This window comes from Photobacterium kishitanii, from assembly GCF_003026355.1.
Lineage (GTDB): Bacteria > Pseudomonadota > Gammaproteobacteria > Enterobacterales > Vibrionaceae > Photobacterium > Photobacterium kishitanii.
Genome location: NZ_PYON01000009.1, coordinates 1 through 115,343, shown reverse-complemented (window position 1 = coordinate 115,343; position 115,343 = coordinate 1). Strand labels below are relative to the sequence as shown.

Genomic DNA, 115,343 nt, shown 5'->3' with positions numbered 1-115,343 from the left:
AAGTTGATCATCACGCTGGATAACGGCTTCTGCGTTGCTACCCAAATCAATAATCACTGCGTCACGATTTACTTTCTTAACAATACCAGTGATTAACTCACCTTCATTATCAATAAATTGTGCCACAATTTGCTCACGCTCAGCTTCACGTACTTTTTGTACGATAACTTGCTTTGCAGTTTGCGTAGTAATACGGTCGAATGTTACTGATTGAATATCATCTTCAACATAATCGCCTAGTGCAACTGTTGGATCTTCAAATTGTGCCGCTTCTAACGTAATTTCAAGTGTAGGTTGCGTAACCTCATCTACTGCTTTCCAACGACGGAAAGTTTCGAATTCACCCGTTTTACGATCGATAACAACACGAACTTCGATTTCTGCTTCGTGTTTCTTTTTAGTTGCTGTTGCTAATGCAATCTCAAGCGCTTCAAAAATACGCTCGCGAGGAACAGCTTTTTCGTTGGATACCGCTTCTACGACAGCCAAGATTTCTTTGTTCATTTCTAATGCCCCAATTTAGCGGTTAGAATTTTGGAACTAGGTTGGCCTTGGAGATATTGCTCAGTGCAAAGGACTCGTCATTGCCATCTACGTTAAGTGTGATCAGTTCGCCTTCAACAGCGACAATGTCACCTTTCCACTTACGACGGTTTCCCATCGCCATTTTTAATACTAAGCTAACTTCATGACCAATAAATTGTTGATAATGTGCTGCTTTGAAGAGTGGTCTTTCCAATCCAGGGGAAGACACTTCTAGGTGGTAAGCAACAGTAATTGGATCTTCAACATCCATTACTGCACTAATCTGGCGGCTAACCTCTGCACAACCGTCTACATTAATACCATTTTCATGGTCAATAAACACGCGAAGTGTGGAGTGCTCACCAGCACGGATGAACTCTAAACCAACAAGTTCAAAGCCAATAGCTTGAACTGAAGGCTCAAGTAAGTCGGTTAATTGTGTCTCTAAAGCTGTCAAGACAACCCCCCGGAAACAAAAAAAGGGCATAAAGCCCAGTAAATACCTGAATGGTCATGTTTCAGATAATAAAAAACCCCGAATACGGGGTTTTTTATTACTGGACCCTGATTACTAAAACCATGCAAGCAAGTGTTTTAGTAAGAAAACAAACATTCAAAATTAAGAATAGTCTATTTTCAGGAAAGTGGTTGCGGGGGCCGGATTTGAACCAACGACCTTCGGGTTATGAGCCCGACGAGCTACCAAGCTGCTCCACCCCGCGTCCGATTCTGAACAGAGTATACCGTTCAGATGTTACTATTACAAGTAACCAGTATAATGGTGCCGAGAAGGGGACTTGAACCCCTACACCTTGCGGCACTAGCACCTCATGCTAGCGTGTCTACCAATTTCACCATCTCGGCTAAATCTTTACTTACTGAGATTTTTCACTTGTTGCTGGTGTTGTTTCAGCAGTGTTCTCAGTCGTTTTTTCTGCTGTAATTACTTTATCAGCGGTTACAGTCTTTTGTTTTTCAACAGCTTGTGTTGTAGCAGGTGCTGAAAGGTTATCCCAGCCACTTGTCTCTGCTGCTTGCTTGGTACTAATGTTGCCAAGAACAAGACTGATTGCAAAGAAAACAATTGCACAAAGTGTTGTCATTCGAGTTAGAAAATTTCCTGAGCCGCTAGAGCCGAACAAAGTTCCTGAAGCACCAGCCCCGAATGAAGCTCCCATATCTGCGCCTTTACCTTGCTGAACCATTACTAGGCCAATTACACCAAGCGCAGCGACAAGATAAATCACAAGTAGAATTTCGTACATGGGTTCCACCTATGGATAAATTGCTATACCGGCTTTGCTTTAGCAGTGCCAGCGCATTCCTCTTATCTAGAGAGCAAATGAATACTAGCGAAACCCTGTAACAGTGACAAGTAATATTTACCTAAAAAGTGAATATTCCAAACCACTTGCACAACATTTAGCCAAAAACAAAGTCATTGAAATAAAAAGGCTGACCATATTTTATTAGCCAGCCTCCACCTTATTGAGTAATGCTTAAAAAAATAAACAGTTACCAACAATCATTACATTAGCAGTTTTCTTTCACTGCTTTTGCAATTTCTAATGCATATTGCTTAACATCAGCTGCATTTTGGCCTTCAACCATAACACGAATCAATGGCTCAGTGCCTGATTTACGTAATAATACGCGACCATTATCACCTAATTTTTGCTCAACCGCTTCAGTTGCTGCAAGAACCGCTGCTGATTGTAGAGGATCACTATCGCCTTTAAAGCGTACATTTTCCAATACTTGCGGGAACATTGTCATTCCATCACTAAGCTCTTTTAAGCTCATCTTACTTGCAACAATAGAAGCCATCACTTGCAAACCAGCGACAATACCGTCACCAGTTGTTACTTTATCAAGTAAAATAACATGGCCTGAATTTTCAGCACCAATTAGCCAATTATTCTTTATTAGCTCTTCCATTACATAACGGTCACCCACTTTTGCTCGTACAAAAGGAATGCCTAAATTTTTAAGTGCAACTTCCATGCCCATGTTAGTCATTAATGTACCAACGACACCACCTTTGAGCTCACCACAACGTAATGCATCACGAGCGATGATATAAGCAATTTGGTCACCATCAACTTTATTACCTAACTCATCAACCATAATAATACGGTCGCCATCGCCATCAAGGGCAATACCAAAATTAGCTTTTTCTGCTAAAACTTTAGCCTGTAGTGCAGCAACATCAGTTGCACCTACTTTGTCATTAATATTGATACCGTTTGGCTCGCAACCAATAGTAATAACATCAGCACCTAATTCAGAAAACACTTTAGGCGCAATGTGGTAAGTCGCGCCATGGGCACAATCAACAACAATTTTATAACCTTCAAGGCTTAAATGGTTAGGGAAAGTACCCTTACAAAATTCAATATAACGCCCTGCTGCATCATCAATACGGTAAGCCTTACCCAATAATGCCGATTCAACACACGTTAATGGTTTTTCCATTTCAGCTTCAATCGCCAATTCAACCTCATCAGGTAATTTCGTACCCTGTGCTGAAAAGAACTTAATGCCATTATCGTGATATGGGTTATGTGATGCAGAAATAACAATCCCTGCTTCAGCACGAAATGTACGAGTTAAATAGGCAACAGCAGGAGTTGGCATTGGACCTGTAAAAGCCGCTTTTAAGCCAGCCGCAGCTAAACCCGCTTCTAAAGCAGACTCCAACATATAACCTGAAATACGGGTATCTTTACCGATTAGGACTTTTTTAGTTCCTGTTTGCGATAATACGCGTCCAGCCGCCCAGCCTAATTTCATTACAAATTCAGGTGTAATAGGGCCTTCACCAACAAGACCACGAATACCATCAGTACCAAAGAACTTACGTTCAGCCATTTTATGCTCCTAGCTCTATTTACTAAGTATATCGACTGTAATTAGCTTACAATCTTCCACTGTTATGAAATGACATCTAAACTATTTAGAATAATTTGCGACCATATTACAGATTTTAACAACATCAATTGTTTCTTTAACGTCATGAACACGAATTATTTGTGCCCCTTTCATTGCTGCAATCGTCGCACACGCTAAACTGCCAGCTAAACAATCACTGGGAGGGGTATTTAACAATTGCGATATCATCGATTTACGTGACATTCCTGCTAATAACGGCAATCCAAACTGATGAAATTGTTCAAGTTGCGCTAACAGCTGATAATTATGCGCCATTGTTTTACCAAATCCGAACCCCGGATCGAGTACTAACTGTTGCCGTGCAATACCATATTGCTCACAAGCTTGAATACGCTCGTGCAGAAATTGATTCACATCCGTGATCAGGTCGACATAATTCGGATCGGATTGCATTGTACGCGGTTGACCTTGCATATGCATCAAGCAGATAGGAACATTTGCTTTTGCTGCTGCTTCTAATGCTCCTGCTTCTTGTAATGCTCGCACATCATTAATTAAATCCGCTCCGGCATTAACAGCCTCCGTCATCACTTGTGCTTTACTGGTATCAATCGAAATCCAACAATCAAATCGCTGTCTAATTGCTTCTATTACTGGAATAACTCGAGCGAGCTCCATATCAAGATTAACATCAGCAGCGCCTGGACGAGTCGATTCACCACCAATATCAATCATCGCCGTACCCGCTGCGATCATTGACTCAACATGACGTAACGCACTCTCTAATTGATTATATTTACCACCATCAGAAAATGAGTCGGGTGTAATATTAACAATCCCCATCACTTGAGGCGTTGTAAGATCCAGTGTCTTACTTTTACTAATTAACATCATGTTATGGCTCCACAAATTTCAACAAAAAAAAACCCCGACCTAAGTCAGGGTTTTCTATTCACTTAGCAATTATGCTTGAGGCTTGCTATCTGTATCGTCTTTCTCAGATAGAGCATCAATACCATCGCCTACAGGCTCATCAGGAGCAAGTTCAGTTTCAGGTGCATTGCGTAGCGTATCACCATCGTCGATCCAACCTTTCGGTGGACGGATTTCAGATTTACGTTCCATCAAGTCATCAATCTGACCAGCATCAATGGTTTCATATTTCATCAATGCATCTTTCATAGCATGCATAATATCCATATTATCAACCAAAATTTGACGGGCACGTTGGTAGTTACGATCAATTAAAATACGTACTTCAGTATCAATCAACTTCGCTGTGTCATCCGACATATGCTTGCTTTGTGTTACTGAACGACCAAGGAATACTTCACCTTCGTCTTCTGCGTACAATAATGGGCCTAGCTTGTCAGAGAAACCCCACTGAGTCACCATCTTACGTGCAATATCAGTTGCACGTTCAATATCGTTCGATGCACCAGTTGATACTTTCTCACGACCATAGATAAGTTCTTCAGCAAGACGGCCACCGTAAAGACTTGAAATCATAGATTCTAAGAATTCACGCGAATGACTTACACGATCTTGCTCTGGTAAGTACATAGTCACACCAAGTGCACGACCACGTGGAATAATTGATACTTTGTACACTGGATCGTGATCCGGTACTAAACGACCAATAATTGCGTGACCAGCTTCATGGTATGCCGTTGATGCTTTTTGCTCTTCAGACATCACCATTGATTTACGCTCTGCGCCCATCATGATTTTGTCTTTTGCTAGTTCAAATTCAACCATTGATACTGTGCGTTTATCACCACGAGCTGCAAATAATGCTGCTTCGTTAACAAGGTTGGCTAAATCAGCGCCAGAGAAACCAGGTGTACCACGAGCAATCAATGATGGATTAACATCACCATCTAGCGGCACTTTACGCATGTGAACTTTAAGAATCTGCTCACGACCACGTACATCTGGAAGACCAACAACGACTTGACGGTCAAAACGGCCAGGACGAAGTAAGGCTGGGTCAAGTACATCAGGACGGTTAGTTGCGGCAATAACGATAATACCTTCATTACCTTCAAAACCATCCATTTCAACTAGCATCTGGTTTAGTGTTTGTTCACGTTCATCATGACCCCCACCAACACCAGCACCACGTTGACGACCTACCGCATCGATTTCATCGATAAAGATAATACAAGGCGCTGCTTTTTTCGCTTGTTCAAACATATCACGGACACGGGATGCACCCACACCGACAAACATTTCAACAAAGTCAGAGCCAGAAATAGTAAAGAACGGTACTTTTGCTTCACCAGCAATCGCTTTTGCCAGTAAGGTTTTACCCGTACCAGGAGGACCAACCATCAACACACCTGTTGGGATTTTACCACCTAGTTTCTGGAAGCGGCTTGGATCACGTAAGTAATCAACCAACTCTTTAACGTCTTCTTTGGCTTCATCACAACCCGCTACATCAGCAAACGTTGTTTTGATTTGGTCTTCACCCATCATGCGCGCTTTAGATTTGCCGAACGACATGGCACCTTTGCCACCACCGCCCTGCATTTGACGCATAAAGAAAATCCAAACACCAATAAGCAATAGCATTGGGAACCACGAAATGAAGATTGAAGCTAAAAGGCTTGGCTCTTCTGGTGGTGTACCTTGTACTTGTACGTTAGCGTTAATAAGATCGTCTAACAGCTTAGGATCATTTGCGACAGGTAAGTATGTTACATAGCTCGCATTATCACGTTTGGTTACAGTGATTTCACGATCATTGAATCGTACTTCCTTTATCTGATCCTGACCGATTTGACGGACAAATGTCGTATAATCGACTTGGCCCTTGGCACTATTACTGTTGGTTCCGAAACTCTGGAATACAGACATAAGAACAACTGCAATGACCAGCCATAAAATCAAGTTTTTTGCCATGTCACTCAAGGTGTTAACCTCGCGATAACTAAAAGATGAATGTAGATTACTACAGTTTGTAACCTGTAGCCACAATATAGACTTCACGCGAACGATCTCGCGAGGAATCTGGTTTACGAATTTTGACCACTTTAAACATGCTACGAATATCAGCGAGATATTGGTCGAAGCCTTCGCCTTGGAAAACTTTTACCGCAAAACTGCCATTCGGTGCAAGTACTTGTCGACACATATCTAATGCAAGTTCAACAAGGTACATAGCTCGAGGTTGGTCGGATGCAAGGTTACCACTCATATTAGGTGCCATATCAGACATTACCACATCAACCATATCTGGTTGAATGCGTGTTAATAAAGCCTCTAATACTGCTTCTTCACGGAAATCACCTTGAAGGAAATTAACCCCTGGTAGTGAATCCATCGGCAAAATATCACAAGCGATGACCTGTCCCTCATCACCTACAATTTCTGCCGCATACTGTGACCAACCGCCTGGTGCAGCACCAAGGTCAACCACTGTCATGCCTGGTTTTAATAATTTATCTTTATTTTGAATTTCTTCAATTTTAAAGAAAGCTCGCGAACGGTAACCCCGTTTTTGTGCTTCTTGTACATATTTATCGTCAAAATGTTCTTTTAACCACCGGCCTGAGCTAGCGGATTGTTTTTTTCTACTCATGATAAACCTAATGAGTTGCCATACTTAGTAAGTATACGTCGGCTAAAGACTTTATCGCACCTAATTCATTAGATTGCGCCCTAAAAATGTGCAGTGCAACATAATCACTGTAAATTTTCCGACTCTCATCTATTAAACAAATTAGTCTTCTAGAGTAGATGGCGGTAGAATGTCGCGTTTTCAACCCTTGTAACTAAAAAAATAGAGTCATAATGAATCTAAGCACAAAACAAAAGCAGTTCTTAAAAGGCCTAGCTCACAACTTAAAACCTGTGGTTCTAATGGGCGCTAACGGCCTTACTGAAGCTGTATTAGCTGAAATCGATTTAGCTTTAAATCACCATGAGCTTATTAAAGTAAAAGTAGCTTCTGAAGATCGTGAAACTAAATTGTTAATCGTCGACGCTATTATTCGCGAAACTAAAGCAGAAAAAGTACAGGTGATTGGTAAAACATTAGTGCTTTACCGTCAAACTGAAGATCGTAAAATCGAACTTCCTCGCAAATAAAAAAGGCCGCCTAGCGGCCTTTTTTATAGCCGTCGTTGGCAATAAACTGTTTTTTGCTAACGACAAACATTACCGTTACTAATTAAGGTAAGGCTTATTTGTCAAACATAGTCTATATTTTTGCTAACGACAAACTGCAATTAATCATTAAATGTATTGTACATCCATGATTTCAAATTCTTTTAAGCCACCTGGTGTTGTAATCTGTACTTCATCACCTGTTAACTTACCAATTAAACCACGCGCAATCGGTGAATTAACTGAAATTAAGTTTTGCTTAATATCGGCTTCATCATCACCCACAATGCAATAAGTCATTTCTTTATCACTATCTAAATCGAGTAATTTGATAGTCGTACCAAAAATAACTTTACCTGTATTGGCTAATGTTGTGACATCAATTACTTGTGCTACTGATAACTTATATTCGATATCACGAATTTGAGCTTCACAAATACCTTGTTCTTCACGCGCAGCATGGTATTCAGCGTTTTCTTTTAAGTCACCAAGTTCACGAGCTTCAGCAATAGCTTGAGAAATAAGCGGACGACGCTTCAACAATACCTCAAGTTCTTTGAGCAGCTTTTGTTCGCCGCGAACAGTCATTGGTACTTTTTCCATAAATAAATAACCTCTGTAACCTGATAGCGCTCGCCAATTTCAGGTAAATAGCGTCAGCCTAGCCCATAGCTAGTCTGACAGAATAAAAATGATTTGGTTTATTTTAAACAAAGATGACCAAGAGATCATCATTGATAAATGATAATCCGCATTTAACTGTTATTTATCTGCTAATTATTTTGTTACATCACTGACTCAAAAGCTCCAGTATTGCCATTAACGATAATATAAAATGAATCGCGCTTTATGTTAGCACTTACTCACCATTGTGACATTGGCGCTAACAACATCAAAACAGTTACAATTCAATCAAAATCAAAAAGCGCGTCAAATCACACTCTTACAAATAAAAACGTCATTTTTAAATATAAAAAAAACAATATTTTCTAAATAGAACTAAAATATAAAAAATAATTAGAACTTTTACTTATTTATATAACACACTGATAATAAACATTATAAAAGCAATAAAAAATCTAAAAAAGACCTATTTAAACTATTTTTCAGTTTTTTTTACTAACATATTACCAATGACACAAGTAAAAAGAACGCCATAGCATTTGGCATCAAAATGCAAACTATAAAAAAATCATATAAAGGATTCGGCAATGAACAAGAACCTAATTGCTCTAGCAGTAGCAGCAGCGACTTTCTCTGGCGCAGCATCAGCAGCAACAGTTTATTCAGACGACACTTCTAGCCTAGCTATTGGCGGCCGTGTAGAAGCTCGTGCTCTTTCTTCTGAGAATGGTACAACACAAGTATCAAAAGATCAGTTCAAGACTTATAAAGAATACAATCAAGCACTTGTTAATCAACATACAAGCAACGATGTAACTGATATCTCACGTGTACGTGTAAACATTGATGCTAAAACTCAAATCGCTGATGGCGTGCAGGGTATTGGTTACTTTGAGCGTGAGTTCACAGCAAATACTAATAACGATGAGAACCGTTACATCTATGCTGGTGTAAACAGTGATAAGTATGGCCAAATCGTTTACGGTAAAGCTGACGGCTCACTAGGTATGCTAACTGATTTCACTGATATCATGGCATACGCAGGTTCTGTTGTTGGTAGTTCTAAGCTAGCAGTAGCTGACCGTACATCAAATAACCTAGCTTACGCAGGTACATTCAACAACCTGACTTTCAAAGCGAACTACGTATTTGATGGTGCAGCGTACAATTCGACTACAGGTCAAAAAACAAACCAAAGCGGTTTCTCTACTGCTGCTAAATACGCTGTAGGTAATACAGGTCTTGCTCTTGGTGTGGGTTATGCTCAACAAAAAGATCAAACTGCAATCAATCAACCTGTAAACCAAACATCTAAGCAAACTTTCGCAGTAGCATCGTACACTGTAGGCGACCTATACTTCGGTGGTCTATACAAGTACGGTCACCGTGATGCAACTAACCTAGTGAATGGCGATGTAACTGATTCTCAAGGTTATGAATTCGCAGCAGCATACACTATGGGCAAAGCAGTATTTACTACTACTTACGGCTTCATGAAAGATGAGCGCAACACTAGCGGTGCTTACGATGAGTTAGCAAACGCACTATCTGTTGATGGTACTTACTACTTCAACAGCAACTTCCGTACTTACGCTTCTTACACATTCAACATGCTTGATAAGAACAAAGTAGGTAAAGTTGCAGCATCTGACCAAATTGTTCTTGGTGCTCGTTACGACTTCTAATCCTTACGATTAAAAGCGTACCCCAAAAAGCGTCGACCTTGGTCGGCGCTTTTTAGTATCTGATATTTGCTATAACGATATAATGGTGAGCTTTTTACTCAACCAATAAAAAAAGCTATTATTAGCGCTCATTTTATTTATACAAATATACCTAAAAATGCTTAAACGACTTATTTGTTCCGCCTTGCTGCTAACAAGCATGCCATCATTTGCAGCGTTTGCGCCTCAGCAAGCCCTCAAGCAATTGCCAACGGGTAGTGACGCCTCACTCCTCGTTGTTAACCCTGCGACTAACAAGATTATCTACCAGCACCAAGCAAGCCATCTGCAAGCCCCTGCAAGTACTCAAAAATTACTCACTGCACTCGCGGCTAAATTATATTTAGGTAATGACTTCCGTTTTAGCACCAACCTTGAAACTCAAGGTAATAATGTTATTTTAGATTTTAATGGTGATCCCACCTTAGAAAGCAGTGATATCGCCAACCTATTACGCCAACTCAAACAGCAAGGTACTAGTACTATCAAAGGTAACCTTTACCTTAACGGTGGTCATTTTACCGGGTTTGAGCATGCGGTGGGTTCACCGTGGGACATGCTAACACAATGCTATAGTGCACCATCAAGCAGCATTACTTTGGAACATAACTGCTTTGAAGGCGCGTTATATTCAAACATGGCTTTCGGTGCTAAAACACGCTTACATATTCCTAATCACCAGCCAGTCACAGCCACTAATGATGCGATTGTAGTAACTAAAGCGCAGCAAAAAGACCAATATTGTGAGCTATTACTACAAGCAAATGATAACAACAGCTATCATATAACGGGTTGTATTCAACCCAAAAAAGATCCATTAGCACTACGATTTGCCGTTCAGAATACCACGCTGTACTCTACTGCTATTATTAAGCGGGAATTAAAACGCGCAGGTATCCGTTTAGAGGGCAAGATTTTACGTAATGACACTATCAGCGGTAAGATTATTGCAACCCACCAGTCAGCACCATTAACGACGCTGCTATATATCATGCTTAAACGTTCTGATAATTTATTTGCCGATAACCTTGCTAAAACCATGGGTGCTAAATACTTTAATCAAGCGGGCAACTATGCTAATGGTGTCGCAGCCATCAAAGCTATTCTAAAACAAAAAGCCAACATTGATTTATCTAATACCATCATGGTTGATGGCTCAGGGCTTTCGCGTAATAACCGCTTAAACACTCATGATTTAATGGAAGTGCTTACTTATATTTATCATCATCCTAAACTCGGCTTAATTACCGATTTACCCGTAGCGGGTAAAAGTGGCACCCTTCAATACCGTAAAAGTGTTCTAAATGCGCCGTTAAAAGATCATATGATTGCTAAAACTGGCTCACTATTTGGCACCTATAACCTTGCTGGTATTCTGAAAACCAAATCGGGTGAACCATTATTATTTGTACAGTTAGTTACCAACTATTACCCAACTAAGGCTGAATTAAACGCCGATCCATTACCGCCAATCAATCAATTTGAAAAGCAGTACTATACTTCACTGTATAATAACTACTGATTGAAATTAGCGTGTTAATTGGCTAATAACCAAATGCAAAAAGCCCCATTTATCTGTCATCACTTAACGTGACAACCCGTAAATGGGGCTTTTCTATAACGGTATCAAATGTTTTATACTAACAACGACAACATTTAATGGCCTAAGCCAAGAATCCAATTAATAGTGCTAAAATAAATGACCATGCCAGTGATATCGACCATTGAAGCTAATACTGGGCTTACCAACACTGCCGGATCTAAGTTAAGTGCCCGCGCAACTAATGGTAATAGACCTCCGGCACTGGTTGATATAACGACTTGAATCGAAATAGCGACCCCAATCGCCAACGCCACCATATGTAATGTAATTCCAGCAGGTAACGCTACATGACCACTAAAGAATACCACTCGTCCAACGATCACCGCCGCTAACCCAAGCGCAATCACTAACGATACTCGAAACTCTTTCCATAATACTGCCAGCCAATCCCGAGCGCGGATTTCTTCCATTGCCAGTGCTCGTACGACTAATGTTGCTGCTTGTGAACCAGTATTACCACCAGCAGCGGCAATAACTGGCATATAAATAGCTAATAGTACCAATTGGCTTAATGTATTTTGATAATGCGAGATAATTAATCCAGAAATAATCCCCATTAAAGCTAAACCGACAATCCAACCAATACGCTCACGAACATGGTTAAAAACACTATTTTGTAAGTAGTGACCGACAGGCTCTACTTCAGAACAAATCAAGCCTAAGCCATTCGCTAATTGACGAACTTTAACGTCTTCTTTTAACTCATCAAGACGATCAAGCAATAATTGGACATGGCGCAAAGGGCATTCATGAAGCACCACTAACGCTTCAAGTAAGGGCATTTTTGCTAATAAATGTGCTTGCTCATCTAAATCATATTTTAGAAAAGCATTACGCACAGCCAATGCATCACGTTGGTCTAAATGAGCACTTGTTGCTGCAGCATAAGCTGCAAAATTCATTACTGTCATGGCGGTTTTCCCGGTTAACTGATACTCAAAAAAGAGTAATAAGTAGCGACCGTCACAATTTAAATTTTAATACCATCCCCTCGCAGGCATAACATTAGCCCTACTGATAATAGCAGCCATTAAAAACTGATACTGATAGCATTAATAATAAAAATTGCACTTAAATATAAACGGGAAAATCGAGGAAAAATGTCGTGGATAAATGATTACACTAAAAAGAAAGACATATTATTCCGAGCCTGGCAGCACGGAAACGTAACGCATACCGTTGCTAGACTTGATTTTCCACCATCATACTCGGGGGCTGGTCGGTATCGTTCACTTATGTCTCCAAAAATATATCGCTTACTGCGACGCCTGCATTGTACGCTATTGATGTATCGCTGCAACCCAATCAAACCTTATATAAAGCAAAAATTTAATTGCACCTACGATCAAATAGTAACTGCTACGTCATGATGTAATATAGCTATAATTAAAAAGGCCAAGCACTTTCATGCTCGGCCTTTATCACAATCAAAAGTAGTATCGAAATACGCTTACTTAATCATGGCATGCAGTTCTTGAATCGAGGTTACAGTATTACGGTCATCTGCAGTATGTGCCAAACAAGTCGCAAAACCAGCATTCAAGGTAGTGGTGTAATTCACTTTCTCAGCCAAAGCACTGCGACGAAGTATTTTAGAATCCTCAATCGCTTGACGACCTTCAGCAGTGTTAACAATGTAGGTATATTCATTATTCTTAATACGGTCAAGAATATGAGGACGACCTTCGTGAACTTTATTTACCAAGCGTGGATTAATACCCGCTTCACCAAGAATCACCGCAGTACCGTGAGTTGCATCTAGCTGGTAGCCAAGTTTAATCAACTTAGACGCTAAATCAACCACGCGCTTCTTATCACCTTCGCGAACAGAAAGTAGTGCACGTCCTGATGATGGGTACTCTTTACCACAGCCTAGTTCAGCCTTAGCAAATGCTTCAGCAAACGTATTACCAATTCCCATTACTTCACCTGTTGAGCGCATTTCAGGGCCTAACAGTGGGTCAACACCTGGGAACTTGTTAAACGGTAATACCACTTCTTTCACTGAATAGTATGGTGGAATGATTTCTTTAGTAAAACCTTGCGACTCAAGTGATTGACCAGCCATTACACGAGCTGCGATTTTTGCAACCGCCACACCTGTTGCTTTTGATACAAATGGTACTGTACGCGCGGCACGAGGGTTAACTTCAATTAAGTAAACTTCGTTATCTTTAACTGCGAACTGAGTATTCATCAAACCACGAACACCTAATTCAAACGCCAAATTCTTCACTTGTTCACGCATGACATCTTGAATGTCTTTGCTTAGCGTATAAGCTGGCAATGAACATGCTGAGTCACCAGAGTGAACACCGGCTTGCTCAATGTGCTCCATGATGCCAGCAATAACCACTTGCTCACCATCACAAATCGCATCGACATCAACTTCAATCGCATCATCAAGGAAACGGTCAAGCAATACTGGTGATTCGTTGGAAACACTCACTGCTTCGTTAAAGTAACGACGTAAGTCTTGCTCATCGTACACAATTTCCATCGCACGACCACCTAGTACATAGGATGGGCGCACAACTAATGGGAAACCGATGATTTTTGACTTCTCAATCGCCTGTTCCATCGTGGTCACTGTTGCGTTTTCTGGTTGTAGCAAACCTAAGCGGTCAACAGCTTGTTGAAAACGCTCACGGTCTTCAGCACGGTCAATCGCATCAGGGCTAGTACCAATAATTGGCACACCAGCAGCTTCAAGTGCACGTGCTAATTTAAGTGGTGTTTGACCACCGTATTGAACGATAACACCTTTAGGCTTTTCAACACGAGCAATCGCAAGTACATCTTCCAGTGTTACTGGTTCAAAGTACAAACGGTCAGAGGTATCGTAATCTGTTGATACAGTCTCTGGGTTACAGTTAACCATAATGGTTTCGTAACCGTCTTCACGTAATGCTAATGATGCATGTACACAACAGTAATCAAATTCAATTCCCTGACCAATACGGTTAGGACCGCCACCTAGAATCATGATTTTGTCTTTGGTGGTTGGGTTCGCTTCACATTCTTCATCATATGATGAGTACATGTAAGCGGTGTCTGATGAGAACTCAGCCGCACAGGTATCAACACGCTTGTATACAGGATGAATATCGAATTGGTCACGCAATTTGCGAATTTCGCTTTCAGCAACCCCAACCAATTTAGCTAACCGAGCATCACCAAAACCTTTACGCTTTAATGCGCGCAGTGATTGCTCATTAAGACCTGCAAAACCAGCAGCTTTAACACGTGCTTCATCTTTAATGATATCTTCGATTTGAACCAAGAACCAACGGTCAATATTGGTTAGGTTAAAGATACCGTCAACTGACATACCAGCACGGAAAGCATCACCGATATACCAAATACGATCAGCACCCGCGACTTTTAATTCATAACGAATTTTGCTCATTGCATCAGGTTCATCAAGATCAACCATCTCGTCAAAACCATTAGCGCCAACTTCTAGGCCACGTAGTGCTTTATGCAATGACTCTTGTTGGTTACGACCAATCGCCATCACTTCGCCGACCGACTTCATCTGGGTAGTTAGACGGTCATTTGCACCCGCAAACTTTTCAAAGTTAAAGCGCGGGATCTTAGTTACAACATAATCGATAGTCGGTTCAAATGAGGCTGGTGTTGCGCCACCAGTGATATCATTCATTAATTCATCAAGAGTGAAGCCAATCGCTAATTTCGCCGCAATTTTAGCAATTGGGAAACCCGTTGCTTTTGACGCTAGCGCTGATGAGCGTGATACACGTGGGTTCATCTCGATGATAACCATACGGCCATCTTCAGGGTTAATACCAAACTGAACGTTTGAACCACCCGTTTCAACACCAATTTCACGTAATACTGCTAACGATGCATTACGCATTAGCTGGTATTCTTTATCTGTTAGTGTTTGCGCTGGTGCTACTGTGATTGAGTCACCAGTATGAATGCCCATTGGATCAAAGTTTTCAATCGCACACACGATGATGCAGTTATCGTTCTTATCACGAACAACTTCCATCTCGTATTCTTTCCAGCCAATCAAAGATTCATCAATCAACAATTCACTGGTTGGTGATAAATCTAAGCCGCGCGAACAGATCTCTTCAAATTCTTCTTTATTGTATGCAATACCGCCACCGGTACCACCCATCGTAAATGACGGACGAATAATACAAGGAAAACCAACCATATCGAGCACTTTATAGGCTTCTTCCATGGTGGTTGCAGTATCTGCGCGTGGACATTCAAGGCCAATCGCTTTCATTGCTTTATCGAAACGTGAACGGTTTTCAGCTTTATCAATTGCGTCAGCTGTTGCGCCAATCATTTCGACATTAAATTCTTTTAATACGCCATACTTTTCAAGATCTAACGCACAGTTAAGCGCAGTTTGGCCACCCATCGTAGGTAATACTGCATCAGGACGTTCTTTTTCAATGATCTTGCGTACCACTTCCCAGTGAATAGGCTCAATGTATGTTGCATCCGCCATATCAGGATCGGTCATGATAGTTGCTGGATTCGAGTTTACCAGAATAACGCGGTAACCCTCTTCACGTAGCGCTTTACATGCTTGTGCACCTGAGTAGTCAAATTCACACGCTTGACCGATAACAATCGGACCAGCACCTAAGATTAATACACTTTTAATGTCAGTACGTTTTGGCATTTTTTACTACTCCCGGCTTAGGCGCTGTGTTTCTTGATTAATTCGATGAAATGATCAAATAGTGGTGCTGCATCGTGTGGACCAGGGCTTGCTTCTGGGTGGCCTTGGAAACTAAATGCAGGCTTGTCGGTACGATGGATACCTTGTAGAGAGCCATCAAACAGGGATTTATGCGTTGCGCGTAGGTTATCAGGTAATGTTGCTTCATCAGCGGCAAAACCGTGGTTCTGACTAGTAATCATTACCACATCACGCTCAAGATCTTTTACTGGGTGGTTAGCACCATGGTGACCGAATTTCATTTTCACTGTTTGAGCACCACTAGCTAATGCTAGGATTTGATGACCAAGACAGATACCAAAAATCGGTAAGCCTTTTTCTAAAAATACTTTGGTCGCTTCAATTGCGTAAGTACATGGCGCTGGATCACCAGGACCATTAGATAAGAAGATACCATTAGGGTTAAGCGCTAGTACTTCTTCTGCTGTTGTTTGTGCAGGTACGACCGTTAAACGACAACCGCGGTCAACAAGCATGCGCAGAATATTACGTTTAGCACCGAAATCATAAGCCACAACATGATACGGTAACTCACTGTCATCTTTCGCAGCGGGTAAACCGCCGGTTAATGTCCATGAACCTTGCTTCCAGCTATACGTTTCAGCTGTGGTCACTTCTTTGGCTAAATCCATACCTTTAAGGCCAGGAAATGCTTGGGCTTGGGCTAATGCAGCCGCTTCATCAAGGTTGTTACCAGCAATAACACAACCGTTTTGAGCACCTTTCTCACGTAAAATACGAGTTAACTTACGGGTATCAATGTCAGCGATGCCAACGATATTTTGTGATTTAAGATAGTCAGAAAGGGATTGTTCACTGCGGAAGTTGGAAGCGATAAGAGGAAGATCACGAATTACTAAGCCTTGGGCATGAATTGCTGTTGATTCTTCGTCTTCGGTATTAGTACCAGTGTTGCCAATATGAGGATAAGTAAGAGTAACGATCTGTTGCGAGTAAGAGGGGTCAGTGAGGATTTCCTGGTACCCCGTCATCGAGGTATTAAAAACAACTTCACCAACAGCCGAACCATCTGCCCCAATGGACACGCCGCGGAACACTGTCCCATCTTCAAGGACTAACAGCGCAGATTTGCTCAAGACAACCTCCAAAAAATAAAAATGCAATTAAAACAGATAAAGTTGCAACTACCCATTCCATTTAACGCCAAAAACCATTCACTACTGATTTTTGACAAATTGCGCAAATTCTATGGATCAGTTAGCAATCTGTCAACATTTAACCGTAATTAAATTTTAAATATCACGATCAAACACCACTTTTTCACTCAAACACTGTAAACAACAACTTTAATTACATCTTTAGGACTATTGAATAACGTTAGCCAAAATGTAATCGATTGCCTTGGTTACATTATCGTTAACAAAAATTAAAATCCAACGCAAACGATAAAACAACCCAACTTTATCGTTAAAAACAAAGGCAGCCAACACAAAAACGATCAAAGACCTTATAACCAACAACAAAACACACCTTTTTACAATGTTTTATCACTATTAACCAACGCCACAATAATCATCTTAATTTATGCACAACATACCCAAAAATTTGCATACAACAGGGTTATCAACACTATCTTTAGACATAAAAAAACCTGCCATAAAGGCAGGTTTCACTCATTCTTAGTTGATTTTATAACCGATCCAGATCGAGAACATCAGTCATGGTATAAAACCCTGAAGGCTTGCTATTTAACCATGCCGCAGCTCGTACTGCACCATTGGCAAATGTCATTCTATCAGTGGCTTTATGAGTAATTTCAACCCGCTCGCCAATATCAGCAAACATTGCCGTATGCTCACCAACAATATCGCCAGCTCGAATGGTTGCAAAACCGATCTCATCACGACTGCGCTCGCCAGTAATACCTTCACGCGTATATACAGCAACATCACTGAGCTTATTACCCATTGCTCCAGCAATTGCTTCGCCCATACCAATAGCAGTACCTGATGGCGCATCAACTTTATGACGATGGTGAGCTTCGATGATCTCAACATCACAATAATCGCCCATCACTTTCGCTGCTTTTTCCAGTAGTTTAAACACCAAATTAACCCCAACACTATAGTTAGGCGCCATCACCACTGCAATCTGCTCAGCGGCAGTATCAATTAATTGTCGCTGTTGTTCACTAAATCCGGTGGTGCCAATGACAATTTTTTTATGGTATTGCTGACATAATTCTAGATTAGCGAGCGTAACCGCAGGGGCAGTAAAATCAATTAAGACATCAAAGTCATCAATCGCTTGACTAAGATCGTCAATCACAACCACATTTGCTAAACCAATCCCGGCTAACTCTCCGGCATCTGCGCCAACTAAACTTGAACCTGTACGCTCAGTTGCCACCGTTAATATCGTCGAATTTGATAATGCAGTGGCTTTAATTAACTGACGTCCCATTCGTCCGGCAGCGCCGGCTATCGCAATTCTGACCATTAGCGTGCATCTCCTACACTATTCATAATAATATTTATCCACTGTAGCTTGTTGACTATGATAAAAAAAGCCCCAGTTTTCACTGAGGCTCTTAGAAATTAACAAAACAGCATTAGATATTCTTTACTTGTAATTCTCGTGGTACTTCAAAGAACATATTTTCTTCACGACCCGATAATTCTTCGACATCTGTGGCATTAGTAAGTTGCTTAATACGCGCAATAATTTGATTCACTAACTCTTCAGGTGCTGACGCGCCAGCGGTGACACCGACTAACTTTTTACCTTCAAGCCATTGCGGATCAATATCTTCAGCACTATCGGTCAAATAACCAGGTGTACCTAATTTAACCGCAAGCTCGCGCAGGCGATTAGAGTTTGAGGAGTTTTTAGAGCCAACAACAATCATCACATCAACCGTTGCTGCCATTTCGCGCACGGCATCTTGACGATTTTGAGTCGCATAACAGATATCGTCTTTACGTGGACCTTTAATATCAGGGAACACTTGACGTAAACGATCGATCACATCAGCAGTTTCATCTACCGATAAAGTAGTTTGGCTAACAAAATGTAAGTTTGACGGATCTTTTACCACCAAAGTATCAACATCTTCTGGCTTCTCAACCAAATACATACCACCTTCATGATTGGCATATTGCCCCATCGTACCTTCAACTTCAGGATGACCAGCATGGCCAATTAACACCACTTCCATCGCTTTACGACTAGCACGAGCAACTTCCATGTGAACTTTGGTCACTAATGGGCAAGTAGCATCAAATACCGTTAACTGTCGCGCTTTAGCTTCATTTCTAACCGCTTGTGATACACCATGAGCAGAGAAAATAACGATATTATCATCAGGTACTTCACTTAATTCTTCGACAAAAATAGCACCACGCTGTTTTAGGCCTTCCACCACAAAGCGGTTATGCACTACTTCATGACGCACATAAATAGGCGGCTGATACATTTCTAATGCACGCTCGACAATGCTAATAGCACGATCAACACCAGCACAAAAACCACGTGGATTTGCGAGTAATATTTTCATCAATAATGGCTCTTAACGTTCAATGGAGACAACTTCAACCTCAAAGGTGACTGTCTTACCTGCTAATGGGTGATTAAAATCAACGGTTACTGAATCACCCACTACTTGTGTAATTATACCGGGAATATCATGCCCATCAGATCCAGTAAAGGCAATAATACGACCAACTTCAGCTGGTGTATCAGCGCTAAACTTACTCAGATCGACATAGTGAATATTATTTGGATTGGAAGGGCCAAAAGCATCTTCAGGGGCTAAATCAAACTGTTTCTTCTGTCCTGCCGCTAAGCCTAATAAACATTTTTCAAAATTCTCGGTGAGGCTACCATCACCCATTCGAAATATCACCGGCTTAGCATTAGCAAATGTCGACTCAGCCACAGACCCATCAGCTAATTTAATTGCAAAATGCATTAACACTTCACTATTATCCTTGATCACCGACATATATTATTCCCTATTATTGGTTACTACTATTTAACAACAAAGTGCCGCGGGTATCAACGTATGCTCACTAGGGTTTTTACGCAAGCAAATAACCATCGGCATGATTTTTATTATCCGCGAGACTTATTAACACTACTTAATATATATAACATTGCCCCGCAACAAATCGCGACATCGGCAATATTAAAAATAGCAAAGTGGTGATTTTTATAATAAAAATCTAAAAAATCAACAACAAACCCATAATTTATGCGATCAAAAAGATTCCCTAACGCACCACCAATGATCAACGCACAGCCAATATTATGCGCCGTTTTTGTAATCGAAGCTTGACGCATTTGATAGCTTAAAAAACCACACACTACCACTGCTATTAGGGTAAATAACCATCGCTGCCATCCGCCTTCTGCGCTTAAAAAACTAAAAGCAGCACCAGTATTATGAACATAATATAGGTTCATAAAGGGTAATACCGCTATTGCCGTTGAACCATTAGCAGTCATTGTTCCCATGATGATTATTTTACTCAAATAATCGACCATGAAAATTATCACAGCCAACCACAACCAACGTAGACCTGAACGTTGCTCAAATTTTGAATTTAGGGCTACTTTTGCCATTTGATAATTACTCCTCAATCACACCATTAACCACCGAGTATAACTGTCATCACGACGATTTTAGTCTTACTGAGGTTAAACATACATTACGCCAAATAATAACTAAAAAAAAACGCCACCTGTAAACAGGCAGCGTTTTATTTTAATAACATATCAATGCTTAGTGAGCTTTAGTCGCTTTATCTGCTCTAAAACCATCAAGAATCAACAATGCAGCACCTAAACAAATGGCTGAATCAGCAATGTTGAATGCGGGCCAATGATAACTACCGTAATAGAAATCAAGAAAATCGACCACAAAACCATGGTATAGGCGATCAAATAAATTACCTAATGCGCCACCAATAATAAGGGCATATGCAATGTTAGCCATTTTATTGGTCGCTGGTGTACGACGCATCCACAATGCTAATAGGCCACAAACACCAAATGCAATCGCTGCAAATAACCATCGCTGCCAACCACCCGCTTCACTTAAAAAACTAAATGCAGCACCAGTATTGTGCACATACAGCAAATTAAAGAATGGGGTGATCTCAATCCGGTTTGGCCAACCATAGCCCATCGTGTCCATCACCAATAGCTTAGAGCCATTGTCGATAATAAATACCAGAATCGCTAACCATAGCCAGCGAATTCCTGATTGTTTAAGCGTCAGCGGCTGCTGAGGTGCTGAATTAGTCATTAGGCAAATTTACGCTCTTCGCCGTCGCCATCGATGTTAGTTACACAACGACCACACACTTCTTCGTGTCCAGCAATTGTGCCTACATCAGCAACATGGTGCCAACAACGCTCACATTTTGCAGCTTCAGAGGCATTCACTGTTACAAATAATCCTTCGATATCTGTTTCTTGTGCGCCTTCTGGTTTGCTATCAGCAACCACAACCTGTGCTTTTGATGTTAGCAATACAAAACGTAATTCATCTTCAAGTTTATTTAGCTTAGCGGCAAGTTCTGCGTTCGCAGTCAGCGTGATCTCAGCTTGTAATGAACCACCAATCACTTTTTCGCTACGTGCTGTTTCTAGTAACTTGTTCACAGCACCACGAACTTGTTGAATCTCAGCCCAGAACTCGTTGTTTAGTTCTTCGTTTTCAGCAAGACCAAATAAGCCATCGAACCACTCACCAGTAAACACGAATTGATCACGCTTACCTGGCATTTCATTCCAGATTTCATCAGCAGTGAATGACATAATAGGTGCCATCCAACGAACAAGTGCCTCTACGATGTAGTAAAGCGCCGTTTGGCAGCTACGTTGTGCATGACCACCACGTTTTGCTGTGTACTGACGATCTTTAATTACGTCTAAGTAGAATGAACCCATTTCTACTGAACAGAATTGCATTAAACGCTGCGTCACTGTGTGTAGATTGTAGTCTTCGTATGCTTTAACGATCTCAGCTTGAGCCGCCATAGCACGACCTACAGCCCAACGATCTAACGCAACCATTTCTTCAACAGGCACACAATCAGTTTCAGGATTGAAGCCATTAAGGTTAGCGAGGAAGAAACGTGCTGTGTTACGAATACGACGATAAGCATCAGCTGAACGCTTCAGAATTTCATCAGAAACCGCAACTTCACCAGTGTAATCTGTTGATGCAACCCATAGACGTAGAATGTCAGCACCAAGCTTGTTGGTCACATCTTTTGGTGCAACGACGTTACCCACTGATTTCGACATTTTACGGCCTTGACCGTCAACCACGAAGCCGTGTGTTAACACTTGCTTATACGGGGCTTTGTCTTTCATCGCTACCGATGAAATCAATGATGATTGGAACCAACCACGGTGTTGATCAGAACCTTCTAGGTAAAGATCTGCTGAATGGCCATTAAACTCAGGACGGCTATCAACGACAGAGAAGTGTGTTACACCAGAGTCAAACCATACATCAAGGGTATCTAATACTTTCTCGTAAATTGCAGCATCTTCAGCGCTCATTACATCTGTTAGTTCTAGATCCCACCAAGCTTGGATACCCTTTTGCTCAACTAACTGGGCTACTTTTTCAATTAGCTCAGATGTTTGCGGGTGAAGCTCTTGGGTTTCTTTATGGATAAACAGTGCAATTGGCACACCCCAAGTACGTTGACGAGAGATACACCACTCAGGGCGACCTTCAACCATACCTTCGATACGGCTCTGGCCCCACTCAGGCATCCATTGTACGTTCTTGATTTCTTCTAGTGCTTTTGTACGCAGACCAGCTTTATCCATAGAGATAAACCACTGTGGCGTTGCACGGAAGATGATTGGCGTTTTGTGACGCCAGCAATGTGGGTAGCTGTGGGTGATTTTTGAGAAGTGTAACAATGAACCATGTTCACGTAATACTTCAACAACAGCTTCGTTTGCTTTAAGTACATGTTGACCAGCAAAGATCTCAGTATCAGGCAAGTAGACACCGTTGCTACCAACAGGGTTTGCAATTTCAAGGTTGTATTTTTGACCTACCACGAAGTCTTCTTGACCGTGGCCAGGTGCGGTATGTACACAACCAGTACCCGATTCAGTCGTAACGTGATCAGCAAGAACAACTGGCACATCAAAGCTGTAGAATGGGTGATTAAAGCGCATTAGCTCTAATGCATCACCTTTACAGAAACCAAGAATTTCTGATTCTTCAAAGCCAACACGTGCCATTACTTCTTTCACTAGCTCAGCGGCAACGATTAAACGTTGTGGTTGAGAGTGGGTGTCAGTTACAGGTGTTTGTACCAATGCATATTCAAGATCAGCACTTACAGCGACTGCGCGGTTAGCTGGCATAGTCCATGGTGTTGTTGTCCAGATAACAATCGACACATCACCTTGGCCTTGATCGGCAACACAACCAAACTTAGCTAAAACTGCCGCTTCATCTACCGCTTTAAATTTAACATCGATAGATAGTGATACTTTATCTTGATATTCCACTTCAGCTTCAGCCAATGCTGAACCACAATCAGTACACCAGTGAACAGGCTTAAAACCTTTAAGTAGGTGATCTTTGTCTGCAATTTTACCTAACGCACGAATGATATTCGCTTCAGTGCCAAAATCCATTGTACGGTATGGCTTATTCCACTCACCTAGTACACCTAGACGCATGAAACTTTCTTTTTGACCTTCAACTTGGCCAGCTGCATATGCGCGACATTTTTCACGGAATTCAGCAGCTGTCAATTTCTGACCAGGCTTACCAAATTTCTTTTCTACCATTAATTCAATCGGTAGACCGTGGCAATCCCAACCTGGAATATACGGTGAATCAAAGCCAGAAAGAGTCTTTGATTTAATAATAATATCTTTAAGAATCTTGTTTAACGCGTGACCGATGTGAATATCACCGTTAGCGTAAGGAGGGCCATCGTGTAATACGAAAGATTTTTTACCTTTCTTAGCTTTACGAATTTCACCGTAAAGATCTTCATCATACCAACGCTTAAGCATTACTGGCTCACGTTGAGCTAGGTTGCCTCGCATCGGAAACCCTGTTTCAGGCAGGTTCAGGGTATCTTTATAGTCACTCATGGATTCTAGATTCCGTTACTTGGGCGAAATTGGACACTATTACGCTCAGACAGCCACACCCGTGCTGCTTGAGCATCTCGTTCGATTTGTAATTTCAGCGCATCGAATGATTCAAATTTTGTTTCGTCACGCAACTTATGGCGCAACACGACTTCAAGCTGACGACCATAAAGATCTGCTTGATAATCAAAGAGGTGAACTTCAAGCTGTTGTCGTACACCTTGTACAGTGGGTCGATGGCCAACGTTAGCAACACCCATAATAGGATCTGCTGTAATACCAAGAACTTCTACAGCATATACGCCTGTAACAGGCGAAACACGTCGTTTTAGTGGGATATTAGCTGTTGGAAAGCCGATAGTACGACCTAATTTTCTTCCATGTGAGACACGACCACGAATACTGTACGGTCGACCAAGCATTTGTGCTACTTGATCTAATTCATTATTAGCTAAGGCATGACGAATTGCGGTACTGCTTACTCGCTGCTCAGAAACACAAAAACTTGCAGTGCTTATGACTTCAAATCCATATTTCTTGCCAGCAGCCACCAGCATAGCAAAATCACCACGTCGCCCTTGACCAAAACGAAAGTCATCACCAATAACCAGAAATTTAACACCCAATTGCTTTACCAACAAGCATTCGACGAAATATTCAGCAGTCATGGCTGCAAAATGATGATTAAAATTAACACATAGCAATCGATCGATACCGACTTTTTCAAATTCTATGTATTTTTCACGAAAACGGGTTAACCTTGCCGGTGCTTTACCTCCCGCAAAAAGCTCTTGCGGTTGCGGTTCAAACATCATTACCGTAGCAGCGAGTCCCAGCGAATGTGCCTTTTCTATCACCTGCTTAAGTAACGTTTGATGACCAAGATGCACTCCGTCAAAATTACCGATTGTCAGCACGCAACCATGATGGTGTGGCTTAATATGGGGTATACCTCGAATTAATTCCATAGGTGATTTAACTATGTCAGTACTCATAAGGCTATTCACTCATCCTACAATCAGATTAGTTGTTTATATGATGACCAATAACAGCCAAAAAAATTAATAACAACGGTAACTAAGTCACCACCATTGCTGCTGAAAATATCTTTCTTAGCGCAAAGCTAACGGATTATATACTACTCGGCAGTTTCAATCAGCTCCCCGCACGCAGATGACGCGGGCGAACGCCTAAAATAATTGCACATAGTAAATAAATACCGCTACCACCTAAAATCAAACCCAATAGCCACAGCATGCGTTCAAGTAAATGAAATGCTAGCCACTGTTCGGTCGTTGGGCTAAACCATAATAATCCACTCACCATCACTACCCCAGCAATCACTAATCGCAACACAAACAGTAATGTCTGGCGACTAATGCGGTAAATATTACCTTGGTGTAAACCTCGGTATAGCAATGCAGCATTCAGAAATGCTGATAGTACACTCGCAATCGATAAACCCACATAACCATAAAATGGGGCAAAGATAGCGTTAAAAACCATATTACTGACCATAGCAATAATACCAATTTTCACTGGCGTTTTGGTATCCTGACGAGCGTAATAACCTGGAGCAAATACTTTAATCAACATGTAATTAAGTAGGCCAGCTGATACAACCCACAGTGACATTGCGGTTTGGTTAACATCGTACAGGTCAAATTCACCACGCATGAACATCACCATCAACATCGGCTTAGCTAAGGTGATCATGCCGAGCATCGCAGGAATGCCTAAAATCAACACCATCCGCACGCCCCAATCCATCGTATGAGCAAATTGTTCTGGTGATTTATCAACGTGCTTACGCGATAAAGCCGGTAATATCACTGTCGCAATCGCAATCCCAAACAGCCCTAATGGAAATTCTAATAACCGATCTGAATAATATAACCAACTGATTGAACCCGTCATCAAAAAACTAGCAATCAAAGTATCGAGCAGTAAGTTGATTTGAGTAACTGAAACACCAAACAGTGCTGGCAGCATTAGTTTACGTATCTTCGTCACTCCAGGGTCGTTCCAGCCCCATTGTGGACGCACTAAATAGCCTTCACGATACAAAAATGGTAATTGAAAACCAAATTGCACTAAGCCACCAACAAATACTCCGATCGCGAGTCCAATTTCCGGCTTGGCTAAATGGGGCGCAACAAATACTGCACAACCAATAATCGCAATATTAAGAAACACTGGCGTAAACGATGAAATCGCAAATTTACCCAAGGTATTTAAGATTGCGCCAGATAACGCCACAAAGGTGACAAACCACAAATAAGGAAACGTGATTTTAAGTAACAAACTGGCTAATTCGAATTTTTCAGCACCAGGGGCAGTCCCGTGTACCCAATCCCAAAACCAACCAAAACCAAACAATGCTGTGACAACACCAGATCCTAACACCCCGACTAAGGTGACAATGGTGACGATACCACCCAACGTACCTGCGGCACGAGCAATCAATAATCGAGTTTTATCTACGTCACCAGCAGCATGATACTCAGTTAATACTGGTACAAAGGCTTGCGAAAAAGCCCCTTCCGCAAAAAGACGACGTAAAAAGTTGGGAATTTTGTTGGCAAAGAAAAAAACATCGGCCGCAGCCCCTGCTCCCATAAGGTTAGCCACCACCACATCTCGGACTAAACCGAGCACGCGAGACACTAAAGTCATGGCGCTAACTATCATTCCAGAGCGTAAAAGACGCTTACTCACAAAAAAACCTCATAAAAGATGTTCAGAAAGGTGACTTCTGAATCGAAATACTGGTAAAATCTGTCGCCATATTAACCGTGTTAATCCGCAAGTGCCAACTAGATTGGTATGGCGGTTATTTGCACGAATCATTTGACAATGATTAAGATTAAGGGCATAGTCCTCGGCCTTAAATTGTCACCATACCAAGATTTGGGAGTTACACCCTTGGCAAATATCAAATCTGCTAAGAAACGTGCACTAACTTCAGAAAAACGTCGTCAGCATAACGCTAGCCGTCGTTCTATGATGCGCACTTTCTTCAAGAAAGTAATTATCGCTATTGAAGCTGGTAATAAAGAAGCTGCAACACAAGCTTTCGCTGAAATGCAACCTGTTATGGATCGCATGGCTACTAAAGGCCTGATTCATAAGAACAAAGCTGCACGTCACAAAGCTCGTCTAACAGCGAAAATCAAAGCTCTTTAATTTTAATTAATGAGTTTAGATTAAAAAAAACCGACCTCTGGGTCGGTTTTTTTATGTCTCTTCATTAGCCATCGTCTATAAAACTAGCACTTCAATCGTAAATGTTGCTAACTTTATAGTTGAATTTATTTCACATCTTCGAGCATAAAATGAAAAAAACGCTATTACGCGGCTTGTTCAACGTTCTGCCGCTAGTATTAAGTATTTGGTTATTCTGGTCACTTTTTGAGTCATTAGATGAAGTAGGCAGTTTTTTATTTGGCCTTGTTCATATCACTGAACTCTTCAAAGGTGCTGGTTTTTTACTCATTCTAATCTTATTGTTCATTGCTGGACTGCTTTTTTCTGTTAGCCCTATCGCATGGCTCTATGATTTTGTTATCCGCCAATTGATGCGATTCCCGTTTTTTAAAACGGTTTACAGCAGCATTAATGATATTGCCTCACTAATGAGCAGTGACAATAAAAATAAAAGCCAGCAAACAGTGCTGGTACATCAGGCGAATGATACCTATGTGGTTGGCTTTATTATGTCTAACGACACTCCTGAGCCGCTAACAAACGCATTACCAGAGGGTGATTGGGTACCGGTGCTATTTCCCCTAAGCTATCAAATAGCAGGGATCACAACCTTAGTGAAACGCGAAGACTTAACGGTAGTTGATTGGTCGTTTGAAGATGCTATGCGCTATAACTTAACCGCAGGCATTTCAATTTCAGCCAAAGATAAAGAAGAGAAAGAGAAAAAAACACCAGACAACCTGCCGCAATAATATAACGATTAACGCCTTAGGATCCTAAGGCGTTAATTTAGCAACAGTAGGCCAACTAAAATAAAGTACTAAAATCAGCAGCACAAATACGTTTTACCGCCGGATGCATGATCATTCGCTCAGCAAAAATAACAAAATACTCATCACAAATATCAGTTACTCGCTTTACTTCATAAACACGGCTATTCGTTGTTAGCTCATCAGCATAAATAGATGGCGCGATAAACATCGACTTATGATAAAAAGAAAACGCTTTCATCAAAGCAGCATCATCAAACTCACCTAATATGTTGGGAGTGATCCCTTGCTGATCAAACCATTGATGTAATTTCCTTCCCATTGCAGAACGGCGGCTGGGGACTAATAATTTATAATCTTCAATACAGGCTGGAAAATCAGCATCGGATAAATCATCTGTACAGAAAAAACTCATTGCAGACTCACCGAGCTTTTTACTGTATAAACCCGGGTTTTGGGTCGAACTTACCGGACAATCAGATAAAATCATGTCTAATTTATGTTGTGATAACTGCTCTAACAACATTTCATGGGTCGATTCAAAACAACTCAATTGGATCCGTTGATCATCTGGAATCCCTTCTAGCAAGACTTGGCTTACTAACCTTTTTGATAAAGCGTCGGCAACCCCAACTTCAAACAATTGATTATCACGTTGAGTATAATTAATACGATCAAGCATTTGATAACTTAAATCAAACATCTTATCTGCATATTTAAATACTAATTGGCCGAGCTCTGTTGGTTCAATATTACGTCCAACGCGTTTGGTTAACTTGCCTTTCAAACGATCTTCTAATGAACGAATTTGGCCTGTCACTGTTTGTGGTGTCAAAAATAAAGCATCAGCAGCTTTAGTTACTGAGCCTTGTTTGCAGACCATCCAAAAATAATAAAGATGGTTATAATTTAAGTGAGACATTGCCGCTATTTTAAATAAAAAAACCCAGCGACAAAGCTTACGCTGTGCCACTGGGCTGTTCAATGTTTGACACTATAAATTATAGTAAAATCAAACCAAGATCGTGTTTGAATTGCAATTAACGTTGCTGTCGTTCTAAATTGCGCACTCGCTCACCACCGCGCTGTTCTAACGCTCGTTGACGAAATGAGCTTTCACGTACAGTAGTCGTCTTTACTATTGTCGCTTTAGCGTCATTGATCCCTTGTAAGTATGCTTGACATACCTCAGAACGATCGCCATTGGTACATTGCTGATAATCAGCAGCAATACTCGGTAGTGAAAATAAGCACGTAATAACGACTAACAACGTTTTCATATTACACCTCTGATTTAGGTAGTGTTTTACTCAACATTATGTAACCAACAATCGCGGCAACCGTTGAACCAAATAAGATTCCAAGTCGTGAATAAGTTGCAAAACTCTCATCTGCACCAACAAACGCCAATGATGAGATGAAGATAGACATCGTAAAGCCGATACCACACAGCACAGAAACCGCAAAAATATGCTTGAAGTTAATCCCATCAGGCAATTTTGCAACGCCTGTTTTAACTGCAATGTAACATGCAGTAAATATGCCGACTGGCTTACCAATAAATAGTCCCGCTGCAATACCAACCGGTAACATAGCTGATAAACTCGCCAGGGATACGCCCGTTAGTGAAATACCAGCATTCGCAAACGCAAATAACGGCAAGATTAAGAAGGCAACATATGGATGTAGCGCATGTTCAATCGTTTTAAGTGGCGAATGAGTATCTGTACGGCCATCTTTACCTGCTAATGGCACTACAAAACCGAGTACCACACCAGCTAATGTTGCATGCACACCTGATTGAAGTACGCTGAACCATAAAATAGCACCGACAATCAAATATAATGGAATGCTAGTAACATTCTTCAGGTTCATAATAATTAAGGTGGCGGTAGCGACAAATGCCACTGTCAGCGCGATAGTCGATAAATCAGAGCTATAAAATAAAGCAATGATTACAATTACACCTAAGTCATCAATAATAGCCAAGGCTAATAAGAAAACTTTTAAGCTCACTGGAACACGGTTGCCAAGTAATGCCATCACACCAAGTGCAAAAGCAATATCTGTTGCCGCTGGAATTGCCCAGCCTTTAACCGCCATCGGATCGCCATAATTAAATGCGGTATAAATTAATGCCGGCGCAATCATACCGCCGACAGCAGCAATAGCCGGAAATATTGCTTTTTCCTTAGTATTAAGTGCACCCTCAATAAGTTCACGCTTAACTTCTAATCCAATTAAGAAAAAGAAAATCGCCATTAAGCCATCATTGATCCAATGCGCTACTGATAATCCTGCAATATAGCTATGCAAAGTGTCAGTATATACAGATGCTAATGGTGAATTAGCAATAACCATTGCAATTAATGCTGCGATTATAAGAATAATACCGCCAGCTGATTCTAATTTAAGAAACTTACGAATAGCATCGGTCATCGACCGTCACTCCTTTAACTATATTATCCACGCGATCCAAGCTGCTCTACCTAAGGTTAGCAACATACTTGGTCATCTCAATTAAATTTAGTGTAAACGTCATCCTGATAAACTGAAAAATCGTTTGTATAGATATAAATACTCGGTAAAACCGAAAGGTTTAAGTTTTATGGGTACTATATCCGCACTGTCAATTTCATCAGCATTCATTAGATTTATACTAAAACAAATAAATAGCAAAATTTCTAATTAAATAATTACTATTTTGTGATTTTTAACCCTAAAAGACATTTTCATTAAAAACCATTTAGAAACAATCTACTAGAGTGTATTAATGCAACCTGACATTGTGCAGTTTAATCGTTTGCGCTCTCATTCTGCTGACAAAGCTCTGACAAATATTCATTTATGACACTCAGTGTAATATTTCTGAAATATAACCAAACTACTATTCACGCAGATTTCAACAAAATGACACCAAAACGACATATTCCTGTCATGGAGAAATGATTATGACTACCCAAGCCACTACTGCTGCATCTAAGTTCAGCTCTATGCGTTGGGTCCGCTGGGCCAACCTAGCGTTCATGCTATATTTGTTACTCGTTGCTGTATCTATGGTCAGCGGCGGCTTTAAATGGTCTGTAGGCGAGCAAGCAAAAACATTATTTGAATTTGCCTCTCACCCTGTAGCAGGCTTAATGATTGGTTTAATTGCAACAGCACTTATTCAATCATCAAGTACTGTAACTTCAATTATCGTTGGTCTTGTGGCAGGTGGTTTACCTGTAGAAACAGCCATTCCAATGGTAATGGGTGCCAATATCGGTACTACATTAACAAATACATTAGTTAGTTTAGGTCATGCTCGTTGTAAAGAAGAATTCCGTCGTGCATTTGCAAGTGCTACGGTACATGATTTCTTTAACTTATTAGCCGTTGCCATTTTCCTACCATTGGAAATGATGTTTGGTCTGCTTGATAAGTTATCAGGTTGGTTAGTATCACCGTTCTTAAAAGCAGGTGATATGAGCATGGATGGCATGGATTTCATGAAGCCATTAACCCAACCTGCCGTTGATTTAGTAAAAGGTCCACTAGAAGCATTTGGTCACAACGGTGGTTTTGGTCTAATCATCCTAGGTATTGCGTTGATTTTCATCTCTATCACGCTAATGGGTCGCCTAATGCGAGGCCTAATGGTTGGTCGTGCACGTGATATTCTAAAGAGTGCAATCGGTCGTGGTCCATTACACGGGATTGCTTCAGGTACCGCTGTAACAGTGCTAGTACAATCATCATCAACAACAACCAGTTTGATGGTTCCACTAGTAGGTACAGGCGTATTAACGGTTCGTGAAGTTTACCCATTCACACTTGGCGCAAACATTGGTACTTGTATCACTGCACTACTAGCAGCAACCGCAGTCTCTGGTGAGCATGCTGTATTTGCACTACAGATTGCACTAGTACACTTATGCTTTAACGTACTAGCGACAGTATTAATTTACGGAGTACCGTTCTTACGTGAAATTCCGCTTAAGTGTGCTTTCTTCCTAAGCGACTTAGCAACGAAGAACAAAGCAGCTGTTGCTGGTTACCTTGGTCTAGTATTCATTGCTATCCCTGGTTCAATCCTAGCGTTTACTGCTTAATCATTACGCTCAGTTAAATAAAAAGCCCCGCACAAGTCATTGTGCGGGGCTTTTTGTTATCTCAATAATTTACAGCTAATAATTTATATTCATCTTACAACCAATAACGTCCTGACTCAGAAGCTAGCTGTCGTATTGTTATACCGAGAATGGGTACTGGATTGGGGCATGATGTTCATAACCCACCACTTCAAAATCATCTAGAGTTACCCAGGTTTCTAGATCTTCTAATGACGTTATCTTAGGGTTGATAATCAATTGTGGCGATGCAAATGGCGTTCGGGTTAATTGCTCATCACGCATTAACGGTAATTGATCTTCGTAAATATGAGCATTAATAATTTTATGGTAAGCCTGACCGGGTTTATTGCCGGTAATTTGCGCCATTAACGCCAGCAAGGTAAACACTTGTACTTGATTGAAATTAAGCCCTAACGGCACATCACAAGAGCGCTGAGCACTAGTAAGATACAAAGTATCCCCTAATAATGAAAACGTATGGGTATGCATACATGGACGTAAACAGCCCATATCAAACTCACCTGGATTATAAAACGTGAGAATTTCACCACGATCATCAACCCCTTTGGCTAAATCATCAACAATCTTCTTCAGCTGATCAATAACGGTACCATCCGCTTTTTGCCAGCGGCGACCTTGAACACCATACACTCGCCCCATATCATCCTCACCTTTACGGTACGGATTATCGAGCCATGCTTGGTTATCATTAGCATTGGCATTCCAAGTATTACAACCAATGGCACGAAATTGAGCAGCGTTATCATAGCCTCGTAAATAACCAAGTAATTCAGCAATAGCGGCTTTCCAAAAACTTTTTCGAGTAGTGATCAATGGAAATTGGTTATTGGCAACATCGTAGGTTAAATCTGCATTGATAACCGTTAGACAACGTTTCCCTGTACGCTCATTCTCAATCCACACACCATCATCAACAATTCGCTGACATAACGCTAAGTACTGTTTCATTGTCCTACCCGTTAAATTAATGACGCCCAGCAAAAGCCAGGCGTCTAAAGTCGTTACTTTTAATTCTATCAGAAGATAGCGAACTTAAAGCTAGTCAATATCAACTCATGAACATTTTAATACTGATAATCAACAGCAGTACGGCAAACATTTTTTTAAGGGTTGCGGTTGGCAACCGCGTAACCAGTGCGGCCCCATAACGAGTAGTGATCATTGATGTGGCGGCAATACCGACTAATGCCGGTAAATAAACATAACCGAGACTATAAGCAGGTAAATCTGCACTCCCTACACCAGCAAAAATAAATCCAATCATGCCAGAAACGGCAATAAGAAACCCGACTAACGATGCCGAGCCAATAGCGCGGCGCATTTCAACCCCAAAATAGCTTAAATATGGCACAGTTAACGAACCACCACCAATACCGGCTAAACTTGATAATAAGCCAATAATAGCGCCACCAATCGCTGATACCAATGGACTAGGTAATGGTCGAGATTTCGTCACTCGCAGCGATAACATCATTTGTAAGGCTAATAACAGCACAATCACCGCAAACACTTTCGGTAAATATTGTGGAGGCACTAATTCTGCTACCACACTACCACCAAGCCCACCGACAATGATCCCTGGAGCCAACACTTTAACCACTGAGAAATCAACATTTCCCAATCTAAAGTGATTGCGAGAAGAGGCCATTGACGTCATAACAATACTGGCTAATGATGTTGCTAAAGCAATATGCATTAACATCGTCGGTGCAATCCCAGCCTGTGGTAGCAACCATACTAATGCGGGCACGACCAGTAAACCGCCACCGATCCCTAATAAACCAGCAAATAAACCCACGACAGCACCTAAAATTAAGCACATCGAAAAAAGCCATATTACGCTTTCATGCATAATAACTACCTATTACCTTTACCAATACAGGTCGCCATTATTTATTACCTGCTCGAATAAATCCACCTAACTGATGTTGTTCAATAAATGCCGTCGTTAATTGACGTACATCATCAGCAACATCAACTTGCAGTACCTTATTTGCTAATAATTTCATATCAGATCCATTAATATGGCGTAAAATATATTTAATTTTAGCGACATTGCGTGCATTCATACTCAACGAACGATAGCCCATTCCAACGAGCAGTAATGCACCAACAGGATCACCCGCCAACTCCCCACAGACACACACTGGTAATTGATATTTTTCTGCACTATCAACAATATGCTTTAACGCATGCAACACTGCAGGATGCAACGCATCATAGACACTAGCCACTCGAGCATTATTACGATCAACAGCTAGTAAATATTGGGTTAAATCATTACTTCCTACCGAGATAAAATCCACTCGCCCTACTAGTGCATGAAGTTGATATAACATTGATGGAACTTCAATCATGATTCCTATTCGAGGCTTATGCAGTTGTTGCCCTGCCACTAATGCTATTTGAGCAACATCAGTATATGCACGTTCAATAATCGCTTTAGCATCATCAAGTTCATTTATGCCAGAAATCATTGGCAATAAAATATCCATATTCTTCAAACCAATACTTGCTCGTAACATCGCACGTACTTGGATCATAAATATTTCAGGATGATCAAGCGTAAATCGAATCCCACGCCAGCCAAGAAAAGGGTTATCTTCTTCAATCGATAGGTAAGGTAGTGGCTTATCACCACCAATATCTAAGGTACGCATTACCACAGGTTGTTGAGGGTAGGTTTGTAAAATAGTTCGATATTGGTTAATTTGTTCTTCTTCAGAAGGAAAGCTGCGCTGGAGCAAAAAGGGAACTTCAGTGCGATACAGGCCAACACCATCAATCCCTTTATTAAGTGCAAAATGAGAATCAGCACTTAATCCAGCATTAATATGTACCATAATGCGTTGCTGATCTTTCGTCACGGCATGTTGTTGTTGGTCACATTCGACAATCTTTTCAAGCTCATCATCTTCACGTAATAAACGCCGATATTCAGCAAGTACATGTCGATTAGGATTAACTAATAAATCACCACGATAACCATCAACTACCACCACATTGTTATGTACCGTATGCGGCGTAAAATCGACCCCCATAATGGCAGGAATACCCAGTGCTCGCGATAGAATAGCAGCGTGTGAATTAGCAGCACCATCTTGTGCAACCACAGCAGCAAGTTTTCCCACTGGTACCGTTGCTAACATTGCGGCTGTTAATTCACGCGTGAGCAGTACGATCGGCTCATCCCATTGCTGTTCATTAGGCTCATCATCACATAAAAAATACAATAACCGTTGCCCTAACTCACGAATATCACGTGCACGCTCTTTGAGGTATTGATCTTTCATATTCGCAAAACGATTAGAATAAGCTTCAACCACTTGCCTAACCGCCCACTCAGCTTGATCACCTCCATCAATACGGAGTTTTAGATCTTGGCGTAATAATGGATCATTAAGTAAATGGCTAAAGAGATCAAAAATAGCGAGGGTTTCTTTTTGTAAGTCGCTATCAAAACGCTTACGTAAACGACGAAACTCTTTACCTGCAGAATCAATCGCAATCGTGAGTCGCTCTTGCTCGGCATGGATGTCTAAACACGAAGCAGGCGCCACATGTTCTAATAATGGCTGAGTATCGTCCCACCATGCTTTCGCAACCGCGACCCCACTCGATGCCGCAGAACCGGTTAAATGAAGTCGATTACCTTTTTCAAACCACATCCCTTGCGCTTTAGCATGCGCTAGAATACCCGCTAATTGAGCGGCGAGCGTGACTAGAAAAGATTCTTCACTTTCAGTAAATTCACGTTGTTCGCGTTGTTGAACGACGATAACGCCGAGCACTTGGCGTTGATGTATAATCGGAGTACCAAAAAAGGATCGAAAAGATTCCTCTCCGATCCCTGGTAGGTGTTTGAAACTAGGATGTAGGCGGGCATCTGCAACATTTAATGGTTCTGCTCGTTGACCCACTAACCCCACTAACCCTTGATCAAAGCGTAAACTGATACGACGCCGCGATTTATTTAATCCCTGCGTGGCCATCAAGGTATAAACCTGACGCTGGTGATCAGCGATATACACTGAACAACAATCAGTCTTCATTACCAAAGTAGTGTTTGATACTAATTGATCCAATGCATCAATCAATGTGTGAGCGCTGACAACCTTGTCAACAATTTCTCTTAGCTGTGTCAGCATAACGAGCCTTTAATTGTTCCCTGTGAGCCAATAAACCTCTACTTGCTAGCTGCGCTTATTCTTAATGCGCTTAAATTTACGTTCTTTCCATTCTTTAAATGGCATTGCGACAGCGGCAAACTCTTTTAGTGCACGACGATAGACATCACGCTTAAAAGAGACAACCTGCCTTACTGGGTACCAATAACTTACCCAACGCCAACCATCAAACTCAGGTGTAGCACCACGCTGCATATTGACCTTGGACTCATCGCATTCCAAACTCAGCAAAAACCATTTTTGCTTTTGACCGATACAAACAGGTTTTGAATCCCACCGTACAAGACGTTTAGGTAATTTATAACGTAACCAATGACGGCTTGACGCAATAATCCTGACATCTTTTTTGGTTAATCCTACTTCTTCATACAATTCACGGTACATAGCTTGTTCAGGGGTTTCCCCCTCATCAATGCCACCTTGCGGAAATTGCCAAGAATGTTGTCCATATCGTCGAGCCCAAAATACCTGGCCATGGCCATTGCAGATAACGATCCCTACATTAGGGCGGTATCCATCGCCATCAATCACTGGACGACCTCAAGTATAAATATCTATTAATAGTGATTTTTTCATAGTAGACGGGATCGGTAAACAAACATTCATCAATATCGTTCAGTTTTACCTAATTTAAACTATATTCTGGATAACTTTGCATAATGACTACTTTACCAACAACCAAGTGAGACATACCCCACATTTATTCACTCTTTCTGTGGATAGATTTGTGCAGAAACCTAAAAAAAGCACATTTACGCAACTATTAAGATCTTATATATTTATTTTTCAAAATAGAAAATCAACAATATTTACCATAAAAAACAAACCGTTAATTAAAATATAGTTCTATAATAAATAAAGATAAATCCAACTTTCACATCACTAAAAAACGATCGGTTAAAGATCAACCAATAATGACGTTATCCACAAATTCACCTTCACCAATAAGAATAAAAGCTAACCATAACGCTTGTTATACCACCTTTATACTGTATAGATACTCAGTTGAGCTTAAAAAAAATATTTTCAAAAAAAAAGCTGTGGATATCTTTTTATTTTGATCTTAGGCTTAAATAACTATCACAAGTTACTCATCATTAGAACATCACAATATCTAACGTTCTGTAGTCAAGGAAAAAAGATCCCTCTTATATCCTTGATTATCTATCAAGATCAATACTGATCTTCAGATTCCGTCTTCACCGATATGATAGTATTATCGATAACCTAACATTCGTTCTTAGTCCCTATCACGCTACTTTATGAGCCGACAATCAATGCAACCAACGCCAAAAACAGAAACAGAATTACTCAATCGTGCCCACCAATTGGCTGGTATGACGCTGGGTGAATTAGCGGCGATTGCAGGGATGATTCCACCACCAGATCTTAAACGTGATAAAGGTTGGGTTGGTCAATTATTAGAGTGGCATTTAGGGGCGACAGCTGGCAGTAAACCTGTCCCTGATTTTATTGAACTGGGCATTGAGCTTAAAACGATCCCTATCAGCTACCAAGGTAAGCCGTTAGAAACTACTTTTGTCTGTGTTGCGCCCTTAATTGGCGTCCAAGGTTTGCAATGGCATAGTAGTCATATTCGACAAAAATTAGCACGAGTATTATGGGTACCGGTTGAAGGAGAACGTGATATTCCACTTGAGCAACGTCATGTAGGTTCAGCATTATTATGGAGTCCCAGCACAGAAGAAGAAGCGCAATTACAGCAAGACTGGGAAGAATTAATGGATATGATCGTATTAGGTCAAGTAGAAAATATTACAGCCCGTCATGGTGAAGTGCTGCAGTTACGCCCTAAAGCTGCTAACAGTAAAGCGCTAACAGAAGCTTATGGTGCTAATGGCCAGCCGATTAAAACGTTACCGCGAGGCTTCTACTTAAAAAAACAATTTACAGCGCAATTACTACAGCGACATTTTATTTAATAATCAAAACGCCAGCACCATGTCTTGGTCACAATCACATAATAGCCCATTATCAGAGAATTCATCATAGGGATCAATTAGTCGTAATGTCAGATGATTAATACCTATTTTTTTCAATACATTTTGTGCTTGTTCTATGGTTTTAAAATAAATAAGGTTGTTATTACTATCAGTTAATGGCTGTAACTGATGTTTATATTCAACTTCCATTAAATAATGACTATTGCCGGCATAACAGCTAAGTACACATAATGGTATTTTTTTAGGTACTGATTTTAACCACGGTTTAAGTTGCGCTAGCTTCATAAGTGATCCTAATCTTTATCAACAATGCTTTAAGCATGTGTCAGATCACCTTAACCAGCAAGGTTAGTTATAAAATAAACATTTATTGTTAACCTTATTTGTTATGAACTAAAAAATTAATTACTTATGCATGGCCTTGACGAAAACAACGTGGAGTCGGAACTAACTCATGCTTATTCAGCAAACGATACATCGTTGCTCTAGATACTCCCAATTCGCGCGCTGCAGCAGATATTTGGCCTTTATTATTTTCTAATACTGTTAATAATGCATTACGCTCAGACTCTTCACGCACCTTTTTTAAGCTTAATTTATCATCAACTAAACGAGGTATATCTAATTGATCTGCTTCAATACTCTTATTTTCAGCTAGCAACACTGCTCGTTTAATTTGGCAAATAAGTTCACGTACATTACCTGGCCACGGATATTGTAATAACATCGCTTGTGCTTGTTCTGATAAATATTTAGCGACGCTATTATACTGACGGGCGTACTTCAATAATAAAAATTCAGCCAATAAAATAATATCATCACTCCGTTCACGCAATGTAGGTACTGTTAGTGATACGACATTTAATCGAAAATATAACTCACGCCGTAGTGTTGTTAAGCTAACTAAATGTTCAAGAGAATGATTAGTGATTGAAATCACACGGATATCAATCGCGATAGCATTACCTTCGCTATCATAATAGCTTCCTTCCGCCAGCACTTGATATAATCCCAACTGACAAGCATCGGTTAAGGCGGTAAATTCTTCAAGAACCAACACGCCATGATTCGCCGCAGCAAAGACAGATTCAACACCATTATCAGTATCAACTGTCCAATCAGGCGTCATGGTTTCACAATTAACCCTTATTATTTGTCGCTTAGCACGTGCTGAAGCTTGGACAATAGCATCAGCCACTAATATTTTACCTGTGCCTATTTCACCACTGATTACTACTGAGACATCACTTAACGCGATACGCTTAACTTGATCACGCAATTTTTTCATAACAGCGGTGGAGCCTTGTAAACCTTGTTGACCAAAATTACCTAATTGAGGCCACACTTGACGCTCTAAATTAAGCATACCGATCTGATGACCAATCGTTTGTTGTAATCGAGCGGGAGGAACGGGAGTCGAAAAATAATCAAGGCAGAAATTAACGATAAATTGGCCAATCGCTTCATTGGTCAGCTGATCATCTCGTACAATGGCGATCCAGCGTACTTGTTTATTACGGTTCACCATCGCGGAAAAACTATGAATACTAAAGTCGTCATTGCTAAGATCAACCACACCAATACAAGGACCAATTTCTAAGAGTAATGTTTCTGCCGTCCGCAAATCATAGCAACGATGGCATAGCCAACCAGCAGTCTCCATTACAGGTAGCCACTCTTGATTACTACCACCAAAAACAACTAAGGTATTAGGAATAACTACCTTAGGTTTTTTCACTGTCCCGATTGTCATTCGTCCCTCCATTAATAAAGCAATTATCTCTCTTGTAATATTTAACAACAGCTTTATTGATGATATACGAACAAGTGCAACTTGTTTACTATAATGTTGTAGGACTCATATAAAATATTGACGTTACTTAAATTCTTATCTAATTAAGCCCATATTTGTCACTTTTTTGACTCTTTTTTTTAGGCAAAAAAAAACCACCGCCTAAGCGATGGTTTTTTTCATGATTCGATTAATTATTTGTTTGTGGGCGCATTGCCGGGAACAAAATAACATCACGAATTGTATGCGTGTTAGTAAACAACATTACTAAACGGTCAATACCAATACCTTGACCCGCTGTTGGTGGTAAACCATGCTCTAGCGCAGTAATGTAGTCTGCGTCATAGTACATTGCTTCATCATCACCAGCATCTTTAGCATTAACTTGAGCTTTAAAGCGCTGATCTTGATCTTGAGCATCGTTAAGCTCAGAGAAACCATTTGCTACTTCACGACCACCGATAAAGAATTCAAAACGATCGGTAATGAATGGATTTTCATCGTTACGGCGAGCAAGTGGTGAGATATCTGCCGGGTACTCAGTAATGAATGTTGGTTGCATTAGTTGAGGCTCAGCGGTTTCACCAAAGATCTCTTCTAATAACTGACCACAAGTCCAGAAGCTTTCAACATCAACATGCACAGATTTAGCAATCTTCACCATTAGCTCACGATCGGCAACGCCTTCGTAAGTTAGTGCTTGGATTTCTGCATGATCTGGGTTGTATTGCTTGATTGCATCTAACATGCTCATACGTGTGTATGGGCCTGCAAATTCAACTTCAAACTCACCGTAAGGCATTTTTGAAGAACCAAGAATATCAATCGCAATGCTGCTTAGCATTTCTTCCGTGATATCCATTAGATCATGGTAATCTGCATACGCCATGTAGAATTCCATCATAGTGAATTCTGGGTTATGACGAGGAGATAGACCTTCGTTACGGAAGTTACGGTTGATTTCGAACACACGCTCAAAACCACCTACCACTAGACGCTTAAGGTAAAGTTCAGGTGCAACACGTAGGTACATGTCGATATCAAGTGCATTATGATGAGTCACAAATGGACGTGCTGTTGCACCACCAGGGATCACATGCATCATTGGTGTTTCTACTTCCATAAAGCCTTTAGTTACCATAAAGCTACGGATTGCAGATACCACTTTTGAACGAATGATGAATGCACGACGAGAGTCGTCATTAACAATCAGATCAACATAACGCTGACGGTAACGCATTTCTTGGTCAGTCAAACCATGGAATTTTTCTGGTAATGGACGCAGTGCTTTAGTTAGCAGCTCGTAGTTATCCATCTCGATGTAAAGATCACCTTTACCAGATTTATGTAGCGCCCCTTTAACACCGATGATGTCACCGATATCTAGACCAGAATATTTTTCTTTTAGCTCTTTTTGAACATCTTTAGATGCATAAGCCTGAATACGGCCAGACACATCTTGGATTGCAAGAAAAGGACCACGCTTAGCCATAATACGACCAGCGATTGCATATACATGACCAGCTTGTTCAAGCTCTTCCTTGGTCATTTCACCGTATTTTGCTTCTAGATCCGCTGCTAAACTATCACGACGGAAATCATTTGGGTGGCCATTTGCTTTACAATTTTGGCGAATCATATCTAATTTCGCGCGACGCTCAGCAATCAGCTTATTTTCATCTTGTACTTGGTCAGTCATGGGGAAACCCTTAAAATTTTACTGAAATTCGGTTAAAGACCTGATTTCAAGCTTGCTTCAATAAAACGGTCTAAATCACCGTCCAGTACTGCTTGGGTGTTACGATTTTCCACGCCAGTACGTAAATCTTTTATGCGGGAGTCATCCAGTACATAAGAACGGATTTGACTACCCCAACCAATGTCTGATTTAGTATCTTCACTGGCTTGCTTTTCAGCATTTTGCTTCTGCATTTCATATTCAAACAATTTCGCTTTTAACTGCTTCATTGCTTGATCTTTGTTTTTATGCTGAGAGCGATCGTTCTGGCACTGTACAACAAGATTTGTTGGTAAGTGGGTAATACGCACCGCAGATTCAGTGGTGTTTACGTGTTGACCACCCGCACCTGATGCGCGGTATACGTCGATACGTAAATCAGAAGGATTGATATCAATAACGATATTGTCATCAATTTCTGGATACACAAATGCTGAAGCAAATGAGGTATGGCGACGGCCGCCTGAATCAAACGGTGATTTACGCACTAAACGGTGAACACCAGTTTCAGTACGTAACCAGCCATAAGCATATTCGCCGCTGATACGTACGGTTACAGATTTAAGACCGGCAACATCACCATCAGAGATTTCAATGATCTCAGTCTTAAACCCTTTGGCATCCGCCCAACGCAAATACATACGGAGCATCATTGATGTCCAATCTTGCGCTTCAGTACCACCAGAACCAGCTTGAAGGTCAAGATAGCAATCAGAACTATCATGGTCGCCAGCAAACATTCGACGAAATTCTAACTTAGCTAACTTAGCTTCAAGCTCAGCTAACTCAGGTTCAATCTCATCAAACGTTTCTTGATCGTCTTCTTCAACAGCTAACTCAAGTAAGCCCTCGACGTCTTCAACGCCTTGGTCTAATAGGTCAATTGTTTCTACTACCGCTTCCAATGCTGCACGTTCTTTACCTAACGCTTGAGCGCGTTCAGGTTCATTCCATACATTTGGTTGCTCTAGCTCTGCATTTACCTCTTCTAGACGCTCTTTTTTAGCATCATAGTCAAAGGTACCCCCTAAGGGTGTCAGTACGTACAGACACATCCTCAAGTCGGTTTTTAATAGGATTAATTTCGAACATCGCCACGCTTCATTACCGAAATAGATATAACCGCAAGATTCTATCGAATTGTAGATAGAATATACAGAGGGAGAGAAAGGTTATCAGAAAATTAATCTAAATATGGTGACAATCTAGGCTGTTAACGCCAAGATCCTCACCACTAACGGCTTACTTATCAGACTATCGTTATTTCGCAACTAAATGTTCAACCATCAGCTGCACACTGCGATTACCTCGAAACTCATTGACATCGAGACGATACACTAATTCAATTTGCTGTACTGAGGCATCAGGCCAACGTTTAAGGTCAACATTAAATGCAATTGCATCAATCACACTGCCACCAACCAAAGGCTCAACCATCATTTTAAGATGCTTTCCTGCCACTAATTTTTGGTGCAATAATCGAAACGTACCATCAAACGTCGGTTCAGGAAATTGCTGTCCCCACGGCCCACCAGCGCGCAACGTTTCAGCGGTTTCAAGTGTCAGTTCATTAGGCTGCAATTCACCATCGCTAAGTAGAACACCTTGCAATGCATCTTCATCTAAGACATTACGTACCACTGCATCAAATGCGACACTAAAGGCTTCTAATTGTGATTCAGGAATGGTTAATCCAGCCGCCATGGCATGACCGCCAAACTTTAAAATCATTCCAGGATGTTGGGTATCAACCACATCCAGTACATCTCGCATATGTAGTCCCACAACAGAACGACACGACCCTTTAATTTCACCATTACCCGCATCAGCAAAAGCGATAACTGGACGATGATATTTATCTTTAATACGAGAGGCTAAAATACCAATCACACCTTGATGCCAATCACGTTGAAACAGCACTAACCCATAAGGCATATCCTGCTGATTAAACTGTAATCGCTCACAAATCGCGAGACCTTCCTCTTTCATGCCTTGTTCAATTTCTTTACGGGTTTGATTTAGGGCATCGAGCTCTGAGGCCATCCGTCGAGCGGCTTGAATATTGTCACACAACAATAATTCAACCCCAAACGACATGTCATCTAATCGTCCCGCCGCATTAATACGTGGCCCTAATGCAAAGCCCAGATCACTAGCGACTAATCGAGCAGGATCGCGATTAGCAACTTCAATTAATGCTTGAATGCCAGGACGACATTTACCAGCACGAATACGTTGTAATCCTTGATGGACTAAAATACGGTTATTACCATCTAATGCCACCACATCGGCAACAGTGCCAAGTGCAACCAGATCAAGCAACTCAGCCAGATTCGGTACCGCGAGTGCTTGTTGCTCAAACCAACCGTTATCACGCAGTTCAGCTCGCAGTGCTAACATTAAATAAAATGCAACTCCGACACCACACAAAGCCTTTGATGGAAAACCACATTGATTAAGGTTTGGGTTTACCATCGCATCTGCAGCAGGTAAACAATCACCCGGTAAGTGATGATCAGTAACCAGTACTTGTACCCCTTGTGCTTTTGCTGCTGCAACACCAGTTATTGATGAAACGCCATTATCCACGGTCATGATTAACTCAGCGCCACGATCAATCGCTTGTTGCGCCACTTCAGGACTCAAACCATAACCATCATCAAACCGGTTGGGGACTAAATAATCAACATTACTACAGCCCAACATTTTTAAAGCCAGCACTGATAACGCTGAACTGGTGGCGCCATCTGCATCAAAATCACCCACAATAATAATTCGAGTATTATTAGCGAGTGCGGTAACTAACAACGCCACAGCATCAGCCATACCATAAAGTTGGTTATAGTTAAGTAATCCTTTGGCACCGCGTTCAAGTTCAGCATCATTAGTAATGCCACGGCTAGCATAGATACGCTGTAAAATAGCGGGGATCGCACTAGAGAAGCCTTGAGGATCGGCAACAGGACGACGTTTGATTTCTATCATAGTAACGGCTTCTTTAATGGAATGATTATCTTTTCATCTTAACCAAATCACTACTAACAAAAAAGCCTGATATTACTATCAGGCTTTTATATACAGTGACGCAGTCAATAAATGATCGAGGTTAGCTTTTCGCTTTGCTATCCAATAACTGCAGCAATGCTGCTGGCGGTTGGTAACCTGGGATCATAGTACCGTCTTCTAGCACGATAGCTGGAGTACCATTAACGCCCATCGCAACACCTAATTTATATTGCTCCATGACTAAATCAGGACGCGGAGTGATTTTTGATTCATCAAACGTACCACTCTTAGCATCATGCATCGCTTTAACACGATCTTTAGCGCCCCAAATTGCACTCATTTGGTTGAAGTTGCTTGAACGCTCACCACCACGTGGGAAAGCAAGGTAGCGTACCGTAATACCAGCATCGTTATACCCTTGCATGTCATTATGCAATTTACGGCAATAACCACAGCTAGTATCGGTAAAGACAGTCACAACATATTTTTCATTTTTAGCTGGATAAACAATCATGTCTTTATCCATACCTGCTAATTTCGCTTTATTTAACTGCGCCATTTTCTGCTCAGTTAAATTCACCGGCTCAACACCCGTGTTTTGGTATAAATGACCCGCTAAGAAATATTTTCCATCATCAGAGGTATAAACAACACCACGTTCTGTTACAACTTCATTGATACCCGCCATTGGTGACGCAGTAATTGAGCTTGGCGTTAAACCAATGTTTGATAGTTGCTTCGTGATGGCTGCTACGTCCGGCTTTGCGACCGCAGAGAAAGCGGTAAGTGCAACAGCTGTGGCTAGCACTGTGCGGCTAATAAAATGCATCTTGTTATCCCTTTAAAATGACGACAATCTCGATATAACTACAGACCGAGATCATTACTATATAGTTTCAATTACGCTACTATTTTTATCTGCGCAGCATAAATGAAGTATCCCTAAATACAAATATTATCGCTAATTTTAGCTAACAACATCTCATAATTATGCACGAGGATGATGGCTTTGGTGTAATTGTTTTAATCTTTCTGTCGCAACATGGGTATAAATTTGTGTTGTTGAAAGATCACTATGGCCAAGCAACATTTGTACCACTCGTAAATCGGCACCGTAATTAAGTAAATGGGTAGCAAAAGCATGGCGCATTACATGGGGTGATAAGGTATCAGCATCAATACCGGCTAACACCGCATAATATTTGATTCGATGCCAAAATGTTTGCCGAGTCATTTGCCGAGCACGTCGACTTGGAAACAACACATCCGAACTTTTCTCACCCAATAACACCGGCCGACCACTATCAATAAACTGCTCAATCCAATCAACCGCATTTTCACCCATTGGTACTAAGCGTTCTTTGTCTCCTTTACCAGTCACTCTCACAACACCTTGGCGTAAACTGACTTTATCCATGGTTAAGGTCACTAATTCAGTAACACGCAGTCCGGTGGCATATAACAATTCCAACATCGCTTTATCGCGCAATTGCAGTGGATCATTCACATCGGGCGCTTCTAATAATGCGTCGACTTGGGCTTCAGTTAAATCTTTTGGTAGCCGTTTGGGTAATTTAGGTGTCACCAGCATTGCACTCGGATCATCTATCCGTACTTTCTCACGGTACAAATATTGAAATAAACGTCGAATTGCTGACACCATTCGTGCGCGTGATGTTTGTTTATAGTTTTGGTCAAACAACCATAATTGATAACGTTGTAAATCATCGACAGAAGCATCAGACACCGCAATAGTTTGCTGTTGCATCCATTGTTGTAATTTTTTTAAGTCATTTCGATAAGAAGCAAGAGTATTTTCAGATAACCCTCTTTCCATCCACATCGCATCTAGAAAGCGTTCAATAATAACATCGTCAGTTACCATTTTTACCTCGTCATAAGCTGTGTCATAAGGCGGTTTAAATACATGGATAAAAACACAGTGATCAGCGCATGATAGGATATTTATCATCAAAAGTAACCTCGTTATACATTTATTCAGCCTAATATTATGACTTTCAATGCCAAGCTAACCTTGAGCTTCATGATCAATAACGAGTACACTTTGGCTAAAAATAAAAGCATAGGATACGCAGCATGAAAATTGGTTTGTTTTATGGCTCAACCACCTGCTATACCGAGATGGCAGCAGAAAAAATTCGTGACTGCCTTGGGGCTGACATCATTGAATTACACAATATTAAACACACGCCATTAGCTGAAATGAACCAGTATGATATGTTGATTTTAGGCATTTCAACCTGGGATTTTGGTGAGATCCAAGAAGACTGGGAAGCGGTGTGGCAACAACTTGATGGCTTACAATTGCAACAAAAAACCGTGGCACTGTTTGGCCTTGGCGATCAAGAAGGTTATACCGAGTGGTTTTTAGATGCGATGGGCATGTTGCACGATCAATTGTGTCCAACAGGGGTACAATTTATCGGTTATTGGCCTAATGACGATAGCTATCAATTTCAAGCATCAAAAGCACTAACGGCGGACGAACAGTTTTTTGTTGGACTCGCGTTAGATGAAGATAGCCAATATGAATTAAGTGATGCCCGTATTGAACAATGGTGTGAACAAATCATGCTTGAATACGCCCAACTACTATAATTGCTAGAAAACAAAAAAAGGGATGCTAATACAAGCATCCCTTTTTCATTTATAAGTAACCGCGTAATTACACGATAACAGTATGGTTATCACCATTATCTTGGTGCTTACTGCCGATAAAGCGCGTCACAACCAATGCAATCAGCGTTGGTAATACCCACGCCATGCCATAATTAAATAATGGCAATCCACTAAATACTGACATATCAATATTTAGATGCTTGGCAACATCAATCATACTGAAAATAAATGATACCAATAATACGACACGATAAGCTAAACGAGGATTAGGTAACCATTTACGTATCAAGGTCAATGCGACTAATGCGATAGCCACTGGATACAATGCAAACAATACTGGTATCGATAATGTAATCAGCGTATTTAAACCAACATTAGCCACTATCGCACACACGACAGCTAATAATACCGCCCACTTTTTATAAGAAAGAGAGGTTAATGTACTGAAGTAATCAGCACACGCACTGATTAAGCCAATCGCGGTGGTTAAACATGCTAGCAGTACAATCGCTGATAAAATAATTTGTCCTGTCGAGCCAAACAGCGCCATCACATACGTTGTTAAAATAGCGCCGCCATTACCAACACCGGCAGCAATACCTGCACTGGTTGCGCCAAGATAAAACAATGACACATAAACAAAAGCTAGACCCGCCGCTGCAATTAAACCAGCGTAGATAAGATAAGTACAAGTCGTCTTCTCATCCGTCACACCTTTGCTACGAATAACATCAACAATCAGCATACCAAACATCAGTGCCGCAAAAGTATCCATGGTGTTGTAACCTTCAAGGAAACCTTTAGTGAAGGCTTGAGTTACATACTCACCTTGAGCGGCAACGATCTCACCTTGCGGATTGATAAATACCGCAACCGCTAACACCGCTAACACCACAAATAAAGCTGGAGTTAAAAACTTGCCAATCATGTCGATCAATTTGCCACGTGACCAAGCAAAGAACAGCGCTACAGCAAAAAAGATGATAGAAAAAATAGTTAAGCTGACTTGGCTAGCATCGGTAATAAACGGTTTAACTGCCATTTCATAGGCAACAAGACCAGTACGAGGCGCAGCGAACGCAGGACCAATAATGATAAAAATCAGGACTGCCATTAAGGTCGCAACTTTTGATGGTAAATCACGGGTTAACCCTGTCCAACCACCACCAGCAATCGCTACTGCAATAATACCGATTAAAGGTAAACCTACAGCTGTAACCAAAAAGCCTGACATTGCAGATAACATGTTCTCACCAGCTAGCTGTCCTGCTAACGGCGGGAAAATGATGTTGCCTGCACCAAGGAAGAACGCAAAGGTCATAAAACCAAGCGCGATAATATCTGTTACTTTGAGTGTTTTTTTCAAACTGCACCTTCCACTCTCTAATGGGTTATATATTGTGTCTGCATTTTTTATAATAAGTAGCACGTACTATATATTGCTATGAATTTCGTGCCTTGTAGCATAATGACCAAAAAGAGTAACCTTAGCAATAGAGTAGATAAAAACACCACATAATACAGTTTTAAAGCAGATAAACTGAAATTAACAACCACAGAAAAACGATAAAACAGAATAAGACACCAATATAAATCATAAAAACCATACTTACAAAAAAGTCGTAACATCTGTTTAACACTATTGAGTCGAGTTTTATCAATGCGCTATTCTCAATGATCACTTTGATTATATAACCGACGTTTTATATGCTTTTGTGCATTTAACCAACCTAAACACAGCTTCAATGACCTAGGAAAACAATAATGAGTCGCAGCTTTAGCTTTAAAAAATTCACAATCAATGATCATGGCTGCGGCATGCCAATCAGTACTGATGGGGTATTATTAGGCGCGTGGGCAACGTTACCGCAGCAAGGGCATATTGTTGATATTGGTACAGGTAGTGGCTTATTAGCATTAATGGCTGCACAGCGTACACAAGCGACAACGATTACTGCCATTGAACTCGATTCAACAGCAGCAACCGCAGCGACAGCTAACTTCGAATCATCGCCTTGGCAGCCACGATTAGTGTGCATCGAAGATGATATTACGAATTGGTATCAGCGCATTCCACCCGCCAGCATTAATGGTATTATTTGTAACCCCCCCTACTTTAACGCTGGCCAACAAGCACAACAGCAACATCGCGCCACCGCACGCCATACAGATACTTTTAGTCACCAACAATTGCTCGCGACTATCAGTCATTTATTAACCGCAGATGGAAGTGCTAACATCATCTTACCGACTTACGAAGGCCTGCAACTAATTACTCAAGCACAAGCTTACGGGTTATACTGTCATCGCCGTTGTGATGTTCGTACGACTGAACATAAACCTATAATGCGCACATTGATCCAATTAACTAAAAATTGTTCTGTTACTGAACAACAACAACTTTGCATTCATACTGGCAATAGTTATTCCACTGATTTTATTGCACTTACTAAAGATTTTTACTTAAAAATGTAATCTGTAGCAGCATAAAACAAAGCCAAGTAACAATGAATATTGATCATTAACTGAAGTTTTTATGTTTTAATCGGTGTTACTTACGCTAAGAGTGGCTATAATGCCGCCCCTTAATATAAATACCCATGGTCTGGTTACGCCTAAACAGCACAGTGACGAGAGCATATTTAGCATTTGTCTTGGGAGAGATAACTGGTGAAAGACTTTTCCGAATTAGAGTTAGATAGCGAGCTATTACGAGCGATTGACGAGATCGGCTATAGCCGCCCAACCGTAGTTCAAGCGCAGGCTATCCCTCACGCCCTTGACGGTAAAGATGTCATGGCTTCTGCACCAACAGGGACCGGAAAAACAGCCGCGTTTTTACTGCCAATGATTCAACACTTGCAAGATTTCCCACGCAAAAAGCCAGGGCCTGCACGTGTACTAATCTTAACCCCTACCCGTGAATTAGCAATTCAAGTTGCTGAGCATGCGCGTGCACTTTCTAAGTACACTAACTTAAAAGTATTTACCATTACTGGTGGTATCTCTTACGATGAACACGCTGAGCTACTTGGCAAAACGCAAGATATCGTCGTTGCAACACCAGGTCGTTTAATGGAATACATTGAGTCTGAGAAATTTGATTGCCGTGCAATTGAATGTCTTATTCTTGACGAAGCAGACCGTATGTTGGATATGGGCTTTGGTAAAATCGTTGAGCGCATCAACCATGAATGTCGCTGGCGTCGTCAGAGTTTATTATTCTCTGCAACCTTAGAAGGCAAAGGCGTACGTGAGTTCTCAGAAACCATTCTGAATGAACCACTTGAAGTTAACGCTGATCCATCTCGTCGAGAACGTAAAAAGATTCAACAGATGTACCTTCGTTGTGACAACATGAATCACAAGCTTGCTCTGCTAGAAAACATCATTAAAGATCAAGCTGAACGCACAATTATCTTTGTAAAAACACGTGAGCGCCTAGGTACCCTTCGCGGCCAATTAGACGCAATGGGCATCCCTTGTAACTGGATTCAAGGTGAAATGGCACAGGCTGCACGTACTAATATGATCAACCGTTTTCGTGATGGTGTGGTAAACGTATTAATTGCCACAGACGTTGCGGCACGCGGTATTGATTTACCCGATGTAAGTCATGTTATTAACTTTGACCTACCACGTACAGCTGAAGTTTATGTGCACCGTATTGGTCGTACTGCTCGTGCTGGTAAGAAAGGGACAGCGATCGCATTAGTTGAAGCGCATGACCAAGGCATGATCGAACGTATTAGCCGTTACATGAAAGAAGAAGTGCAAGAGCGCTTTATTCATGGTCTTCGTCCACAGACTAAGAAGCCTAGTACTGCAAAGAAAAAGAAAAAAGTTGATAAGAAAGTAAAAGACGCGAAAGCGAAAAAGAAAATCAAACAAGCGGCTAAAAAAAGCCAAGCTAAGTCATAGTATTTTCTTTTAAAATATAGATAAACAACAAGGCCAACGTTGATACGTTGGCCTTTTTTTTAGAATAAAAATTATTATTGGTTAATTATTGCTGTTCGCGTTTAAACACTAATTCTGTCGCTGTTGATTCTGCAGCAACAAAATAATAGCCAGCACTATCAAACTGCTGTAATTGAGCAATCGTCGTTAATTGGTTATCGAGAATATAACGCGCCATCATTCCACGTGCTCTTTTGGCGTAGAAGCTAATAACTTTATAAGTTCCATTTTTACAATCTTTAAAAATAGGGGTAATTAATTGAGCTTGCAGTTGCTTGGGCTTAACCGCTTTAAAATATTCATTTGATGCTAAGTTGACCACAATATCATCGCCTTGCTCAGCAACCGCCGCATTGAGCTTATCGGTAACGATATCCCCCCAAAATTGATACAAATTGCTCCCTCTAGGGTTGGCTAATCGCGTCCCCATTTCTAACCGGTAAGGTTGCATCAGATCAAGTGGACGTAATACGCCATATAACCCAGACAGCATCCGTAAATGTTGCTGCGTATAAGCAAACTGAGCTTCAGTCATGGTCTCAGCCGCTAAACCAGTATAAACATCACCTTTAAATGCCAAAATTGCCTGACGAGCATTATCAACTGTAAATTCTGGCTGCCACTCGGCAAACCGAGCTGCATTTAATCCGGCAATTTTATCACTGACCTTCATTAAGCTCGCAATATCCATTGGTGTAAGCTCACGACAGACATCAATCAATTCTGCAGAATGCTGTGTAAGCTCAGGTAAAGTAAACGTTGTTGTCGCTAATGGCGATGTATAATCTAACGTTTTTGCTGGTGATACCACGATTAACATAAGGCTTTTTCCTTTAAAGTCTGACGGTTTTAGACTACCACTATCGCTAAAAAAAACCACGTACAACCACCGTGATTATTTCTATTTTATTAATAGGTATGATGACAACAACGTCATCTAGATGTCGTTGATGATTGATCCCAAATTCCGTCTTCAAGTTGAGCATGTAATTCAGGATAATCTTGACTATTAAATGTCGGTACCTTCCCTAATGCTAACTGCTGATTATAATCGAGTGCCAACTTAACCACAGTCCCCGAAAGCAAGACTATCGCGGATAAATTAATCATTGCCATCATGCCCATCGAAATATCGGCCATTGCCCACACCGTCGGTAAATCTGCCATCGCACCAAACATCACCATGCATAGCACCACCATTCGAAACACATTTAGTCCAACTTTATGGTTATGCTCGAGAAATATTAGATTCGTTTCAGCATAAGAGTAATTGGCTACTAACGAAGTAAATGAAAAGAAGAAAATAGCAACCGCTATAAAAATTGCTCCCCAATCACCAACTTGTGAACTTAATGCTTTTTGAGTTAATTCAATCCCAGTAATATTACTGTGTGGCTCATATTCGCCAGACATTAAAATAATCGCGACGGTCGCAGAACAAATAACAATGGTGTCCATAAACACCCCCAGCATTTGTACATAACCTTGTGAAGCAGGATGGGGTGGATAAGGCGTTGCTGATGCCGCTGCATTAGGTGCAGATCCCATACCGGCTTCATTAGAAAACAAACCACGCTTTAAGCCATTAATCATTCCTTGAGCAATGGTATAACCTAACGCGCCTGATGCCGCTTCTTCAAAGCCAAATGCACTGCGGAAAATAAGCATTAAAATATGTGGTAACTGTTCAATATTGCTCAGCATAATAAATAATGCTAATGCGAGATAACATAATGCCATCGTAGGTACCAATATTTCTGCCGTACGCGCAATCGTTCGCATACCACCAAAAATAATGACGCCCGTTAACAGCACTAATCCAAACCCAACATACAGAGGTTGCCACCCAAAAGCGACATGGGTCGCTTGAGTAATAGAATTTGCTTGTACTGCATTAAAGACTAACCCAAATGCAATGATCAGGAAGATAGAAAACATCACTCCCATCCAGCGCATACCTAAACCGCGCTCCATATAATAAGCGGGGCCACCACGATAATTACCATCATCATCACGGGTTTTATACAATTGCGCTAGTGCGCTTTCTGCAAAAGCGGTTGCCATACCCAACATGGCAATCAGCCACATCCAAAAAATAGCACCAGGACCACCAAGCGTTAATGCTACAGCGACCCCAGCCATATTACCGGTACCCACTCTGGCGGCAAGACTAGTACATAGTGCCTGAAAAGATGAAATACCAGATGGATCTGATTTACGGCTATTCTTCATAACCGAAAACATATGTCTAAAATGACGAAACTGAATAAAATTGAGGCGATAGGTAAAATAAATGCCAATACCAATCAGCAAATATATCAATATCGATCCCCACAACAAATCGTTAATAAAATTAATTTGACTGGTCACATTAGTACCTTCACAGATCGATAAATAATGATATAAAGCCCCTACTAGCAAGTAATTAGCAAAATAAAAAGAACGTCTACGCTCATACCGACAATACGCTATAGGTATTCATCATAAATTATATAAAAATCAGCGTATAACTTCGGCAACGAAGTATAAAACCTTTCTGAAAAGAACAATTATGTAATTCTCAGCATCTTTACAATGTGTTACATAATCTACAATCACAAATAATGACTGATTGTACCCCTTTAATAATTGATAATTTTTCTATTATTTAAAGGCTGTTAACAAAATAGTACGAACAAAACGACAAAATCACTATTTAACACTAAAAATGGCTTATTTTTCATCAATTCATCACCAGTTGTGATGTTATCCACATAAATATTTCATCTTTTAGTAACAAATGAGAAACAGTTCAATTTTATTATGAAGCATTCTATGGTATTAAATAATCAGCTCGCTTACATCAAGCGAAAAGTAGGAATAGGTGCTTTATGGATAGCTTTGCATTCGACGACATGATGACAACGGATACTGTTTCTCGCCGCTCTCGCGCAAAACCTGAAAAAAGAAAGTGGCGTGAAATTGAGGCGTTAAAAGATCGTCAAAGACTACGTCGAGAACTACAAGATATGGATATGTGTGGTAGTTTCAATAGTAATGACTTTGATTTTTAAAAAATACTAAAAAACGGCCAGCATTTTTGCTGGCCATTTTATACCTTCATTAGATATTGATAACAGAAATTATAATTGCCAATCAATCGGCGATTTATTCATTGCAGTCAATAAAGCATTGACCTCAGAAAAATGCTTGCATCCAAAGAAACCACGATAAGCAGACAATGGTGATGGATGTACAGACGTTAATACATGATGCCGTTCAAGATCTATTTTTTTACCTTTTTTCTGAGCATGTGCCCCCCAAAGTAAGAAAATCACCCCTTCAGTATTATCATTAATGTATTCAATAGCGCGATCGGTAAAGGTTTCCCAACCAATCTTAGCGTGAGAATGAGCATTACCTTGTTCAACCGTTAATACGGTATTAAGTAAGAGTACCCCTTGCTCCGCCCATGGCTGTAAATAACCATGATCAGGAATAGTAAATCCGTTGATATCAGTAGCCAATTCTTTATACATATTAGCCAAAGATGGTGGTGTTTTTACGCCGGGTAATACAGAAAAACTAAGCCCATGAGCTTGCTTAGGGCCATGATAAGGATCTTGGCCTAAGATCACCACTTTCGTCGCCGTTAATGGCGTGCTTGTAAATGCATTAAATACATCTTTTTGAGGAGGAAAAACGGTTTTACCTGCTGCGCGAGCAGCGACAACGGCTTGCTCTATCGCATCAAAATACGGTAGTTGCTGTTGCTGTTCGATAAAGGCTTGCCAGCTTGCTGTCATTTATTGTTCCTCTGGTGTAAAACTGCGTAACGTTGCTATTTCATGCTGCCAAATATCGGGATTAATGGTTTCTAATATCAAGGGGATATTATCAAAGCGATGATCTTGCATTAAAAACCGAAAACAATCCCAACCAATCGCCCCTTCTCCCAAGCTATGATGGCGATCTAAATGGCTACCTAAGCCACCTTTAGAATCATTTAAGTGCATCGCCCGCAAGTACTGCATTCCAACGATCTGATCAAATTCAGCAAAGCTAGATTCTGTCGCTTCCATCGTACGTAAATCATATCCAGCAGCAAAAGCATGGCAAGTATCAATACAAACACCAATACGTGATTTATCGTCAACTTGCGCAATAATTTCAGCCAAATGCTCAAAACGCCAACCTAAGTTAGATCCTTGACCGGCAGTATTCTCGATCACTGCAACGACATCATCAACTTGCTGATGCGCTAAATTAATTGATTCGGCAATCAGTTTTAAACACGCGGATTCTGAAATTTGCTTTAAGTGGCTACCGGGATGAAAATTTAATAAGTGTAATCCTAATTGCTGACAACGCTGCATCTCATCAATAAAAGCTAACCGTGATTTTTCTAATTTTTCCGTTTCCGGCGCACCTAAATTAATTAAATAAGAATCATGTGGCAAAATAGCACTCGCATCAAAACCTAGCTGCTGACAACGACTCTTAAATGCCGTAATGGTATCAGCATCTAATGGCTTTGCTTGCCATTGGCGTTGATTCTTTGTGAACAATGCGAATGCAGTTGCACCAATAGCCTTAGCATTGACAGGGGCATTGAACACGCCGCCTGCCGCTGACACGTGTGCACCAATTAATTTCATAATCACCCTCAAAAATAACTACCAAGCAACACATTAGCAACACTAATATTACTCGCATAATTTAACATAAAAACTCACCCATAGTGACAAAATATTCACTATAGGTATATATAGGTACTATAAAATGTTGTTATTTTACAACAAAATAACATTCAACTTAAATTTTAAATTTTATATTTTTAGTTGATTCCCCCGTCAAATGCAGTTAGATTGACCTAGCTCAATAAAACAGCCTTATTATATTTAAGGTTTTTTGTAGTAACTTGATCTACATCAATACACAAAAGTGCATTGAAGGTTATATAATAGGTAGCTCAATACAAAAACGAATAAATTAACAACAATTTTCTTGGAGAAAAGTTATGATTACTGGTATTCAAATTACTAAAGCAGCAAACGATGATCTACTAAACTCAATCTGGATCCTAGATAGCGAGTCTAATGAAGCGCGTTGTGTTTGTGCACCTGGCAGCTACGACGCTGACCAAATTATCGCACAAGCAGATCTTGGTGACATTGAGTACCGTGAACTAGCTATCGAAGCACCAGCTAAAATTGAAGGTGGTCAACACCTAAACGTTAACGTTCTTAAGCGTGAAACGCTACTAGATGCTGCTGCACACCCAGAGAAATACCCACAGCTAACAATCCGTGTATCAGGTTACGCTGTTCGTTTCAACTCACTAACAACAGAACAACAGCAAGACGTTATCGCTCGTACTTTCACTAGCAGCCTATAATTTTTGGCGCAGTGTAAGTGTCTTGATTTGAGCAAGATGCTGTAATAAAAAAAGGAGCCTATGGCTCCTTTTTTGTCATTAATGCTATGACGACACCTTATTTAGTCGGTTGCACCGAATATAAAATATCCTTAATCGTCGCAAAATCATTATTGGACTCTAATGACAATAACGGCATCGCATTGTGCTTAGCGAGTGGTGCTGGTAACGCAATATCAGTCGCTAAAATATCATCAACCACATCTTTAAACTTCGCAGGATGCGCGGTACACAAGAACAGCCCTGTCTCACCAGCGACTAATTGTTGCTCGAGTACATTGTAGGCAATTGCACCGTGCGGCTCACACAAATAACCATCAGCATACATTTGCTTTAATGTTACCGCCGTTTGCTGGTCATCAACAGCCCCATAGCCCAATTCGTTTAGTCCCCAGCCTTTCAGCTGGCATAATTCTTCAATACGTGGCCAGTTATTAGGTTGGCTAACATCCATCGCATTTGAAATAGTGGCAACAGTAGCCTTAGGTGTCCACTCACCGGTTTTCAGATAACGCGGAACAGTATCATTAACATTAGTTGCTGCAATAAAACGTTTAACAGGTAAACCTAATGACTTAGCCAATAATCCCGCGGTTAAATTACCAAAATTACCACTTGGTACTGAAATCACTAATTGCTCACGCTCAGCTTTTGATAGTTGAGAAAACGCTTCAAAGTAATAACAGATTTGCGCCATTAAACGACTAATATTAATTGAGTTTGCTGAATTTAAGCCAATATCTTCTCGTAATTCAGCATCATCAAATGCTTGCTTAACTAATGCCTGACAATCATCAAAAGTGCCATTAACCGCCACGGTGGTAATATTTTTGCCTAATGTACAAAATAACTTTTCTTGTAATGGACTAATTTTACCTTTGGGGTACAAAATCACGACTTGAATATTGTCCATACCATAAAAAGCATGGGCGACAGCGGCGCCTGTATCACCAGAAGTTGCCGTTAAAATAGTAATTTTACCGTCATTATCAGTTACCGCGGCTAAAGATTGCGCCATAAAACGGCCACCAAAATCTTTAAAGGCTAATGTCGGCCCATGAAAAAGTTCCAACGCATATACGCCAGGTTTTACCGATTTAATCGGTGCTGGAAACTGAAATGCGCTATCAACCATTTGAGTCACAGTTTCATCGCTAAGCTCTTCACCAATAAATGCTGATAGAATCTTGCTACTACGGCTAACAAAATCCATCTCAAGTAACGCATCAATATCACCCAGTTGTGGTAATTGTGCGGGAAAAAACAACCCTTGCTGACGACCTAGACCTTGGCGTACTGCTTGACCAAATGAGACTTGTTGTTGGTGTTCTTTAAGATTATACAACTTCATGGTTATAACTCACTCCCTGTGACTTTTGCACCTTGTTTATCGAGCTGACAAACATGAACAAAACCTTGATCATTTTGGACATAATTAACCGTTAGCCATTTTGCTAACCGTTGTGCAACTTCAAGATTGGTACAGATGCTAAACATCGTTGGCCCCGAGCCAGAAATACCACTTGCAATAGCCCCTGCTTCTAAAGCATATTTTCGCGCTTGATTAAATTTAGGTAATAATTTCTCACGATAAGGTTCAGCGACAACATCCTGAATCATTTTAGCTGCCAGTAATGGCTGCTGAGAATAACAAGCATGAATAAATCCACCCAGATAACGCCCATGGGCAATCACATCTTGGCGACGATATTGAGCCGGTAAAATAGCTCGCGCTTCTGCGGTTGGGACTTTAATTCCCGGATAAGCCATCACCCAATACCAATCATCAAAACACGGCACTGATTGGCTAATAATATCCATTTCTTGCACCATAAATTGCAACCCACCTAAAAAACAAGGGGCAACATTATCGTAATGCACACTACCTGAGACTTCGCCTTCCATCTCTCCCATTAAGGTCAGCAATTCATTACTGGTTAACGGCTGTTGATGGTATTGATTCAAAGCATCGAGTGCAGCCACAATAGAACAAGCACTGGAACCTAAACCTGAACCAATCGGCATGTTTTTTTCCAACGTAACGGCAACTGGCAGTAATGTAATACCTTTACGGTCAAGTTCACGCGCAAAGACTTGCCAACAACGGTAAACAATATTTTCTTCCGTTTGTTGTGGCAACTTATCAACAAACGCACCTACGCATTGCAAACTAAATGCTGCTGTACCTGCGGCAACTTCTACTCGATCGCCCAATAAGGATCCATCAATAGGAGAAACCGCAGCGCCTAGAACATCAAAGCCAACACTCACATTACCAATTGAAGCTGGAGCATAAACAACAACACTCATGTTATATACCTCGCTTCCAACCTAATGTACGCATCAGATCAGCAAACACACCAGCAGCTGTCACTTCTGTACCTGCACCATAGCCACGTAACACTAATGGAATTGGCTGATAATAACGGCTATAGAAAGCCAGTGCATTTTCACCGTCTTTAATTTTAAACATTGGATCATCAGGGTTAACAGCCACAATTTTGACATTGCAACTACCATTATCAATTTCACCAACATAGCGTAATACTTTGCCTTCTTTTGTGGCTGCAGCAGCTAAGTCAGCGAAATATGCATCAGCTTGTGGCAACCGCGCCATAAACTCATCGACTGAACCCGATGCATCAAAACCAGGTGGTAATGCTTGTTCTACCACCACATCTTCAAGTTCTAATTCTAAACCGGCTTCACGAGCTAAAATCAGCAATTTACGTGCGACATCCATACCAGAAAGATCATCGCGCGCGTCAGGTTCAGTAAAGCCATTATTACGTGCAACAGTGGTCGCTTCACTGAAACTCATACCGTCATCTAACTTACCGAAAATATAAGAAAGAGATCCCGATAAAATACCAGAGAAACGCACTAACTCATCACCAGCGGCGAGTAAGTTTTGAAGATTTTCAATAACAGGTAGACCAGCACCAACGGTGGTGTCATACATGAATTTACGGTGACCAACCCGCGCAGCTTGGCGCAATTGTTGGTAATACGCCATGCTGGCAGTATTGGCTTTCTTATTGGGGGTAATAACATGGAAACCAGCTGCTAAGTAATCAGTATATTGCTCAGCGATGGCTTGATCAGAGGTACAATCAATAATAACAGGATTAATAATATGATTATGCCGTACTAATTCAACCATACGTTGTAATTGCAGCGGCTCACTCACCGCCCCCATCAGATCGCGCCAGCTATCAAGTGCAAAACCATTACTTTCAAGTAATAGCCCTTTGCTGTTCGCCATTCCACAGACACGAATCACAATCCCTTTTTGGGCAAGTTTTTGTTGTTGACGATGAATTTGATCAATCAACTCACCACCAACACCACCGACACCAACGACAAATACATCTAATGTATGCTGACTATTAAATAAATTTTCATGACAGGCTTTAACCGCTTCTGAGACTTTATTTTGTGGAATAACAGCTGAAATCGCACGCTCAGAAGAACCTTGTGCAATAGCTACAATATTGACATCAACCTCAGCTAAAGCAGTGAAGAAACGTGATGCCACTCCGTGTGAAGTTCGCATACCGTCACCGACTAAGGTCACAATCGATAAATCATTACTAAACTCAACGGGCTCAAGTAAGCCTTCTTTTAATTCCAATTCAAAACTAGCAATTAACGCTGCTTCTGCTGCGACTTTATCGACAGTTTCAATACAGAAACTAATGCTGTACTCCGATGATGATTGAGTGATCAATACCACAGATACACCCGCGGTAGACATTGCACCAAACACGCGTGCCGCCATGCCTACCATACCTTTCATTCCAGGGCCTGAAACATTGACCATGGTCAGATCTTTTAAGGTAGTAATACCTTTAATATCAAGCTGATCTTCGCCGGTATCTTGACCAATTAAGGTGCCAGCACCTTGAGGATTAAAGCTATTTTTAATTAAGCAAGGAATGTGAAATTGAGCAATGGGTGCAATCGTTTTTGGATGCAATACCGAAGCACCAAAATAAGAAAGCTCCATCGCTTCTTGATAGCTTAATGATTTGAGTAAGCGGGCATCGGGAACTAAACGCGGATCACAACTATAAACGCCGTCAACATCAGTCCAAATTTCACAACAATCAGCGCGTAAACAAGCCGCTAATACTGCTGCTGAATAATCAGAGCCATTGCGGCCTAAAGTCACTAACTCGCCTTGACGATTACCGGCAGTAAAACCCGGCATGATGCAAACATGTCCCACCGGTAAAGGGTTATTAAGAAAGTTTTGTGTTGAAATTTCAATATCGACATGTGCTTCTAGGTAATCACCCTCTGCATACAAATATTGTACAGGGTCAATCAAGCTTGCCGCTTGACCTTTAGCTTCTAATAACGATTGCATCGCCACAATCGATAAACGCTCACCTTTACTGATTATCTTGGCATAGACATTATCAGGACATAATCCTAATAATCGGATCCCATGTACATATTGTTGTAACTGCTCAATGGTTGACGCTAGCTTAGTCGTTAATGATTGCTGATCAAAAAGGGGTTCAAGCGTTTTAAGACCAGTAAAGAGATCATTAAATACCGTCTCTAATGTCGCTATTTGTTGAGTAGCAATGCCTGTTGCTACTGCATTATCGATCACTTCTACCAAATTATTCGTGACTTTACCGGGTGCTGATAACACCACGGCGACATCACCCTGCTTAGCATTACTGGCAATAATATCTGCTGCTCTTAAAAATCGTTCTGCATCTGCTAATGACGAACCGCCAAATTTAAATACTCGCATTCCCTACTCCCGAGTGACTATCCTGAACTACTTGCCGTAAGCAAATATTACTCAACACTAATGAATTTAAATTGAAAAAAAAGCCCGCAGCTCTTTATGAGTTGCGGGCTTGTTGTAATTCTTATGCATATCAGCCCGCACCAACACCGGTAATGTTAATGGTAATAATCATGGTTGTGGTGATAGTGATACGGGATATATTTGCCATTGTTGCAATTACTCTCTCACATGCTGTTACCTTACGATTACATGAATAGCAATATAGAGTCAATAAAGTTTTTACAATTATCACACAATGGATACCTTTCGTTGATATGCAACATTACTCACTTTGGCGCTTAAAAAAACAACAATAATATTTGCAGTCCTCTAGAGAGCATTGCATAGTAATAAATAGCAGGGATAAAATTATCATCATAAGGACAAACCGATGAGTGCAGCGATGGAGTCACTGATAGCACATACTATTTTACAAGGCTCTGATGCCATGTTTGGCCGCTTTCTTGACGTAACAGCCGAAGCACAGCAACGATTTGAACATCAACAATGGGCTCTGGTTCACCAAGCATTAAAAACGCGAATAAGTTTTTACGATCATCATGTTGAATTAGTCACCAATCAAATTCAAATTATGCTCGGTGGCCATTATGCTAATCAGATCTGCCTCACCGCAGTAAAACATGCTTATCAAAATTTATTGGTTGATTACCCGCGCTATGATATAGCAGAAAGTTTTTTTAACTCAGTGTATTGCCGTATTTTCAAACACCGTAATATTAACCGCGATAATATCTTTGTTCACAGCTCACAACAGCACCGTATTCCAACCTACCCCAGTACATTAACTCGCCATTATCGAGTGCAAACGACCATTGCAGCAATGATAGAAAGAATGCTTGATGATCAACCGTTTACATTAGATTGGAATGATAAAAAACGGGATGTGGAATTATTAGTAGCTCATTTACAGACTGAGCTCGGTGATAATCTTGATCAACAACTGACCTTAGAACAAATTCGCGAACCTTTTTATCGTAACAAAGCCGCTTATCTGGTCGGGAAACTTACCTTTTCAAATGGTAGATCCTTACCTTTAGTGCTACCAATCCTCAATCATAACGGCCAACTATTACTGGATGCGGGTATCTGTAACGTCAATGACGTCAGTGTTATTTTTGGATTTGCCCGCTCTTATTTTATGGTTTATAGCCCAGCACCAGCAGCCTTAGTGCGATTTTTAGCACAACTGTTACCAAATAAAAATTTTGCCGAACTCTATACTGCTATCGGTTGCCAAAAACACGGTAAAACAGAATTTTATCGTCAGTTTTTAGATCATTTAGAACACTCAGACGATAAATTCATTATTGCTCCAGGCATCAAAGGAATGGTGATGTCAGTATTTACATTACCTTCATATGATTTTGTTTTTAAAATTATTAAAGATAAATTCGCCCCTCAAAAAGATATCAGTCACCAAACGGTTAAACAAAAATATCAACTGGTAAAAGAACATGATCGGGTCGGTAGAATGGCTGATACCCAAGAATACCGCCACTTCAGTTTTCCACGGCAGCGCTTTAGCGATGAACTCATTAGTGAACTACTCACGATTGCCCCATCAATTGTCACTGTTACCGCCGATCAGGTGATTATTGAACATTTATATATGGAACGACGGATGATTCCGTTAAATATTTATATTGAGACAGCCACCGACACTGACTTACGCCACGCGGTTAACGAATATGGTAACGCCATTAAACAATTAGCTGCTGCCAATATATTTCCAGGAGACATGCTATTTAAGAACTTTGGGGTTACACGCCACAAACGGGTAGTATTTTATGATTATGATGAAATTAGCTATATGAGTGAAATGAATTTTCGTACCATCCCCGCTGCACGTTATCCTGAAGATGAAATGGCGGCAGAACCTTGGTATAGCGTTGGGGTTAATGATGTTTTTCCGGAAGAGTTTCGTACATTTTTACTGATTAATCCCAAGGTAAGAATATTATTTAATGAACTACATCAAGATCTGTTTGAGGCCAACTATTGGCAGCATTTACAAAACAATATTAGCCAAGAACTGTACCCAGATGTTTTTCCTTATCAATCTAGGTACCGATTACATCATAATACTAATAAAAAATAAGCGTATCGAAGCTTGCAATATATTGTAAGGTTAGTATTAAATTGCAGTAATGATCACCAAATATGCAATCAGGTTAATATTTATCATTTATAACACTTACTAACTACGCAATATGGCCTACTATTTAGAATGATATCGACATAATAGGGAGTAAGTATGATCAAATATTATTTAAGTATTGTAGGATTGCTTACTTTTTTAATCGCACCAACAATGACACAAGCAGCGGCAAGCATTGAGACAAATCTTACTTATAATGGTGGCAAGAAATTAACATCGGGATGGTTTTTATCATCGCAGTCACGGCAACAACAAAGTTTTGATGTGTGGCAAATAGACAGTGGTTACGCTTACTCTGTCACTGATAATACGCAACTTTATGTCAGCACCCATCTGACAAGCGGTACCGACACTCAATCAGCATCAAATGGCTTAACCTCTGGGGTCAAATATGCAGTATCACCACGAGTCAGTATTAATAGTGCCATTACTTCAGAAACTATGAATAGTCACACCACGCTAGGGCTAGAGTTCAGTAGTCAATATGATGTATCACAAAAAGTAAATGTACGCGCCACTGTCGACTACGCAGAACTAGAACAAATCATTGAACTTGGTTTAGGATTCAGTTTTTAATACGCTAAAATCTAATGCTGTACTAGATAAAATAACCCCATTTAAATCCGCATAAATATAATCATTTGGATAAACAAGGGTTTCTGCAATATTTAACACCACATTCTTTTCTCCCATTTGACGTTTATCGGTTTTAATCGGACACGCAGCCAATGCTTTTATACCTAATGGTAATTGTGCCAATGTTGCTACATCTCGAATAGCACCGTTAACGATAATACCCTGCCAATTATTTCTTACCGCTAATAAAGCCAGTTGATCGCCTAATAAGGCGCGTCGACAGCTACCATGACCGTCAATAAACAGTACTTTACCATCGCCTGCAGTTGATAATATATTGCGTACTAAACTGTTATCTTCAAAACAGCGTAATGTTACGATTTGCCCCCAAAATGGGGCATTATGACCATAATTAAATAAAGTTAACGGTAAAAAACGAATATCTTGTGCATAGTTATCACATAAATCTGGTAATAAATCCTTCATTAGCCTTTCCCTATCACGATAAAACAAACAAAAACAGACAGAATTGACCGTATTTCTTAACAATAATCACAATATTGATTTATGAAATCTTTTTTACTCAAATACATCATCCTTAATGAGTGCCAACCCTAACTGATACTGTTACAATCTTTAGATAAAGATGAACTATATGTTGTGTTTTTTATTATCATTAAGCTTAAATATTAGTCAATGGTATTGAGTTTTGTATATTATGATTACTATCATGACACTTTTTATCTACCCAGATATAAAAGTTAACTAAACTCGGAAACATAACAATTATTCTTCTCACTGTTTGATATAAATCAACAAATATATAAATAATCGGCATCAAATAAGCTCACCACATTGTTAGCGAGCTGTTAAGTGAATACAATTGTCGCATTATCAGGGAGATTGTAGCCAGCACCCCAAGTTTTATGGGGGATTTCAACACCAATAGGATGTTGAATGAAAGGATGGTGTACCACGTAGGTTGTAATAATAAAGTGTTTATTTCAAACATTTTGCCTATATGTGAATTTTTTTTATAGAATTTAACTATTCTGTGGTTAACCAGATTTAGTTTCTGATATTAGGTACTGCCAAAATGCAAACCCCTCACATTCTGATTGTAGAAGACGAGCACGTAACACGTAACACCCTGAAAAGTATTTTTGAAGCAGAGGGTTATACAGTATTCGAAGCAAATGATGGCGCAGAAATGCACCAGATGCTTTCTGAAAACCCTGTGCATCTAGTTATCATGGATATTAACCTTCCAGGTAAAAACGGCCTACTACTTGCTCGCGAACTTCGTGAACAAGGTGATATGGCACTGATGTTCTTAACTGGTCGTGATAACGAAGTTGATAAGATTTTAGGTCTTGAAATTGGTGCTGATGACTACATCACGAAACCATTCAATCCTCGTGAATTAACTATTCGCGCACGTAATCTATTAACTCGCGCGATGAACCAAGGTCTTCCAACTGAAGATAAGAAATTGGTTGAGCGTTACGAGTTCAATGGTTGGTCGTTAGAAATCAATAGCCGTTCTTTAGTAAGCCCAAGTGGCGAACAATTCAAACTACCACGTTCTGAATTCCGTGCGTTACTGCACTTCTGTGAGAACCCAGGTAAGATTCAAACTCGTGCTGATTTACTAAAGAAAATGACTGGCCGTGAACTTAAGCCACATGATCGTACAGTTGATGTAACTATCCGTCGCATCCGTAAGCATTTTGAATCAGTTGCAGATACTCCAGAGATCATCGCAACTATTCACGGTGAAGGTTATCGCTTTTGTGGTGACTTAGGCGAAGAGTAATTTCTTCTCCAATCAAACAGTGAACTAAAAAGGCGACCATGATGGTCGCCTTTTTATTACGCTTTATTGTTGCTTCAGCCACGTTTTGAGCACATTAATATCATTTTGGTAGCTATATTTAATTTCATCAACCCAATCATTAATATTTTCCCACCACGCAGGTAATTCTGGTGATTGGGCTTTTTGGGCAATTTGCTGAATATGTTTAAGACCAATAGATCCGGCAGCACCTTTTATTTTATGAGCTTCAAACTTAATTCCATCTTGATCCTTCGCTGTCATATTCGAGTCTAAAATAGCCAGATAATCAGGCATCATCTTCTCAAACATCTCAATGCTGGTATATACCGGTTCTGTCCCGACAATCTCAACATATGATGTCAGCATCTCTAAATCTAATAACGTATCAATAACATTACCATTCGCTATCTCAAGATTATCAATATCAACCAAGTCCGGCTGTTGTAGTTCATGACTGCAGCTTAAAACAAGATTATCGATAACACTGGTAATCGCTGCAACCGTCAACGGTTTATTCAATACTTCATCCATACCTTTATCAAAATACTCTGTTTTATCGTTAACCACATTTGCAGTTAGTGCGACTAAAGCAGGTAGATCTTGATACTGTTGACGTAACTGCTGAGCAATATCAAACCCTGTCATATCTGGTAGCTGAATATCCAATAACACTAAATCATAATCTTCAGGTTTAAACATGGCTAACGCTTGATCACCACGCATTGCCACCGTAACTTCATGCCCTAAACGCTCAAGTAATGATTTGGCGACGACAATATTAAGTTCAATATCTTCTACCATGAAAATACTTAAACCAGTAAGCTCAGGTTTCACCACCGTCACTATTTCGTCGTCGGCAATAATACCTTCGACTAGCGGCACACGAATTTTAACCGTAAAAGTACTCCCTTCGCCAACTTCAGAGTCGACAGTAATATTCCCACCCATCAATTGAATTAATTGTTGTGAAACCGCCAAACCAATTCCTGTTCCTACAGCATGTAAATTATCATTACCTTGTTGGACTTGATAATACATTGCAAAAATATTCTCTATTTCAGCTTTAGGAATGCCGATACCACTATCTTCAACTTCAAAAATAATATCTGCATCGTGGTCATGGATTTCACTACTAACAGATAACACCACTCCGCCTTGTTTGGTAAATTTGGTCGCATTGCCGATCAAATTCCATAACACTTGGCGCAGACGAGTACTATCGACTTCAATATTTTTCGGTAACTCTGTCAGGCACTCTAAATCAAACCGCAAGCCTTTTTGCTCAGCCATCAATTGTGAGATATTACCAATATCATCAATAAATTCATGTAAATCTAAAGGCTGAGGAAGTAACTCTAAACGACGACGATCTGATTTATCTAAGTCAATAATATCATTAAAAATATTACCTAACGTAATCGCACTAACATGAACAGTTCGTAGATAACCACGTTGCTCATCAGTGAGCTCTGTTTCTAATAACATTCGACTCAAGCCAACAATACCATTTAATGGTGTCCGTAATTCATGGCTAATAGTCGAAATAAATGCGGTTTTATCACTACTGGCTTTTTCTAGCGCATCTTCATATTTCTTACGTTCCGTAATATCGCGTCCAAAGCCCATTAACCCTAAACGTTTACCATTACGGTTATAAAGTGGCACTTTACGCAATTCAAATAATGCTTTTTTTCCATTTGGATAATCAAGCCACTGCTCATCAGTCATCGCTGTATTATCATCAAACAATTCTTGGTCAGTTTTGATAATCCGCTTGGCAACCTCTGCAGGATAAACATCCCATGGTGTTAACCCAACTAATTCTTTTTCACTTTTACCAACTAATTCAGCCATCGCAAGGTTACAACCTGAAAACTGATTACTCTCATTGCGATAGTAAATTAAATCGGGTGATGCATCTAAAAACGATTTTAATAACGCACTCTTTTCAGCAACAGCTAATTGAGCATTCTCACGCTGATAAACCTCATTTTCTAAATCTTGCATCGCTTCTTCCGCTTTTTCGCGCTCTTCAATTTCAGAATTTAAACGCGAGATATTCGCTTGTAACTGCTGATTTAACTCCATGTCACGGGCACGCATTTGCTCTAGTTTGGTGACTAACTTAGATAAGCGTTGGCGAGAGTCTTCTAATTGATCAACCACAACCGACAAGAAATACACCGCCCAAGGCGTAATAAATAAACCAAACGTGACTGAACGAATAATTTCAACATCACGCATTGACCCTTGCAATAAAAGGGTAACACTAATTTGTACCACTAAAGCTAACGCGACTAATGCGACTGCCAATAATAAGCTAAAACGGAAAATACCCAATTTAACTAAAAGATCGACATAAAATTGGGCTAAAATTTTGATTTGTTTCATCAATGAATACCAATAAAAAAAAATCTCGCCACCATGGCGAATACTACTGTTTATAATAATCGCTCTCGTGGCTAGTACCTAAACGAAAGCTGTAAAGTTTTATTGCGGCACACAAAAAAGCCTACTTAACGTAGGCTTCATTTAGGTATTCTTATGTAAGTTTGGTAATTGATAAACAAAGGGAACGCCTAACGCACTACCTTGCGATCCATATTTATCAAGTAAACGTCCAATCTCAGTCATAGCTAACCAACGATTCTCACACCACATCGGTGCTAACAGGGTTGGTCGACGCGCACTTGCAGCGACACGATGGTAAACCACCTCTGGCGGAGTTAAGCGGATCATCTCACTGGCAATATCCGTATAATTATCAAGACTAATAGGTTGTAATCGACCAGCCTTAAATGCTTGCCCCATTTTACTGCCTTCAACAATATGTAATGGATGCAATTTAATCCCATCCACACCAATCTCGACAACTTTGGTTAATGTCATCAAATTATCGGCTTTAGTATCACCCGGTAAACCGACGATTAAATGGGTGCAAACTTTAATTCCTAATGCCCGAGCTCGCTGAGTGATAGCAGCATAACAAGCAAAGTCATGACCGCGATTGATGCGTTTCAAGGTTTTATCATTAGCGGTTTGTAAACCTAATTCAAGCCAAATTTCATAGCCTTGTGCTACATATCCAGCAAGTAATTCTAATACCGCATCAGGCACGCAATCAGGGCGAGTACCAACACATAAGCCAACAATATCGACAGATGTTAGCGCCTGCTCATACATCTTTTTTAAACTTTGTACTTCAGCATAGGTACTAGTGTAAGCCTGAAAATAAGCTAAATAACGCTGAGCACGACGAACCTCGCCAGCACGAGCTGTTAATTGTTGTTTAATCGGCACGAACTGATTATTTTCGTCAGCAAATGACGCAACATTACAAAATGTGCAGCCACCACGACCAATAGTACCGTCGCGATTAGGACAACTAAAACCACCATGGAGGGTGAGTTTATGAACTTTTTCACCATAACGATGCTGAAGATCTTGTCCAAAAGTATTGACGAGTTGATGCAATTGCATGGTATTACCTAGCGTTTAAAACAATGAATAATCTACGTCAGCGCAGACCAATACGAAAAAGAGCCGCAACATATCATCAATCACCATCGTGAAGGTTGTGCTAAAACAAAAAACACTTCCTCTAGCGTTATTTGATATCGCTTTCAAAGGACTTAATTAAGACCGATCGCCGAATATCCATATGCTTCATTTATGCATCAAAAGTGTTAATTTTTATTGGTAATTAATGTATCAAAATTGTAGGATGGTTACACTTGTGTGCAATTTATAAACAAAAAAAGCCCTATTATTACGCTGCTTTTACGTGGTTTATATGGCTCTTTAGGCATAAATAACGTGCTTTATGACAATTAATAGTAATACAACAGAATTAAGTTTGTGTATGACATAATTTCGTCATCATAAACACACCATCAATGATGCAGGACAGGAGTCCATATCAATGCTCATTGATTGTGATAATAAATTAGGGATAACCAAGCCTTAGGAATATGGCTTGATGTAACTGGAAGGATGTATCTATGACAGCTCAAGAGCTTAACGCTCAGGGACTTTATGTGCCTGAATTAGAGCACGATGCCTGTGGTATCGGCTTTGTTGCCCACCTTAAAAACCGTAAATCTCACCAGATTGTCACTCAGGCCCTCGATATGCTGGCACGTATGGAGCACCGAGGTGGTCAAGGTTGTGATCCTAGCAGTGGTGATGGCGCTGGAATCTTACTACAAAAACCCCATGAATTTTTACTAGAAGAAACGGTTAAGCTAGGCATTAAACTGCCGACCTTTGCGCAATACGGTGTCGGCGTCGTTTTATTTCCAAAAGATGAACATAAACGTCAACAATGTCGTGATATTCTTGAGCGTAATGCCAAACGTCTCGATCTAGAAGTCATTGGCTACCGAGTACTTCCGGTAGATAACTCAATGCTAGGCGAAGATCCACTCAGCACAGAACCTCAATTTGAACATGTTTTCATTACCGGTGGTACCAATCTAGATCCTGCGGTATTAGAACGTAAACTTTACGTATTACGTAACTATACCGTCCGTGTCTGCTTAGAAAGCGTATCTAATATTGGTGATGATTTCTACATCAACTCATTGTCATATAAAACCCTAGTGTATAAAGGCCAGCTCACCACAGCCCAAGTACCACAGTACTTCCTTGATTTACAAAATCCAGCGATGGTAACCGCATTAGCATTAGTGCATTCACGTTTTTCAACCAATACCTTTCCCCGCTGGCGCTTAGCGCAACCTTTCCGTTATATTGCTCATAATGGTGAAATTAACACCGTCCGTGGCAACCTTAATTGGATGAAAGCCCGCGAAGCCATTCTTGAATCAGACTTATTCAGTCAACAAGAACTCGATATGTTATTGCCTATTTGTCAGGAAGGCAGTTCAGATTCGTCCAACTTTGATATGGCACTGGAATTATTAGTGCTATCTGGTCGTAGCTTACCGCATGCACTGATGATGCTGATCCCTGAAGCATGGCAAGAAAACACCAGCATGGATCCTAAACGACGGGCTTTTTATCAGTATCACGCCAATATCATGGAACCATGGGATGGTCCAGCATCAGTCTGTTTTACTGATGGGGTTCAAGTTGGTGCGACCCTTGACCGTAATGGTTTACGTCCATCACGTTATACGGTGACTAAAGATGATTTCCTGATCATGGCATCAGAATCAGGAGTGGTAAACATTGATCCGGCAAATATTCAGTTCCGTGGTCGTTTGCAACCTGGTCGTATTTTTGTTGCCGATCTCGAACAAGGCCGCATCATCTCTGATGAAGAAGTCAAAGACAGCATTGCAACGGCACAACCATACGAACAATGGCTCAAAGATAATCTACTGACACTTAAGACCTTGCCTGATGCTGATAACATGTACCATCAGCCAACACCTGAACGGCTGTTGCATCATCAACAAGCATTTGGTGTTAGTTCAGAAGAAGTTAACGATATTATCGTGCCATTAGCGAATACAGGTTATGAACCTCTTAGTGCTATGGGCGCAGACTGGCCATTAGCAGTACTGTCGCATCAATCACAACATTTATCGAATTACTTTAAGCAGCTATTTGCGCAGGTGACTAATCCACCCATCGATCCTATTCGTGAACGAATGGTGATGTCGCTTAATACTTATTTAGGTAAAGACCAAAACCTGCTAACTGAAACACCAGAGCATTGCCATAAAGTCGAGCTTGAATCACCAGTACTATCCAATGCTGAATTAGAAAAAATTCGCGCGATTGATAATGAGCATCTGCAATCAAAAACACTGGATATTGTATTCCGTGCCAGTGGCGAACAAGGCAAGCTTGATCGTGCTTTAAAGCGTATTTGTCAATATTCTGAAGATGCCGTTATTGATGGTTATTCGATCATTATTTTGACAGACCGTGCGGTGAACTCTAACCATGCCGCGATCCCTGCAATGTTAGCCGTTGGCGCTGTTCATCATCACTTGATCCGTAAAGGTCTACGGGCTAAATGTGACATCGTGGTTGAAACCGGTGATGCACGTGAAACTCATCACTTTGCCACTCTTATCGGTTATGGTGCTAATGCGATCAACCCTTATTTAGTCACTGAAACTCTGGTTGATCTTCAGTATAAACGTAAGCTCGATCCGGAGCTTCCTACCGATACTTTATTTGATAATTACCGTAAAGGCGTTAACGGCGGACTACTAAAGATTTTCTCTAAAATGGGAATTTCAACCTTACAGTCTTACCATGGCGCACAAATTTTTGAAGCTCTTGGTATTAGTAAAGCGGTGGTTGATAAATACTTCACAGGTACAGTGACTCGTATTCAGGGTCTAACTATTGATGACATCGCTCAAGAAGTACTGGTACGTCACCGTGTCGGTTACCCAACTCGTGAAATTCCAGTGCAAATTCTCGATGTCGGCGGCGTATATCAATGGAAACAACGTGGTGAAAAACACCTGTTTAACCCTGAAACTATTTCATTGTTACAGCAATCGACTCGCGAAAAAGATTATGCTCAATTTAAGCTATACGCCAAAGCGGTCGACGATCAAGGTGACAATGCAGCAACCCTGCGTAGCCAACTAGATTTTGTCAGCAATCCCGCGGGTTCAATTGCACTTGATGACGTCGAACCGATTGAAAACATTCTCAAGCGTTTCGCAACTGGTGCCATGAGTTTTGGTTCAATTTCTTATGAAGCCCACTCAACCTTAGCGGTCGCCATGAACCGTATCGGCGCTAAATCTAACTCCGGCGAAGGTGGTGAAGACCCAATTCGTTTTGATAAAAAAGATAATGGCGATTGGGAACGTTCGGCAATCAAGCAGGTTGCATCGGGTCGTTTTGGGGTAACCTCTTATTACCTAACCAATGCATCTGAATTGCAAATTAAAATGGCACAAGGTGCAAAACCTGGTGAAGGTGGTCAGTTACCTGGTGATAAAGTCGATGATTGGATTGGTGCAACCCGCCACTCAACGCCAGGGGTTGGCTTAATTTCGCCGCCACCTCACCATGATATTTACTCAATCGAAGATTTGGCGCAGCTGATCTACGATTTGAAAAACGCTAACCGCGCAGGTCGTGTTAACGTTAAATTAGTATCAGAAGCTGGTGTGGGTACCATTGCCTCTGGTGTTGCCAAAGCCAAAGCTGATGTAGTGTTAATTGCAGGCTTTGATGGCGGTACTGGTGCATCACCAATGTCATCGATTCGTCACACCGGTTTACCGTGGGAGCTTGGCTTAGCCGAAACGCATCAAACCCTGCTTAAAAATGGTTTGCGTAATCGTATTGTGGTGCAGTCTGATGGCCAAATGAAAACCCCGCGTGATCTTGCCATCGCGACCCTACTCGGCGCTGAAGAATGGGGCGTTGCAACAGCAGCTCTCGTGGTTGAAGGCTGTATCATGATGCGTAAGTGTCACAAAAACACTTGCCCTGTTGGTATCGCCACTCAAAACAAAACCCTGCGTGAACGTTTTGATGGTCGTGTAGAAGACGTCGTTACTTTCTTCCAATATATGGCTCAAGGTTTACGTGAAGTGATGGCTGAACTGGGTTTCCGTACCATTGATGAAATGGTTGGCCAAGCACATAAATTAAAGCTGCGTGATGATATTGGCCATTGGAAATACAAGAACCTCGATCTCAGTCCAGTGTTATATATTCAACCACCACGTGCTGAAGACGGTATTTATAACCAACGTCAGCAAGATCACGGTCTAGAAAACGTCCTTGACCGTACATTGATTAAACTGGCACAGCCTGCACTGACCAAGGGTGAAACTGTTACTGCACAACTGCCAATTATCAATACTGATCGCAGTGTCGGCACCATGTTATCAAATGAAATATCTAAGGTTTATAAAGACCAAGGTTTACCACAACCGATGACCATCAAGTTTAACGGTTCTGCTGGTCAAAGCTTTGGCGCATTTCTCGCTAAAGGGGTGCAATTTACCGTTGAAGGCGATGCCAATGACTACTGGGGAAAAGGACTCTCAGGCGGTACATTGGTACTCTATCCAGATCACCAATCCGACATTATTGCTGAAGATAATATTGTGGTCGGTAATGTGTGTTTCTATGGTGCAACCTCAGGTGAATCTTACATTCGTGGTCTTGCTGGTGAACGTTTCTGTGTCCGTAACTCTGGGGCAAAAGTTATTGTCGAAGGCATCGGTGATCACGGTTGTGAGTACATGACGGGGGGAATCGCGATAATTCTTGGTCAAACAGGACGTAACTTTGCCGCCGGTATGAGTGGTGGTGTCGCCTACGTGTGGGATCAATTTGGTGACTTTGAAACTAAACTCAATGCGGAATTAGTCGATCTTGACCCGATAGAAGCTGAAGATAAAGCACTGCTACTTGATATGCTAACCAAACATATTGAATTAACAGGTAGTACGGTTGCAGAACTGTTCTTATCTAACTTTGAGTCGAACCTCAACCAGATGAGAAAAGTGATGCCAAGGGATTACAAAGCCGTATTACAACAGCGTCAAGCTGCCGCTCAAAACAAGGAAACGTTGGAGGCCATCAATGGGTAAGCCTACGGGATTTTTAGAATTTGGTCGCGAACTGCCAAGTAAGCTAGATCCAAGTGTTCGTATTCAAGATAATAAAGAGTTTGTTCTTAATGATGAATTTGGTGAAAAAATTCAAGAACAATCATCACGTTGTATGGATTGTGGCGTACCGTTTTGTCATAACGCCTGCCCAATCGGTAACATCATTCCTGAATTTAATGATGCGGTTTATCGTGATAGCTGGGAAGAAGCGTGGAATATTTTAAGTTCAACCAATAACTTTCCAGAGTTCACCGGTAGAGTATGCCCAGCACCTTGTGAAAGTGGCTGTGTGCTCGGCATCAATCAAGATCCAATTACTATCTGTAACATTGAAAAAACCATTGTTGAAACCGCTTACCGTGAAGGTTACGCCAAACCAAAAATCCCACGTTCGCGCACTGGTAAAACCATTGCCATTATTGGCTCAGGCCCTGCTGGTTTATCAGCAGCCGAGCAGCTAAATAGTGCTGGTCATACTGTTACAGTGTTTGAACGCGATGAAAAAGTCGGTGGTTTACTACGATTTGGCATTCCTGATTTTAAACTCGGCATGGATATTATTGATCGTAAAATCGACTTAATGGCGCAAGCTGGCGTTAAATTTGAAGTCAATGCCCATATCGGAGTGGCTATTAACGCTCAGCAGTTGCGCCAAGAATTCGATGTTATTTTGCTAACGGGTGGCTCTACGGTACCGCGTAATTTACCGATTCCCGGTCGTGAGCTAAATGGGGTTCATTTTGCGATGGAGTTTTTAGCTCAAAATAACCGTCGCGCTAATAATATGGATCTCAAAACAGCAGAGGTGCATGCGCAAGATAAACATGTGGTAGTGATTGGTGGTGGCGATACAGGCTCTGACTGTGTCGGCACCTCAAACCGCCATGGTGCGGCAAGTATCACTCAAGTTGAAATCATGCCATTACCACCAGAACAACGCCCAGCCAATCAACCATGGCCGTCATATCCAATGATCATGAAAACATCGACTTCTCATGAAGAAGGTTGTGATCGTTATTGGAATATTCTTACTAAAGAATTTATTGATGATGGTAACGGTAATGTCAAAGGGCTACGTATCGCTGATATTGCTTGGCAGGATGCAAAACCCGGTGAAAGACCTCACTTTGAAGAAGTAGCAGGAACTGAGCGCATAATTGCGTGTGATCTGGCCTTTTTAGCGATGGGTTTTCTACACCCAGAACCAACCGGTGTATTAGCGCAGTTAAATATAAAACTTGATGATCGCGGCAATGTTGCCACGCAAGATTTTGCAACCAGTCAATCAGGTGTATTTGCTGCAGGTGATATGCGTACCGGACAATCGCTTGTGGTACGTTGTATTAACGAAGGCCGCGAATCAGCACGAGCGATTGATAGCTACCTGATGGGTAACTCTAACCTCGAAGCAAAAGCGGATTCACTGATGCTTTCGTAAACTTTATTGTTACTAGATTCTACTAAAATCAAAAGTCAGCTTATCGAAGCTGACTTTTTTATTGATTACAGTTCAGAAGATTACCCTCCACACAACTTTATAACATTAATGTCACCAACCACTACGTTTAGTACTATTTTCACTTCAGAACATAGCTGTAATGGCTTTATTATCACTACTGAAAAACTTATAGCTGTAACTAATATAGATTTATTTCAGGTATTTAAAGTTAATAAAAACCGCTTAACAGCCATAAATATCATTTGTTAGCAACATTTGACCTTTTTGTAAATTATAGTTAGTTTGAAATATCGTAGGAAGCAAAGTGAGAAATCTATATTGATTTTCATTTTGCAGTAAAACTGTTTACAACAAACAGGAGCAAGGGAGAATTGCAATGTCACTGTATAACCCATCACTAGAAAAAGATAACTGTGGCTTCGGTCTTATCGCCCACATTGAAGGCGAAACCAGCCATAAGCTTGTTCGTACCGCAATATCTGCCCTCGATCGTATGACCCACCGAGGAGGTATCGCCGCGGATGGAAAAACTGGCGATGGCTGTGGCTTATTAATTAAAAAACCCGATAATTTTTATCGTATTATCGCCACAGAAAAGCAGTGGAACTTATCGCGTGAATTTGCGGTAGGGATGATCTTTCTCAGTCAAGATCCGGTGCTGGCTCAGCAAGCACGTACAATTATCAATGAAGAATTGATCACTGAAACCTTATCTATTGCAGGTTGGCGTGAAGTACCAATTAACCCAAGTGTACTGGGCCCTATTGCTCAGCAATCGCTACCAACCATTGAACAAGTATTTATTAATGCCCCTGCCGGCTGGAAACCGCGTGATATTGAGCGTCGACTTTATATTGCTCGCCGCCGTATTGAAAAACGCATTACTGAAGATAAAGATTTCTATATTTGTAGCCTTTCAACCCAAGTTACAGTCTACAAAGGGCTATTTATGCCCGCTGATCTGCCTAAATTTTATCTAGATTTAGGGGACATTCGTTTAGAATCATCGATCTGTTTATTCCACCAACGCTTTTCAACTAATACTCAGCCACGATGGCCATTAGCACAACCTTTCCGTTATCTAGCCCATAATGGTGAAATAAATACCATTACTGGTAATCGTCAGTGGGCACGTGCGCGCGCCTATAAATTTAGCTCGCCACTGTTACCGGATTTAAAAACCGCAGCTCCTTTTGTTAATGAAACCGGTTCAGATTCATCAAGCCTTGATAATATGCTGGAGCTATTTTTAGCTGGCGGGATGGATTTATTCCGCGCAATGCGAATGTTAGTGCCACCAGCATGGCAAAATCATCCCGATATGGATCCCGCATTACGTGCCTTTTACGATTTCAACTCCAAACATATGGAGCCATGGGATGGCCCAGCAGGGATTGTGATGTCGGATGGTCGTTACGCAGCCTGTAACCTTGATCGTAATGGCTTGCGTCCAGCACGTTATGTGATCACCAAAGATAAACTGATCACCATCGCTTCTGAAGTTGGGATCTGGGATTACACCCCTGATGAAGTCGCAGAAAAAGGCCGTGTAGGTCCAGGTGAGCTATTAGTTATTGATACTAAATTTGCAAAAATTTGGCACTCACAAGATATCGATAATGAGTTAATGAGTCGCCATCCGTATAAGCAATGGATGGATAAACATGTACAACATTTAATCCCGTTTGAGCAGTTAGATGATGATCATATTGGTCAACGTAACTTAGACGATAATCAGCTTAATACCTATCACAAACAATTTAACGTCAGCCGAGAAGAACTCGATCAAGTGCTACGCGTGATTGGTGAAAATGGCCAAGAAGCAACAGGATCTATGGGTGATGATGCGCCAATGGCGGTATTATCATCACAACAGCGACCAATCACCGACTATTTCCGTCAAATGTTTGCTCAGGTGACCAACCCACCAATCGATCCTTTACGTGAAAAACATGTGATGTCGCTTGCCAGTTGTATTGGCCGTGAAATCAATGTGTTTTGCGAGACCGATAGCCATGCCCAACGGGTGGCATTTAAGTCACCAATATTGTTGTATTCTGATTTACAACAATTACTGGGGCTTGATCAACAATACTATGCCAGCAACCAGCTCGATATTAATTTTGATCCCCAACAGCAAGATCTTCAGCAAGCGATTATTAGTCTGTGTGATAAAGCACAACGATTAGTCGAGCAAGGTGCGGTGCTGATAGTGTTATCAGATCGTGCCATCACTAAAGATACCCTGCCGATTCCAGCAGCAATGGCTGTTGGTGCAGTCCAGCGCCGATTGGTAGATAACAACTTACGTTGTGATACCAATATTGTGGTTGAAACTGCAACGGCACGTGATCCGCATCAATTTGCGGTACTGTTTGGCTTTGGTGCTACCGCTGTTTATCCCTACCTTGCTTATGAGTCACTAGCAAAAATGGTTGATAACAAGGTCGTTGATAAGCCATACCGCGAAGTAATGACTAATTATCGCGATGGTATCAATAAAGGCCTATTTAAGATCATGTCCAAAATGGGCATCTCAACCATCTCATCTTACCGTTGTTCAATGTTATTTGAAGCGATTGGCTTAGGCGATGACATTATTGAGTTGTGTTTTAAAGGTGTGTCGAGCCGAATTGCAGGCGCCGACTTTAACGACATTCAACAAGACTTACATAACCTTAGTCATAAAGCATGGCTAAAACGTAAACCTATCGATCACGGTGGCTTACTCAAATATGTTCATGGCGGCGAGTTCCATGCGTATAATCCAGATGTAATTTCCACCTTACAAAAAGCTGTAAAATCAGGTGATTATCAAGATTACCTAGCCTTTGCTAAGCACGTTAATCATCGTCCTGTCGCCGCAATTCGTGACTTATTGACCCTAACCGATAACCACGATCCCATTGCGCTTGAAGAAGTAGAAGCGGCAACTGAATTGTATAAACGTTTTGACTCTGCAGCGATGTCGATTGGCGCCCTAAGCCCAGAAGCCCATGAAGCGTTAGCAATTGCCATGAACCGTTTAGGTGGTTGTTCTAACTCTGGAGAAGGTGGTGAAGATCCTCGCCGTTTTGGCAGCGAGCGTAACTCACGTATCAAGCAAGTCGCATCTGGCCGTTTTGGCGTAACACCACATTACTTAGTGAATGCCGATGTCATTCAAATTAAAGTCGCTCAAGGGGCAAAACCTGGCGAAGGTGGTCAACTTCCCGGCCATAAAGTCACTACTGAGATCGCTAAGTTACGTTTTGCTGTTCCTGGAGTAACCTTGATTTCTCCGCCGCCGCATCACGATATTTATTCGATTGAAGATCTAGCGCAGCTTATTTTCGATCTCAAACAAGTTAATCCCCAAGCATTAGTGTCAGTCAAGCTAGTATCCGAACCCGGCGTTGGCACTATTGCGACAGGTGTTGCCAAAGCCTATGCTGATTTAATCACTATTTCAGGTTATGACGGTGGTACGGGGGCCAGTCCTTTAACCTCGGTTAAATATGCCGGTAGCCCATGGGAACTTGGACTTGCTGAAACGCAACAAGCTCTAGTCACCAATGGCTTACGTCATAAAATTCGTCTGCAAGTTGATGGGGGCTTAAAAACCGGCCTTGATGTTGTTAAGGCAACAATTTTAGGCGCGGAAAGCTTTGGCTTCGGTACAGCACCAATGGTTGCTTTGGGATGTAAGTATCTGCGTATTTGTCACTTAAATAACTGTGCGACTGGGGTTGCAACTCAAGATGAAAAACTACGTCGTGACTTCTTTAAAGGCTTGCCAGAGCAGGTAATGAATTACTTTATTGGTGTCGGCGAAGAAGTACGTCAATTATTAGCCCAGCTTGGGATTAAACAATTGACTGATTTAATCGGCCGTACCGATCTATTACAGCAACTTGATGGCTTTACCGCTAAACAATCAAAACTGGATTTAAGTCCATTATTGATTGCACCAACACCGCAACCAGGAAAAACGCTTTATTGCAGCGAAACTAATGCGCCATTTGATGATGCGCAATTAAGTCAGCAATTACTAGAGTGCACCCTGAGCGCAATAGAAAACCGCAGCGGTGGTGATTATCACTTCCCAATTTGCAACACAGATCGCTCAATTGGGGCGCGTTTATCTGGTGAAATTGCTAGTCGTTATGGTAATCAAGGTATGGCATCAGCACCGATCACGCTGCACTTTATCGGTACGGCTGGGCAATCATTTGGCGTCTGGAATGCTGGCGGACTTAATCTTAATTTAACCGGTGATGCTAACGACTACGTCGGTAAAGGTATGACTGGTGGCAAAATTGCCATTCGTCCTCCGCAAGGTTCAGCGTTTAAATCGAGTGATGCCACCATTATTGGTAATACCTGTTTATACGGTGCAACAGGAGGCAAACTGTTTGCCGCAGGTAAAGCTGGCGAACGTTTTGCGGTGCGAAACTCAGGCACCATTGCTGTTGTTGAAGGTGCTGGCGATAATGCTTGTGAATATATGACGGGCGGGATCGTGGCAATTTTAGGTAAAACAGGGGTCAACTTCGGTGCTGGCATGACCGGTGGCTTTGCTTATATTCTCGATGAAGACGGTGATTTTTCAGGTCGCGTCAACCCAGAACTGATTGAAGCCATTGCACTCGATCAATTAAAAATCCATCAAGAACATTTACGTGGCTTAATTGATCGTCATTGGCAAGAAACCGGATCAGATCATGCGAATGATATTCTGACTCACTTTGAACAATGGATTCCAAAATTCTATCTTGCTAAACCTAAATCAGCAGACATCAATACCCTGCTGGGTCACCAAAGCCGTTCAGCAGCTGAACTGCGCCTTCAGGCACAATAAGGGAGGGAAACCAAATGAGCCAGAATGTTTACCAATTTATTGATGTCGAACGTATCGACCCACCCAAAAAATCACTCCAAATTCGTAAAATTGAGTTTGTGGAAATTTATGAGCCTTTTACTAAGCAGCAAGCCGGCGCGCAGGCTGATCGTTGTCTTGATTGTGGTAATCCCTATTGTGAATGGAAATGCCCGGTACATAACTACATTCCACAATGGTTAAAGCTTGCCAATGAAGGTCGTATTATTGAGGCGGTAGAGTTATCCCACCAAACCAATACCTTACCTGAAGTCTGTGGTCGTGTGTGTCCGCAAGATCGCTTATGTGAAGGAGCTTGTACCCTTAATGACGATTTCGGCGCCGTCACTATCGGTAATGTTGAAAAATATATTACTGATAAAGCGTTTGAAATGGGGTGGAAGCCAGACATGTCCAACGTTGAGTGGACAGATAAAAAAGTAGCCATCATTGGCGCAGGTCCTGCGGGGCTTTCATGTGCTGATGTGTTAGTGCGTAACGGTGTGAAACCGGTCGTGTTTGACCGTTACCCTGAAATTGGTGGCTTACTGACCTTTGGTATTCCTTCTTTTAAATTAGAAAAAGATATCATGGTCAATCGTCGCCGAATCTTTACGGAGATGGGGGTTGAATTTCAACTTAATACCGAGATTGGTAAAGATATCAGTATCAACACGCTACTAGCAGATTATGATGCTGTTTTCTTAGGTGTTGGTACCTATAAAAATATGCGTGCTGGGCTAGAAAACGAAAATGCAACTGGCGTTTATGATGCGCTGCCATTTTTAGTCTCTAACACTTACCGTGTAATGGAACTTGAACAGCAACAGCCGTTTATTGATATGAAAGATAAACATGTTGTTGTCCTTGGTGGTGGTGATACCGCAATGGACTGTGTACGAACATCCATTCGTCAGGGAGCGGCAAAAGTCACCTGTGCTTACCGCCGTGATGAAGCCAACATGCCGGGCTCTAAACGTGAAGTAAAAAATGCGCATGAAGAAGGGGTTAACTTCGCCTTTAATTTACAACCATTAGCGATTGCCGTTGATGATAATGGCAATGTGATTGGTGTCGATGTCGTTAAAACAGCCCTTGGTGATGCGGATGCTGCTGGTCGTCGTCGTCCAGAGCCCGTTGCGGGTAGCGAGCATCGCTTAGCCGCTGATGCGGTTATCATGGCATTTGGTTTTCAGCCACACGCTATGCCTTGGTTAGCACCTTATGATGTTGAACTCGATCAATGGGGTCGTATTAAAGCAGCCCAAACGGAGTTCGCTTTCCAAACTTCTAACCCTAAAATCTTTGCTGGCGGTGATGCAGTACGAGGTTCAGATCTCGTCGTCACAGCGATTGATGAAGGCCGTAAAGCCGCCGATGGCATTCTCGATTATTTAGACGTATAAAGCGCTTAATTGATTAACTCTCATCATCAACACAGCAGTTGCACTTCGCACCTGCTGTGTATTTACAACGATTAAAGCCGTTGACACGAGAGTTTTGGAATAATGATTATGGCTCATGCTACAATCTTGGTCATATCAGCACTATCCGTGCCCTCATTAACAAGAGATACCATTCATGAAAATCGGCATTATTGGCGCGATGGAACAAGAAGTTGCCATCCTTAAAGATCAACTTACTGACTGTGAAACTCATAACAAAGCCGGTTGTACGATCTACACTGGCAAACTTAACGGTGCCGATGTAGCATTACTGCAATCCGGTATTGGTAAAGTATCTGCCGCAGTAGGTACAGCAGTTCTACTTGAAAGTTTTCAACCTGATGTTGTGATTAATACTGGTTCTGCTGGCGGTTTCGAATCAAGCTTAAACGTCGGTGATGTTGTTATTTCAACAGAAGTTCGTTACCACGATGCAGATGTGACTGCATTCGGTTACGAAATTGGTCAAATGGCACAACAACCAGCAGCTTTCCTATCTGATGAAAAATTAATGTCAGTTGCAGAGCAAGCACTTGCCGCGTTACCCCAACCACCACACGCAGTTCGTGGTTTGATCTGTACTGGTGATGCTTTTGTGTGTTCAGCTGAAAAGCAAAACTTTATTCGCACTCATTTTCCAACGGTGGTTGCGGTTGAGATGGAAGCGGCAGCGATTGCTCAAGCTTGTCACCAATTTAAAGTACCATTTGTGGTTGTACGCGCAATTTCTGATGTTGCCGACAAAGAATCACCAATGAGCTTTGATGAGTTCCTGCCACTTGCAGCACAAAGCTCTTCAATTATGGTCGCTAAAATGGTTGAATTGTTAAACTAAATTAAACTGATGAGATGATAACTACTGATGACAACTTCGGCATTTATCGCCTCATTGGTGACCAATAGCTCCCTGCTTGCTTTGTGGGGAGCCTTGTTATTACATTGGTTACTCCCTGTGCCGCATCAACTGCATCCATTACGTATCTGGCACCGTTTAGCGTTACTTATTGCCTCTCGTGTCAACCATCCTCATGAAAACCATTCACAGCGGTTACTAGCCGGTTACTTGGCTTGGGCATTAATGTGGTTAACAGCCTTAGTACTATTACTCGCGATCAGCCAATTGGTATGGTATCCAACGCTATTTCAACTAATACTCTTATGGCTTAGTCTTGATTGGCAACATAGTGCTAGCCTCAGTCAGCAATTTAATCACGCCTATAGCAATAATAATAAAGACCAGTGCCGACAACTACTTGATCCTCATATCAATCGTAATGCTGATGTACTTTCACTGCTAGGTTTAGGTAAAGCAGGCGCTGAAACCATTATTTTAAGCTACGGTCGTCATGTTGTTGGGGTATTATTTTGGTATGCTATTGGCGGTGGTATCGCAGCGGTATTATATCGTTTAGCCATTAGTCTTGCGCGAGCATGGTCACCAACACGCACCCAATATGTCGTCTTTGGTCGTCCAGCGATACGTATCGCGGCGGTACTTGATATCGTACCATTACGGTTATTTGCCTTATTGATTTGTTTAGGGCGAAATAGTCGCACTACCCTTCAAGGTTTACGTCAACAAGGTGAAAACTGGCATTTACCCGGTCCGGGCTGGCTATTAGTCGCTACTGGCCACAAATTAGCATTATCACTCGGAGGGCCTGCTATTTATAATAATGTCAAAATGGTGCGGCCACGCTTAGGTGGAAAAATAACCCCAGCAGCGCTACATATTGCACAAATACAACAATTAATGACGCAACGACTCTATGTATGGGTCACAATTGAAAGCTTATTGTTATACTTTTTCTGTGGAGTTTTATAGTGCGGTTATTGTTTTGGTTAGTAGTGATTATAACGTCTATTACTCCCGCTATCGCCTCCACTTTAGCGCAACAAACTCAACGCATTATCAGCTTATCACCCCACACCACTGAAATGGCTTATGCGGCAGGATTAGGTGATAAACTCATCGCAGCCAGTGCCTACAGTGACTATCCGCCAGCCGCCCAACAACTAGAACGGGTTGCTAATTATCGTGGCCTTAAAATGGAGCGTATTTTAGCTTTAAAACCTGATTTAATTTTAGCTTGGCAAGGTGGCAACCCGAGTCGTGAACTCGCTCGCTTACAACAGCTCGGTATCAAAATCATTTACTCCAATCCTAAAACATTAGCTGATATACCGAAAACATTAGCACAACTTAGTCAATATGCTGATTCACCTCAACCAGCACTACAAGCTGCAGCGGCATTTAAACACCAATTACAACAACTAAAACAAGCCAATCATAATAAGCCTAAAGTGCGTTATTTTTACCAACTTGGTTCAGCACCATTAATGACCGTTGCTGATAAAGGCTGGCCAAGTCAAATATTTCGCTTTTGTGGCGGTGAAAACATTTTTGCTAACAGTCGTGCCGCCTATCCACTGATTAACCAGGAGCAAGTTGTTGTCCGCCAACCTCAAGTGATATTCAGTCCACAACCCATCACGACGACTCAACAGCGATGGGCACCATGGCAGCATCAATTAATTGCCGTTAAACAGCACCATATTTATCAGCTTAACGCTAATTGGTTAAACCGACCTACACCACGGACTTTACTGGCAATTAAGCAAGTCTGCACGTTACTCGATCAAGTACGAGACGATCATTAATCACAATATTGTTATAAACCCTGTGAATAACTTCACAAAGCATTTAATTGCAGTTGTGCCTTGCGAATTTATTCGTACAATCTCAGCCGCTTTACTCAACTTCATTAATTCTTGTAGGTACAGAGATGCTCATTTATTTTCTCGATATGTTTGGCACTGCGATTTTTGCCGCATCTGGAGTACTCATGGCTGGACGGCTACGGATGGATCCTTTTGGTGTAGTCGTACTTGCAAGTGTTACTGCTATTGGTGGCGGCACTATTAGGGACATGGCATTAGGGGCAACACCCGTTTTTTGGATTCACGATACCAACTATTTATGGGTGATTTTTATTACCTGTATTATCACCATGCTTGCCACTCAGCGACCACGACGAATGCCAAGATATTTTCTACCTGTAGCCGATGCAATTGGACTCGCAGTCTTCGTTGCTATCGGGGTTGAAAAATCATTACGTTATGGCGCATCACCATTAGTTGCGGTCATTATGGGAGTTATCACTGGCTGTGGTGGTGGGGTTATTCGTGATGTATTAGGTCGAGAAGTACCGATGATCTTCCGTACCGAAGTTTATGCTACTGCTTGTATTATTGGTGGTGTCGTACATACCTTGAGTTTATCTCTCGGTGTATTACCTTCCATGGCTGCCATTATGGGCATTATCACCACCTTATCGATTCGTTTAGCCGCTATTCGTTGGAACCTTTCACTACCAACCTTTGCTCTACGTAATTAAATAGCCGCAAGTTAACGATTGATAATAAAAAACCGCCATGGCGATACTCTTTCGAGTTACAGCCATGGCGGTTTTTTTATCATAACTAAATCAAGCTATTATTTTTCAATCACAACACGGTTACGCTGAAAACGACGGTAAACCAACCATATTATCGCAACGACGATAACGGCAACCACCACCCAACATTGGGTTTGGTATTTATGGTAAAACGCTAAAATAGGTGCAACTTCATCACGCAAATAAGCGGGAGCGACACCAAAAACAAGTAACCATACTGTCACTGCTAAAAAGTTACCGGTAAAAAACAATTTTGCAGGCATGGCAGCAATACCACAGCCAATACACATAAATTGTTTAATACCTTCGACAAAACGACTAATAATCAGTCCTAGCATGCCATAACGATCAATAAAGCCATGCAGCTTGGTTAATGTTTTTGGTTTGATCCATTGTTTACGGGTCAACACATGGCCAAATTGGCGCCCAATAAAGTAACCAATGCTATTACCAATAAAGCTAGCGCTCCAGCCAACCATGAGTACCGCAGGTAGTGACATTTTTCCTGATGCCGCTAATAAGCTCGCTACCACTAATAATGACTGCCCTGGTGCGGGAATCCCCATGCCTTCAACCGCTATCGCAAGCGCTAAAATATAATAGCCATATTGCTGCAGCAATGGCGTGAGTTCAGTAATAATATGTTGAATCGATTCCATGGCCAGTCTATGTCAAAAAAATGAACATCAATTTGTGATGATAGACTGAATTTAGCAGAGACCCTAACGATCAAAGCTAAAAAGTAAGCTTTCCAAAATGAACTTATACAAAAAAAACCGCTCTCAGTAGATAAGAATATACTTTACAGCATGATTACCTCGGTTTAACCCTGCTGTAAAAATGACCTTTTTTGGTCGCCTCGACAAATTTTAAAAAAATAATCTTGAATATTTGGACTTCAATAGCTGCTTATATTGAAACCCATTACACTTAATATTATTTATTTTTTATTTAATACCGTCATGAATGGAAGCTCCTCACCTCGTATGCCAAGAATAAATAAAATACTGATCGGGATAATCGGTAGTGCGGTTATTGCCTTGATTGTGGCCCCTGAGATTTATGCAGAGCCACCAGCAACAACTGAGTCGACATACCAATTAGGCCAACATTACCCATTGGTTTTACCACCAATAGCAGCAACAACAACGGAGCTGGCACCATACTCGCAGTTAGCATGGAAAACTCACACCATCAAAAATGGTGAAAGTTTAGCTATCGCATTTAATAGTGTGGGTTTAGACAGCGGACTATTACACCAAGTCGTCACAACCAGTCATAAAACCAAGCAGCTGGCCTCACTACGTCCAGGGGATAATTTAAATTTTGGTTTTGATGCTTCAGGTAAACTAATCGAATTACATCAGCCATTAAATAATCTTGAAACTTTAGTTGTAAAACGAGATGCTGATGGCGATGATTTTAGCGCCAGTATCGATACGCAACAGATTGAAACTCAAACAAACTATGCTCAAGCAACTATTGATTCCAGTTTTTGGAATGCTGCCGATAAAGCAGGCTTAACCGCTAATCAAATAATGGAAATCGCGGCTTTGTTTGGATGGGATATTGATTTTGCACTCGATATTCGAGCTGGCGATAAATTTGAAGTGCTCTTTGAGCAACACTATCTCGATGGTGCTCCAATTGATCACGGCAATATTCTGGCAGCAACGTTTACCAATATGGGACAAACATTTACTGCCATACGTCATCAAGATGGTAAATATTACGACAAAAATGGTCAGGCGATGCGTAAAGCATTTTTACGCTCACCCATTAACTTTCGCTATGTCAGTTCAAACTTTAATCCGCGTCGCTTACACCCAGTAACCAAGCAAGTGAAAGCCCACCGTGGTACCGATTATGTTGCCCCAGTCGGTACGCCAATTTGGGCTGCTGGTGATGGGGTGGTAATGCAATCGGGTTATAACCAATTTAATGGCCACTATGTCTTCATTCGCCATAATGGTAACTATGTCACCAAATATCTTCATATGACTAAACGCATGGTGAAAAGCGGTCAACGGATTAAACAAGGACAAACCATTGGTACTTTAGGTGGAACCGGACGAGTTACCGGTCCTCATTTACATTATGAATTCTTGGTCAATGGTAAGCATCAAAATCCACGAACAGTAGATTTACCCCAAGCACATTCGCTGTCAGGCTCAGCTCAAACCGTGTTTAAACAACAAGCACAGCAACAGCTTGGACAAGTAAACAGCTACAGTCACTTAGTCGCTCAAAATGCAATGTTATTGCCTCAAGGCTAATATTTAACGACTGTTACAAACAAAAAAAGCCGTCAATAGACGGCTTTTTTAATGGCAGTGAAAGATCATCACATTAAACGCTAAATGATGCTCCACAACCACATGTTGTTGTTGCATTCGGGTTATTAACAAAGAAGCGTGAACCTTCTAAGCCTTCAGTATAATCAACAATGCCACCTACTAAGTATTGCAAGCTCATAGGATCAACAACGAGAGTCACACCATTGTTCTCAATGGTCATATCGCCATCATTAACTTTCTCGTCAAAGGTAAAGCCATATTGAAAACCACTACAACCACCACCGGTAATATATACCCGTAGTTTTAATTCTGGGTTCTCTTCTTCAGCGATAAGCGTCTTCACTTTATTCGCAGCCACATCAGAAAAAGTCAGCGGCAAATTAACATCGCTCATTACAAAACCTCTCAAATACTTCCATTAATTAAGGGTGATTATCTAATACCTGACTATTGTGTTCAAGTATTAGCCGTCTCAACCGGTGCATCATGCGGTGAATCGTGACCTAATTTTTCTTTTTTAATGGTACGGTGAAGCAATTGGGAGTAAATCGGCTGACCACCTAGCATTTGAGCCATCATGGTTGCACCCAATGTTGTTACCACTAATGGCAAAATAAGGTGATAATTATTGGTCATTTCGATTACCAATAAAATCCCTGTAATAGGTGCGCGTACTGTAGCTGCAAATAACGCTCCCATTCCAGCGATAGCAAACAGTCCAGGTGCTATTCCTAACTCAGGATAGATACCTTGTGCCACTGTACCAAAAAACGTACCGAACAAAGTACCCAATGCCAACATCGGAGCAAAGATACCGCCTGGAGCACCGGAGCCAAAACAGAGTAATGTTGTCACAACACGGGCAAAGAACAACAGCAATAGCATATTTAAACTATAATCGCCATTAGTCGCAGGTGGGATTAAGAAGACACCACCGCCCGTTAGCTCAGGGAAATAAAGTAACAATAAACCAAAACAGCCACCTAATAATCCACCAGTAATTAGATAACGAGTGCGATTATTATGGTGAATTTTAACAAACCAATCTAAAGTGAAAATAATTAAGCGGTTAAATACAACCCCGAAACCACCGAATAATACCCCCAGAACCAAGAATAACCATAAAGATGTCAATGCTGGAGCATCATATTGCGGCATGGTAATAACCGCACTTTGACCGGAAATGAAGCGGAAAACAATCGTCGACATCATCGCTGAAATCATGACGCATTTCACTGAGATCAAACTATAACGAAACTGTGGCCGCATCTCTTCAATAACAAACATAATCCCCGCCATTGGGGCATTAAATGCAGCAGCTAGACCACCGGCAGCACCAGCAGCAAGTAATGAGTGGCGACCTTCTTTATCTTTTAAACGGAAAATATCTGAAATCATACGACCGATATTACCGCCCATTTGTACTGTCGGACCTTCACGGCCCAATACCATACCTGAGCCTAACGCACCTAAACCACCAAAGAACTTAACGGGAATAACGCGCCACCAGCGAACAGGACGCATCTCATCCATCGCGCCTTCAATTTCAGGAATACCAGAACCACCCGCCTCAGGAGCAAAGCGACATACTAAAAAATAACCAATAAAGGCCAGTACGCCACTCACAAGAAAGGCTGCTAACCATAACGGTAATACACTGGTAATTTCATCTCGAAGCCAGACAGTACGCTGCTCACTAACCCACCGCACACCAATTTCAAATAGCGTACCTACTAAGCCGGCAAGAGTACCAACGAGAGCAGAAAGGAACAGAACAGAAACAGGTGTTTTATCTTGGGTCAAAAAACGCCTAACTAACCCACTAGATTGGAGGTGGAAAGGCATATGAAGACCGCGCGATTTTTCAGTCATTAGAGAGCCGTATTATATAAAGATGACGCCATTACAGCGCAGAAGATAAAGATCGATGAGCGTTACAGCCTAATCCAATGTGATTATGATTTACACCGCTAATGTTGAAAAATAGCTTTGCAACTGTGACTTGTTTCGCAAATCACAGCCATTTTGTTATAGATTCGCATTCATTTTAAACCGTAAAATGACTCTCTCTTCAGCGTCACTTTAGGTACAATAAGACAGTTTCACTCCCCACACTTCTCTTGCCTATGATTCATTAGGACAGATAATTCTGTGGATTGGATCAACGCCTTACTTTTTTATAGGATCTCATATGAGCAAAACAAGCAAGTCAGCTGATTTATTTGCTAAAGCACAACAAAAAATCCCTGGTGGCGTAAACTCACCTGTCCGTGCCTTTGCTGGCGTTGGCGGTTCCCCACTATTTATTGAACGTGCCGATGGTGCTTATATTTTTGATGCCGACGGTAATGCCTATATCGATTACGTCGGCTCATGGGGACCGATGATTTTGGGGCATAACCATGCCGCTATTCGTGATGCTGTTATTGAAGCAGCCCAGCAAGGTTTAAGCTTTGGCGCCCCAACAGCAATGGAAATAACCATGGCTGAATTAGTATCAGAACTCGTACCATCAATGGAAATGGTACGTATGGTAAGTTCAGGTACAGAAGCAACCATGAGTGCCATTCGTCTTGCTCGTGGTTTCACTGGTCGTGATAAAATTCTTAAATTTGAAGGCTGCTACCACGGCCATGCTGATTGCCTATTAGTAAAAGCAGGCTCAGGGGCATTAACACTGGGCCAACCAAGCTCACCTGGTGTACCGGCTGATTTTGCTAAACACACCCTAACCGCGACTTACAATGATTTGAATTCTGTTCGTGAAGCATTCATGGCTCAACCGGATCAAATCGCCTGTATTATCGTTGAGCCTGTTGCTGGCAACATGAACTGTATTCCACCAGTACCCGGCTTCCTTGAGGGCTTACGTGAAATTTGTGATGAATTTGGCGCGCTATTAATTTTAGATGAAGTAATGACTGGCTTCCGCGTCTCACAAGGCGGCGCCCAAGGTTATTACAACATCAAACCTGATATCACAACCTTAGGTAAAATTATTGGTGGTGGTATGCCTGTCGGCGCATTTGGTGGCCGTCGTGATGTAATGGAATTTGTGGCACCAACAGGTCCTGTTTATCAAGCGGGTACCCTATCAGGTAACCCTGTTGCTATGGCGGCAGGACATGCATGTTTAACGGTATTAACTGAAGAAGGCAATGAAAAGCGCCTTGCTAACACCACTAAACGTTTAGCTAAAGGCTTTAAAGCACTTGCTGACAAACATGGTATTCCATTAGCAGTCAACCAAGTTGGCGCAATGTTTGGCTTCTTCTTTATTGATCAAGATACTGTCACTTGCTATGACGACGTGACGAAATGTGACATTGAACGTTTTAAGCGTTTCTTTAATTTGATGCTCGATAAAGGGGTTTACCTAGCACCTTCAGCTTATGAAGCTTGCTTTACCTCACTTGCGCATAACGATAAAGAAATTGATGCCACCTTAGAAGCGGCTGATTTTGCATTTGCCACTCTTGCAGCTGAAGCGAAATAGCACCATTTACAATAAATAATATAATGTTGTTAAAAACATTATTTTATTAATGCTATTATGCAAAAAGGTCACTCATCGTGGCCTTTTTTTATGAGAGGTGTTTATCATTATGTTAATCAGATCTCACTAATAAAAAATGCATCATACTCGTTAAAATTTACTGCCAAAAATAAACCGCAAGTCCCGCGACAAGTACTAAGATAATTAGCACTAACGGCGGCTTCCGCTTTTTTTTGTCATCACAACCACAATTACAACATCCCATAAGCTATCTCCTCGGTAAGGGCTATAATCATCAAAAACAACAGTGATGATTATAATGATAATCTTTATCAATTACAGTGGGAATGACTGTTATCGGTCGATTTTAAAAGGATAAACATCGTGCCTAAACCCTTTAAGGTAGAACCTCGTCACTGGATGCTCATTGCGGCACTCATTGTCGCCGCCTATGCCAGTTATAAATTAATCGAACCTTATCTTGGTCCGATTGTATTAGCGTTTATCATTTCCCTATTGTTTTCCCCATTACATAAACGCTTATTAGCCAAGATGCCTGCGCGTGAAAATACCGCGGCAGTACTGTCATGCTTTATTCTGACCGTGATCATCGTTATTCCTATTTTAGTGGTATTTTCATCGATCGTGCACCAAGGAACCACGGTATCTAAAGAAAGTTATACTTGGTTAACAACTGGCGGCCCGAAAGAATTATTTGCACATCCTTATGCTCAAAGAGCATTAACCCTGATAGATAAGTACTCGCCATTTCATGATTTTGATCCTCAAGTGATCATTCAAAAGCTTGCAACTACAGCGTCACAAGTTGGCTCACAAGCTCTGAATATCAGTGCAAGAATATTAGGCGACGCGACTAATTTACTGGTTAATTTCATGATGATGTTATTTGTATTATTTTTCTTATTACGCGATAACGACAAAATGATCACCGCAGTACGCCATGTTATTCCACTGTCACGTAGTCAAGAAGATGCAATCATTAATGAAGTAGAGCAAGTCGCTAAATCAGCGGTCTTAGGTTCATTTCTAACCGCCCTTGCCCAAGGTTTTGCCGGTGGTTTTGCGATGTGGCTATGTGGTTTCCCTGGTATATTCTGGGGCTCAATGATGGCTTTTGCATCATTAATCCCCGTCGTTGGTACCGCCTTAATTTGGCTTCCAGCATCGTTATATTTACTGCTAATTGGTGATTGGCAGTGGGCACTATTCCTTGCCTGTTGGGGAGTCATTATTGTCGGTTCTATCGATAACATTGTGCGCCCATTACTAATGCAAGGTAGCTCTAGTATGAATACCTTATTGATCTTCTTTTCAATCATTGGTGGTATTCAATTATTTGGCTTAATTGGTATGATCTATGGCCCAATTATTTTTGGCGTGACTTTAGTTATTTTTAAAATGTATGAAGTTGAATTTCAATCATTCCTTGAGCAACAAGATAATAACTAACCCATAGTAACTACTCACTAGCTCGCCGTTATTATTAATAACAATAATGACGGCGGACTATGATTATAACTGTTCTACTGGCAGTGACTTTCCATCTGCCACTATTTATGGAACAATCCGCGCTCCTGAACCCTGATGTCTATTTTGAGGCCAGTTAAATGTCTTATTCCGCCGCGAGCCAAGTGGTTGCTCGTCAATCTGCGTTTTTTGAAAACCGTAAAGTCCTTATTGCCGGTGAACTAAACGATACCTTTGCCTCAGAATTATTATCAACGGCGCAGTCGGTAACAGTATTCACAACTAATTACGGCTACTTAGCTGATATTGAGCACCATCAAGCAATTGACTGTCATTTTGGCGCAGAACTTAATGCTGAACTAGATATTGATATGATTCTGCTGTACTGGCCAAAAGCAAAAGCTGAAGCTGACTATTTATTATCGATGCTACTAAGTAAGTTTGCTGCTGGAGTAGAGATTTGTATTGTTGGCGAAAATCGTAGTGGTGTCAGAAGCGCAGAAAAAATGTTTGCTCAATATGGCCCATTAACCAAATATGACTCAGCCCGTCGTTGCAGTTTTTACTGGGGACGTTGCGATACGCCTGCCGCTGGTTTTAATATTAATACCTGGTTCCGTAGCTACCCGATTAATATTGCAGGAGTCAGCCTTACTGTTCGTTCACTACCTGGCGTATTTAGCCATGGTGAATTTGATAAAGGCTCAGAACTACTACTGAATAATTTACCCGCCCTAAACGGCCGAGTTCTCGACTTTGGTTGTGGTGCAGGTGTTATTGGTGCGGTAATGAAAGCCAAATATCCGCAGATCGAACTAGACCTATGTGATATCAGTGCGCTAGCAATTGAATCAGCAAAAGAAACCTTTAAAGTTAATCAATTAACCGCAAATTTTATCGCAACCGATGTGTATAAAAACATCAATGGCCCTTACCAATATTTAATCAGTAACCCACCATTCCATGCTGGTTTAAAAACATTCTATACCGCTACTGAAACATTTATTAATCAAGCACCAAGTTATTTACATAATGGTGGGGAATTAGTGATCGTGGCTAACAGTTTTCTCCAATATCCACCATTAATTGAAGCAAGCCTTGGTCAATGTGATATCAGTACTCACACCAATAAATTTAATATTTATAACGCAAAAAAATGACCTGTTGCGGGCTGTAAGCAATCTTTGAATTTTATAAAGGGCAGTCAATACTGTCCTTTTTTATGACGTTAAATTTGTTAATTTTGTGTCTTTTGACACGAATCCATTCCTAGTGACTTGATTCATAATAAAAATATAGTATAAACGCTACAATTCATTACATTAAGTAAAGACGATAAAGGACAATCGTTAAAATCTTAATGGTCATTTTAACGTGGCTCGGGTTACCGTTAAAACCGTAAATACCAACATTTTATTCAGGCACCGGAATGCAGAATACTAAACGCTTCAAACGTCTTCAGCACACACTTATGCTGGCATTTTTAGTTCTCAGTATCACCCCATTGATATTGTCGGCACTCTATTTTCTTAATTCACATACTAAAGATTTAGCCGAGCAAAGTATTAGCCACCTAGCCTCTTTGCGTGATAATAAACAAAAACAACTCCAAAGTTTTTTTGCCGCCAAAGAGTCGGAAGTTAAGAGTTTTGCCCGCTCAGAATTATCCAATAATAGCGGTGGTCGCTTTTATGGCTTAGTCGGCGCCTTCCACCAACTCGGTAATATTGATTCACAATTAAATGCACAAGGCCGTGCTAATTATTTTAATTTAACTTTAACCACCAAAGGCAATCAAACCGTTAATAGCGGTTATATTGGTCATGAGCGTTATCGGTTAATGTTTAAACGCTATAATGCGGTTTATAACGAATACCTTAAACGCTCTGATTTTAAAGACATCATGTTGGTTGATATTTCAGGAGATGTAGTTTATTCCGTTAAGAATCATGACCTTTTCGGGGTAAACTTATTAGCTAAAAACACCTCATACTCGGCATTACAGCAAACATTTAAAGCTATCAAAACTAAAACTGAGCACAGTCAAAATAGTCCAGAGCAAGTACCAGTAGTGTTTACTGACTTTAGCGCTAACAGCCATAATACTGATACTACGGCTTGGTTTGCTGCGCCGATTATTCAACAAGGTTACTTACACAGCTATGTGTTTATGGAGCTGAGTAATAAAAAAGTTGCAGAGCTCATTAAAGACAATACTAAACACATTCAAACATTATTAGTCGGTAGCGATCATCAACTCCGTTTTGATGATAATGCACAATTACCGCCTCAACTCCAAAGCCAAAGCATTGATCAGGCATTAGCAGGCCAATCAGGGATTGGTAGCTTTATAAATTACGATAATATCCCCGTATTAGGTGCTTTTTCACCCCTCAATATTCTAGGACATCACTGGGCGTTAGTGGTTGAGTTTCCAGAAAAAGAAGCATTTGCACGTATCTTTGAGTTAGAGAAAATTTTTGCAGCTGCAATGGTAACCGCAATTATTTTAGTGATCATTACATCACACTGGTTATCTAACTCAATCACCGCCCCATTATTGCGTTTAACTTGGGCGGCTGAAAAAGCCTCTGGCGGAGATTTAGATCAAAAAATTGATGGTACCGAACGCCCTGATGAAATTGGTCGTTTAGCGATCAGTTTTGCCCGTATGCAACGCTCTATTCGTGAAAAAATTGGCCTTATTCGCCAGCAAAATAAAGAGTTAGAACATAGCCTTACTATTATTCGCCAACAAAACAATGAACTGCAAACCGCAGATAAAATGAAAGATGAGTTTCTGGCGACTACCTCGCATGAGTTACGCACCCCATTACACGGTATGGTGGGGATAGCTGAATCCTTATTAGCGGGTGCTAACGGCGCATTACATGAGCCGCAACGACGCCAATTAGAAATGATCATCAACAGTGGCCAACGCTTAACCACCCTGGTGGATGATCTGCTTGATTACCATAAGATGCGTTACGGCGATCTTGATATCAATCATCAAGCTGTTGATATGTCAGTAGCTATTCGATTGGTACTGGAATTATCTAGCCATTTACTTGGCAATAAACCTATTCGTATCATCAACCAAATTCCAGCAGATCTGCCGCTAGTCGATGCTGACGAACAACGGTTAGAACAAGTGCTATATAATCTCGTTGGTAACGCAATTAAATATACTTCAGAGGGTAAAATTATTTTATCCGCTACAGTATTAGAGCATCAATTACGAATTCAAGTCGTTGATACTGGGCAAGGAATCCCAAGTGACCAACTTGAACATATTTTTGAACCGTTAATCCAAGCTAACACTGGCTCTGCTAATTACCGTCAGGGCGCAGGGCTAGGACTTTCAATCAGTCGCCAACTAATCGAATTAATGGGCGGCCGCTTGTATGTCAGTAGCCAACAAATGGTTGGTACAACCTTTAGTTTCACCCTCAACTTAGCTAACGCCAATCAAATTGCGGCGATGGCAGCCAATCCAAATAATAATCACTTTAAAGCGCCATTATTGAATGCCGCTAGTTGTGATGGTTCTGATTTACCTGAAAACCCAGATGGTGAGTTACTCTTGGTTGTCGATGACGAGCCAGTAAATTTACAAATATTAACCAATTTCTTACGCCTTGCGGGTTACCGTGTTCAAACCGCTGAAAGTGGCCCTCAAGCATTAGCATTAATCGCGGAACAACAACCAGATCTGGTGTTGCTGGATATTATGATGCCAGAAATGAGCGGCTATGAAGTATGTACGACGCTACGTAAAGATCATTCAATGTTAGCGTTGCCAATCATTATGTTATCAGCCCTAGGACAGGTACAAGATCGCTTAAAAGGCTTTGAGTGCGGCGCCAATGACTACTTAACTAAACCATTTAATAAAGAAGAGTTGATTGCTCGTATTCGTGCTTATCTTCAAGCGGGAAAAACAGAAATTGAACGACAGAAAAACCATGCATTAGAGCAGGAGATTCACCGCCGTGAGCAGGTTGAAATTGGACTGATTGAAACCCAAAGCCGTCTACTAGGATTACTAGACTCAACCAGCGAAGCGATTATTTGCGTCCAACATGAAGGTCGAATCCGTTATGCAAATAATGCTGCAGGCAAACTATTCAAACGTACGCCTGAGTTGCTAGAACGCTATACCATTGATGATATTTTAGCGACACCACTTCCCATAACAATTAATGATAATCACCATTTTACTGGGTGTTTAAATTATTATATCGGTGATCAGCTGCAACAATTAACGACTGATGTCATCAATTTACCGATTGAATCTGGTCTTAAGCAAATGTTTGTGTTTGATAGCCAAGGACCATCAGCAGATCATCGAATTAATCTGCTCGAAAATGCCATTGATGTCTTATCTGAGTTTGCTTTTAATGGCGACAAAAATAACCTTCAACAATTACGCGAACTTGGCGGCGAGTTCACTCGTTTAGCCGATAAATTAGGCGATGGTGAACACAATAAAACGGAAATAATTCGCCAATTACTGGTCGATGCCATGAAAGCGACCCTGATATTTTGGGAAACAGAAGCACGTAAAAACAAATTTGAATTGGCAGAAGAAAGTGGGTTATGGCGAGTATATTTAGACCGTAGCACGCTTCAAACTCGTACCCTCGATAAGTACCTGCAACTTGAGACACTACCGAAAACACCACGTTGGCGTACCGTTATAAACACCATCGATTATGTATTAGAGCGATGCCCACAATCAAATGGCGCTCGCCAAGAGCTGGTCGTTATGCGTGATAAATTACATCGTATTATTAGCCAATAATAAGTCATTTAATTGATTGTAAAGGCCCGTTGTGGGCCTTTTTTATAGCCTCAGATTTAACCGTCACCGCTTAAAGCAACCTGCCGTCGCTATTGATATACCGCTACACAAGTAATAAATGGCCATGATTATTTATCAATACTAGTTAGCACTATAACTGATACCCATCACTTTTTTAGCACGTGAAATAATCACCTTTAAATCCGTATAAATGATTAAGTTCACACTCTGATTAGTGGTTAAAATTGAATCACTTTCATCAAAAAACATCATTTAAAGTGCGTAAAAATAAATACTTTTAGTTTATGAGAACCGAATCACAACAAACTCGTTTATTAAATTTTCCGTATGAAAATAAGCGCAAAAAACCACATGCGTTACATCACACCTATAAAAAAACAAAAAAAAACACCTATAAAACAATGAGAAAACCGATAGTAAGTACTAACAAAAATAATGTAACAACTAGATTCGTTTGTGACGTTAACCACGCTATTTACTGAACACTCAATCACGTAAAACAGTAAAATTAACGTTTTTGACGGCAACAATAACCTTTTTGACGTTTTTGACGGGCGACTGCGTTGACGATTAAGCCAATCCAGCCAATATTGATGTCACTGAGAACCTACAAGGCCATTCAATGGTTCAGCGTTACTCAGTTCCAATGAAGTAGGTTTGAGGCGCTCCAATGACGGAGCTAATTTTTATTTCCATTAGTGAAACAGAGCTAAGAGTAAGGAACAGCTATGCTTGCCAATATTAACAAAACTAAGTTAGCACTTGCAGTTGTTGCTGCAGCAACCGCTTTTACAGCACCCGTTGCTACTGCATCAGAAAAAAGCCAGCTAACAATCGTACCCGATTTTTACCCTACAATGGTACGTAACTTTAACCCATTCTTACAAACCAACCTTCGTACGACCACTGAGTTCGTTTATGAGCCATTGGTTATCTTTAACCAAATGCACGGTAACGAGCCTGTTATGCGTTTGGCGAAAGATTACTACATGTCTGATGACCTAATGAATGTTACGTTTGAAATTCGTGATGGCGTGAAATGGTCTGACGGTAAAGCGTTCACAGCTGAAGATGTTGTTTACTCTTTTAACCTGTTGAAAGACAAACCTGAACTTGACCAATACGGTATCAATAAGTGGGTTAAAGCAGTTAAGCAAGACGGTAACAAGGTTATCTTTGAACTAACAGCTGCTAACTCAAACGTTCCGTTTGAAATTTCTAAAGTATCAGTCGTTGCTAAGCATATTTGGAGCAAAGTTGAGAACCCAACAACTTTCACCAACGAGAACCCAGTAGGTACTGGTCCATTTACCGAGATCGAGACATTTACTCCTCAACTTTACGTTCAATGTCGTAACCCTAACTACTGGGATAACGCTAACTTAGAAGTTGACTGTTTACGTGTACCTCAAATCGCAAACAATGACCAACTACTGACTAAGATCATTAACTCAGAGTTAGATTGGACGTCATCGTTCATTCCAGATATCGACAGTACTTACGCTGCAGCAAATCCGAACCATAAATACTGGTACCCTGCTGCTGGTACTATGTCATTCATGTTGAACTATAAGTCGCCAAAAGCGGGTAACAACGAAGCAATCAATAATGTTGATTTCCGTCGTGCGTTCTCTATGGCAATTGACCGTCAAACTATCATCGACATCGCGTTCTACGGTGCAGGTACTCCGAACGATTACGCATCAGGTCTAGGTGATAGCTTCAAATCATGGTCTGACGAAGCAGTACATAATAAATACAAAGCTTACAACACTTACAACATCAAAGGCGCTAAAGAGCTACTTGCAAAAGCTGGCTTTAAAGACCTAGACGGCGACGGATTTGTTGAATCACCAAAAGGTGAGAAAATCGAGCTTGAAGTTCAGTCACCAAATGGTTGGACTGACTTTAACAACACTGTACAGCTAGGTGTTGAGCAGCTTCAAGAAGCAGGTATCAATGCGAAAGCACGTACTCCTGACTTTGCGGTTTACAACGAATCAATGTTAAACGGTACTTACGATGTAGCATTTACTAACTACTTCCACGGTGCCGATCCACACCTATACTGGGACAGTGCGTACAACTCACGTCTACAGCAAGGTGATGGTATGCCACGTTTCGCTATGCACTACTTCAAAAATGCACAGCTAGATACGCTTCTAGACAGCTTCTACAAAACCGCTGATAAGGGTGAGCAAATCAAGATTGCTCATGGTATTCAGAAAATCATTGCTGAGAATCAAATCACGATTCCTGTAATTTCTGGTGCTAACAACTTCCAATACAATGAAGGTCGCTTCACTGGTTGGTGGAACGAGAAGAACCCTAAAGGCCGTCCAATGGTATGGGCTGGCGTTCAAGAGCGTCTACTTCAAGTACTGGATCTAAAACCAAAAGCATAATTTCTGCTTAAATTTGCGGTGCACGCCTTGTGCACCGCCTCTTCCCTCTGTCCTTTTTGCAATCAAAGGTATGACGCTTGCGTCAGGGGGTTTTACGTCCTGAATTCAGCTCAGGAAGGCAAGCTGGATGTGTAAGGTGTGAGTTATGGGATTCTTTTTACGTCGTTTATCGTTTTATTTTATCGCGCTAATTTTCGCGGCAACGCTAAACTTTATTCTTCCGCGTGCGATGCCAGGTGACCCAGTTACCATGATGTTCGCAAACGCAACCGCGCAGGTAACTCCTGAGCGTATTGAAGCTATGAAAAAGCTACTAGGCTTTGTTGATGGTCCACTCTACGAGCAATACTTTTCGTATTTAGGCAACGTATTTACATGGAACCTCGGTACTTCAATTAAATTTTACCCATTATCAGTAAATGATTTACTCAGTGGTGCTATTGGCTGGTCACTATTCTTAGCTGGCTCTGCAGTAATTCTTTCATTCTGTCTCGGTTCGGTGTTTGGTATTTTCGCAGCATGGAAACGTGGCAGTAACTACGACACGTTTATCTCTCCAGGAATGCTGGTTATTCAAGCCGTTCCACCGGTTGTTATTGCGATGCTAGCGATGTTTACTTTTGCGATTGGCTTAAAATGGTTCCCAACAGGTAATGCATATACCGCTGGTGTTATTCCTGATTGGAGTAGCTTGGCATTCTATAAAGACGTGCTCTACCACGCCGCTCTACCTCTTTTCTGTGCCACGATCATTCAAATTGGCGGCTTTCTAATTGGCATGCGTAACAACATGATTAACCTACTCAATGAAGACTACATCACCATGGCAAAGGGAAAAGGCCTAAGTGAAAATCGTGTGGTATTCAACTATGCAGCCCGTAATGCAATGCTGCCAAGTGTAACGGCATTATCAATGGCGATGGGTATGGCTATCGGTGGTCAGTTAATTATCGAAATGATTTTCAACTACCCAGGTCTTGGTACGGTGATGTTAAATGCAATCCATTCACGAGATTACCAAGTACTACAAGGTCAGTTACTGATTATGACTATGTTTATGTTGTTCTTTAACTTTATGGCCGACATCCTAATCGTTGTGTTAGACCCTCGTCTACGTAAAGGAGGCAAATAATTATGAAAGCCTTATTTAAACTATTATCTGGCAACCCTAAAGCGATGTTCGGCTTAAGTATTATTACTCTTTTTCTGTTAGCTGCGATATTTGCACCACTGATCACCCAGTATGACCCACATAAGAGAACTGGAAATCCTCATGAATATCCAGCGTTCATTGTTAAAGCTGCACAAGACAATCCTGATGGCTGGATTGCTAAAAATTTGGCCACTAACAAGCGTACGTTATTGATGTCAAAAGATGCTGATCACGTATTAGGTACTTCTCGCATGGGGCGTGATATTTGGTCACAACTCGTCTATGGCGCACGTACTTCACTAGCGGTTGGCTTTGGTGCTGGCTTGATGGTGTGTTTCTTAGCAACAATCATTGGTATCTCAGCAGGTTATTTTGGCGGAAAAATTGATGAAATACTCACCGCTGGTATGAACATCATGCTGGTTATGCCTCAACTCCCAATCTTGTTCATTATTGCCGCCTTTATCGGTCAAGCAGGGCCGCTGACTATAGCGGTGGTTATCGCTGTCACCTCCTGGGCATGGGGTGCGCGTGTAGTACGAGCGCAAACCCTATCGATAAGAGAGAAAGAGTTTGTAAAAGCTGCTGAAGTATTAGGTGAATCATCAAGTCGTATTATTTTCATTGAGATTCTGCCAAACCTTATCTCTATCGTCGGCGCAAGTTTCATCGGTTCAGTAATGCTCGCTATTCAAGTAGAAGCCACCCTGTCTTTCTTAGGTCTTGGGGATCCAAATGGTATTAGCTGGGGAGTAATGCTGTACAACGTACAAACTTCATCATCAATGCTAGTCGGTGCTTGGTGGGAATTATTAGCCCCATGTGTCGCACTGATATTTATCGCTATTGGCCTTGCGATGCTGAACTTCGCTGTGGATGAAATTGCTAACCCACAATTACGTTCTCATAAAGGCATGCGTCGTTGGAAAAATCTTGCAAAAGAAAATGCAAAACAAGCACATCCGGTTGAAGCTATGCCTCAACCAGCACTAGAAGGCGGGACTAAATAATGACCGATCCACAAATCTCAATTCGTAATTTATGTGTTGATTACATTACTGATGCTGGCGATGTCCGTGCCGTTAATAATGTTAGCTTTGACATTGGTAAAGGTGAAATTTTTGGTCTTGCTGGTGAATCTGGCTGCGGTAAGTCGACCGTTGCTTTCTCACTCATGCGCTTACATAAGCCACCAGCATTCATTACCGGTGGTGAAGTGATCTTTGAAGGCCACGGTGACATCTTAAAGAAAACGGATATGGCAATGTCAGCTTTCCGTTGGAGTGAGATGTCAATGGTATTCCAAAGTGCGATGAACGCTTTGAACCCGGTATTAACCATGGAAGAGCAATTTTGTGATGTGATCATGCGTCACACCACCATGAACCGTAAGCAGGCTATTCGTCGTGCTGAAGGATTATTAGAAATTGTTGATATTCACCCAAGCCGCTTACGTGACTACCCGCACCAGTTCTCTGGCGGTATGCGTCAACGTCTAGTTATTGCGATTGCGCTGGCACTTAATCCCAAGATGATCATCATGGATGAGCCAACGACCGCATTGGACGTAGTCGTACAACGCGAAATTCTACAAAAGATTTATGCATTAAAAGAAGAGTTTGGCTTCTCAATTTTATTTATCACTCATGATTTATCTCTGATGGTCGAGTTCTCTGATCGTATCGGCATCATGTACTCAGGTGAGTTAATTGAAGTTGCACCATCAAAACAAATTCTTGAAACACCGTACCACCCATACACCGAAGGCTTGGGAAGTTCATTCCCACCGCTAACAGGCCCTAAAACACGCTTAACCGGCATTCCAGGTAATCCATTGAATTTACTTGAAATACCACAAGGTTGCCGCTTTCAAGCTCGCTGTGGAAAAACCCATCCAGCCTGCTTTAGCACTCCAACTCAGTTAAGCCAAATTGAACCAGGACGTTTATCAAACTGCCACCTATTTACCAATACGGGTAACTAGTAGCAACACACCGCATTCTATAGGCAGTATTTAGGAGACACTATGAGCAAGCCTGTCGGAACACCGATTATCGAAGGTAAAAATCTAATTAAAGATTTCTCGGTAAATAGTAATTCACTTAAAAAATCAAAGATGCGTGCGATTAACGATGTGTCTTTCAAAATGTACAAAAGCCGCGGCTTAGCTGTGGTTGGCGAATCAGGATCAGGTAAATCAACGACCGCTAAAATGATCGCGAAGATGTATGCTCCAAGTGGCGGTCAAATTGACTATTATGGTCGTGATATTCAAACAATCACTAGCCGTGATGACCTAATGGAGTACCGTCGCGGGGTACAAATGGTATGGCAAGATCCGTTTGGATCATTAAACCCTACTCATACTATTTTTCACCATATTGCGCGCCCATTACTGATCCACAATAAAGTATCAGCTGGCAATAAAAAAGAACTTGAAGAAACCGTTTACAGCTTATTAGAGCAAGTAGGTTTAATTCCACCTAAAGCGACAGCTGAAAAATTCCCTCATCAGCTTTCTGGTGGTCAACGCCAGCGTGTCAACTTAGCACGTAACATTGCGGTAGGTGCCGAAGTCGTATTGGCTGATGAACCAACGTCAATGCTGGATGTATCGATTCGCGCTGGTGTATTGAACTTGATGGAAGAGATGAAGTTTGAGCGCGAAATGGCGCTACTTTACATCACTCACGACATCGCAACTGCACGTTATATTGCGGAAGATCTCGCGGTTATGTATGTCGGCCATATGGTTGAGTGGGGCGATACTGAAGAGATCATTCATAACCCACAACACCCTTACACCCAACTCTTAGTATCAGCGGTACCGGATCCAAGTAAATCGATCCATACCAAACTAAAAGGCAATAAAGGCGAAATTCCATTATGGACACCTGACAGTTTTGGTTGCCCGTTTGCTGGTCGTTGTATGCAAGCAACAGACAAATGTCGCGAGAAATTACCAGCAGTAACACAGTTATCTGATAATCACTTTGTACGTTGTTACTTATACGAAAACTAAGCGACAAAGCTTAAGTTACACAATAAGCACTAATAACACTTTTACTTTTATATCCATGTTATTTGTCGCTCAAGCAATTTCGTGATGGTTCCGATAAGGAGCCATCACTTATTAGCGACATTGGAGGCCCTATGCAGCTGTTAATTAATCACCTTGGTTATGAGCGCTTTAATACAAAGCAGGCTTTACTACAAACAACATCCCAAACGCTCTCAGGCCATGCTGAACTAGTGTGCAATCAAACTAACCAAACTATTATGCAGCTACCATTAGTTGCGTGTGGTACCACCGCACAATGGCATACGGGCAATATTTACCAAGTCGACTTTTCGGCTTGCCAAGATGCTGGCGACTATCGCATTCGTTACGCCAACATTGAATCAACTGTTTTCAGCATTGCTGAAGGTTTATTAATGCGCCGTACCTTCAGTGATGTATTGCACTATTTCAAATCACAACGTTGCAGTGGTATTTATGACCAAGCTGACAACCAAGCTTTATTACTCAATAGTGATCTTCGCGTTGATGTTCGCGGTGGTTGGTACGATGCCTCGGGCGACGTCAGCAAATATTTAAGCCATCTTTCTTATGCTAATTATCTCAATCCTCAGCAAACACCGATGATTGTTTGGAACATGCTAAAAGCATATGAAATTGCCGAAGATCAAGCTGATATAGCTGATTTCACCCGCGTGCGATTGTTAGAAGAAGCGTTATTTGGCGCTGACTTTTTAGTACGTATGCAAAGTGATGACAGTTTCTTTTACATGACCGTATTTGATAAATGGAGCAAGTCGCCAGCACAACGTGATATCTGCGCTTATGCAACCCAAGACGGCATCAAAACTGATGATTATCAAGCTGGTTTCCGTCAAGGTGGTGGGGTAGCAATTGCCGCTTTAGCAGCCGCAGCTCGCATAACAACCTTGCCCTCTTGCTCACGCATTCCTCATTGTGACGCTCCGCAAAGCGAACTATACCTGCAAGCAGCTGAACGTGGTTATTGGCATTTAAAACAACATAATATCGCTTACCTCAACGATAACGCTGAAAATATTATTGATGAATACTGCGCCTTATTAGCCGCGGTAGAGCTATACCGCGCGACTCATCAAGATCGTTATTTAACTGAAATGCGAGATTGGGCGCAACGCTTAGCCGAGCGTCAAATGTCCGATGAAAATATTGACCATTACTGGTCAGCCACCACTGATGGTAGTCGTCCTTATTACCATGCAGCAGAAGCTGGTTTACCAGCAATTGCGCTGATGCAATATTTAGCAGCAGAGCCAGAATCGAAACAGCAACAACAACTGCAACCAACACTCATTAATGCACTTAATTTCGAATTAACACTGACGGCTGAAGTTAATAATCCGTTTGGTTATCCACGCCAATATACCAAAGCCATCGATGGCCACAAACAAACCGCTTTTTTTGTGGCACATAACAACGAGTCAGGCTATTGGTGGCAAGGTGAAAACGCTCGAATTGCTTCTCTCGCTAGCATGGCATTTATGGCGCAAGATCACCTAACCGACACCGCATTACAACAGCGACTTATGCAATATGGTCAGCAACTTATGAATTGGATCTTAGGTTTAAATCCATTTGATATGTGTATGCTAGATGGCCATGGCCACAATAATCCCGATTACCTTCCCCAGCTTGGTTTTAGTAATGCTAAAGGTGGTGTTTGTAATGGTATTACCTCCGGTTTTGATAATGAGCAAGACATTGCCTTTAATCCTGCAGGACAAAAAGATGACATGCTCCAAAACTGGCGTTGGGGCGAACAATGGATCCCACACGGTGGTTGGTACTTATTAGCGACCACACTGCAATTTAAGGAACGTCATCATGGTTGATTTTCCATTTGCTTACCTCGTCGGCGTTGATGGTGGCGGCACCTCGTGTCGCGCCCGTATTTGTGACTTATTCGGTAATATTTTAGGTGAAGCTAAAACCGGCAGCGCCAATATTTTACTGGGTGGTGAAATTGCGATGGCATCAATTCAACAAGCGATTGCCCTTGCCGCTCAACAGGCCCAATTAACGACGGCTGATTACCCAAACATGGCCGTCGGGCTTGCACTTGCAGGCGCTGAACAACAACAAGCATGGCATGCCTTCATGCAACAACCTCATCCATATGGCGCAATAACACTCAATACTGATGCCTACGGAGCTTGTTTAGGTGCTTGGGGTGGTAAAGATGGTGCAATTTTAATTTCAGGCACCGGCTCTTGCGGCATTTTACTGCTTGATGGTCAGCAACATGTAGTCGGTGGACGTGAATTTCCGATATCAGATCAAGGCAGTGGTGCCATTATGGGACTACGCCTGATTCAACAAGTACTACTCAGTGTTGATGGCATCGTGCCATCGACAGAATTAGCCCAACATGTATTAACTCATTTTGATAATGATATCGATGCCATTGTTAGCTGGTCAAAAACCGCTCGTCCTTGTGATTATGGTCAATTCTCTCCGGCTATTTTTACCTTTGCAACCCAAAATGACTCATTAGCAGTATCGCTGTTACAACAGACTGCCGCTGATATTGAAATGTGGATGCAAGCATTGATTTTACGTGGCGCAAGCAGTATTTGCCTGATGGGGGGTATTGGTGAACGCATTCAAGCATGGCTAACACCACCAATGCAACAACGTATAGCGATACCACAAGGTGATGCGATGGATGGTGCGATTGTAATGGCACGTGGCAACCACAACTTATTTGTACGCTAAGGAAATATAAATGACTTATCGTCTTGATTTTACAGTAATAGAAAAAGTAGATGGTTATTGCCGCTATGCGCTAAGTTTGCATAACTTAACCGATCAAACCCTGCATGGATGGTCACTGTATTTCTTCATTAGCCGTTGCATTGATCCTGCCAGTGTTTCTGTTGGCGCCATTAGTCAAATTGGCAGTTATAGCCATTTATCACAATTACCACCATTAATGGCTAATGGGCATTTTTATACTGAATTTACCATGAAGACAATGCCGTTCAATCTGCATGATGATGGTATTAATGAAGCATTTATTGCATTGGATAGCGACCAAGATTCGATTCAACCATTAAAAGTACACACGACCACTATTAATTTAGATCAAGATCCGATCGAGCGTTACTGTACCCCACTCCCAAGTGTTGGCTGTGACATTGCGTTAATTCCGCAACCAAACCATTTAACCCGCCTTCAAGGTGAGTTCATTTTTAACCAAGCGACCGCAATTGAAACCCCACCGCTCTTAGCACAAGGTGCGATTAATTGGTTAAGCGCTGAATTTAAAAAACATTTTAACGAAACTATGCCTATTCATCCGCAAGGGAATATTCATTATCGCGTTAGCAATGACATTGTCGAACATGGTTATCAATTACTGATCGAAACCGATAACATTTGGATTCAAGCCAGTTCAGCGACTGGTTTCGTACATGCAACATCAACGTTATTGCAGTTGCTACCCAATACTCCAAGTCATACCGCTGCGGGTGCTTATTGCTTACCAATGGTGGAAGTAATCGATCAGCCACATTATAACTACCGCGGCATGATGCTTGATTGCGGGCGTCACTTTCACCCCGTCGATCGAATTAAGCACCTACTTGATCATTTAGCACGTTATAAATTCAATACTTTCCATTGGCATCTAACTGATGATGAAGGCTGGCGAATTGAAATTGACGCCTACCCTCAATTAACTGAGATTGGTGCGTGGCGCGGCCCAAATGAAATTATCGCTCCACAATTTAGTCATATTGATCAACGCTATGGCGGATTTTATACCAAGCAAGATATTCGCGAGGTCATTGCCTACGCCAGTGATCGTGGCATTAGCATCATTCCTGAAATTGATATTCCGGGTCATAGTCGTGCGGCAATTTTATCACTGCCTGAACTGTTACAAGATCCAGCGGATCATTCGATCTATCGCAGTATTCAGAACTACCCTGACAATATTTTATCACCAGCATTAGCGGGAACTTACACCTTCATTAAAACCGTACTTGAAGAAGTATGTGAACTATTTCCTGCACCTTTTGTGCATATTGGTGCCGATGAAGTGCCTAAAGGCGTATGGACCGACAGTGCTGCGTGCCAACAATTAATGGCTGATAACAACTACCACGACCCGATGGAATTACAAGGTCACCTATTACGTTTTGCCGAACAAGTATTACAAGCGAAAGGCAAACGAATGATGGGCTGGGAAGAAGCAACCCATGGAAATAAAGTCAGTAAAGACACCGTAATATATTCATGGCTCAGTGAAGAAGCCGGCCTTGAATGCGTAAAAAATGGCTTTGATGTGGTAATGCAACCAGCACAAGCCACCTACCTCGATCTCGCGCAAGGTTACTCTGCTGACGAGGCTGGCGTCGATTGGGCAGGTAAATTAACACTGGATAATGTTTACAATTATCATCCACTTAGCATGCTACCGGAGCAAAATTCTGCGCGGCAGCACATTTTAGGCATTCAAACTGCACTTTGGTCAGAATTAATTAATAACCAAAGCAGATTTGAATATATGATTTATCCGCGCTTACTGGCGGTATCGGAGATCTGCTGGAGTAAACCACAACATCGCAACTGGGATGACTTTAAAGCACGCTTAAAAGGTCAACTTAACTATCTAGATAAGGCGGGTATTAATTACCGCCACTGTGAATAACCACGTACACAGAACAGTAAATATTTTAAGGATTAGAAATAATGAAATACGGTTATTTTGACAACGGCAATAAAGAGTATGTTATCACTCGACCTGATGTCCCAGCACCATGGACCAATTACCTTGGTACTGAAAAGTTCTGTACAGTGATTTCACAAAATGCCGGTGGTTACTCTTTCTATAAGTCACCAGAATACAATCGCGTTACTAAATTCCGTCCAAATGCGACATTTGATCGTCCAGGGCATTATGTTTACCTACGCGATGATGCGACAGGTGATTACTGGTCAATCTCATGGCAGCCAGTAGCAAAAAGTCTTGATGAAGCTAAATATGAAGTACGCCATGGCTTGTCATACTCAAAATTTGCTTGTGAATACAACGGTATTTCAGCTCAGAAAACCTTATTCGTACCCATTGGTGAAGATGCTGAAATCTGGGATGTGGTTCTAAAAAACACCACCGATGAAGTGCGTACTATCAGTGCGTTCTCATTTGTTGAATTCTCATTCAGCCACATTCAATCTGACAACCAAAATCATCAGATGAGCCTTTACTCAGCAGGCACATCTTACAATGATGGCGTAATTGAATACGACCTGTATTACAACACTAATGATAAAGAAGGTTACTACTACTTAGCATCAAGTTTCGAACCTGATAGCTATGATGGTCAACGTGATACTTTCATCGGTGCGTACCGTGATGAGTCCAACCCAATTGCAGTTGAAAAAGGCCGTTGTTCTAACCACGTCCAAACCTGTTACAACCATTGTGGTTCGCTACACAAGCAATTCACGCTACAACCCGGTGAAGAAGTTCGTTTTAACTACATTCTAGGTATTGGTAAAAACGAAGGCCAACGTCTACGTCAAAAATACCAAGACAGCGCTGCCGTTGATACTGCATTTGCGGAAATTAAACATCACTGGGAAAGCCGCTGTAACAAGTTTAAAGTAACATCGCCAAATGAAGGCCTTGATACAATGATCAACGCTTGGACACTATACCAAGCGGAAACTTGTGTTGTATGGTCACGCTTTGCTTCATTCATCGAAGTCGGTGGTCGTACCGGTCTTGGTTACCGTGATACCGCACAAGACGCTATCTCTGTGCCACACTCTAACCCAGTAATGACACGTAAGCGTTTAGTCGATTTACTTCGTGGTCAAGTGAAAGCCGGTTATGGTTTACACCTGTTTGATCCTGATTGGTTCGATCCAGACATGGCTGATGTTGAGCCATCAAAATCACCAACAGTAGTACCAACACCAAGTGATGCTGATAAGATCCATGGCATTGATGATACTTGTTCAGATGACCACCTATGGTTAGTCCCTACTATCTGTAAGTACGTCACAGAAACTGGCGAAGAAAGCTTCCTTGACGAAGTGATCCCATACGCTGACGGCGGCGATGCAACTGTTTATGATCACATGAAAGCAGCGCTTGATTTCTCTGCCGAATATGTTGGTCAAACCGGTATCTGTAAAGGTCTACGTGCCGATTGGAATGACTGCCTAAACTTAGGCGGCGGTGAATCAGCAATGGTATCGTTCCTGCACTTTTGGGCACTACAAGAATTTATTCAACTGGCTAAATACCAAGGTAAAGCAGCTGATGTTGAAAAATACACTGAAATGGCAGCCAATGTGCGTGAAGCCTGTGAAACCCATTTATGGGATGACGAAGGTGGCTGGTACATTCGTGGTTTAACCAAAAACGGCGACAAGATTGGTACTGCGCAACAAACTGAAGGCCGTATTCATTTAGAATCAAATACCCTTGCTGTTCTGTCTGGCATGGCATCACAAGATCGTGGTGAGCAAGCAATGGATGCTGTTGATGAAAACCTTTACTCAGACTATGGCTTACATCTTAATGCACCGTCATTCTCAACCCCTAACGATGACATTGGTTTTGTAACCCGTGTCTACCAAGGTGTTAAAGAGAATGGGGCAATCTTCTCGCATCCAAACCCATGGGCATGGGTAGCAGAAGCCAAACTAGGCCGTGGTGATCGTGCAATGAAGTTCTACGATGCACTTAACCCATACAACCAAAACGACATGATTGAAACACGTATGGCTGAACCTTACTCGTACGTGCAATTTATCATGGGTCGTGATCACCAAGATCATGGTCGAGCCAACCACCCATGGTTAACCGGTACTTCAGGTTGGGCTTACTTTGCGGTAACTAACTTTATTCTAGGTGTTCAAACTGGTTTTGATGGCTTAACAATTAATCCATGTATTCCAACTGAATGGCCAGGGTTTGAAGTAACGCGTGAATGGCGTGGTGCAACGTACAACATTAACGTCACTAACCCAGATCATGTTAGCAAAGGCATTAAATCTATCGTGCTTAACGGTCAGCCAGTCGATGGCGCAATTGCACCTCAAGCTGAAGGCTCTGTGAATACTGTTACTGTAGTAATGGGCTAACCACTTTCGGGGAGTAGCTTTACTCCCCATTTTATTTTGCGAGAGAAATAGGAGTTCCTCCATGATTCAATTTGGAACCGGTGGTTGGCGTGCTTTTATTGGCGAAGAGTTTACTCAAGCTAATGTACGTTTAGTCGCACAAGCTATTGCCAATATTATGATCACCGAATCAGTGACTGATAAAGGATTTATTATCGGTTATGACCGCCGCTTTTTATCAGATAAAGCCGCAACATGGTTTGCTGAAGTATTAGCTGGAAATAACATTAAATGTAGTTTTATCAATCGCTTTGTACCAACACCGATTGTAATGTTCAAAGCTAAACAAACTGGTGCAATCTACTCGGCATGTATTACCGCATCGCATAATCCAGCAGATTACAACGGCATTAAAGTCTTTATCGAAGGCGGCCGTGATGCTGATGAGATCATTACGCAAAAGATAGAACAACAAATTTCAGTATTAACTGAGGCTGATATTAAGCTGGTTGACTTTGAACAGGCACAACGTGATAAATTAATTGAAATCATCAATCCGATGAACGAATTCGTTGATTCTGTTATTGATTTACTTGATTTAGAAGCCATTAAAAAAGCCAACTTGCGCGTACTGATCGATCCAATGTTTGGCGTTGCAAAAAATGCATTACAAACGGTGTTGATCACCGGTCGCTGTGATGTTGATGTCATCAATGATGGTGAAAACCCAGGCTTTGGCGGTTTAATGCCATCACCTAGTGCGGCAACACTTTACCGTCTTAAACACTTAGTCGCTCAAGAAGGTTATGACATTGGTATTGGTACTGATGGCGATGCCGATCGTTTAGGTATCATTGATGAAAAAGGTAACTTTATTCATCCTAATGAAGTGCTATTACTACTGTATTACTACCTACTTGAATACAAAGGCTGGAAAGGTTCTGTGGTGCGTAATATTGCTACCACCCACCTACTTGATAAAGTCGCAGCTGCTTATGGTGAAAAATCATTTGAAGTTCCCGTCGGCTTTAAACACATCAGCTCGCAAATGGAAGCAGATGATTCATTACTCGGTGGTGAAAGTTCTGGTGGCCTAACCATTCGTGGTCATATTAAAGGTAAAGATGGCATCTTTGCATCGAGTTTATTAGTTGAAATGATCAGTTCAACCGGTAAGAAACTCTCGGAACTATTAGATGAAATCTATACCCGCTTTGGTTATGCCTATACCGCAGAAGGTGACTGTACCTTTAAAGCCGCTGAACGTGATCGTCTATATAATAAAATTTATATCGAAAAATCATTACCAGAATTTGCTTACGAAATCGAAAAAGTTAGCTACGCTGATGGCGCTAAAGTTTACTTTAAAAATGGTGGCTGGGCGATTGCACGCTTCTCCGGCACAGAGCCATTACTGCGCCTGTTTGTAGAAATGGAAGATCAAACTCAAGCAGAAGCCGTTTTATTACAATTTAAACAATTTCTTGCTGTATAAGTAGTTAATTATTTTCATTGCTAAGTCCTAGTAACACGCCTTATAGCTGTTACATTGTGCAGATCAGTTACTCTGATCTTTGCCATCGGGTAGTCGCTTGACTACCCTTTTCTTTATTATACCGCTTTGATTAATACCAGTAATAATAATCAATACTTGCTCACAAACTCTGATTTTTTACCTATCAATAAACTGAAAAACGCATTACTTCACATACAAACTCCTAATTTAAGTCCATGCTTATTTAATCGAAGCAACACGTTCTACGTAAGTAAGGAGTTGTTATGAAGAAGGGTATCATTGCTATCATTATGATTGCGCTCGCAATATTATTTAGCGAACATTTTCACTCATTCTCAGTTGGCTTTACACTGGCGATTGTCGCGGTAAGTTGCGGCTATTTAATTGCTTATCAAGCTATCCGTCGACCACAGTATGCTATGAGTTTTTTAGTTGTAGCAGCATTAGCTAAACTTGCCATTACTATTACAGGTGTGATTTGGGTCTTCTCAGCCGACATTATTCATTCTCCGCTAACATTTCTTGTCGCCTACGCCCTATTCTCTGTAATTATTACTTATGTTGTCTCACGCTACCGCGCTCATCGCCGTGATATTAGTGACCAACAACAACGCGAAATTTTTCACACCGGTCTCTATGAGGAATTGAAATAGTTTTCTACAGACGAAAAAACCTGAATCTTTTGATTCAGGTTTCTTCAATAATGTGAAGTGGACGGGACTTGCCATATCTAATATGACAACCAAAGCATCAGCGCGCCCTTTTTCTATCACATAATAACCGTGGCAGGCTGCTAAGCTTCTTAATCGAAACTAACTTATGGCTTAATCCTCTGCCGTCATTCCCTACAGTGAGGTTACGAACGAGATAGGGAATCAATTTTATCAGCACGTTGTAGAGTTATTGTTTTAACTGCTTTTTTATTGGTTTCTTTAATACTCAAACACGTGATGAGCAGATCACGGATAGCTCGTGCCTCCCTTCCGAGATGACGGATGATAGCCCACGCTATAATTACCATTTTCTACAGACGAAAAAAAACCTGAATCGTTAAATTCAGGTTTCTTCAATAATGGCGGAGTGGACGGGACTCGAACCCGCGACCCCCGGCGTGACAGGCCGGTATTCTAACCAACTGAACTACCACTCCGCAGTGTCTATTCAGCATTTAAGCAATTTGAAACTTAGCAATGACCTACTCTCACATGGGGAGACCCCACACTACCATCGGCGCTACAACGTTTCACTTCTGAGTTCGGTAAGGGATCAGGTGGTACCGTTGTGCTATGGTCGCTAAGTAAATTCGTGTCTATTACCGTTAAAAAACAATAATATAAATTTGAAGCCTGGCGATGTCCTACTCTCACATGGGGAGACCCCACACTACCATCGGCGCTATTACGTTTCACTACTGAGTTCGGCAAGGGATCAGGTGGGTCCATAACGCTATGGTCGCCAAGCAAATTCTGTTTTATTTACCGCCTTATGGCAATAAATAGCAATCTGGGAAAATCTAACTAGTTGTTCTCAACACGCATTCAAGCGTTTGCAGAGTCCGTCTCTTCTCTTTGGAGAAGAAAAACCCCTTGGGTGTTGTATGGTTAAGCCTCACGGGCAATTAGTATCAGTTAGCTCAATGCCTCGCAGCACTTACACACCTGACCTATCAACGTTGTAGTCTTCAACAACCCTTTAGAG

General features: G+C 41.3%; 86 protein-coding genes, 3 tRNA genes, 3 rRNA genes and 1 other annotated feature (1 of these 93 running past the window's edge). Of the genes, 39 read left to right on the top strand and 53 right to left on the bottom strand.

All coding sequences use genetic code 11. The annotated features are described in order from the left end of the window. The 9 genes from nusA to rlmE all read right to left on the bottom strand — a co-directional run. On the bottom strand, positions 1 to 504 hold the 5' end (the start) of the coding sequence (gene nusA, locus C0W29_RS12215) for a transcription termination factor NusA (RefSeq protein WP_045042275.1). Its footprint begins 984 nt before the window's first position; 504 of the gene's 1,488 nt are visible here — the first part of the coding sequence; its start codon is at positions 502 to 504; the stop codon falls past the left edge of the window. Between the two features lie 22 nt (positions 505 to 526). Next, positions 527 to 982 (bottom strand): ribosome maturation factor RimP, encoded by a 456-nt coding sequence (gene rimP / locus C0W29_RS12210; RefSeq protein ID WP_045042274.1) that lies wholly within the window; start codon positions 980 to 982, stop codon positions 527 to 529. Between the two features lie 188 nt (positions 983 to 1,170). Next, positions 1,171 to 1,247 (bottom strand) — tRNA-Met (locus C0W29_RS12205). A 57-nt stretch (positions 1,248 to 1,304) separates the two neighbouring features. After that, positions 1,305 to 1,389: transfer RNA gene (locus tag C0W29_RS12200), tRNA-Leu, on the bottom strand. Between the two features lie 11 nt (positions 1,390 to 1,400). Then, positions 1,401 to 1,790 carry a preprotein translocase subunit SecG gene (gene secG, locus C0W29_RS12195; protein WP_080888851.1) on the bottom strand — a complete coding sequence of 130 codons (390 nt, stop codon included), beginning with the start codon at positions 1,788 to 1,790 and terminating at the stop codon, positions 1,401 to 1,403. 268 nt (positions 1,791 to 2,058) lie between these two features. Continuing rightward, positions 2,059 to 3,396 carry a phosphoglucosamine mutase gene (glmM, locus tag C0W29_RS12190; RefSeq protein ID WP_045045123.1) on the bottom strand — a complete coding sequence of 446 codons (1,338 nt, stop codon included), beginning with the start codon at positions 3,394 to 3,396 and terminating at the stop codon, positions 2,059 to 2,061. 81 nt (positions 3,397 to 3,477) lie between these two features. Further along, positions 3,478 to 4,311 (bottom strand): dihydropteroate synthase, encoded by an 834-nt coding sequence (gene folP / locus C0W29_RS12185; protein ID WP_045045122.1) that lies wholly within the window; start codon positions 4,309 to 4,311, stop codon positions 3,478 to 3,480. A gap of 69 nt (positions 4,312 to 4,380) precedes the next feature. Then, positions 4,381 to 6,324 carry an ATP-dependent zinc metalloprotease FtsH gene (gene ftsH, locus C0W29_RS12180; RefSeq protein ID WP_036795982.1) on the bottom strand — a complete coding sequence of 648 codons (1,944 nt, stop codon included), beginning with the start codon at positions 6,322 to 6,324 and terminating at the stop codon, positions 4,381 to 4,383. Between the two features lie 49 nt (positions 6,325 to 6,373). After that, positions 6,374 to 7,003 carry a 23S rRNA (uridine(2552)-2'-O)-methyltransferase RlmE gene (gene rlmE, locus C0W29_RS12175; RefSeq protein ID WP_036795984.1) on the bottom strand — a complete coding sequence of 210 codons (630 nt, stop codon included), beginning with the start codon at positions 7,001 to 7,003 and terminating at the stop codon, positions 6,374 to 6,376. A 212-nt stretch (positions 7,004 to 7,215) separates the two neighbouring features. On the opposite strand from rlmE, the gene yhbY reads away from it, so the two are divergent. After that, positions 7,216 to 7,512, top strand: a complete 297-nt coding sequence (yhbY, locus tag C0W29_RS12170) for a ribosome assembly RNA-binding protein YhbY (RefSeq protein ID WP_036795986.1) — start codon at positions 7,216 to 7,218, stop codon at positions 7,510 to 7,512. A gap of 147 nt (positions 7,513 to 7,659) precedes the next feature. Here the strand turns inward: yhbY and greA are convergent, their stop codons facing one another. Beyond that, a complete protein-coding gene (greA, locus tag C0W29_RS12165; protein ID WP_045042271.1) occupies positions 7,660 to 8,133 on the bottom strand; it encodes a transcription elongation factor GreA in 474 nt (157 codons plus the stop codon). A 608-nt stretch (positions 8,134 to 8,741) separates the two neighbouring features. On the opposite strand from greA, the gene C0W29_RS12160 reads away from it, so the two are divergent. After that, positions 8,742 to 9,839: a porin gene (locus C0W29_RS12160; protein ID WP_045045121.1), complete on the top strand. Its 1,098-nt coding sequence runs from the start codon at positions 8,742 to 8,744 to the stop codon at positions 9,837 to 9,839. A gap of 157 nt (positions 9,840 to 9,996) precedes the next feature. After that, positions 9,997 to 11,400 carry a serine-type D-Ala-D-Ala carboxypeptidase gene (gene dacB, locus C0W29_RS12155; RefSeq protein WP_045045120.1) on the top strand — a complete coding sequence of 468 codons (1,404 nt, stop codon included), beginning with the start codon at positions 9,997 to 9,999 and terminating at the stop codon, positions 11,398 to 11,400. 134 nt (positions 11,401 to 11,534) lie between these two features. Here dacB and C0W29_RS12150 read toward each other — a convergent pair whose 3' ends face one another. The 11 genes from C0W29_RS12150 to murJ form a co-directional block, all read right to left on the bottom strand. Continuing rightward, positions 11,535 to 12,392: a magnesium transporter gene (locus C0W29_RS12150; RefSeq protein ID WP_045045119.1), complete on the bottom strand. Its 858-nt coding sequence runs from the start codon at positions 12,390 to 12,392 to the stop codon at positions 11,535 to 11,537. A gap of 539 nt (positions 12,393 to 12,931) precedes the next feature. Then, a complete protein-coding gene (gene carB, locus C0W29_RS12145) occupies positions 12,932 to 16,150 on the bottom strand; it encodes a carbamoyl-phosphate synthase large subunit (RefSeq protein WP_045045118.1) in 3,219 nt (1,072 codons plus the stop codon). A gap of 17 nt (positions 16,151 to 16,167) precedes the next feature. Further along, complete coding sequence (gene carA / locus C0W29_RS12140; protein ID WP_045042266.1) at positions 16,168 to 17,307, bottom strand: glutamine-hydrolyzing carbamoyl-phosphate synthase small subunit; 1,140 nt, start codon at positions 17,305 to 17,307, stop codon at positions 16,168 to 16,170. 553 nt (positions 17,308 to 17,860) lie between these two features. After that, entirely contained in the window at positions 17,861 to 18,670 is an 810-nt protein-coding gene (gene dapB, locus C0W29_RS12135) for a 4-hydroxy-tetrahydrodipicolinate reductase (protein ID WP_045042265.1), read from the bottom strand. A gap of 112 nt (positions 18,671 to 18,782) precedes the next feature. Further along, a complete protein-coding gene (gene ispH, locus C0W29_RS12130) occupies positions 18,783 to 19,727 on the bottom strand; it encodes a 4-hydroxy-3-methylbut-2-enyl diphosphate reductase (protein ID WP_045042264.1) in 945 nt (314 codons plus the stop codon). A 12-nt stretch (positions 19,728 to 19,739) separates the two neighbouring features. Then, complete coding sequence (gene fkpB, locus C0W29_RS12125; RefSeq protein ID WP_045045117.1) at positions 19,740 to 20,174, bottom strand: FKBP-type peptidyl-prolyl cis-trans isomerase; 435 nt, start codon at positions 20,172 to 20,174, stop codon at positions 19,740 to 19,742. Positions 20,175 to 20,284: 110 nt separating this feature from the next. After that, positions 20,285 to 20,794 carry a signal peptidase II gene (gene lspA / locus C0W29_RS12120; RefSeq protein ID WP_045045116.1) on the bottom strand — a complete coding sequence of 170 codons (510 nt, stop codon included), beginning with the start codon at positions 20,792 to 20,794 and terminating at the stop codon, positions 20,285 to 20,287. A gap of 160 nt (positions 20,795 to 20,954) precedes the next feature. Continuing rightward, the gene (lspA, locus tag C0W29_RS12115) at positions 20,955 to 21,479 is read right to left on the bottom strand and encodes a signal peptidase II (protein WP_036796000.1); all 525 of its coding nucleotides are present in this window, start codon (positions 21,477 to 21,479) and stop codon (positions 20,955 to 20,957) included. Next, on the bottom strand, positions 21,479 to 24,319 hold the full coding sequence (gene ileS, locus C0W29_RS12110) for an isoleucine--tRNA ligase (protein ID WP_045042262.1): 2,841 nt from the start codon (positions 24,317 to 24,319) through the stop codon (positions 21,479 to 21,481). The genes lspA (C0W29_RS12115) and ileS overlap by 1 nt, the downstream gene beginning before the upstream one ends. Positions 24,320 to 24,324: 5 nt before the next feature. Then, on the bottom strand, positions 24,325 to 25,287 hold the full coding sequence (gene ribF, locus C0W29_RS12105) for a bifunctional riboflavin kinase/FAD synthetase (protein ID WP_045045141.1): 963 nt from the start codon (positions 25,285 to 25,287) through the stop codon (positions 24,325 to 24,327). A gap of 187 nt (positions 25,288 to 25,474) precedes the next feature. Continuing rightward, positions 25,475 to 27,037, bottom strand: coding sequence for a murein biosynthesis integral membrane protein MurJ (murJ, locus tag C0W29_RS12100; protein ID WP_045042261.1), 1,563 nt, complete (start codon positions 27,035 to 27,037; stop codon positions 25,475 to 25,477). Positions 27,038 to 27,244: 207 nt separating this feature from the next. Between murJ and rpsT the strand changes: the two genes are divergently transcribed. Continuing rightward, a complete protein-coding gene (gene rpsT, locus C0W29_RS12095; protein ID WP_036796485.1) occupies positions 27,245 to 27,505 on the top strand; it encodes a 30S ribosomal protein S20 in 261 nt (86 codons plus the stop codon). A gap of 149 nt (positions 27,506 to 27,654) precedes the next feature. Beyond that, complete coding sequence (locus C0W29_RS12090; protein WP_045045115.1) at positions 27,655 to 28,278, top strand: DUF502 domain-containing protein; 624 nt, start codon at positions 27,655 to 27,657, stop codon at positions 28,276 to 28,278. 55 nt (positions 28,279 to 28,333) lie between these two features. On the opposite strand, the gene nhaR is transcribed toward C0W29_RS12090, so the two are convergent. From nhaR to nhaA, 3 genes are all read right to left on the bottom strand, one after another. Further along, complete coding sequence (gene nhaR / locus C0W29_RS12085) at positions 28,334 to 29,218, bottom strand: transcriptional activator NhaR (RefSeq protein ID WP_036796486.1); 885 nt, start codon at positions 29,216 to 29,218, stop codon at positions 28,334 to 28,336. Between the two features lie 118 nt (positions 29,219 to 29,336). Next, positions 29,337 to 29,576 (bottom strand): hypothetical protein, encoded by a 240-nt coding sequence (locus tag C0W29_RS12080; protein ID WP_045042259.1) that lies wholly within the window; start codon positions 29,574 to 29,576, stop codon positions 29,337 to 29,339. Position 29,577: 1 nt separating this feature from the next. Next, positions 29,578 to 30,735 (bottom strand): Na+/H+ antiporter NhaA, encoded by a 1,158-nt coding sequence (gene nhaA, locus C0W29_RS12075; RefSeq protein ID WP_045042258.1) that lies wholly within the window; start codon positions 30,733 to 30,735, stop codon positions 29,578 to 29,580. 512 nt (positions 30,736 to 31,247) lie between these two features. Here nhaA and C0W29_RS12070 point away from each other — a divergent pair. Continuing rightward, on the top strand, positions 31,248 to 32,390 hold the full coding sequence (locus C0W29_RS12070) for a Na/Pi symporter (protein WP_036796008.1): 1,143 nt from the start codon (positions 31,248 to 31,250) through the stop codon (positions 32,388 to 32,390). A 138-nt stretch (positions 32,391 to 32,528) separates the two neighbouring features. Here the strand turns inward: C0W29_RS12070 and C0W29_RS12065 are convergent, their stop codons facing one another. The 4 genes from C0W29_RS12065 to rppH all read right to left on the bottom strand — a co-directional run bounded on the left by C0W29_RS12065 (position 32,529) and on the right by rppH (position 37,150). Beyond that, positions 32,529 to 33,380: a thymidylate synthase gene (locus C0W29_RS12065; RefSeq protein ID WP_036796010.1), complete on the bottom strand. Its 852-nt coding sequence runs from the start codon at positions 33,378 to 33,380 to the stop codon at positions 32,529 to 32,531. A gap of 100 nt (positions 33,381 to 33,480) precedes the next feature. Next, on the bottom strand, positions 33,481 to 34,284 hold the full coding sequence (locus tag C0W29_RS12060) for a sulfite exporter TauE/SafE family protein (RefSeq protein ID WP_045045114.1): 804 nt from the start codon (positions 34,282 to 34,284) through the stop codon (positions 33,481 to 33,483). A gap of 37 nt (positions 34,285 to 34,321) precedes the next feature. Continuing rightward, on the bottom strand, positions 34,322 to 36,580 hold the full coding sequence (ptsP, locus tag C0W29_RS12055) for a phosphoenolpyruvate--protein phosphotransferase (RefSeq protein WP_045042256.1): 2,259 nt from the start codon (positions 36,578 to 36,580) through the stop codon (positions 34,322 to 34,324). A 45-nt stretch (positions 36,581 to 36,625) separates the two neighbouring features. Next, complete coding sequence (gene rppH, locus C0W29_RS12050) at positions 36,626 to 37,150, bottom strand: RNA pyrophosphohydrolase (RefSeq protein WP_036796014.1); 525 nt, start codon at positions 37,148 to 37,150, stop codon at positions 36,626 to 36,628. A gap of 746 nt (positions 37,151 to 37,896) precedes the next feature. Here rppH and mutH point away from each other — a divergent pair. After that, a complete protein-coding gene (gene mutH, locus C0W29_RS12045) occupies positions 37,897 to 38,562 on the top strand; it encodes a DNA mismatch repair endonuclease MutH (protein ID WP_045042255.1) in 666 nt (221 codons plus the stop codon). A gap of 3 nt (positions 38,563 to 38,565) precedes the next feature. On the opposite strand, the gene C0W29_RS12040 is transcribed toward mutH, so the two are convergent. From C0W29_RS12040 to xerD, 7 genes are all read right to left on the bottom strand, one after another. Further along, entirely contained in the window at positions 38,566 to 38,868 is a 303-nt protein-coding gene (locus C0W29_RS12040) for a DUF6482 family protein (protein ID WP_045042254.1), read from the bottom strand. Between the two features lie 124 nt (positions 38,869 to 38,992). Further along, the gene (locus C0W29_RS12035) at positions 38,993 to 40,336 is read right to left on the bottom strand and encodes a sigma-54-dependent transcriptional regulator (RefSeq protein ID WP_080895397.1); all 1,344 of its coding nucleotides are present in this window, start codon (positions 40,334 to 40,336) and stop codon (positions 38,993 to 38,995) included. A 229-nt stretch (positions 40,337 to 40,565) separates the two neighbouring features. Further along, the gene (lysS, locus tag C0W29_RS12030) at positions 40,566 to 42,074 is read right to left on the bottom strand and encodes a lysine--tRNA ligase (protein ID WP_036796018.1); all 1,509 of its coding nucleotides are present in this window, start codon (positions 42,072 to 42,074) and stop codon (positions 40,566 to 40,568) included. Positions 42,075 to 42,106: 32 nt separating this feature from the next. Then, positions 42,107 to 43,205, bottom strand: a protein-coding gene (gene prfB, locus C0W29_RS12025) for a peptide chain release factor 2 (RefSeq protein ID WP_107174161.1) whose coding sequence is annotated in 2 segments (ribosomal slippage) — positions 42,107 to 43,129 and positions 43,131 to 43,205 — 1,098 coding nt in all. Because the reading frame shifts where the segments join, the coding sequence is not laid out codon by codon here. 168 nt (positions 43,206 to 43,373) lie between these two features. Then, positions 43,374 to 45,098: a single-stranded-DNA-specific exonuclease RecJ gene (gene recJ / locus C0W29_RS12020; RefSeq protein WP_045045113.1), complete on the bottom strand. Its 1,725-nt coding sequence runs from the start codon at positions 45,096 to 45,098 to the stop codon at positions 43,374 to 43,376. 121 nt (positions 45,099 to 45,219) lie between these two features. Next, complete coding sequence (dsbC, locus tag C0W29_RS12015) at positions 45,220 to 45,948, bottom strand: bifunctional protein-disulfide isomerase/oxidoreductase DsbC (protein WP_036796021.1); 729 nt, start codon at positions 45,946 to 45,948, stop codon at positions 45,220 to 45,222. 159 nt (positions 45,949 to 46,107) lie between these two features. Beyond that, positions 46,108 to 47,004 carry a site-specific tyrosine recombinase XerD gene (xerD, locus tag C0W29_RS12010; protein ID WP_036796489.1) on the bottom strand — a complete coding sequence of 299 codons (897 nt, stop codon included), beginning with the start codon at positions 47,002 to 47,004 and terminating at the stop codon, positions 46,108 to 46,110. 212 nt (positions 47,005 to 47,216) lie between these two features. Here xerD and fldB point away from each other — a divergent pair, with 212 nt between their 5' ends. Further along, complete coding sequence (gene fldB, locus C0W29_RS12005; RefSeq protein WP_036796022.1) at positions 47,217 to 47,738, top strand: flavodoxin FldB; 522 nt, start codon at positions 47,217 to 47,219, stop codon at positions 47,736 to 47,738. A 67-nt stretch (positions 47,739 to 47,805) separates the two neighbouring features. On the opposite strand, the gene brnQ is transcribed toward fldB, so the two are convergent. Beyond that, positions 47,806 to 49,125, bottom strand: coding sequence for a branched-chain amino acid transport system II carrier protein (gene brnQ / locus C0W29_RS12000; RefSeq protein WP_045045112.1), 1,320 nt, complete (start codon positions 49,123 to 49,125; stop codon positions 47,806 to 47,808). Positions 49,126 to 49,523: 398 nt separating this feature from the next. On the opposite strand from brnQ, the gene C0W29_RS11995 reads away from it, so the two are divergent. Continuing rightward, positions 49,524 to 50,234 carry a tRNA1(Val) (adenine(37)-N6)-methyltransferase gene (locus C0W29_RS11995; RefSeq protein ID WP_045045111.1) on the top strand — a complete coding sequence of 237 codons (711 nt, stop codon included), beginning with the start codon at positions 49,524 to 49,526 and terminating at the stop codon, positions 50,232 to 50,234. Between the two features lie 195 nt (positions 50,235 to 50,429). Continuing rightward, positions 50,430 to 51,680 (top strand): ATP-dependent RNA helicase SrmB, encoded by a 1,251-nt coding sequence (gene srmB, locus C0W29_RS11990; protein WP_036796026.1) that lies wholly within the window; start codon positions 50,430 to 50,432, stop codon positions 51,678 to 51,680. Between the two features lie 85 nt (positions 51,681 to 51,765). Here srmB and yaaA read toward each other — a convergent pair whose 3' ends face one another. Together yaaA and C0W29_RS11980 are read right to left on the bottom strand one after the other, a co-directional pair. Then, positions 51,766 to 52,539: a peroxide stress protein YaaA gene (yaaA, locus tag C0W29_RS11985; protein ID WP_045045110.1), complete on the bottom strand. Its 774-nt coding sequence runs from the start codon at positions 52,537 to 52,539 to the stop codon at positions 51,766 to 51,768. 113 nt (positions 52,540 to 52,652) lie between these two features. After that, positions 52,653 to 54,089 (bottom strand): alanine/glycine:cation symporter family protein, encoded by a 1,437-nt coding sequence (locus C0W29_RS11980; protein WP_045045109.1) that lies wholly within the window; start codon positions 54,087 to 54,089, stop codon positions 52,653 to 52,655. Between the two features lie 500 nt (positions 54,090 to 54,589). On the opposite strand from C0W29_RS11980, the gene C0W29_RS11975 reads away from it, so the two are divergent. Further along, positions 54,590 to 54,772, top strand: coding sequence for a DUF3545 family protein (locus C0W29_RS11975; RefSeq protein ID WP_036796029.1), 183 nt, complete (start codon positions 54,590 to 54,592; stop codon positions 54,770 to 54,772). A 69-nt stretch (positions 54,773 to 54,841) separates the two neighbouring features. Here the strand turns inward: C0W29_RS11975 and ung are convergent, their stop codons facing one another. Together ung and nfo are read right to left on the bottom strand one after the other, a co-directional pair. Next, entirely contained in the window at positions 54,842 to 55,504 is a 663-nt protein-coding gene (ung, locus tag C0W29_RS11970) for a uracil-DNA glycosylase (protein ID WP_045042248.1), read from the bottom strand. Continuing rightward, entirely contained in the window at positions 55,505 to 56,356 is an 852-nt protein-coding gene (nfo, locus tag C0W29_RS11965; protein ID WP_045042247.1) for a deoxyribonuclease IV, read from the bottom strand. A gap of 362 nt (positions 56,357 to 56,718) precedes the next feature. On the opposite strand from nfo, the gene grcA reads away from it, so the two are divergent. Continuing rightward, a complete protein-coding gene (gene grcA / locus C0W29_RS11960; RefSeq protein ID WP_036796032.1) occupies positions 56,719 to 57,096 on the top strand; it encodes an autonomous glycyl radical cofactor GrcA in 378 nt (125 codons plus the stop codon). Positions 57,097 to 57,193: 97 nt separating this feature from the next. Here grcA and thrC read toward each other — a convergent pair whose 3' ends face one another. The 3 genes from thrC to thrA are packed head-to-tail and all read right to left on the bottom strand — an operon-like array spanning position 57,194 to position 61,906. Then, positions 57,194 to 58,486: a threonine synthase gene (thrC, locus tag C0W29_RS11955; protein WP_045042246.1), complete on the bottom strand. Its 1,293-nt coding sequence runs from the start codon at positions 58,484 to 58,486 to the stop codon at positions 57,194 to 57,196. Positions 58,487 to 58,488: 2 nt separating this feature from the next. Further along, positions 58,489 to 59,445, bottom strand: a complete 957-nt coding sequence (thrB, locus tag C0W29_RS11950; protein WP_045042245.1) for a homoserine kinase — start codon at positions 59,443 to 59,445, stop codon at positions 58,489 to 58,491. Position 59,446: 1 nt separating this feature from the next. Continuing rightward, complete coding sequence (gene thrA / locus C0W29_RS11945) at positions 59,447 to 61,906, bottom strand: bifunctional aspartate kinase/homoserine dehydrogenase I (RefSeq protein WP_045042244.1); 2,460 nt, start codon at positions 61,904 to 61,906, stop codon at positions 59,447 to 59,449. 73 nt (positions 61,907 to 61,979) lie between these two features. After that, positions 61,980 to 62,098, bottom strand: a sequence feature (Thr leader region). Positions 62,099 to 62,336: 238 nt separating this feature from the next. Between thrA and aceK the strand changes: the two genes are divergently transcribed. Together aceK and C0W29_RS11935 are read left to right on the top strand one after the other, a co-directional pair. Beyond that, positions 62,337 to 64,064, top strand: coding sequence for a bifunctional isocitrate dehydrogenase kinase/phosphatase (gene aceK, locus C0W29_RS11940; RefSeq protein ID WP_045045108.1), 1,728 nt, complete (start codon positions 62,337 to 62,339; stop codon positions 64,062 to 64,064). 156 nt (positions 64,065 to 64,220) lie between these two features. Then, on the top strand, positions 64,221 to 64,700 hold the full coding sequence (locus tag C0W29_RS11935; RefSeq protein ID WP_052957623.1) for a hypothetical protein: 480 nt from the start codon (positions 64,221 to 64,223) through the stop codon (positions 64,698 to 64,700). Here the strand turns inward: C0W29_RS11935 and C0W29_RS11930 are convergent. Continuing rightward, positions 64,683 to 65,186 (bottom strand): putative 4-hydroxy-4-methyl-2-oxoglutarate aldolase, encoded by a 504-nt coding sequence (locus tag C0W29_RS11930; protein ID WP_045042242.1) that lies wholly within the window; start codon positions 65,184 to 65,186, stop codon positions 64,683 to 64,685. The two genes, C0W29_RS11935 and C0W29_RS11930, sit on opposite strands and share 18 nt — an antisense overlap. A 610-nt stretch (positions 65,187 to 65,796) precedes the next feature. On the opposite strand from C0W29_RS11930, the gene arcA reads away from it, so the two are divergent. Next, positions 65,797 to 66,516, top strand: a complete 720-nt coding sequence (arcA, locus tag C0W29_RS11925) for a two-component system response regulator ArcA (RefSeq protein ID WP_036796042.1) — start codon at positions 65,797 to 65,799, stop codon at positions 66,514 to 66,516. 63 nt (positions 66,517 to 66,579) lie between these two features. On the opposite strand, the gene arcB is transcribed toward arcA, so the two are convergent. Both arcB and mnmL read right to left on the bottom strand, forming a co-directional pair. Continuing rightward, positions 66,580 to 68,928: an aerobic respiration two-component sensor histidine kinase ArcB gene (gene arcB, locus C0W29_RS11920; protein WP_045045107.1), complete on the bottom strand. Its 2,349-nt coding sequence runs from the start codon at positions 68,926 to 68,928 to the stop codon at positions 66,580 to 66,582. Positions 68,929 to 69,069: 141 nt separating this feature from the next. Then, on the bottom strand, positions 69,070 to 70,017 hold the full coding sequence (gene mnmL, locus C0W29_RS11915) for a tRNA modification radical SAM protein MnmL/YtqA (protein WP_045042240.1): 948 nt from the start codon (positions 70,015 to 70,017) through the stop codon (positions 69,070 to 69,072). Positions 70,018 to 70,538: 521 nt separating this feature from the next. Here mnmL and gltB (C0W29_RS11910) point away from each other — a divergent pair. The 8 genes from gltB (C0W29_RS11910) (at position 70,539) to C0W29_RS11870 (ending at position 86,267) form a co-directional block, all read left to right on the top strand. Next, positions 70,539 to 75,086 carry a glutamate synthase large subunit gene (gene gltB, locus C0W29_RS11910; protein WP_045045106.1) on the top strand — a complete coding sequence of 1,516 codons (4,548 nt, stop codon included), beginning with the start codon at positions 70,539 to 70,541 and terminating at the stop codon, positions 75,084 to 75,086. Next, positions 75,079 to 76,545, top strand: coding sequence for a glutamate synthase subunit beta (locus C0W29_RS11905; RefSeq protein ID WP_045045105.1), 1,467 nt, complete (start codon positions 75,079 to 75,081; stop codon positions 76,543 to 76,545). Before gltB (C0W29_RS11910) ends, C0W29_RS11905 begins: the two co-directional genes overlap by 8 nt. 397 nt (positions 76,546 to 76,942) lie before the next feature. Next, positions 76,943 to 81,406: a glutamate synthase large subunit gene (gene gltB / locus C0W29_RS11895; protein ID WP_045045104.1), complete on the top strand. Its 4,464-nt coding sequence runs from the start codon at positions 76,943 to 76,945 to the stop codon at positions 81,404 to 81,406. Positions 81,407 to 81,420: 14 nt separating this feature from the next. Continuing rightward, complete coding sequence (locus C0W29_RS11890; RefSeq protein WP_045045103.1) at positions 81,421 to 82,830, top strand: FAD-dependent oxidoreductase; 1,410 nt, start codon at positions 81,421 to 81,423, stop codon at positions 82,828 to 82,830. Between the two features lie 175 nt (positions 82,831 to 83,005). Next, positions 83,006 to 83,704, top strand: coding sequence for a 5'-methylthioadenosine/S-adenosylhomocysteine nucleosidase (gene mtnN, locus C0W29_RS11885; protein ID WP_045042234.1), 699 nt, complete (start codon positions 83,006 to 83,008; stop codon positions 83,702 to 83,704). A gap of 27 nt (positions 83,705 to 83,731) precedes the next feature. Further along, positions 83,732 to 84,694: a cobalamin biosynthesis family protein gene (locus tag C0W29_RS11880; protein WP_045045102.1), complete on the top strand. Its 963-nt coding sequence runs from the start codon at positions 83,732 to 83,734 to the stop codon at positions 84,692 to 84,694. Beyond that, positions 84,694 to 85,530, top strand: a complete 837-nt coding sequence (gene btuF, locus C0W29_RS11875) for a vitamin B12 ABC transporter substrate-binding protein BtuF (protein ID WP_052671651.1) — start codon at positions 84,694 to 84,696, stop codon at positions 85,528 to 85,530. Before C0W29_RS11880 ends, btuF begins: the two co-directional genes overlap by 1 nt. A 125-nt stretch (positions 85,531 to 85,655) precedes the next feature. Continuing rightward, a complete protein-coding gene (locus C0W29_RS11870; RefSeq protein ID WP_036796056.1) occupies positions 85,656 to 86,267 on the top strand; it encodes a TRIC cation channel family protein in 612 nt (203 codons plus the stop codon). Between the two features lie 98 nt (positions 86,268 to 86,365). Here C0W29_RS11870 and C0W29_RS11865 read toward each other — a convergent pair whose 3' ends face one another. Next, positions 86,366 to 86,986 carry a DedA family protein gene (locus C0W29_RS11865; protein ID WP_036796058.1) on the bottom strand — a complete coding sequence of 207 codons (621 nt, stop codon included), beginning with the start codon at positions 86,984 to 86,986 and terminating at the stop codon, positions 86,366 to 86,368. Between the two features lie 327 nt (positions 86,987 to 87,313). Here C0W29_RS11865 and C0W29_RS11860 point away from each other — a divergent pair, with 327 nt between their 5' ends. Next, positions 87,314 to 88,603, top strand: coding sequence for a peptidoglycan DD-metalloendopeptidase family protein (locus C0W29_RS11860; protein ID WP_235862083.1), 1,290 nt, complete (start codon positions 87,314 to 87,316; stop codon positions 88,601 to 88,603). A 73-nt stretch (positions 88,604 to 88,676) separates the two neighbouring features. Here the strand turns inward: C0W29_RS11860 and erpA are convergent, their stop codons facing one another. Then, a complete protein-coding gene (erpA, locus tag C0W29_RS11855; protein WP_036796059.1) occupies positions 88,677 to 89,018 on the bottom strand; it encodes an iron-sulfur cluster insertion protein ErpA in 342 nt (113 codons plus the stop codon). Between the two features lie 62 nt (positions 89,019 to 89,080). Further along, entirely contained in the window at positions 89,081 to 90,469 is a 1,389-nt protein-coding gene (gene clcA / locus C0W29_RS11850) for a H(+)/Cl(-) exchange transporter ClcA (protein ID WP_373455535.1), read from the bottom strand. A 346-nt stretch (positions 90,470 to 90,815) separates the two neighbouring features. Here clcA and hemL point away from each other — a divergent pair, with 346 nt between their 5' ends. From hemL to C0W29_RS11775, 15 genes are all read left to right on the top strand, one after another. Beyond that, positions 90,816 to 92,120, top strand: coding sequence for a glutamate-1-semialdehyde 2,1-aminomutase (gene hemL, locus C0W29_RS11845; protein ID WP_036796062.1), 1,305 nt, complete (start codon positions 90,816 to 90,818; stop codon positions 92,118 to 92,120). Between the two features lie 384 nt (positions 92,121 to 92,504). Continuing rightward, complete coding sequence (locus C0W29_RS11840) at positions 92,505 to 93,590, top strand: AI-2E family transporter (protein WP_080895396.1); 1,086 nt, start codon at positions 92,505 to 92,507, stop codon at positions 93,588 to 93,590. A 158-nt stretch (positions 93,591 to 93,748) separates the two neighbouring features. Continuing rightward, positions 93,749 to 94,768 (top strand): 16S rRNA (guanine(1207)-N(2))-methyltransferase RsmC, encoded by a 1,020-nt coding sequence (gene rsmC / locus C0W29_RS11835; protein ID WP_045045101.1) that lies wholly within the window; start codon positions 93,749 to 93,751, stop codon positions 94,766 to 94,768. Between the two features lie 269 nt (positions 94,769 to 95,037). Further along, a complete protein-coding gene (locus C0W29_RS11830; RefSeq protein WP_045045100.1) occupies positions 95,038 to 98,412 on the top strand; it encodes a response regulator in 3,375 nt (1,124 codons plus the stop codon). Between the two features lie 749 nt (positions 98,413 to 99,161). Beyond that, on the top strand, positions 99,162 to 100,838 hold the full coding sequence (locus C0W29_RS11825; protein ID WP_036796067.1) for an ABC transporter substrate-binding protein: 1,677 nt from the start codon (positions 99,162 to 99,164) through the stop codon (positions 100,836 to 100,838). A 145-nt stretch (positions 100,839 to 100,983) separates the two neighbouring features. After that, positions 100,984 to 101,970 (top strand): ABC transporter permease, encoded by a 987-nt coding sequence (locus tag C0W29_RS11820; protein ID WP_045042231.1) that lies wholly within the window; start codon positions 100,984 to 100,986, stop codon positions 101,968 to 101,970. Between the two features lie 2 nt (positions 101,971 to 101,972). Beyond that, the gene (locus tag C0W29_RS11815) at positions 101,973 to 103,001 is read left to right on the top strand and encodes an ABC transporter permease (protein ID WP_045042230.1); all 1,029 of its coding nucleotides are present in this window, start codon (positions 101,973 to 101,975) and stop codon (positions 102,999 to 103,001) included. Next, positions 103,001 to 103,975, top strand: a complete 975-nt coding sequence (locus C0W29_RS11810; RefSeq protein WP_036796073.1) for an ABC transporter ATP-binding protein — start codon at positions 103,001 to 103,003, stop codon at positions 103,973 to 103,975. Before C0W29_RS11815 ends, C0W29_RS11810 begins: the two co-directional genes overlap by 1 nt. A gap of 42 nt (positions 103,976 to 104,017) precedes the next feature. Then, on the top strand, positions 104,018 to 105,013 hold the full coding sequence (locus C0W29_RS11805) for an ABC transporter ATP-binding protein (protein WP_045042229.1): 996 nt from the start codon (positions 104,018 to 104,020) through the stop codon (positions 105,011 to 105,013). Positions 105,014 to 105,144: 131 nt separating this feature from the next. Continuing rightward, on the top strand, positions 105,145 to 106,881 hold the full coding sequence (locus tag C0W29_RS11800; protein WP_045045099.1) for a glycoside hydrolase family 9 protein: 1,737 nt from the start codon (positions 105,145 to 105,147) through the stop codon (positions 106,879 to 106,881). Then, positions 106,874 to 107,764, top strand: a complete 891-nt coding sequence (locus tag C0W29_RS11795) for a glucosamine kinase nucleotide-binding domain-containing protein (protein WP_045045098.1) — start codon at positions 106,874 to 106,876, stop codon at positions 107,762 to 107,764. The genes C0W29_RS11800 and C0W29_RS11795 overlap by 8 nt, the downstream gene beginning before the upstream one ends. 10 nt (positions 107,765 to 107,774) lie before the next feature. Beyond that, positions 107,775 to 109,703 carry a beta-N-acetylhexosaminidase gene (locus C0W29_RS11790; protein ID WP_045045097.1) on the top strand — a complete coding sequence of 643 codons (1,929 nt, stop codon included), beginning with the start codon at positions 107,775 to 107,777 and terminating at the stop codon, positions 109,701 to 109,703. Between the two features lie 41 nt (positions 109,704 to 109,744). Further along, a complete protein-coding gene (locus C0W29_RS11785) occupies positions 109,745 to 112,150 on the top strand; it encodes a GH36-type glycosyl hydrolase domain-containing protein (protein WP_045042225.1) in 2,406 nt (801 codons plus the stop codon). Between the two features lie 61 nt (positions 112,151 to 112,211). Beyond that, entirely contained in the window at positions 112,212 to 113,624 is a 1,413-nt protein-coding gene (locus C0W29_RS11780; protein WP_045045096.1) for a phosphoglucomutase/phosphomannomutase family protein, read from the top strand. Positions 113,625 to 113,908: 284 nt separating this feature from the next. After that, complete coding sequence (locus C0W29_RS11775; RefSeq protein ID WP_045042223.1) at positions 113,909 to 114,298, top strand: hypothetical protein; 390 nt, start codon at positions 113,909 to 113,911, stop codon at positions 114,296 to 114,298. A gap of 420 nt (positions 114,299 to 114,718) precedes the next feature. Here C0W29_RS11775 and C0W29_RS11770 read toward each other — a convergent pair. The 4 genes from C0W29_RS11770 to C0W29_RS11755 all read right to left on the bottom strand — a co-directional run. Then, positions 114,719 to 114,795, bottom strand: a tRNA-Asp gene (locus C0W29_RS11770). A gap of 32 nt (positions 114,796 to 114,827) precedes the next feature. Further along, positions 114,828 to 114,943 (bottom strand): 5S ribosomal RNA (gene rrf, locus C0W29_RS11765). A 46-nt stretch (positions 114,944 to 114,989) separates the two neighbouring features. Then, positions 114,990 to 115,105: ribosomal RNA gene (rrf, locus tag C0W29_RS11760) — 5S ribosomal RNA — on the bottom strand. A gap of 137 nt (positions 115,106 to 115,242) precedes the next feature. Further along, a 23S ribosomal RNA gene (locus C0W29_RS11755) occupies positions 115,243 to 115,343 on the bottom strand; the annotation flags it as partial.

Bases quoted from the DNA above. Each gene is read 5' to 3' on its own strand.
- folP (WP_045045122.1), bottom strand. From the start codon at position 4,311: ATGATGTTAATTAGTAAAAGTAAGACACTGGATCTTACAACGCCTCAA.
- secG (WP_080888851.1), bottom strand. From the start codon at position 1,790: ATGTACGAAATTCTACTTGTGATTTATCTTGTCGCTGCGCTTGGTGTA.
- ung (WP_045042248.1), bottom strand. From the start codon at position 55,504: ATGACAGCAAGCTGGCAAGCCTTTATCGAACAGCAACAGCAACTACCG.
- arcA (WP_036796042.1), top strand. From the start codon at position 65,797: ATGCAAACCCCTCACATTCTGATTGTAGAAGACGAGCACGTAACACGT.
- C0W29_RS11890 (WP_045045103.1), top strand. From the start codon at position 81,421: ATGAGCCAGAATGTTTACCAATTTATTGATGTCGAACGTATCGACCCA.
- recJ (WP_045045113.1), bottom strand. From the start codon at position 45,098: ATGATAGAAATCAAACGTCGTCCTGTTGCCGATCCTCAAGGCTTCTCT.
- C0W29_RS11870 (WP_036796056.1), top strand. From the start codon at position 85,656: ATGCTCATTTATTTTCTCGATATGTTTGGCACTGCGATTTTTGCCGCA.
- dapB (WP_045042265.1), bottom strand. From the start codon at position 18,670: ATGGTCAGAATTGCGATAGCCGGCGCTGCCGGACGAATGGGACGTCAG.
- mnmL (WP_045042240.1), bottom strand. From the start codon at position 70,017: ATGCAATTGCATCAACTCGTCAATACTTTTGGACAAGATCTTCAGCAT.
- nhaA (WP_045042258.1), bottom strand. From the start codon at position 30,735: ATGACCGATGCTATTCGTAAGTTTCTTAAATTAGAATCAGCTGGCGGT.
- ftsH (WP_036795982.1), bottom strand. From the start codon at position 6,324: ATGGCAAAAAACTTGATTTTATGGCTGGTCATTGCAGTTGTTCTTATG.
- rlmE (WP_036795984.1), bottom strand. From the start codon at position 7,003: ATGAGTAGAAAAAAACAATCCGCTAGCTCAGGCCGGTGGTTAAAAGAA.
- ileS (WP_045042262.1), bottom strand. From the start codon at position 24,319: ATGAGTGACTATAAAGATACCCTGAACCTGCCTGAAACAGGGTTTCCG.
- C0W29_RS11930 (WP_045042242.1), bottom strand. From the start codon at position 65,186: ATGAAGGATTTATTACCAGATTTATGTGATAACTATGCACAAGATATT.
- C0W29_RS11935 (WP_052957623.1), top strand. From the start codon at position 64,221: ATGATCAAATATTATTTAAGTATTGTAGGATTGCTTACTTTTTTAATC.
- carB (WP_045045118.1), bottom strand. From the start codon at position 16,150: ATGCCAAAACGTACTGACATTAAAAGTGTATTAATCTTAGGTGCTGGT.
- C0W29_RS11820 (WP_045042231.1), top strand. From the start codon at position 100,984: ATGGGATTCTTTTTACGTCGTTTATCGTTTTATTTTATCGCGCTAATT.
- erpA (WP_036796059.1), bottom strand. From the start codon at position 89,018: ATGAGCGATGTTAATTTGCCGCTGACTTTTTCTGATGTGGCTGCGAAT.
- C0W29_RS11805 (WP_045042229.1), top strand. From the start codon at position 104,018: ATGAGCAAGCCTGTCGGAACACCGATTATCGAAGGTAAAAATCTAATT.
- ispH (WP_045042264.1), bottom strand. From the start codon at position 19,727: ATGAAAATATTACTCGCAAATCCACGTGGTTTTTGTGCTGGTGTTGAT.
- lspA (WP_045045116.1), bottom strand. From the start codon at position 20,794: ATGGCAAAAGTAGCCCTAAATTCAAAATTTGAGCAACGTTCAGGTCTA.
- xerD (WP_036796489.1), bottom strand. From the start codon at position 47,004: ATGGTAACTGACGATGTTATTATTGAACGCTTTCTAGATGCGATGTGG.
- thrA (WP_045042244.1), bottom strand. From the start codon at position 61,906: ATGCGAGTATTTAAATTTGGCGGTTCGTCATTAGCAGATGCAGAACGA.
- C0W29_RS11825 (WP_036796067.1), top strand. From the start codon at position 99,162: ATGCTTGCCAATATTAACAAAACTAAGTTAGCACTTGCAGTTGTTGCT.
- C0W29_RS12070 (WP_036796008.1), top strand. From the start codon at position 31,248: ATGACTACCCAAGCCACTACTGCTGCATCTAAGTTCAGCTCTATGCGT.
- C0W29_RS11905 (WP_045045105.1), top strand. From the start codon at position 75,079: ATGGGTAAGCCTACGGGATTTTTAGAATTTGGTCGCGAACTGCCAAGT.
- gltB (WP_045045106.1), top strand. From the start codon at position 70,539: ATGACAGCTCAAGAGCTTAACGCTCAGGGACTTTATGTGCCTGAATTA.
- C0W29_RS12090 (WP_045045115.1), top strand. From the start codon at position 27,655: ATGAAAAAAACGCTATTACGCGGCTTGTTCAACGTTCTGCCGCTAGTA.
- yhbY (WP_036795986.1), top strand. From the start codon at position 7,216: ATGAATCTAAGCACAAAACAAAAGCAGTTCTTAAAAGGCCTAGCTCAC.
- C0W29_RS12040 (WP_045042254.1), bottom strand. From the start codon at position 38,868: ATGAAGCTAGCGCAACTTAAACCGTGGTTAAAATCAGTACCTAAAAAA.
- C0W29_RS11880 (WP_045045102.1), top strand. From the start codon at position 83,732: ATGACAACTTCGGCATTTATCGCCTCATTGGTGACCAATAGCTCCCTG.
- C0W29_RS11775 (WP_045042223.1), top strand. From the start codon at position 113,909: ATGAAGAAGGGTATCATTGCTATCATTATGATTGCGCTCGCAATATTA.
- C0W29_RS11830 (WP_045045100.1), top strand. From the start codon at position 95,038: ATGCAGAATACTAAACGCTTCAAACGTCTTCAGCACACACTTATGCTG.
- ptsP (WP_045042256.1), bottom strand. From the start codon at position 36,580: ATGCTGACACAGCTAAGAGAAATTGTTGACAAGGTTGTCAGCGCTCAC.
- C0W29_RS11800 (WP_045045099.1), top strand. From the start codon at position 105,145: ATGCAGCTGTTAATTAATCACCTTGGTTATGAGCGCTTTAATACAAAG.
- C0W29_RS12035 (WP_080895397.1), bottom strand. From the start codon at position 40,336: ATGACAATCGGGACAGTGAAAAAACCTAAGGTAGTTATTCCTAATACC.
- C0W29_RS12065 (WP_036796010.1), bottom strand. From the start codon at position 33,380: ATGAAACAGTACTTAGCGTTATGTCAGCGAATTGTTGATGATGGTGTG.
- fldB (WP_036796022.1), top strand. From the start codon at position 47,217: ATGAAAATTGGTTTGTTTTATGGCTCAACCACCTGCTATACCGAGATG.
- C0W29_RS12160 (WP_045045121.1), top strand. From the start codon at position 8,742: ATGAACAAGAACCTAATTGCTCTAGCAGTAGCAGCAGCGACTTTCTCT.
- C0W29_RS11795 (WP_045045098.1), top strand. From the start codon at position 106,874: ATGGTTGATTTTCCATTTGCTTACCTCGTCGGCGTTGATGGTGGCGGC.
- hemL (WP_036796062.1), top strand. From the start codon at position 90,816: ATGAGCAAAACAAGCAAGTCAGCTGATTTATTTGCTAAAGCACAACAA.
- C0W29_RS11785 (WP_045042225.1), top strand. From the start codon at position 109,745: ATGAAATACGGTTATTTTGACAACGGCAATAAAGAGTATGTTATCACT.
- lspA (WP_036796000.1), bottom strand. From the start codon at position 21,479: ATGACTAATTCAGCACCTCAGCAGCCGCTGACGCTTAAACAATCAGGA.
- C0W29_RS11790 (WP_045045097.1), top strand. From the start codon at position 107,775: ATGACTTATCGTCTTGATTTTACAGTAATAGAAAAAGTAGATGGTTAT.
- arcB (WP_045045107.1), bottom strand. From the start codon at position 68,928: ATGAAACAAATCAAAATTTTAGCCCAATTTTATGTCGATCTTTTAGTT.
- ribF (WP_045045141.1), bottom strand. From the start codon at position 25,287: ATGGAATTAATTCGAGGTATACCCCATATTAAGCCACACCATCATGGT.
- greA (WP_045042271.1), bottom strand. From the start codon at position 8,133: ATGGAAAAAGTACCAATGACTGTTCGCGGCGAACAAAAGCTGCTCAAA.
- C0W29_RS11815 (WP_045042230.1), top strand. From the start codon at position 101,973: ATGAAAGCCTTATTTAAACTATTATCTGGCAACCCTAAAGCGATGTTC.
- clcA (WP_373455535.1), bottom strand. From the start codon at position 90,469: ATGCCTTTCCACCTCCAATCTAGTGGGTTAGTTAGGCGTTTTTTGACC.
- thrB (WP_045042245.1), bottom strand. From the start codon at position 59,445: ATGAGTGTTGTTGTTTATGCTCCAGCTTCAATTGGTAATGTGAGTGTT.
- thrC (WP_045042246.1), bottom strand. From the start codon at position 58,486: ATGAAGTTGTATAATCTTAAAGAACACCAACAACAAGTCTCATTTGGT.
- fkpB (WP_045045117.1), bottom strand. From the start codon at position 20,174: ATGTCGGTGATCAAGGATAATAGTGAAGTGTTAATGCATTTTGCAATT.
- C0W29_RS11865 (WP_036796058.1), bottom strand. From the start codon at position 86,986: ATGGAATCGATTCAACATATTATTACTGAACTCACGCCATTGCTGCAG.
- C0W29_RS12150 (WP_045045119.1), bottom strand. From the start codon at position 12,392: ATGACAGTAATGAATTTTGCAGCTTATGCTGCAGCAACAAGTGCTCAT.
- dacB (WP_045045120.1), top strand. From the start codon at position 9,997: ATGCTTAAACGACTTATTTGTTCCGCCTTGCTGCTAACAAGCATGCCA.
- rsmC (WP_045045101.1), top strand. From the start codon at position 93,749: ATGTCTTATTCCGCCGCGAGCCAAGTGGTTGCTCGTCAATCTGCGTTT.
- yaaA (WP_045045110.1), bottom strand. From the start codon at position 52,539: ATGTTAATCGTGGTATCACCAGCAAAAACGTTAGATTATACATCGCCA.
- C0W29_RS11860 (WP_235862083.1), top strand. From the start codon at position 87,314: ATGCCAAGAATAAATAAAATACTGATCGGGATAATCGGTAGTGCGGTT.
- gltB (WP_045045104.1), top strand. From the start codon at position 76,943: ATGTCACTGTATAACCCATCACTAGAAAAAGATAACTGTGGCTTCGGT.
- mtnN (WP_045042234.1), top strand. From the start codon at position 83,006: ATGAAAATCGGCATTATTGGCGCGATGGAACAAGAAGTTGCCATCCTT.
- nhaR (WP_036796486.1), bottom strand. From the start codon at position 29,218: ATGTCTCACTTAAATTATAACCATCTTTATTATTTTTGGATGGTCTGC.
- C0W29_RS12080 (WP_045042259.1), bottom strand. From the start codon at position 29,576: ATGAAAACGTTGTTAGTCGTTATTACGTGCTTATTTTCACTACCGAGT.
- C0W29_RS12060 (WP_045045114.1), bottom strand. From the start codon at position 34,284: ATGCATGAAAGCGTAATATGGCTTTTTTCGATGTGCTTAATTTTAGGT.
- dsbC (WP_036796021.1), bottom strand. From the start codon at position 45,948: ATGCATTTTATTAGCCGCACAGTGCTAGCCACAGCTGTTGCACTTACC.
- aceK (WP_045045108.1), top strand. From the start codon at position 62,337: ATGAGTGCAGCGATGGAGTCACTGATAGCACATACTATTTTACAAGGC.
- C0W29_RS11780 (WP_045045096.1), top strand. From the start codon at position 112,212: ATGATTCAATTTGGAACCGGTGGTTGGCGTGCTTTTATTGGCGAAGAG.
- nfo (WP_045042247.1), bottom strand. From the start codon at position 56,356: ATGAAATTAATTGGTGCACACGTGTCAGCGGCAGGCGGCGTGTTCAAT.
- glmM (WP_045045123.1), bottom strand. From the start codon at position 3,396: ATGGCTGAACGTAAGTTCTTTGGTACTGATGGTATTCGTGGTCTTGTT.
- grcA (WP_036796032.1), top strand. From the start codon at position 56,719: ATGATTACTGGTATTCAAATTACTAAAGCAGCAAACGATGATCTACTA.
- C0W29_RS11975 (WP_036796029.1), top strand. From the start codon at position 54,590: ATGGATAGCTTTGCATTCGACGACATGATGACAACGGATACTGTTTCT.
- mutH (WP_045042255.1), top strand. From the start codon at position 37,897: ATGCAACCAACGCCAAAAACAGAAACAGAATTACTCAATCGTGCCCAC.
- C0W29_RS11995 (WP_045045111.1), top strand. From the start codon at position 49,524: ATGAGTCGCAGCTTTAGCTTTAAAAAATTCACAATCAATGATCATGGC.
- C0W29_RS11810 (WP_036796073.1), top strand. From the start codon at position 103,001: ATGACCGATCCACAAATCTCAATTCGTAATTTATGTGTTGATTACATT.
- lysS (WP_036796018.1), bottom strand. From the start codon at position 42,074: ATGACTGACCAAGTACAAGATGAAAATAAGCTGATTGCTGAGCGTCGC.